At 71.6% G+C, this 115,343-nt stretch carries 95 protein-coding genes and 1 tRNA gene (1 of these 96 running past the window's edge); 35 read left to right on the top strand and 61 right to left on the bottom strand.

Annotated features, from left to right (window positions below):
* A protein-coding gene (gene pglW / locus AB0C35_RS19580; RefSeq protein WP_358457633.1) for a BREX system serine/threonine kinase PglW crosses the window boundary here: on the bottom strand, nt 1-4,066 show its 5' portion. 233 nt of this gene lie to the left of the window's left edge; only the first 4,066 of its 4,299 coding nucleotides appear in the window; the start codon lies at nt 4,064-4,066; its stop codon lies off the left edge, out of view.
* A 24-nt stretch (nt 4,067-4,090) separates the two neighbouring features.
* Between pglW and AB0C35_RS19575 the strand changes: the two genes are divergently transcribed.
* Genes AB0C35_RS19575 through AB0C35_RS19565 form a run of 3 tightly spaced genes read left to right on the top strand, consistent with a single transcriptional unit; the run spans nt 4,091 to nt 10,331 of the window.
* Complete coding sequence (locus AB0C35_RS19575) at nt 4,091-6,055, top strand: DUF262 domain-containing protein (protein WP_358457630.1); 1,965 nt, start codon at nt 4,091-4,093, stop codon at nt 6,053-6,055.
* The gene (locus AB0C35_RS19570; RefSeq protein ID WP_358457627.1) at nt 6,052-7,029 is read left to right on the top strand and encodes a CBS domain-containing protein; all 978 of its coding nucleotides are present in this window, start codon (nt 6,052-6,054) and stop codon (nt 7,027-7,029) included. The genes AB0C35_RS19575 and AB0C35_RS19570 overlap by 4 nt, the downstream gene beginning before the upstream one ends.
* Nucleotides 7,026-10,331: a hypothetical protein gene (locus AB0C35_RS19565; protein WP_358457624.1), complete on the top strand. Its 3,306-nt coding sequence runs from the start codon at nt 7,026-7,028 to the stop codon at nt 10,329-10,331. Before AB0C35_RS19570 ends, AB0C35_RS19565 begins: the two co-directional genes overlap by 4 nt.
* A gap of 25 nt (nt 10,332-10,356) precedes the next feature.
* Here AB0C35_RS19565 and gndA read toward each other — a convergent pair whose 3' ends face one another.
* The gene (gene gndA, locus AB0C35_RS19560) at nt 10,357-11,781 is read right to left on the bottom strand and encodes an NADP-dependent phosphogluconate dehydrogenase (protein WP_358457621.1); all 1,425 of its coding nucleotides are present in this window, start codon (nt 11,779-11,781) and stop codon (nt 10,357-10,359) included.
* Between the two features lie 152 nt (nt 11,782-11,933).
* On the opposite strand from gndA, the gene AB0C35_RS19555 reads away from it, so the two are divergent.
* Nucleotides 11,934-12,683 (top strand): beta-phosphoglucomutase family hydrolase, encoded by a 750-nt coding sequence (locus AB0C35_RS19555; protein ID WP_358457618.1) that lies wholly within the window; start codon nt 11,934-11,936, stop codon nt 12,681-12,683.
* On the top strand, nt 12,680-15,064 hold the full coding sequence (locus AB0C35_RS19550; protein ID WP_358457615.1) for a glycosyl hydrolase family 65 protein: 2,385 nt from the start codon (nt 12,680-12,682) through the stop codon (nt 15,062-15,064). Before AB0C35_RS19555 ends, AB0C35_RS19550 begins: the two co-directional genes overlap by 4 nt.
* A gap of 25 nt (nt 15,065-15,089) precedes the next feature.
* Here the strand turns inward: AB0C35_RS19550 and soxR are convergent, their stop codons facing one another.
* The 8 genes from soxR to AB0C35_RS19510 form a co-directional block, all read right to left on the bottom strand.
* Entirely contained in the window at nt 15,090-15,623 is a 534-nt protein-coding gene (gene soxR / locus AB0C35_RS19545; protein ID WP_358457612.1) for a redox-sensitive transcriptional activator SoxR, read from the bottom strand.
* Between the two features lie 46 nt (nt 15,624-15,669).
* Complete coding sequence (locus AB0C35_RS19540; RefSeq protein WP_358457610.1) at nt 15,670-16,245, bottom strand: HdeD family acid-resistance protein; 576 nt, start codon at nt 16,243-16,245, stop codon at nt 15,670-15,672.
* 125 nt (nt 16,246-16,370) lie between these two features.
* Nucleotides 16,371-18,188: a phosphoenolpyruvate carboxykinase (GTP) gene (locus AB0C35_RS19535; RefSeq protein WP_358457607.1), complete on the bottom strand. Its 1,818-nt coding sequence runs from the start codon at nt 18,186-18,188 to the stop codon at nt 16,371-16,373.
* Nucleotides 18,189-18,366: 178 nt separating this feature from the next.
* Nucleotides 18,367-19,437 carry an ABC transporter ATP-binding protein gene (locus AB0C35_RS19530; protein WP_358457604.1) on the bottom strand — a complete coding sequence of 357 codons (1,071 nt, stop codon included), beginning with the start codon at nt 19,435-19,437 and terminating at the stop codon, nt 18,367-18,369.
* 47 nt (nt 19,438-19,484) lie between these two features.
* Complete coding sequence (locus AB0C35_RS19525; protein ID WP_358457602.1) at nt 19,485-20,318, bottom strand: ABC transporter permease; 834 nt, start codon at nt 20,316-20,318, stop codon at nt 19,485-19,487.
* Nucleotides 20,315-21,082: a molybdate ABC transporter substrate-binding protein gene (gene modA, locus AB0C35_RS19520; RefSeq protein WP_358457599.1), complete on the bottom strand. Its 768-nt coding sequence runs from the start codon at nt 21,080-21,082 to the stop codon at nt 20,315-20,317. Before modA ends, AB0C35_RS19525 begins: the two co-directional genes overlap by 4 nt.
* Before the next feature lie 17 nt (nt 21,083-21,099).
* Nucleotides 21,100-21,507 carry a helix-turn-helix domain-containing protein gene (locus AB0C35_RS19515; protein ID WP_358457596.1) on the bottom strand — a complete coding sequence of 136 codons (408 nt, stop codon included), beginning with the start codon at nt 21,505-21,507 and terminating at the stop codon, nt 21,100-21,102.
* Nucleotides 21,508-21,609: 102 nt separating this feature from the next.
* Nucleotides 21,610-22,755, bottom strand: a complete 1,146-nt coding sequence (locus AB0C35_RS19510) for a nucleoside 2-deoxyribosyltransferase domain-containing protein (RefSeq protein ID WP_358457593.1) — start codon at nt 22,753-22,755, stop codon at nt 21,610-21,612.
* A 90-nt stretch (nt 22,756-22,845) separates the two neighbouring features.
* Between AB0C35_RS19510 and AB0C35_RS19505 the strand changes: the two genes are divergently transcribed.
* A complete protein-coding gene (locus AB0C35_RS19505; protein WP_358457590.1) occupies nt 22,846-23,469 on the top strand; it encodes a hypothetical protein in 624 nt (207 codons plus the stop codon).
* A gap of 85 nt (nt 23,470-23,554) precedes the next feature.
* On the opposite strand, the gene AB0C35_RS19500 is transcribed toward AB0C35_RS19505, so the two are convergent.
* From AB0C35_RS19500 to AB0C35_RS19430, 15 genes are all read right to left on the bottom strand, one after another.
* Nucleotides 23,555-23,758: a hypothetical protein gene (locus tag AB0C35_RS19500; protein WP_358457587.1), complete on the bottom strand. Its 204-nt coding sequence runs from the start codon at nt 23,756-23,758 to the stop codon at nt 23,555-23,557.
* Between the two features lie 181 nt (nt 23,759-23,939).
* Complete coding sequence (der, locus tag AB0C35_RS19495) at nt 23,940-25,325, bottom strand: ribosome biogenesis GTPase Der (protein ID WP_358457584.1); 1,386 nt, start codon at nt 25,323-25,325, stop codon at nt 23,940-23,942.
* Nucleotides 25,326-25,360: 35 nt separating this feature from the next.
* Nucleotides 25,361-26,023, bottom strand: coding sequence for a (d)CMP kinase (gene cmk, locus AB0C35_RS19490; RefSeq protein WP_358457581.1), 663 nt, complete (start codon nt 26,021-26,023; stop codon nt 25,361-25,363).
* Nucleotides 26,024-26,208: 185 nt separating this feature from the next.
* Nucleotides 26,209-27,300, bottom strand: a complete 1,092-nt coding sequence (locus AB0C35_RS19485) for a prephenate dehydrogenase (RefSeq protein WP_358457579.1) — start codon at nt 27,298-27,300, stop codon at nt 26,209-26,211.
* A gap of 61 nt (nt 27,301-27,361) precedes the next feature.
* Nucleotides 27,362-27,724 carry a chorismate mutase gene (gene aroH / locus AB0C35_RS19480; protein WP_358457577.1) on the bottom strand — a complete coding sequence of 121 codons (363 nt, stop codon included), beginning with the start codon at nt 27,722-27,724 and terminating at the stop codon, nt 27,362-27,364.
* A gap of 28 nt (nt 27,725-27,752) precedes the next feature.
* Nucleotides 27,753-28,484, bottom strand: coding sequence for a pseudouridine synthase (locus tag AB0C35_RS19475; protein ID WP_358457575.1), 732 nt, complete (start codon nt 28,482-28,484; stop codon nt 27,753-27,755).
* Nucleotides 28,481-29,056, bottom strand: coding sequence for an SMC-Scp complex subunit ScpB (gene scpB / locus AB0C35_RS19470; RefSeq protein ID WP_358457573.1), 576 nt, complete (start codon nt 29,054-29,056; stop codon nt 28,481-28,483). Before scpB ends, AB0C35_RS19475 begins: the two co-directional genes overlap by 4 nt.
* Nucleotides 29,049-29,942 (bottom strand): segregation/condensation protein A, encoded by an 894-nt coding sequence (locus AB0C35_RS19465; RefSeq protein WP_358457826.1) that lies wholly within the window; start codon nt 29,940-29,942, stop codon nt 29,049-29,051. The genes scpB and AB0C35_RS19465 overlap by 8 nt, the downstream gene beginning before the upstream one ends.
* 120 nt (nt 29,943-30,062) lie before the next feature.
* A complete protein-coding gene (locus AB0C35_RS19460; RefSeq protein ID WP_358457570.1) occupies nt 30,063-30,698 on the bottom strand; it encodes a hypothetical protein in 636 nt (211 codons plus the stop codon).
* A 16-nt stretch (nt 30,699-30,714) separates the two neighbouring features.
* Nucleotides 30,715-30,990 carry a hypothetical protein gene (locus AB0C35_RS19455; protein ID WP_358457823.1) on the bottom strand — a complete coding sequence of 92 codons (276 nt, stop codon included), beginning with the start codon at nt 30,988-30,990 and terminating at the stop codon, nt 30,715-30,717.
* Between the two features lie 20 nt (nt 30,991-31,010).
* Entirely contained in the window at nt 31,011-31,877 is an 867-nt protein-coding gene (locus AB0C35_RS19450; protein ID WP_358457821.1) for a ParA family protein, read from the bottom strand.
* Nucleotides 31,878-32,089: 212 nt separating this feature from the next.
* The gene (locus AB0C35_RS19445) at nt 32,090-33,004 is read right to left on the bottom strand and encodes a site-specific tyrosine recombinase XerD (protein WP_358457568.1); all 915 of its coding nucleotides are present in this window, start codon (nt 33,002-33,004) and stop codon (nt 32,090-32,092) included.
* A 158-nt stretch (nt 33,005-33,162) separates the two neighbouring features.
* Nucleotides 33,163-33,810 carry an NUDIX hydrolase gene (locus tag AB0C35_RS19440; protein WP_358457565.1) on the bottom strand — a complete coding sequence of 216 codons (648 nt, stop codon included), beginning with the start codon at nt 33,808-33,810 and terminating at the stop codon, nt 33,163-33,165.
* The gene (locus tag AB0C35_RS19435) at nt 33,807-35,507 is read right to left on the bottom strand and encodes a CTP synthase (protein WP_358457562.1); all 1,701 of its coding nucleotides are present in this window, start codon (nt 35,505-35,507) and stop codon (nt 33,807-33,809) included. The genes AB0C35_RS19440 and AB0C35_RS19435 overlap by 4 nt, the downstream gene beginning before the upstream one ends.
* A 531-nt stretch (nt 35,508-36,038) precedes the next feature.
* On the bottom strand, nt 36,039-37,850 hold the full coding sequence (locus tag AB0C35_RS19430) for a hypothetical protein (protein WP_358457559.1): 1,812 nt from the start codon (nt 37,848-37,850) through the stop codon (nt 36,039-36,041).
* A gap of 400 nt (nt 37,851-38,250) precedes the next feature.
* On the opposite strand from AB0C35_RS19430, the gene pip reads away from it, so the two are divergent.
* The 12 genes from pip (at nt 38,251) to AB0C35_RS19370 (ending at nt 49,281) form a co-directional block, all read left to right on the top strand.
* Nucleotides 38,251-39,228: a prolyl aminopeptidase gene (gene pip, locus AB0C35_RS19425; protein WP_358457556.1), complete on the top strand. Its 978-nt coding sequence runs from the start codon at nt 38,251-38,253 to the stop codon at nt 39,226-39,228.
* Nucleotides 39,229-39,826: 598 nt separating this feature from the next.
* Nucleotides 39,827-40,375 carry a diaminobutyrate acetyltransferase gene (gene ectA / locus AB0C35_RS19420; protein WP_358457553.1) on the top strand — a complete coding sequence of 183 codons (549 nt, stop codon included), beginning with the start codon at nt 39,827-39,829 and terminating at the stop codon, nt 40,373-40,375.
* A gap of 52 nt (nt 40,376-40,427) precedes the next feature.
* A complete protein-coding gene (gene ectB / locus AB0C35_RS19415) occupies nt 40,428-41,690 on the top strand; it encodes a diaminobutyrate--2-oxoglutarate transaminase (RefSeq protein ID WP_358457550.1) in 1,263 nt (420 codons plus the stop codon).
* Between the two features lie 84 nt (nt 41,691-41,774).
* Nucleotides 41,775-42,170, top strand: a complete 396-nt coding sequence (locus AB0C35_RS19410) for an ectoine synthase (RefSeq protein ID WP_358457547.1) — start codon at nt 41,775-41,777, stop codon at nt 42,168-42,170.
* Nucleotides 42,167-43,075 (top strand): ectoine hydroxylase, encoded by a 909-nt coding sequence (gene thpD, locus AB0C35_RS19405; RefSeq protein WP_358457545.1) that lies wholly within the window; start codon nt 42,167-42,169, stop codon nt 43,073-43,075. Before AB0C35_RS19410 ends, thpD begins: the two co-directional genes overlap by 4 nt.
* A gap of 106 nt (nt 43,076-43,181) precedes the next feature.
* The gene (ehuB, locus tag AB0C35_RS19400) at nt 43,182-44,075 is read left to right on the top strand and encodes an ectoine/hydroxyectoine ABC transporter substrate-binding protein EhuB (protein ID WP_358457542.1); all 894 of its coding nucleotides are present in this window, start codon (nt 43,182-43,184) and stop codon (nt 44,073-44,075) included.
* A gap of 6 nt (nt 44,076-44,081) precedes the next feature.
* Nucleotides 44,082-44,798 carry an ectoine/hydroxyectoine ABC transporter permease subunit EhuC gene (gene ehuC / locus AB0C35_RS19395; protein WP_358457540.1) on the top strand — a complete coding sequence of 239 codons (717 nt, stop codon included), beginning with the start codon at nt 44,082-44,084 and terminating at the stop codon, nt 44,796-44,798.
* Complete coding sequence (gene ehuD / locus AB0C35_RS19390; protein ID WP_358457538.1) at nt 44,798-45,451, top strand: ectoine/hydroxyectoine ABC transporter permease subunit EhuD; 654 nt, start codon at nt 44,798-44,800, stop codon at nt 45,449-45,451. The genes ehuC and ehuD overlap by 1 nt, the downstream gene beginning before the upstream one ends.
* Nucleotides 45,438-46,394, top strand: a complete 957-nt coding sequence (ehuA, locus tag AB0C35_RS19385) for an ectoine/hydroxyectoine ABC transporter ATP-binding protein EhuA (protein ID WP_358457536.1) — start codon at nt 45,438-45,440, stop codon at nt 46,392-46,394. The genes ehuD and ehuA overlap by 14 nt, the downstream gene beginning before the upstream one ends.
* Before the next feature lie 168 nt (nt 46,395-46,562).
* Nucleotides 46,563-47,729, top strand: a complete 1,167-nt coding sequence (locus AB0C35_RS19380) for a thiolase family protein (protein WP_358457534.1) — start codon at nt 46,563-46,565, stop codon at nt 47,727-47,729.
* Nucleotides 47,726-48,109 carry an OB-fold domain-containing protein gene (locus AB0C35_RS19375; RefSeq protein ID WP_358457532.1) on the top strand — a complete coding sequence of 128 codons (384 nt, stop codon included), beginning with the start codon at nt 47,726-47,728 and terminating at the stop codon, nt 48,107-48,109. Before AB0C35_RS19380 ends, AB0C35_RS19375 begins: the two co-directional genes overlap by 4 nt.
* A gap of 35 nt (nt 48,110-48,144) precedes the next feature.
* Nucleotides 48,145-49,281 (top strand): nitronate monooxygenase, encoded by a 1,137-nt coding sequence (locus AB0C35_RS19370; RefSeq protein ID WP_358457529.1) that lies wholly within the window; start codon nt 48,145-48,147, stop codon nt 49,279-49,281.
* A 71-nt stretch (nt 49,282-49,352) separates the two neighbouring features.
* On the opposite strand, the gene AB0C35_RS19365 is transcribed toward AB0C35_RS19370, so the two are convergent.
* A complete protein-coding gene (locus AB0C35_RS19365; protein WP_358457526.1) occupies nt 49,353-49,925 on the bottom strand; it encodes a TetR/AcrR family transcriptional regulator in 573 nt (190 codons plus the stop codon).
* Between the two features lie 83 nt (nt 49,926-50,008).
* Between AB0C35_RS19365 and AB0C35_RS19360 the strand changes: the two genes are divergently transcribed.
* The 4 genes from AB0C35_RS19360 (at nt 50,009) to AB0C35_RS19345 (ending at nt 54,123) form a co-directional block, all read left to right on the top strand.
* Complete coding sequence (locus AB0C35_RS19360; RefSeq protein ID WP_358457523.1) at nt 50,009-50,914, top strand: SDR family oxidoreductase; 906 nt, start codon at nt 50,009-50,011, stop codon at nt 50,912-50,914.
* 90 nt (nt 50,915-51,004) lie between these two features.
* The gene (locus AB0C35_RS19355; protein ID WP_358457520.1) at nt 51,005-52,639 is read left to right on the top strand and encodes a response regulator transcription factor; all 1,635 of its coding nucleotides are present in this window, start codon (nt 51,005-51,007) and stop codon (nt 52,637-52,639) included.
* A 121-nt stretch (nt 52,640-52,760) separates the two neighbouring features.
* Nucleotides 52,761-53,591, top strand: coding sequence for a methyltransferase domain-containing protein (locus tag AB0C35_RS19350; protein ID WP_358457517.1), 831 nt, complete (start codon nt 52,761-52,763; stop codon nt 53,589-53,591).
* Nucleotides 53,592-53,604: 13 nt separating this feature from the next.
* On the top strand, nt 53,605-54,123 hold the full coding sequence (locus tag AB0C35_RS19345; RefSeq protein WP_358457514.1) for a hypothetical protein: 519 nt from the start codon (nt 53,605-53,607) through the stop codon (nt 54,121-54,123).
* Here AB0C35_RS19345 and AB0C35_RS19340 read toward each other — a convergent pair.
* Entirely contained in the window at nt 54,092-55,102 is a 1,011-nt protein-coding gene (locus tag AB0C35_RS19340; protein WP_358457511.1) for a hypothetical protein, read from the bottom strand. The two genes, AB0C35_RS19345 and AB0C35_RS19340, sit on opposite strands and share 32 nt — an antisense overlap.
* A 127-nt stretch (nt 55,103-55,229) precedes the next feature.
* Between AB0C35_RS19340 and AB0C35_RS19335 the strand changes: the two genes are divergently transcribed.
* Together AB0C35_RS19335 and AB0C35_RS19330 are read left to right on the top strand one after the other, a co-directional pair.
* Nucleotides 55,230-55,817, top strand: coding sequence for a TetR/AcrR family transcriptional regulator (locus AB0C35_RS19335; RefSeq protein ID WP_358457509.1), 588 nt, complete (start codon nt 55,230-55,232; stop codon nt 55,815-55,817).
* A gap of 9 nt (nt 55,818-55,826) precedes the next feature.
* Nucleotides 55,827-56,732 carry an SDR family oxidoreductase gene (locus tag AB0C35_RS19330; RefSeq protein WP_358457506.1) on the top strand — a complete coding sequence of 302 codons (906 nt, stop codon included), beginning with the start codon at nt 55,827-55,829 and terminating at the stop codon, nt 56,730-56,732.
* Nucleotides 56,733-56,761: 29 nt separating this feature from the next.
* Here AB0C35_RS19330 and AB0C35_RS19325 read toward each other — a convergent pair whose 3' ends face one another.
* On the bottom strand, nt 56,762-57,745 hold the full coding sequence (locus AB0C35_RS19325) for a CapA family protein (RefSeq protein ID WP_358457503.1): 984 nt from the start codon (nt 57,743-57,745) through the stop codon (nt 56,762-56,764).
* A 55-nt stretch (nt 57,746-57,800) separates the two neighbouring features.
* A complete protein-coding gene (locus AB0C35_RS19320; RefSeq protein ID WP_358457501.1) occupies nt 57,801-58,379 on the bottom strand; it encodes a dihydrofolate reductase family protein in 579 nt (192 codons plus the stop codon).
* Between the two features lie 71 nt (nt 58,380-58,450).
* On the opposite strand from AB0C35_RS19320, the gene AB0C35_RS19315 reads away from it, so the two are divergent.
* Entirely contained in the window at nt 58,451-59,023 is a 573-nt protein-coding gene (locus AB0C35_RS19315) for a TetR family transcriptional regulator (RefSeq protein ID WP_358457498.1), read from the top strand.
* Here the strand turns inward: AB0C35_RS19315 and AB0C35_RS19310 are convergent.
* The 3 genes from AB0C35_RS19310 to AB0C35_RS19300 all read right to left on the bottom strand — a co-directional run bounded on the left by AB0C35_RS19310 (nt 59,020) and on the right by AB0C35_RS19300 (nt 61,546).
* Nucleotides 59,020-60,054 (bottom strand): SGNH/GDSL hydrolase family protein, encoded by a 1,035-nt coding sequence (locus AB0C35_RS19310; protein ID WP_358457496.1) that lies wholly within the window; start codon nt 60,052-60,054, stop codon nt 59,020-59,022. The two genes, AB0C35_RS19315 and AB0C35_RS19310, sit on opposite strands and share 4 nt — an antisense overlap.
* 80 nt (nt 60,055-60,134) lie before the next feature.
* Nucleotides 60,135-60,638: a GNAT family N-acetyltransferase gene (locus AB0C35_RS19305; protein WP_358457493.1), complete on the bottom strand. Its 504-nt coding sequence runs from the start codon at nt 60,636-60,638 to the stop codon at nt 60,135-60,137.
* 389 nt (nt 60,639-61,027) lie between these two features.
* Nucleotides 61,028-61,546: a hypothetical protein gene (locus AB0C35_RS19300; RefSeq protein ID WP_358457490.1), complete on the bottom strand. Its 519-nt coding sequence runs from the start codon at nt 61,544-61,546 to the stop codon at nt 61,028-61,030.
* A 203-nt stretch (nt 61,547-61,749) separates the two neighbouring features.
* Here AB0C35_RS19300 and AB0C35_RS19295 point away from each other — a divergent pair, with 203 nt between their 5' ends.
* Entirely contained in the window at nt 61,750-62,583 is an 834-nt protein-coding gene (locus AB0C35_RS19295) for a GNAT family N-acetyltransferase (RefSeq protein ID WP_358457488.1), read from the top strand.
* Between the two features lie 15 nt (nt 62,584-62,598).
* Here AB0C35_RS19295 and uvrB read toward each other — a convergent pair whose 3' ends face one another.
* Together uvrB and AB0C35_RS19285 are read right to left on the bottom strand one after the other, a co-directional pair.
* Complete coding sequence (uvrB, locus tag AB0C35_RS19290; protein WP_358457485.1) at nt 62,599-64,716, bottom strand: excinuclease ABC subunit UvrB; 2,118 nt, start codon at nt 64,714-64,716, stop codon at nt 62,599-62,601.
* Nucleotides 64,717-64,808: 92 nt separating this feature from the next.
* Nucleotides 64,809-65,960: a histidine kinase gene (locus tag AB0C35_RS19285; protein ID WP_358457482.1), complete on the bottom strand. Its 1,152-nt coding sequence runs from the start codon at nt 65,958-65,960 to the stop codon at nt 64,809-64,811.
* 224 nt (nt 65,961-66,184) lie between these two features.
* Here AB0C35_RS19285 and AB0C35_RS19280 point away from each other — a divergent pair, with 224 nt between their 5' ends.
* Genes AB0C35_RS19280 through AB0C35_RS19270 form a run of 3 tightly spaced genes read left to right on the top strand, consistent with a single transcriptional unit; the run spans nt 66,185 to nt 68,886 of the window.
* Complete coding sequence (locus tag AB0C35_RS19280) at nt 66,185-67,198, top strand: hypothetical protein (protein ID WP_358457479.1); 1,014 nt, start codon at nt 66,185-66,187, stop codon at nt 67,196-67,198.
* A gap of 22 nt (nt 67,199-67,220) precedes the next feature.
* Nucleotides 67,221-67,970, top strand: coding sequence for a hypothetical protein (locus tag AB0C35_RS19275; protein ID WP_358457476.1), 750 nt, complete (start codon nt 67,221-67,223; stop codon nt 67,968-67,970).
* Between the two features lie 31 nt (nt 67,971-68,001).
* The gene (locus AB0C35_RS19270; RefSeq protein ID WP_358457474.1) at nt 68,002-68,886 is read left to right on the top strand and encodes an inositol monophosphatase; all 885 of its coding nucleotides are present in this window, start codon (nt 68,002-68,004) and stop codon (nt 68,884-68,886) included.
* 41 nt (nt 68,887-68,927) lie between these two features.
* Here the strand turns inward: AB0C35_RS19270 and AB0C35_RS19265 are convergent, their stop codons facing one another.
* Complete coding sequence (locus AB0C35_RS19265) at nt 68,928-70,160, bottom strand: SLC13 family permease (RefSeq protein ID WP_358457471.1); 1,233 nt, start codon at nt 70,158-70,160, stop codon at nt 68,928-68,930.
* A 58-nt stretch (nt 70,161-70,218) separates the two neighbouring features.
* On the opposite strand from AB0C35_RS19265, the gene AB0C35_RS19260 reads away from it, so the two are divergent.
* The gene (locus AB0C35_RS19260; protein ID WP_358457468.1) at nt 70,219-76,107 is read left to right on the top strand and encodes a TIR domain-containing protein; all 5,889 of its coding nucleotides are present in this window, start codon (nt 70,219-70,221) and stop codon (nt 76,105-76,107) included.
* A gap of 6 nt (nt 76,108-76,113) precedes the next feature.
* On the opposite strand, the gene AB0C35_RS19255 is transcribed toward AB0C35_RS19260, so the two are convergent.
* The 7 genes from AB0C35_RS19255 to polA all read right to left on the bottom strand — a co-directional run bounded on the left by AB0C35_RS19255 (nt 76,114) and on the right by polA (nt 86,464).
* Nucleotides 76,114-76,524 (bottom strand): SSI family serine proteinase inhibitor, encoded by a 411-nt coding sequence (locus AB0C35_RS19255; RefSeq protein WP_358457465.1) that lies wholly within the window; start codon nt 76,522-76,524, stop codon nt 76,114-76,116.
* Between the two features lie 340 nt (nt 76,525-76,864).
* Complete coding sequence (gene coaE / locus AB0C35_RS19250; protein ID WP_358457462.1) at nt 76,865-77,467, bottom strand: dephospho-CoA kinase; 603 nt, start codon at nt 77,465-77,467, stop codon at nt 76,865-76,867.
* A gap of 17 nt (nt 77,468-77,484) precedes the next feature.
* Nucleotides 77,485-77,976: a GNAT family N-acetyltransferase gene (locus AB0C35_RS19245; RefSeq protein ID WP_358457459.1), complete on the bottom strand. Its 492-nt coding sequence runs from the start codon at nt 77,974-77,976 to the stop codon at nt 77,485-77,487.
* A gap of 38 nt (nt 77,977-78,014) precedes the next feature.
* Nucleotides 78,015-79,979: an endonuclease/exonuclease/phosphatase family protein gene (locus tag AB0C35_RS19240; RefSeq protein ID WP_358457456.1), complete on the bottom strand. Its 1,965-nt coding sequence runs from the start codon at nt 79,977-79,979 to the stop codon at nt 78,015-78,017.
* Nucleotides 79,980-80,289: 310 nt separating this feature from the next.
* Nucleotides 80,290-81,789, bottom strand: coding sequence for a 30S ribosomal protein S1 (gene rpsA, locus AB0C35_RS19235; protein ID WP_358457453.1), 1,500 nt, complete (start codon nt 81,787-81,789; stop codon nt 80,290-80,292).
* 251 nt (nt 81,790-82,040) lie between these two features.
* Nucleotides 82,041-83,150, bottom strand: coding sequence for a polysaccharide deacetylase family protein (locus AB0C35_RS19230; RefSeq protein WP_358457450.1), 1,110 nt, complete (start codon nt 83,148-83,150; stop codon nt 82,041-82,043).
* A 623-nt stretch (nt 83,151-83,773) separates the two neighbouring features.
* Nucleotides 83,774-86,464, bottom strand: a complete 2,691-nt coding sequence (polA, locus tag AB0C35_RS19225; protein ID WP_358457447.1) for a DNA polymerase I — start codon at nt 86,462-86,464, stop codon at nt 83,774-83,776.
* 126 nt (nt 86,465-86,590) lie between these two features.
* Between polA and AB0C35_RS19220 the strand changes: the two genes are divergently transcribed.
* Both AB0C35_RS19220 and AB0C35_RS19215 read left to right on the top strand, forming a co-directional pair.
* Nucleotides 86,591-86,944, top strand: a complete 354-nt coding sequence (locus AB0C35_RS19220) for a PaaI family thioesterase (protein ID WP_358457818.1) — start codon at nt 86,591-86,593, stop codon at nt 86,942-86,944.
* A gap of 319 nt (nt 86,945-87,263) precedes the next feature.
* Entirely contained in the window at nt 87,264-88,529 is a 1,266-nt protein-coding gene (locus AB0C35_RS19215; protein WP_358457444.1) for an ABC transporter substrate-binding protein, read from the top strand.
* Between the two features lie 315 nt (nt 88,530-88,844).
* Here AB0C35_RS19215 and AB0C35_RS19210 read toward each other — a convergent pair whose 3' ends face one another.
* The 5 genes from AB0C35_RS19210 to AB0C35_RS19190 form a co-directional block, all read right to left on the bottom strand.
* A complete protein-coding gene (locus AB0C35_RS19210) occupies nt 88,845-89,609 on the bottom strand; it encodes an ABC transporter ATP-binding protein (protein ID WP_358457441.1) in 765 nt (254 codons plus the stop codon).
* 3 nt (nt 89,610-89,612) lie between these two features.
* Complete coding sequence (locus AB0C35_RS19205) at nt 89,613-90,404, bottom strand: ABC transporter ATP-binding protein (RefSeq protein WP_358457815.1); 792 nt, start codon at nt 90,402-90,404, stop codon at nt 89,613-89,615.
* A 148-nt stretch (nt 90,405-90,552) separates the two neighbouring features.
* Nucleotides 90,553-91,545, bottom strand: a complete 993-nt coding sequence (locus AB0C35_RS19200; protein ID WP_358457438.1) for a branched-chain amino acid ABC transporter permease — start codon at nt 91,543-91,545, stop codon at nt 90,553-90,555.
* A 12-nt stretch (nt 91,546-91,557) separates the two neighbouring features.
* Nucleotides 91,558-92,865 carry a branched-chain amino acid ABC transporter permease gene (locus AB0C35_RS19195; protein WP_358457435.1) on the bottom strand — a complete coding sequence of 436 codons (1,308 nt, stop codon included), beginning with the start codon at nt 92,863-92,865 and terminating at the stop codon, nt 91,558-91,560.
* 123 nt (nt 92,866-92,988) lie between these two features.
* Complete coding sequence (locus AB0C35_RS19190) at nt 92,989-93,591, bottom strand: response regulator (RefSeq protein WP_358457432.1); 603 nt, start codon at nt 93,589-93,591, stop codon at nt 92,989-92,991.
* 78 nt (nt 93,592-93,669) lie between these two features.
* Here AB0C35_RS19190 and AB0C35_RS19185 point away from each other — a divergent pair.
* Nucleotides 93,670-93,743 (top strand) — tRNA-Leu (locus AB0C35_RS19185).
* Nucleotides 93,744-93,910: 167 nt separating this feature from the next.
* Nucleotides 93,911-94,675: a helix-turn-helix domain-containing protein gene (locus tag AB0C35_RS19180; protein WP_358457429.1), complete on the top strand. Its 765-nt coding sequence runs from the start codon at nt 93,911-93,913 to the stop codon at nt 94,673-94,675.
* A 53-nt stretch (nt 94,676-94,728) separates the two neighbouring features.
* On the opposite strand, the gene AB0C35_RS19175 is transcribed toward AB0C35_RS19180, so the two are convergent.
* The 3 genes from AB0C35_RS19175 to AB0C35_RS19165 form a co-directional block, all read right to left on the bottom strand.
* Complete coding sequence (locus tag AB0C35_RS19175; protein WP_358457426.1) at nt 94,729-96,117, bottom strand: sodium:alanine symporter family protein; 1,389 nt, start codon at nt 96,115-96,117, stop codon at nt 94,729-94,731.
* Between the two features lie 254 nt (nt 96,118-96,371).
* The gene (pyk, locus tag AB0C35_RS19170; RefSeq protein WP_358457424.1) at nt 96,372-97,802 is read right to left on the bottom strand and encodes a pyruvate kinase; all 1,431 of its coding nucleotides are present in this window, start codon (nt 97,800-97,802) and stop codon (nt 96,372-96,374) included.
* A 107-nt stretch (nt 97,803-97,909) separates the two neighbouring features.
* Nucleotides 97,910-98,467 (bottom strand): type 1 glutamine amidotransferase domain-containing protein, encoded by a 558-nt coding sequence (locus tag AB0C35_RS19165; protein ID WP_358457421.1) that lies wholly within the window; start codon nt 98,465-98,467, stop codon nt 97,910-97,912.
* A gap of 67 nt (nt 98,468-98,534) precedes the next feature.
* Here AB0C35_RS19165 and AB0C35_RS19160 point away from each other — a divergent pair, with 67 nt between their 5' ends.
* Nucleotides 98,535-99,218, top strand: a complete 684-nt coding sequence (locus AB0C35_RS19160; protein WP_358457418.1) for a helix-turn-helix domain-containing protein — start codon at nt 98,535-98,537, stop codon at nt 99,216-99,218.
* Nucleotide 99,219: 1 nt separating this feature from the next.
* On the opposite strand, the gene AB0C35_RS19155 is transcribed toward AB0C35_RS19160, so the two are convergent.
* From AB0C35_RS19155 to AB0C35_RS19105, 11 genes are all read right to left on the bottom strand, one after another.
* Nucleotides 99,220-100,098, bottom strand: a complete 879-nt coding sequence (locus AB0C35_RS19155; protein WP_358457416.1) for a hypothetical protein — start codon at nt 100,096-100,098, stop codon at nt 99,220-99,222.
* Between the two features lie 400 nt (nt 100,099-100,498).
* Nucleotides 100,499-102,394 (bottom strand): M48 family metallopeptidase, encoded by a 1,896-nt coding sequence (locus tag AB0C35_RS19150; protein ID WP_358457413.1) that lies wholly within the window; start codon nt 102,392-102,394, stop codon nt 100,499-100,501.
* Between the two features lie 102 nt (nt 102,395-102,496).
* On the bottom strand, nt 102,497-102,949 hold the full coding sequence (locus AB0C35_RS19145) for a VOC family protein (RefSeq protein WP_358457410.1): 453 nt from the start codon (nt 102,947-102,949) through the stop codon (nt 102,497-102,499).
* A gap of 73 nt (nt 102,950-103,022) precedes the next feature.
* Nucleotides 103,023-103,442 (bottom strand): helix-turn-helix transcriptional regulator, encoded by a 420-nt coding sequence (locus tag AB0C35_RS19140; RefSeq protein WP_358457408.1) that lies wholly within the window; start codon nt 103,440-103,442, stop codon nt 103,023-103,025.
* A gap of 143 nt (nt 103,443-103,585) precedes the next feature.
* The gene (locus tag AB0C35_RS19135; protein WP_358457405.1) at nt 103,586-105,049 is read right to left on the bottom strand and encodes a glutamate synthase subunit beta; all 1,464 of its coding nucleotides are present in this window, start codon (nt 105,047-105,049) and stop codon (nt 103,586-103,588) included.
* 18 nt (nt 105,050-105,067) lie between these two features.
* Entirely contained in the window at nt 105,068-109,669 is a 4,602-nt protein-coding gene (gltB, locus tag AB0C35_RS19130; protein ID WP_358457402.1) for a glutamate synthase large subunit, read from the bottom strand.
* Between the two features lie 317 nt (nt 109,670-109,986).
* Nucleotides 109,987-111,354 carry a hypothetical protein gene (locus AB0C35_RS19125; protein WP_358457399.1) on the bottom strand — a complete coding sequence of 456 codons (1,368 nt, stop codon included), beginning with the start codon at nt 111,352-111,354 and terminating at the stop codon, nt 109,987-109,989.
* Nucleotides 111,355-111,406: 52 nt separating this feature from the next.
* The gene (locus tag AB0C35_RS19120; protein WP_358457396.1) at nt 111,407-112,198 is read right to left on the bottom strand and encodes a hypothetical protein; all 792 of its coding nucleotides are present in this window, start codon (nt 112,196-112,198) and stop codon (nt 111,407-111,409) included.
* A gap of 102 nt (nt 112,199-112,300) precedes the next feature.
* Nucleotides 112,301-113,020: a VIT1/CCC1 transporter family protein gene (locus AB0C35_RS19115; RefSeq protein ID WP_358457393.1), complete on the bottom strand. Its 720-nt coding sequence runs from the start codon at nt 113,018-113,020 to the stop codon at nt 112,301-112,303.
* 31 nt (nt 113,021-113,051) lie between these two features.
* Nucleotides 113,052-114,347 carry a prolipoprotein diacylglyceryl transferase gene (lgt, locus tag AB0C35_RS19110; RefSeq protein WP_358457390.1) on the bottom strand — a complete coding sequence of 432 codons (1,296 nt, stop codon included), beginning with the start codon at nt 114,345-114,347 and terminating at the stop codon, nt 113,052-113,054.
* Nucleotides 114,348-114,390: 43 nt separating this feature from the next.
* Complete coding sequence (locus AB0C35_RS19105; RefSeq protein ID WP_358457387.1) at nt 114,391-115,233, bottom strand: thioredoxin domain-containing protein; 843 nt, start codon at nt 115,231-115,233, stop codon at nt 114,391-114,393.
* Between the last annotated feature and the right edge of the window lie 110 nt (nt 115,234-115,343).

Below are 115,343 nucleotides of genomic sequence, written 5' to 3'. Positions count from 1 at the left end.
TCGCGTCATGCAACAGCGCCACGTGGCCGGTGGCTCGGACGGATTTCTCCACCTCGGCGAACGCCTGGTCGATGAGCTGGTGGAAGACGGGTGATGCACTCGCCGGGTCGGCGTCCAGCATCGTCGTCCAGGTGGGCTTGCCTCGGGCCGCGACGATCTCGCGGAGGGCGCGCGTGAACTCGGTGGTCACGTTGATGGGGGTGACGTCCGCGAAGGTGGCGAGGACGCCGAGCATGGATTCCGCGTGACGAATCCGCGTCTTGAGGGCGAGGAAGCCGCCGTTGTCGACACTTGCCAGAAGCCGCTGGGTGATCTGGTCGGTGGAGATGCGGCTGGTGGCGGTGGCCGTTCCGGGGCTGTGGCCGCCGCTGTAGGAGCGGGCGGCGACATCGAACCGCTTGTCGACGAGGTGCTTGCCGTCCTTGCTCCATTCGGCCTCGTATCCGGCCTTGCGGAGTGCCTTATAAAGGGGCGTCGGCTCGTCCGGCAGTTTCGTCATGCGGGGGAAGCGGGCCAGGACGCGGCGGCGGAGGTCGTCCGGTGTGATGCCCGAGCCGCCGAGGTATCCGGCGATCTGCGCCAGTTCGAGCGCGCGCACCGGGTCGAGGTCGATCGGGTACAGCTCCAGGCGGGCGGTGACGGCCGCGTTCGCCGATGCGGCGGCGGACAGGGCGACGAGGGCCGTGTCCGGCAACAACGCCATCCCGGACGGGACGATCACCTCGCGCAGCGCCCCCCGGACGGTGACCGCGCTGGGCAGCGGGTTCAGCGCCGCCAGGTCGTCGGCGCGTTTCCCGAGGTCCTCGGCGTAATCGAACAGGTCGGCGGCTTCGGGGGCGTCGGAGTCCTCGGGGGCGCGCAGGGCAATCAGCACCGTCTTGCCGCCAGGGCCGGTGCGGCGCTTGGCGAGGCGGGGCTCGTCCAGGCGTTCTTCGGTCTCGATGGCGACGCGGAGGGCGGCGCCGGCGACGGCGCGGCGGGCGTCGGGGGCGGTGAGGCCGCTCCCCCGCCGGGTCAGCAGTTCGGTGGCGAGCTGGTCCGCTTCGAGGATGCGTCCCTTTTCGTTGAGGATCGTGATGACGTCATCGCGGAGTGGCTTGATGGCGCTGTCGGCCGTCCAGCGGCGGCGGGCGTCGGTGAGGGCCTGCGACACGTCGGTGGGCTTGATGCCCTTGTGGTCGGCGATCTTGCGCTGGGACGCCCAGGGTTGCAGCGGCGACCTGGTGCCGTCCGGGCCGGGGAGGGCGAGGGTCAGGGCGACGATGTCGGCGTCCTGCCCCTCGGTCTTCGGGACGAGGCGCCCGGCGATCTCGTCCAGGCTGAGACGCTTGAGCCTCTCCTTGACGTCGGCGCCGGCGACGGAGACGTCCTCGGCGGCCTGCCGCTGCTCCTTCGCGACGGCGGCGACCGATTCCTCAGAGTTGTACTTCTTTCGCCAGAAGCTCGCCAGGCGGAGCAGTTCGTTGCGGGGGCCTGAGCCGATCCCGGTCTTCGCCAGCCGGTGGACGCGGGCGGCCGGGACCACCATCAGCTCCCCGGCCGTGGACACGCCCAGCCCGTCGATGGCGGCGGACAGCGCGCGGGGCGAAAGACCGGCCTCCACGAGCTGGGTCGTCTGGACGGCCGCCTTGACCAGGGACTCGCGGGCCTGCCTGACGTCGTCGGTGTCCTCGTCGGTGCTGCTGGGCGTGGTCGGCGGCGCGGTCTGGTCGAGGTCGAGGAACATGCCGCGCCAGGCGTCCCGCATCTGCTTCAGCGACGCGAACCGCTCGTCGGCGTCGCGGTGCAGGGCCCGCTGGAAGAACGCGGCTAGGGCGTCGCGGAGGCCCGCGTCGAAACGGTCCTCGGAGAGCTGCGGGGTGGATTCGGCCTTGTCGATAAATTCAGCCTCGGCCATGCCGTCGCCCCAGGACGGGCGTTCGGCGGCCGCCATCTCGTGCAGGGTGACGGCGATGGAGTAGCGCTCGGCGTGGTCGTCGTAGCGGGGACGGCGGTCGGTTCCGACGAACGGGTCCTTATAGTCGGGCGTCCCGGCCTTGACGGCGGTGTCGGGGGTGCCGGCCATGGAGAAGTCCAGCATGACCAGACGGCTGGTGTTGTTGGCCAGGCGGCGGACGGCGAGGTTCTCCGGCTTGATGTCGCGGTGCCGGACGCCTTCCTCCTCCAGGTAGTCGACCGCGTCGAACAGTTCGCCGCCGAACTTCTCCAGTTCGTCCGGGGAGAGGCGCCCCTGGCGTTTGATGTGCTCGGCGAGGGTGACCTGCCCGGCCTGTTCGAGGACGACGACCGTGCGGTCCGCGACGTCGAACGGGCCCTCGATCAGCCCGACGATGCGGGTGCTGCGCAGGCGCCCGAGCAACGCGGCCTCGTCGTGCAGACGGTCGGCGGCGGCCTCGGTGAGCGCCACCTTCAGCACACCGGTCTGCTTGCCGTCGGACGTTTCGCGTTCGGCGAGGAAAACGCGGGACGTGGAGCCCTGTCCGAGGTTGCGCTGCACCGTCCACCCGTTGACGACGGTGCCGCGCACGGCGTCGAGCGGGTCCGGGTCGGGTTCGGCGTCGGGGGCGGTGAGTTCCTCCTCGACCAGGTCGAGGTACTCCAGGAACTCCTTCACCGACTCGAACCGGTCGAAGACGTCGCGCTTGGTGGCGCACGCGATGACCTCGTCCATCTGCGGCGTGATGGACTCGTCGATCGCGGACGGGGTGAGGGCGTGCTGCTCGGTCAGCCGCCGGGCGAGGGCGCCGCGGCTGTCGGCGGGCGCCGTCCCCGTCATGATCAGGTAGCCGAGGGCGCCGAGGCCGAAGACGTCCAGGGGGACGCTCTCGGCGTCGGCGCGTCCGAACTCCGGTGCCAGGTACGCCTCGGCGGACCGCTCGATGTGCCCGGCGGCCGTGGCGACGCCCCCGGCGAGGGTGGACGTGCGGCCGGGGGCCGCATCCCCCGAGCCGCCGCCGGGGCGGGCCGCCGCCTGCCAGTCGACGATCTTCAGGGTGGGGTCGTAGCCGGCGCCGTGGAACGCGACGTAGACGCTGCGGGCGGCGAGGGCCCGGTGGTAGAGGTGGCGGCGATGCGCATGAGACAGCGCCTCGGCCAGCTGCCGGATCATGGCGAGGCGGGTCTCGACGTCCAGTCCGTCGCCGTACTGGGCCATGTAGTGGTCGAGCCGCAGCCACTCGGGGCGGTGCGGGAACACGATCGCGGGGCCCGCGTCATGGTCGTCGCTGAACTGCTCCGCCTTGACGATGCCCGGATGGTCGATGCCCTGGAGCACCAGGTACTCGCGGCGGGCGGCGCGGCGGGTCGACTCCTGCGCCTCGCGGGACGCGCCCAGCTCCGACAGGTACAGCCGCACGCGCCGGTGGTCGCCCTCCATCGCGGTGTTCTCGGCGAGGTAGTCCTCCCAGGTGGGGCCCGCGTCCATGGCCTTCGCCTCTAGACGCCACGTCCCGACCGTGCGGTGCTTGCGGTAGCCCTGGATGCCGATGGCGTCCATCAGCTCGGGCAGCTTCCGGGAGAACGTGACCTCACCGCGGGACGGCCCGGCCGGACGCCCGGCGCCGAGCAGGGCGTCCCAGATGGGCGGGAGCCCGTTGTCGCCGGCGCGGGCGTAGACGGCGGGGCTCTGGAACTCGTCCAGCTCCGACTTCAGCGTGGGGTCGGACAGGAAGACCACCGGCTGGATGAACGGGACGCGCACGCCGCGCGTGTTCGTCTTCCGCAGCGCCCATTGGAGCTGTTCCTTCAGCTCAACGGCCTTGCGGTTGGTCAGGTGCAGCGGGTTCTCGATCGTGCTGACCCGGCCGTGGTGGTGGAACATCCAGGTGCTGCCGGAGTTCACCAGCCTGCCCTGATGGCTCTTGATCTCCACCAGGTAGAGCCCGGACGGGGTGACGATGAGGAGGTCGACCTCGCGGACGTGACCTGACTTGGCGGTGAAGGTGAACGTCGTCCAGGCGCGGTAGGGCTCCGTGGACGGCATCCGCTGCTTGATGAAGTCAAGAGCGTCCTGCTCCCAGGGGAACTCGGAACGCGCCCCCCACCAGCGGTTACCACCCGTCGCCATCAGCCCTGCCACCCCCGTCCAGTCGTGCGAGGACAGGATAGGAGCAGGTGGCGACACTCTGCACCCCGGTCAGGATCACAAACCGGGAATCTTGCCACATGCGGCCTGTCACGGTCAGTTCACAGGTCAGGACGGTGTCGACGGAGTTACCCTCGGCGCATAACTCGACACCGTACTGAGGAGTGTCGGCGCGTGCCGTTCAACACCCCACAACCCCTGCTGAGCGAGCTTCTCGACCAGGTTGACAATGGCCGGATGCAGCTGCCCGATTTCCAGCGTTCCTGGAAATGGGACGACGAGCGAATCGTGTCGCTTCTGGCGACCATCACCAGGCATTATCCGATCGGCGTCTTCATGGCGCTGGACACGGGCGGGCCGGCCACCCGGTTCAAGCCGCGTCCGCTTTCCGGCGCACCCGTCACCCGCCGCGAGCCGGAAAAGCTGCTCATGGACGGCCAGCAGCGGCTCACGTCGCTCTATCAGGCCCTCCGGTCCGACGCCCCCGTCGAGACCATGGACGCGCGCAAGAAGAAGCTGAAGCGCTGGTATTACATCGACATCGCGAAGGCCGTCGATGACGACATCGACCGCGAAGAGGCGATCGTGTCCGTCCCGGAAGACCGCATCCTGCGCGAGGACTTCGGACGCGGCGTGAGGCACGATCTCAGCACGGAGGAGAACGAGGCGGCGGCCGGATTGTTCCCGCTGCGGCTGATCCTGGACTCGTCCCGCACCCAGAAATGGATGCGCGGATATGTCGGCCTCGCCGGCAGCCATTGGGACGCCTGGGACAAGTTCACCTCGAAGGTTCTGAACAACGTCACCCAGTACATGATCCCTGTCATCAGCCTCACCAATGACACCCCCAAGGAGGCCGTCTGCACGGTCTTCGAGAAGGTCAACACAGGGGGCGTTCCGCTGACCGTCTTCGAGCTGATGACCGCCTCGTACGCCGTGGACGACTTCCAGCTCCACGAGGACTGGGACCGGATCTGGTCCGAGCTGGAGAGCGACACCATGCTGGTTGCGGCCCCGCACGCCGGGCTGAGCAGCACCGACCTCCTCCAGACGGTCACCCTGGTCTCCACCTACCACAGGCGCAGCGGGCGCCCGGCGTGCAAACGCAAGGACATCCTCGAGCTGCCGCTGAAGGACTATCTGGAGTGGTCGCCACGGGTCGTGGACGCCTTCCACTGGACAGCGCGGTTCCTGCGGCGGCATTGCGTCTTCGGCGTCGGAGACATTCCGTACATGACCCAGCTCGTCGCGTTGGCGGCGATCCGGACCATCCTCGGTGACGAGACCGACTCGGACAAGGCGTACGCGAAGATCTCCCGCTGGTTCTGGTGCGGCGTGTTCGGCGAGCAGTACGGCGGGTCGCCCGAGACGCGGCTGCCGCGCGACCTGGAGCAGGTCGTCGCCTGGGTGCGCGGAGGAGATGAGCCCGCCTCGGTCGGCGAGGCGCTGTTCCAGGAAGCACGCCTGGACACCATGCGCAGCCGCAACAGCGCCGCCTACAAAGGTCTGTACGCGCTCCTCATGCGGCACCGCGCCAAGGACTGGACACATAACCGCGAGCCGATCAACGAAGATCTCTTCTTCGACCACCAGGTCGATATCTACCTGATCTTCCCGAAGAGCTGGTGCGAGCGACACAAGATCCCGAGGGCGCGGTACGAGAGCATCGTCAACAAGACGCTGCTGGCTCACCGGACCGGGCAGCTCATCGGGCAGCGGGCGCCCACCGTCTACCTGCGCGCGCTGGAGACCGATACCGGGCTTCCGTCGAACTGGCTGGACGACATCATCGCCACGCACATGATCGACGCGTCCGCCCTGCGGGACGAGGACTTCGACTGGTTCTACAAGGCACGGACCGTGCAGTTGCGGAAACTGATCGAGGCCGCGATGGGCAAGGCCGCCATCCCCGCCGCCCAGGCGCCGGAGTCCGCCGACGACTACGAGTCCGGCCCGGAGCTCGTGGCATGACTCTTCCGCCCGAGCTGAAGAACGCGGCGGCCGAGCCCGTCGAACTGACGGTGGCGGAGCTTCTCGGGTTGTTCGGCGAACGTAACCGTGACCCCGAGATCGTCGGCCGGATCGAGGCGGAACTCGCCTCCGCCGGACTGCAATGCGTGCCGGCACTGCTGCACGGCAATCTGGGCTCGACGGTGACCGTCCGCGCGGCCGGTGAGGAACACGAGACACCCGGAACCGGCGCTGAGGAGCAAGAGCCCGCGCCGGCGGCGTTGCGCATCCGGGACCTGCCGACCGCGAGGCTGGATGAGGGCGGGCTCGTCTGCCTCTCTCCCGCCGACGACCTGCCGCACGCCCGCATGATCATGATGGAGCGGAACTTCTCCCAGCTACCGGTCATGTCCGGGCCCTACGTGCTCAAGGGCGTGGTCAGCTGGCAGTCGATCGCGTTCGCCCACGCGGCGGGCAAATGCGACACACTCGCCGACGCGACCTCGAAGCCCGCACCAGAGGTGAGCATCGAGGCCGAGCTGCTGGTCACCATCCCCGACATCAACCGGCACAACTGCGTGTTCGTCCGCGACACCGACCAGAAGATCAGCGGTCTGGTGACCGCCGCCGACCTGAGCCTGGAGTTCGGCAGGCTCACCAGCCCCTTCCTGCTGCTCGGGGAGATCGAGCGGCGGCTGCGCCGGTGCGTGGACCGCATGTGCCCGACGGTCGGGGAGCTACGGGACGCCTCCGGGTACGGCAACGCCGGCTCCCCCGACGACCTCACCATCGGGCAGATCATCAAGATCTTCAAGAAACCGGAACGGTGGGCGCGGCTCAACTGGGAGCTACCTCATGACGGATTCGTCGGCAAGCTCAACGAGATCCGCCTGACCCGCAACGAGGTGGCGCATTTCCGGCCCAATCCGCTCACCGTCGCCCAGCGGCAGCAGGTGGAGATCTTCGCCGGGATGATGAAGAGTCTCATGCCGTGAAGCGCGTGTCGGCCCGGGAGTTGCTCGACCTGCGGGAACGGTCGTGGGGCGGCCGGCTTGGCGGGGTCTCGCTCGTCGCCGAGGTGGAGACCAAACACGGGCACGCCGAGCAGGTTGCGAAGGTGCTCGGGCGCGTGTACCGAGGGCGGGTCGACGCCGGGCGCGATCCAGGGCTGGTCTTCGAGAAGTGGCCGGCGTGCACGGCGGTGGCGATCGCGTGGATCGCGGCGGAGCGCTACGAGAAGGGGACGTTCTGGCGCTACCTGTGGGAGGCGGTCGGTCACGACGGGCACGTCGATGACCAGTCCTACTGGGGCCAAGGGTTTCTGGACGCGCTCCGTCAGCTGGAGCTGCCCGCCTTTCCTGAGCTGCCGATGCGTTACGTCGGGCCGATCCTCATGCATTCGGGGATTCCGACATACTGCCTGGACGACTACTTCCGGCTGCTCAGCCACCAGCGGCACGTCACGCCGGGACTGGACGCCGAGTCGTTCCTGAGCTGGGCGACGACTCCGGGACGGGAGCTGCGGCTCCACGAGCTGGACGTACCCGCACGCCGGTTCCTGCAGTACGGCGGCGACTTCGCCCTCGACGTGGTGGACCGGTCCCTCGATCTGCTCGACCGGCTTCAGCGCAGCCCGGACGACGTTGGGCCGGTCGGGTTGCCGGCCCGGTTCGTCAACCGGGCGGTGCGGCTCGTCGAGGACGGGCTTCTGTCGGTCGGTCCGGTGTCGGCCGGACGACGGCGGGAATCGGTGGAGCGTCCCCGGCTGGTGCTCGACCCGTTCGGCAATGGGGTGGAGATCCGGCTCCCGGCGATCGGTGACGTCCCGGACGGTGTGGCCTCGTGGCACATCACGGCCGACGCGGAACGCGCCGTGGTGCGCAGCCGCGCGGAATGGGTCGGGGCCGTCGAGGGTACGCCGGCGACGTCCTATCCCCTGCCGGGACCGGTCCGGACGGTGCTGGTGTCGCTGGCCGGGTCCGAGCTGCAGGCGGAGCTTCAGGTCGTCGATCCACGGGATCCGCTGCTGGTGTTCGCGGAGGACGGGCGGCAGATCCCGGCGAGCGTGCCGCTGCCGCCCGAGCCGGTGTGGGTGCTGCACCCCGAGGACCGTGACCTCACTGTCGACGGCCCGGTCGACGAGCGGGCAGAGGCGGCGATGCCGCTCGGGTGGCCAGGGTGGCGGTTGCGGCTGCTGGCGCTGGACGAGGTCCGTTCGATCGGGCTGGACCGGGCGAGGACGGTGCGGGGGTTCGTCCGGCCCCGCGTCGTCACGGGTCAGCCGGTGCGCGGGGTGACGACGCCTTACGGTTCGCCCGTCCATGCCGATCCGCCCGCGGTTTGGCTGCCCGGGATCGGCGCGGAGACCACGTGGAACGTCGAGGTGCGGTCGAGCGGTGAGGGCGGCGTCATCGCGTCCAGGAGCGTCACGTCCGGTGGTCCCGTGAGCGTCGATGATCTGTGGGACGGGCTCCCCCGGCCGCTGGCGGGAGCCTACGACGTGGTGGTCCGAGGGCCGCTGGGGCGCGGCACACGCCGGTCGGTGGTGGTGGCGGAAGATCTCCGCGTCTCGTTCAAACCGGCGGTGCGGCTGTTCGCCGCCGGCGGGCTATCGGCTGCCGAGGCCGACGTCAGGGCTGCGCCCGGAGCCCGTGTCGTACCGCACGCGCTTCACTTCGGTGCGCGGGAGCGGGCGCGTGTGGTGAGTTACCAGGCGCCGTCCAGCAGCGAGCCGCTCGTCGTCACGCCTCCACATCTGGAGGTGCTGCATCAGCATCCGGACGCCGGGGCGGTGTGGAGCGCGGGGCCGCTGCGGCTGGCGAGCGAGTCGTTCGGCGAGCCCGGTGATCTGCTGGTGCGGCTGCCGGAGGCGTCCTCGCTGCCCGCTCTGGATGTTCTCACCAGCTCGGGATCCACGCAGACGCTGGAGCCGAGCGGCGCGCAGCGCGGCGGCATGGCCAGATACTCGCTCGTCAAGATCCGTGACACGGTCGAACAGTTCAAGCGCGCCGATGTGCTGCTGGGCGAGACGCCTCTGTTGTTCGTGCGGCCCCGGCGGCTGGCCACCGGGGTGTCCGACGAGGGCGGGCATCTGCTGCTGCGGGACGCGGTGGAGATCGAGGGGCTGACGGCGGGCGTGTACCCGGTGACCGCGCCGTGGCGGCGGCCCGTCCTGCTGCCGGTGACGGGGAACCGGATCGAGCTGCCGGAGGAGCTGCGCGACGCGGGACCGGTGCGAGTGCTGCTGCAGGTGGAGGACCCGTGGGCGTTCACCGACTGGCCGCGGTGGCCGTCCGGGCAAGTGTTCACGTGCGACCGGCCGGGCGTGTACGAGGCGGGCGACGAGGAGGAGACCGCGCTCGGGACGTTCCTCATGGGCGACGCCGCCCCGCCTACCCGGGTCGAGCGAATGGAGCGTCTCTGGACGATCGTGGATCTCGACGACGATCTTCAGGGCTCCGGCGCCGCCCCCTATATCGCCGGCCCCTGCGAGCGGCGCCTTCTGGCCGCGCCCCGCGCCGCGCTCGGCGCGCTGCCGGCCGCGATGCTGCCCGCGGAACGTGTCGTCCCGCTGCTCGTCAGGACGGGTCTGGCCACGGTCGCGCTCGAGGTGGACGGTCCCGGGCTGGACCGGCGCGTTGTCCGGGAGCTGTGGTCGGCCGCGCCGGCGGCGGCCGTGCTGCCCGCCGCTTTCGGGGACGTCCACTGGCTGGACGCCGCACGGGACGTCTGCGGGGAGACGCTGGACACCATCCTCAGCGAAGGCCGTGATCCGCATGCCGGGGTCGGCCGGTTCGGGCCCGAGGCGGCGCGGCTGGCGCACATGAGCCCGCAGCAGCTCGAGAGCGCCTGGAGCGCGGCAGGCGTCGTCCCGCAGGCGCTGCTGGACCCCGACACCCGGCTGGCGGCGGCCCGGCGGCTGTTCGACTCGCGAAGGTCCACGATGGCCATGTCGCTTGCGCGGCAGGCGGCCGATCTGCTGGCGCACGTCCGTCAGGTCGTCGAGACGTCGAGGTTCCCCGGGCTCGGCGAGCAGATCGGCCGCCGCACCCCCGACCGGACGGCGGCAAGCTGGCAGCTGCTGCCAGCGGCGTCCGCCGCGCTGGCTCTCGCGGCCCGGCTGGCGGCGCGCGGCGACGAGGGGGCGATCAGCGCCGAGCGGTCCTTGCGCAAGTGGTGGCTGCCGCTGGCCACGCTGGCACCAGAGCTCACGGGCATCGACCTGGTCGTCGCCGAGCTGCTCCTGTCCGCCCGCACGCTGGAGTGGCCTCCTACCCCGCCGGACGAGGACGTCTAGCCTGCCGGGCCGTCAGGCCGGGCGGTCAGGAGGTGACTTCGGTGCGGTCGGCGCCCCAGAGGGTGTGGAAGGAGCCTTCGCGGTCCACCCGGCGGTAGGTGTGGGCGCCGAAGTAGTCGCGCTGGCCCTGGGTGAGCGCGGCCGGGAGGCGGTCGGCGCGCAGGGAGTCGTAGTAGGCCAGCGCGGTGGAGAAGCCGGGTGCGGGGATGCCGAGGCGCGCGGAGGTGGCGACGACGTCGCGCCAGGCGGACTGGGCGTCGCCGACGGCCTCGGCGAAGTGGTCGTCGGTGAGCAGGGTGGGGGTCTCGGGGTCGGCCTCGTAGGCGGCGCGGATGCGGTCCAGGAAGCGGGCGCGGATGATGCAGCCGCCGCGCCAGATGGCGGCCATCGCACCGAGGTCGATGTTCCAGCCGTACTCGGCGCTGCCCGCCTGGATCTCGTGGAAGCCCTGCGCGTACGCGACGATCTTCGAGGCGTACAGGGCCTTCTCGACGGCGTCGGCGAAGCCGGGGCCGGCGTCGCCGGTGCGGGACGGGCCGGGCAGGTCACGGGCGGCGTCGCGGAGGGCGGCGTGGCCGGAGACGGAGCGGGCGAAGACGGCCTCGGCGATGCCGCCGACGGGGACGCCGAGGTCGAGGGCGGTCTGCACGGTCCAGCGGCCGGTGCCCTTCTGCTCGGCCTGGTCGAGGACGACGTCGACGAACGGTTTCCCGGTGGACGTGTCGGTGTGCGCGAGGACCTCGGCGGTGATCTCGATGAGGTAGGACTCCAGGCGACCGCCGTTCCAGGTGCGGAAGACCTCGGCGATCTCGGCGGGGGCGAGGCCGGCGGCGTGCCGGAGCAGGTCGTAGGACTCGGCGATCAGTTGCATGTCGGCGTACTCGATGCCGTTGTGCACCATCTTCACGAAGTGTCCGGCGCCGTCGGGGCCGACGTGGGTGCAGCAGGGCGTCCCGTCCACCTTGGCGGAGATGTCCTCCAGCAGCGGGCCGAGCGCCGCGTAGGACTCGGCGGAGCCGCCCGGCATGATGCTGGGGCCGTGCAGGGCCCCCTCCTCGCCGCCGGAGATGCCGGTGCCGACGAAGTGGAGGCCGCGTTCGCGGAGCGCGGCCTCGCGGCGGCGGGTGTCGGTGAAGTTCGCGTTGCCGCCGTCGACGATCATGTCGCCGGGCTCCAGGAGCGGGGCGAACTCGTCGATGACGGCGTCGGTCGGGCCGCCCGCCTTCACCATGATCACCAGGCGGCGGGGGCGTTCGAGGGAGGCGACGAACTGCTCGGCGGTCTCGGCCGGCAGGAACGTCCCCTCGTCGCCGAACTCCTCGACCAGGGCCTTGGTGCGGGTGTGGGTGCGGTTGTGCACGGCGACGGGATGCCCGTGCCGGGCGAGGTTGCGGGCCAGGTTCCGGCCCATCACCGCAAGGCCCGTGACGCCTATGCGCGCCTTTTGCATTGGCTCTCTCCTCCTCGTGTGCGACCCTGACCAAGGGGTTGTACGCGGATCATGATCCCCTCGTTCGAGCGCGCGTCCCGCAGGGCGGTGCCCGGCCGGGGAACGGGCGCGTTCAGGATCTCTTCAATGGTGTCATTCTCCAGGGGGTATGGATGCTGGGACTGCCGGACGAGTCGGCGGCGTGTCTCTTCGATCTCGACGGGGTGCTGACCCGGACGGCGGCCGTCCACGCCGCCGCCTGGAAGGAGATGTTCGACGGCTACCTGCGGGAGCGGGCGGAGCGGACCGGTGAGCCGTTCACCGAGTTCGACCCCGTGAAGGACTACGGCCGGTACGTCGACGGCAAGAAGCGCGAGGACGGGACGCGCTCGTTCCTGGAGTCGCGCGGCATCGAACTGCCGGAGGGCGTCCCGGACGACCCGCCGGAGACCGAGACCGTCCGGGGCCTCGGGAACCGCAAGAACGCGCTGGTGCTCGCCCTCATCGAGGAGAAGGGCGTCGAGACGTTCGACGGCTCGATCGACTACGTCCGCGCCGCGCGGGCGGCGGGGCTGAAGACGGCGGTGGTGTCGTCCAGCGCGAACACGGTGCAGGTCCTGCGGACGGTCGGCATCACCGATCTGTTCGACGCGCGCGTCGACGGGGTGACGGCGGCGGAGCGGAACCTTCCCGGCAAGCCCGCCCCCGACATGTTCCTCGCGGGGGCGCGTGAGGTCGGCGTCCCCGCCGCGAGGGCGGTGGTGTTCGAGGACGCGCTCGCCGGCGTCCAGGCGGGGCGGGCCGGCGGATTCGCGTACGTGGTGGGCGTCAACCGGGTGGACGGCGCGCACGCCGAGGCGCTGGCGGGGCACGGCGCCGACATCGTCGTCTCGGACCTGTCGGAACTGCTGGAGGCCAAGTGACCGAGCGGGAGGGCCAGACCGCGGTCGACCGGCCCGTGTTCATGGTGGAGCCGTGGTGCCTGCGGGAGCCGGAGCTGCGGCTGGACCGGCTGGCGCAGACCGAGTCGGTGTTCACGTTGTCCAACGGGCATGTCGGCATGCGCGGCAACCTGGACGAGGGCGAGCCGCACGGGCTGCCGGGCACGTACCTGAACTCCTTCTACGAGCAGCGTCCGCTGCCGCACGCCGAGACCGCCTACGGCTACCCGGAGATGGGCCAGACGGTCATCAACGTCACCAACGGCAAGGTGATCCGGCTGCTGGTGGACGACGAGCCGTTCGACGTGCGCTACGGCCGCGTCCACCATCACGAGCGGGTGCTGGACATGCGGGCGGGCACGCTGACCCGGCATGTGGAGTGGACGTCCCCGGCCGACAAGACGGTCAAGATCACCTCGGTCCGGATGGTGTCGCTGACGCAGCGGGCCATCGCGGCGATCTGCTACGAGGTCGAGCCGGTGGACGAGTCGGTCCGGGTGGTCGCGCAGTCGGAGCTGGTGGCCAACGAGGCGCTGCCCGGCGGCGGCAAGGACCCGCGCGCGTCGGCGATCCTGGAGAGCCCCCTGGTCGGCGAGGAGCACGTCGCCAACGGCACGAAGGTCCTCCTGCTGCACCGGACGCGGCAGAGCGGGCTGCGGATGGCGGCGGGCATGTCGCACGACATCCAGGGCCCGGAGTCGATGACGATCGACACCGAGAGCTCGAAGGACGTGGGCCGGCTGACGGTCGCGACGAGGCTGGAGCCCGGGCAGCGGCTGCGCATCATCAAGTTCATCGCGTACGGGTGGTCGAGCCAGCGGTCCCGGCCGGCGTTGCACGACCAGGTGGTCGGGGCGCTGGCGGGCGCGCGGCGGACCGGCTGGGACGGCCTGCTGTCCGAGCAGCGCGACTACCTGGACGAGTTCTGGGAGGGCGCGGACGTCGAGGTCGACGGCGACGCCGAGATCCAGCAGGCCGTGCGGTTCGGGATGTTCCACGTCTTGCAGGCGGGCGCGCGGGCGGAACGTCGCATGATCCCGGCCAAGGGCCTGACGGGGCCCGGCTACGACGGCCACACGTTCTGGGATACCGAGACGTTCGTCATGCCCGTGCTGACGTACACCTCACCGGGCGCCGCGGCGGACGCGCTCGCCTGGCGGCACATGACGCTGCCGCTGGCGTGCGAGCGTGCCGCCCAGCTCGGCCTGAACGGCGCCGCGTTCCCCTGGCGGACGATCCGCGGCCACGAATGCTCGGGGTACTGGCCCGCCGGGACGGCCGCGTTCCACATCAACGCCGACATCTCCGACGCGGTCGTCCGGTACGTGGACGCCACCGAGGACGTGCAGTTCGAGCGGGAGATCGGCCTGGACATCCTGGTGCAGACCGCGCGGCTGTGGCGCAGCCTCGGCCACCACGACGTCGGCGGCGTGTTCCGCATCGACGGGATCACCGGCCCCGACGAGTACAGCGCGGTCGTGGACAACAACGTCTACACCAACCTCATGGCGCGCCGTAACTTGGAGGAGGCCGCGGAGATGGCGATGCGCCACCCGGACGTGGCCGACCGGCTCGGGGTGGACGCCGAGGAGGCCGCGTCGTGGCGGGACGCGGCGGCGGCCATGCTGATCCCCTACGACGAGCGGCTGGGCGTCCACCCGCAGAGTGAGAGCTTCACCAACCACGCCCGCTGGGACTTCGCGGCCACCAAGCCCGACCACTATCCCCTGCTGCTGAACTATCCGTACTTCGACCTGTACCGCAAGCAGGTCGTCAAGCAGGCGGACCTGGTGCTCGCGATGCACCTGTGCGGGGACGCGTTCACCGAGGAGGAGAAGGCCCGCAACTTCGCCTACTACGAGGGGCTGACCGTCCGGGACTCCTCACTGTCGGCGCAGACGCAGGCGGTGGTGGCGGCCGAGGTCGGCCAGCTGGAGCTGGCGCACGACTATCTCGGCGAGACCGCGCTGATGGACCTGCACGACCTGAACCGCAACACCCGCGACGGGCTGCACATCGCCTCGATGGCGGGGGCGTGGAGCGGGCTCGTCGCCGGGTTCGGCGGGATGCGGGCGGGCGGCGGGCGGCTGCGGTTCGCGCCGCGGCTGCCGGGCGGCATCAGCCGGCTGGCGTTCCGGATGCGGTACCGGGGCAGCCGGATCAAGGTCACCGTGACCTCGGAGGCGGCCTGCTACGAGCTGATGGACGGCCCCGGCCTCAAGCTGTGGCATCACGGGGAGCCGTTCTCTCTCGGCGCCGAGGCGGTCGAGCTGCCGATCGAGCAGATACCGGCGCGTCCGGCTCCGACGCAGCCCGCGGGACGGGAGCCGGCCCCGCGCCGCATCGACCCGCACGGCCGCTAGCCCGCCGGGCGCCGGCCCGCCGCCGCTAGTCCGCGGGGGCGCAGGGTGCGGCGCAGTCCTCGTCCGGCCCGGTCCGCGGGCCGGACGGGGTGCGGCCGGCGCCGCGGCCGACGAGGAGCCTGCGCGGTCCCGGCCCTTCGTCGCCGAGCCGGTCGTAGGGGTTGGCGAGGCCGCACTTGCTGATCGACAGGCAGCCGCAGCCGATGCACTCGGTGAGGTCGTCGCGGAGCCGTTCGAGCTGGCGGATGCGGTCGTCGAGGTCGCTGCGCCACGTCTCCGACAGCCGCGCCCAGTCCGCGACCGTGGGGGTGCGTTCCTCGGGGAGCGTGGCGAGGGCGTCGCGGATGTCGCTGAGCGGGATGCCGACCCGCTGCGAGACCTTGATGAACGAGACCCGGCGTAGCGTGTCGCGGCTGAAGCGCCGCTGGTTGCCCGCCGTCCGGCGGCTGCTGATCAGCCCCTTGGACTCGTAGAAGTGCAGCGCCGAGACGGCCACGCCGCTCCGCTCGGAGAGCTGCCCGACGGTCAGTTCGTGTACCCGGTGCTCAAGCCGCGTCATGCCGGAATCCTATGCGACCTCAACTCGGGTTGAGGTTCCGGTCCGGCTAGTGCTGGGGGGCCGCGCCCGCCGGGCGCTCCCGTCCGGCCGCCTGGCCGAGGCGGCGCAGCCGGAACGCGGCGCCGATCATCGCGGCGCCGAACAGGATCGAGAAGAAGCCGATCAGCCAGACGACCGCGAGCGCGCCGGAGACCGGCCACACGAACAGCAGGATCCCGAACAGCAGCGAGATCGCGCCGGTGAGGACGTACGCCCATTCGCCCCGCAGTTCCTTACGCAGCGCGATCGCGGCGACGATCTCCATCAGCCCGGTGGCGACCGCCCACGCGGCGATCAGCATCAGCAGGACGAACGCGGTGATGCCGGGCCACGCCATCGCCGCGACGCCGAGCGCGATGCCCGCGACGCCGGACAGGGCGAGCAGGCCGCGCGGTGCGCCGGTCGTCCCGCGGAACGCCTCCACCAGCGCGATCAGGCCGTCCACCAGCGCGTAGGCGCCGAACAGCACGACCAGCGCCCAGACGGTGATGCCGGGCCACACCCAGGCCGCGACGCCGAAAAGGATCGCGAACGCGCCGCGGACGGCGAGCACCCACCAGTGGCGGGTCATCAGATCGAACATCCGGACCTCCGGGACGAAACCTCCCACCATTGCTAGCCCAGGTTCCCTGCGGGAAAGGTCAAGGCCGGTCGCGGACTCCGCAAAGTCCGCGACCGGCCCCGGGCTCAGGCCCCGTCGGCCCGGTGTCAGTGCTCCAGGCGGCGGACCAGATCGTGGTACTCATCCCACAGCGCCTTCGGCATGTGGTCGCCGAACTTGCCGAAGTGCTCGGGGACGAGGGCGGCCTCCTGCTTCCACACCTCGGTGTCGACCGACAGCAGGGTGTCGAGGTCGGCGTCCGCGATGTTCAGGCCCTCGATGTCGAGCGCCCGCCGTGTCGGCAGGTGCCCGATCGGGGACTTGACCGCGTCGGCCTGCCCGTTCAGGCGCTCGACGATCCACTTCAGCACGCGGCTGTTCTCGCCGAAGCCGGGCCAGATGAACTTGCCGTCGGCGTTCTTGCGGAACCAGTTGACGTAGTAGATCCGGGGGAGCTTCTCGGCGTCGGTGGCCTTGCCGATCTCCAGCCAGTGGCCGAAGTAGTCGCCCATGTTGTAGCCGCAGAACGGCAGCATCGCGAACGGGTCGCGGCGCAGCTCGCCGACGGCGCCCTCGGCCGCGGCGGTCTTCTCGGACGCGACGTTGGCGCCGAGGAACACGCCCTGCTGCCAGTCGAACGACTCGGTGACCAGCGGGACGGCGGACGCGCGGCGGCCGCCGAACAGGATCGCCGAGATCGGGACGCCCTTCGGGTCCTCCCACTCGTCGGCGATGATCGGGCACTGCCCGGCCGGGGTGGTGAAGCGGGCGTTCGGGTGGGCGGCCGGGGTCTGCGAGTCCGGCGTCCAGTCGTTGCCCTTCCAGTCGGTCAGATGCGCGGGCGGCTCGTCGGTGAGGCCCTCCCACCACACGTCGCCGTCGTCGGTGAGCGCGACGTTGGTGAAGATGCTGTTGCCCCACAGCGTCTTCACGGCGTTGGCGTTGGTGCTCTCGCCGGTGCCGGGCGCGACGCCGAAGAACCCGGCCTCCGGGTTGATCGCGTAGAGGCGGCCGTCGTCGCCGAACCGCATCCAGGCGATGTCGTCGCCGATCGTCTCGACCTTCCAGCCCGGGATGGTCGGCTCCAGCATGGCGAGGTTGGTCTTGCCGCACGCCGACGGGAACGCCGCGGTGACGTAGCGGGTCTCACCGGACGGCGGCGTCAGCTTCAGGATGAGCATGTGCTCGGCCATCCAGCCCTCGTCGCGCGCCATCGTGGACGCGATCCGCAGCGCGTAGCACTTCTTGCCCAGCAGCGCGTTGCCGCCGTACCCCGACCCGTAGGACCAGATCTCCCGGGTCTCGGGGAAGTGGGTGATGTACTTGGTGGAGTTGCACGGCCACTTGGCGTCCTTCTGGCCGGGCCCGAGCGGGGCGCCGACGGAGTGGACGGCCTTGACGAACGACCCGCGCTCCTCGATGAGCCGCAGCGCGCCCTCGCCCATCCGCGTCATGATCCGCATGGACACGGCGACATAGGCGGAGTCGGTGATCTCCACGCCGAGCTGGGAGATGTTGCCGCCGAGCGGCCCCATGCAGAACGGCACCACGTACATGGTGCGGCCCTTCATGCAGCCGTCGAACAGACCGTCCAGGGTCTGCTTCATCTCGGCGGGCGCGACCCAGTTGTTGGTGGGGCCGGCGTCCTCCTCCTTCTCGGAGCAGATGAACGTCCGGTCCTCGACGCGCGCCACGTCCGTCGGGTCGGAGGCCGCGTGGAAGCTGTTCGGCCGTTTGGCCGGGTCGAGCCGCGTGAGGGTGCCCTGCTCGACGAGGAGGCCGGTCAGGCGCTCCCACTCGTCGTCCGAGCCATCGCACCATTCGACGCGGTCCGGCTTGGTCAGCTCGGCGATCCCGCGCACCCACTCGATCAGTTCGGTGTGGCCGGTAGGGGCCTGGTCGAGGCCGGAGACCTGGTTGGACACGGGCAACTCCTTCAGCTGTTCGCAGGATGTTTGCATGATGAACAAGACCCGCCGTTTTTGCCATTTGGTCTGGACCAATCTCGCCCGCTATTGGCCCTTCCCTGCCCCTTTTGTGGCTGATATCACTTACGTACGGGCGTCGAGGGCGGCGCGCCACCATGCCCGGGTCCGGATACGGTCAAGCTGGGTAAACGTGTGTCTCGGTGGCCTTCACGGCCGCCCATATCATGCTGCCCTCGGCCAAATGCAGCTCCGCGACGGCCGCGGGAGTCACCTCCGCGACGGCGTCGAAAGGCGGCCCGGACAGCCGGACGCGGACGCGGTCCCCCTGCCGTTCGATCGCGGCGACGCGGGTGCGCCAGAGGTTGCGGGGGCTGCCGTCGGGACGGGTCCTGTACAGCGCCACCGAGGATGGCGCGAAGGCCAGGAAGACCTCACCTTCGAGCGAGTCCACAGTGTCGAGCGTCCCGCCGCCCTCGCCGGCCGGCCCGTCGCCGATCAGCACCGAACCGGCCGCCGCACGGCCCCGGTACAGGTTCAGCCCGACCAGGCGCGCCACGTAGTCGGTGCGGGGCCGGCGGGCGACGTCGGCGGGCGTCCCCTCCTGGACGAGACGTCCGCCCTCGATCACGACGATGCGGTCGGCCAGCACCATCGCGTCCAGCGGGTCGTGCGTGACGAGCACCGCCGCGCCCGCGTAGCCGGCGAGATGGCGGCGGAGCGCGGACCGGACCTCCAGCCGCGTGTGGGCGTCGAGGGCGGCGAGCGGCTCGTCCAGCAGGAGCAGGCCCGGCTCGACGGCCAGCGCGCGGGCGAGCGCGACACGCTGCGCCTGCCCGCCCGACAGCGCCTGGGGCCGGACGGCCGCGAACTCCGCGAGCCCGACCCGGTCCAGCCACTCCGCGGCGCGGCGGCGGGCGGCGCGGCGGCCCGCGCCCTGGCAGCGGGGCCCGAACGCGACGTTCTCCAGCGCGGTGAGGTGCGGGAACAGCAGGTAGTCCTGGAACACCATGCCGATGCCGCGGCGGTCGGGCGGCAGCGGGCGCAGGTCGGCCCCGTCCAGCCGGACATGGCCGCCGGCCGTCGGGACGAGCCCGGCCAGGACGCGCAGCGCGGTGCTCTTGCCCGCCCCGTTCGGGCCGAGCAGCGCCACGACCTCGCCGGGCTCCGCGGTGAGCGCGAGGTCCAGCTCGAACGCGGCGCGCCGCACGACGAGCCGCGCGTCCAGCCCCCGGGTCGCCTCGCTCATCATGCTCCCTGTAGGGGGACGACCCCCCACACCCCCGGTCGCTTCGCTCATTTGGAGGCGTCCATCCAGCGGCCACGGAGCGCGGCGAGGACGACGACCGAAACGGCCAGCAGGACGAGGCTCAGCACGATCGCGGCCTGCGGGTCGGTCTCCAGCGCCAGGTAGACGGCCAGCGGCATCGTCTGCGTCCGGCCCGGGAAGTTGCCCGCGAACGTGATCGTCGCGCCGAACTCGCCGAGCGCCCGCGCCCAGCACAGCACGGCCCCCGCCGCGACGCCGGGCGCGACGAGCGGCAGCGTCACCCGCCGGAAGACCGTCCAGCGGCCGGCGCCGAGGGTGGCGGCGGCCTCCTCGTAGCGCAGGTCGGCGCCGCGCAGCGCGCCCTCCACGCTGATCACCAGGAACGGCATCGCCACGAACGTCTCGGCCAGCACGACCCCGGCGGTGGTGAACGGGAACGTGATCCCGAACGCCGAGTCCAGCCAGCCGCCGACCAGCCCACGCCGCCCGAGCACCAGCAGCAGCGCGACGCCTCCGACCACCGGCGGCAGCACCAGCGGCACGGTCACCAGGGCCCGCACGAGCCGGACGCCCGGGAACCGGACCCGCGCCAGCGTCCAGGCCAGCGGGACGCCGAACAGCACGCACAGGCCGGTGGCGAGGGTGGCGGTGACCAGCGACAGCCGCAGCGCGTCCAGCACCTGCGGCTGCATGAGGCGGGTGCCGAGCGTGGACCACGGGGCACGGACGAGCAGCCCGACCAGGGGCAGCACCAGGAAGGCGAGCCCCACCAGCGCGGGCAGCAACAGAATTCCCGGCGGCCGCCCCGCCGGCGGGTCGCCCTCCCGCGCCCCCCGGAGCGCCTTCGGCTTCACAGTCAAGGCGCCTCGAACCCGGCCCGGCTCAGCGCCGCCCTGCCCCGCTCCCCCAGCACCAGCCGGATGAACTCCTTGGCGAGCGCGCTGTGCGGAGCCTCGGCGACCTCGACGATCTGGTATTCGTTCACGGCCCGCGCGGCTTCGGGGAACTCGATCCCCCTGACCTTCCCCTCCGCCGCCTCGACGTCGGTGCGGTAGACGAGCCCGGCGTCGGCCTCACCCAGGATGACCTTGGTGAGGACGGCCTTGACGTCCCGCTCCCGCGACACGGGCTCCACCTCGACCCCGGCGGCCCCGAGCGCCTTCTGCGCGGCGGCCCCGCAGGGCACCTGCACGGCGCACAGGACGACCTTGAGCCCGGGCCCGGACAGGTCGCCGACCGTCGCCACCCCGCCGGGATCGTCCCGTGGGACGGCGATGACCAGGCGGTTGCGGGTGAACACCTGCGGCGGGCCGGCCGCGTCGCCCGCGCCGGTCACGGTCGCCATCGTGGCCGGGCTCGCGGACGCGAACACGTCCGCCGGGGCGCCCTGCGTGATCTGCTGCGCGAGCGTCGAGCTGCCGCCGAAGTTGAACCTGACCCGCACGCCGGGACGCGAGCCCTCGAACGTCTCGCCGAGCGCGGTGAACGCCTCGGTCAGCGAGGCCGCCGCGAACACCGTCAGCGTCTCGCCGCCGCCCGTCCCGGACGAGCCGCCGTCCTCGATGCCGCCGCACCCCGCCATGACCGCGAGCAGCAGGGACGCCGCCGCCAATCGCTTGAACACCGACCCTCCCCCCGAGGTCAGCCCGGCTCGGACACTTCGACGACGACGTTGGTGGACTTCACGACGGCCTCGGCCACCACGCCCACCCGCAGCCCGAGATCGTCGGCCGCCTCGCGGCTCATCAGCGACACGACCCGGAACGGCCCGGCCTGGATCTCCACCTGCGCCATCACCCCGTCACGGACGACGTCGGTCACGATCCCCCGCATCCGGTTGCGCGCGGACGAGAACCGCTCCCCGTGGTCGGACGGCCCTCCCCCGCGCGCCTGATCGCGCACGAAGGCGGCGAGCTCGGCGCCGGGCACCAGCCGGTGCCCGTGCTCGTCCCTGGACGCCGGGAGCCGCCCGCCGTCCACCCAGCGGCGGACGGTGTCCGCGCTGACCCCCAGCAGCGCGGCCGCCTCACTGATCCTGAACGTCGTCACGAGCGCCAGCGTATCCCCTCGCAGTTACGAGGTGAAGATGGTGGTCGACGCCGAGAATGCGAGCTGTTCAGCCACTCAGCTCTCGCAGATGCAGGCGGCGCCTCAGGTCCCCACCTCCAGCAGGACCTCGGTGATCATTCCGAGGGAGGCCCAGTCCACGAGCCGCTCCCGCCTGATCCGCCCGAACGCGGTCACCTCGACATGGGTCCGCTCCCCGTCCGCCGCCACCCCGTGCGGCCCGGACCCGCGGAGGCGCGCCAGTTCCGCACTGCTGACCTCCGCCGAGAACAGGTGCGCCCGGTGTGCGGACAGGGTGGCGTTCACCTGCCGCGTCCCGTGCTCGCGCAGCCGTGTCCGGTCGAGCGGCAGCCCGGTCTCCTCGGCGACCTCCGCCAGGGCGTTCTCGAACGCTCCGCCCGTCCCCGAACCGCCCGGCAGCTCATGGACGAACCCGTTCGCGCACGGGCTCCGGAACTCCCTGACGAGCACGACGTCGGTGGCGTCGAGCGTCTCCCCTCGCCGGTAGAGGACGACGGCCGAGACGTCGGGCCGCCCGATGACGATCTCGTTGTCCTTGACCCGGTCCTCGGCCGTCACGTGCATCCGGACGTGCAGGCCCCAGCACACGCCGAACCGGAACACCACGCGGGCGCCGAGCAGCACGTTCCCCGCGTCCCGCTGCCCGGCGTACCAGTCCTGGAACGGCTTCTCGCGCCACAGCAGCAGGGGGACCTCCCGCTCCCCGCCGGTCCGGGGCGCTCCCGCGCCGATCCGCCCGAGCGCCGCCGCGACCGTCCCGGCGAGATCGTCCGCGGTGGGCACGCCGGACGCGGCTGCGTAGTGCAGCAGATAGCGGTTCTTCGGCGCCCCGGGCGGCGCGCCGAACACCACGCGGCCGCTGTCGTGCCACATCCCCCACTCCACGTTCGTGGTGAACGCGGGCATGGTGGCCGGCTCGCGCGGGACCCAGAAGATCACCTCGTCGGCCAGGTGCAGGCAGCGCTCCTCCCAGTCGATCTGGGCGTCGTAGTCGGTGTAGCGGTCGTGCCGGTGCTCGGGGACGAACACGACGAGCCGCCCGTCCCCGCGCCACCGGCGGCGCAGTTCGCCCACCGCGGCGGGACGCCATGAGGCGACGTCCGCGGAGCGCGGTGTGGGACCGGCCAGGAAGACCGCGGCCTCCCAGTGATCCGGCGGGTCCTCCCGCGCGTACACGATGGTGATCTCCGCGGTGATCTCCGCGCCCATGGGTCGCCCTTTCCCGTTCGTGTGGAGTTGTTTGGTCCGGGTATTGGGTGATTTAAACCGGAATCACACGCCCGGTCAGGAGGAATGATCATGACTGGGACCATGCGCGCACCACGTACCCGGGGCCTGTTCAGCGGGACGCTGCTGGTGCTGCTGGGCCTGTGGGGCGGTCTGCTGCCCTTCGCCGGCCCGTACTTCGGCTTCGGGTTCGCGCCCGACGAGACCTGGGTCTACGACACCGACCGGCTCCAGCTCAGCATCGCGCCCGCGGCGGCCGTCGTGCTCGGCGGGCTGATCGTGCTCGCCGTCGCCAACCGCGCGTTCGCGATGTTCGGCGCCTGGCTCGCCGCGCTCGGCGGCGCCTGGTTCGCCGTCGGGCACTCCGTCGCCGCGCTGTGGGACGTCTCCGGCGTCGGCGCCCCCCTCGGCACGGGCGAGGAGCAGCGGATCGCCGAGCAGCTCGCCGGATTCACCGCGCTCGGCGTCGTCGTCGCGTTCCTCGCCGGCCTCGCCCTCGGCCGCTTCGCCGTGGTCGGCGCCCGCGAGGCGGCATGGGAGACGGCAGGGCCGCCCGAGTCCGGGCATACCGGTGCGAACACCACCCAGCCGCTCGTGTACGGGCGCTACGCGCGCGAGAACCCGCCCGGGCAGGCGCCGCCGCCACCGGGGCCGGGCGACCAGCAGGTCGCGGGTGAGCCCCGCTACGACCGCTAGCGCCCGCTCCGCTTCGCCGGCGCGCGGCGCGTCGCCCTCGGGCAGCCCTTTCACAGCGACGCGCCGCGGGCGACGGGAGACGCCGTCAGCGGTCGGGTGTGCGCATGTTGCGGACGGACTTGGTGGTCTCATAGCTGTGCCGCTCGTCGTCCAGCCGCACGTCGTCGCGGTCGGTGAACATGGCGACGAAGGCCACCAGGAGGCCGACACCGCCGATCCACGGCTCCCGCCATGCGAAGCTGAGCGCCACGCAGACGGCAGCACAGGAGATGAGCAGCAAGAGCTTCACGTCGCACCCCTCGACCCGCGCCCTGATGTCCGGGAGACCCCGGTCACTCCGGACTCGACCATGCACTCCACACGCGATCAGCGAGTAATGGAAGACTTACTCGCCGCCCGCAGAAAGCATCCTGACATGCCGCGGCCCGCCCGGGAAAGATCCCCGGCGGGCCGCATGCCGAATATTTCCGCTACTTGCGGCCCTTGCCGCGCTTCTCCCGGATCTTCATGGCGATGTCGAGGGGCGTCCCGTCGAAGCCGAACTCCTCGCGCAGCCGCCGCTCGATGAACCGCCGGTACCCCTCCTCCAGGAACCCGGACGTGAACAGCACGAACCGCGGCGGCCGCACCCCCGCCTGCGTCGCGAACAGCACGCGCGGCTGCTTGCCGCCCCGCACCGGGTGCGGATGCGAGTTCACCAGATCGGCGAAGAACTGGTTCAGCTTGGACGTGGGGACGCGGGTGCCCCAGCCGTCCAGGGCCGTCTCGATCCCCGGCACGAGCCTGTCCATGTGCCGGCCCGTCTTGGCGGAGATGTTCGCCCGCGGCGCCCACCGCGCGTGGTGGAGCTGCCGGTCGATCTCCCGCTCCAGGTAGTGGCGGCGCTCCTCGTCCAGCAGGTCCCACTTGTTGTAGGCGATGACCAGCGCCCGGCCCGAGTCGACCACCATCGAGATGATCCGCAGGTCCTGCTCGGCGAGCGGCTGGTCGGCGTCGACAAGGACCACCGCGACCTCGGCGCGCTCCAGCGCCGACTGGGTGCGCAGCGTCGCGTAGAAGTCGGCGCCCTGGTTCTCGCGGTGCCGCCGCCTGATCCCCGCCGTGTCGATGAACCGCCACGTCTTCCCGCCGAGCTCGATCAGCTCGTCGACCGGGTCGCGGGTCGTCCCGGCCACCGCGTCCACGACGGCCCGCTGCTCCCCCGCCAACTGGTTCAGCAGGCTCGACTTGCCGACGTTCGGACGGCCCAGCAGCGCGACCCTGCGCGGCCCGCCCGGCTCGCCGAACGTCTCCGGCGGAGCCTCCGCCGGCAGCGCCTCCAGCACTGCGTCGAGCAGGTCGCCGCTGCCGCGCCCGTGCAGGGCGCTGACCGGGTGCGGCTCGCCGATGCCCAGCGACCACAGCACCGCCGCGTCCGCCTCGGTGCCCATGTTGTCGACCTTGTTGGCGACCAGCACCACCGGCTTGCCGGACCGGCGCAGGATCTCCACCACGGCCTCGTCCACGTCGGTCGCGCCCACCGTCGCGTCGACCACGAACATCACGACGTCGGCCAGCTCGACCGCCAGCCGCGCCTGCTCGGCGATCGACGCGGCCAGCCCGGACGAGTCCGGCAGCCACCCGCCGGTGTCGACGACGGTGAACCTGCGGCCGCTCCACGTCGCGTCGTAGGCGACGCGGTCGCGGGTCACGCCCGGCACGTCCTCCACGACCGCCTCGCGGCGGCCGAGGATACGGTTGACCAGCGTGGACTTGCCGACGTTCGGCCGCCCCACCACCGCCACGACCGGCGCCGGGCCCGCGTCCTCGGGGACGTCCTCGACGACGTCCACGGTCTCGATCTCGTAATCGCTCACTATGACATCCCCGCGGGGGCCGTCAGGCCGCCCGCTCACTCATGCTCTTTGGCGAGGCGGACGATCGCCTCGATGACCTCGGCGAGGCTCAGCTCCGTCGAGTCGATCTCGTGCGCGTCGCCCGCCCTGGTCAGCGGCGACGCCTTGCGGGTGGAGTCGAGCCGGTCCCGGCGGGCCTGCTCGGCCTGCGTGACCGTCACCGACGCGCCCGGGTCGGCAGCGAGGTCCTTCGCGCGGCGCCGGGCCCGCGTCTCCTCGCTGGCCGTCAGGTACACCTTGACCGGGGCGTCCGGGGCGACGACCGTGCCGATGTCGCGTCCCTCCACCACGATGCCCCCGGCCCCGATGATCTCGCGCTGCAGCTCCACGAGACGGGCGCGGACCGCCGGGACGGAGCTGACCGCGCTGACCGCGTTCGTCACCTCGCGGGTGCGGATCGGCCCGGACACGTCCCGCCCGTCCACCGTGATCGCCGGCGCGTCCGGGTCGGTGCCGGACGCGATGGCCGGCTCCGGCGCGCGGGCCGCGACGGCGCCGCCGTCCTCGACCGGCACGCCGTTGTTCAGCATCCACCACGTCATGGCGCGGTACATCGCGCCGGTGTCCAGGTAGCGGAGCCCGAGTGCGCGGGCGACGCCCTTGGACGCGCTGGACTTGCCGGACCCGGAGGGGCCGTCCATGGCGATGACGAGCGGCACGATCGCTCCCTCTCTGTTCCGTTGAGACGCCCTCGGGCGCGGGCCGCGGGCGGATGGGGCGGCGCTCACCGCCGCGCCGGCGCGCAGGCGTCCCCGGACGGGCCCCGGCGAACCAGGCTACCGGCCCCGGCCCACTCCCCGCGCCGCCGCCCGCACGGCCGCACGGCCGCGCCGCGGGCCGCCGGCTAGCCGGGCACCGACCAGCCGCGGGCGCGCAGCTCGCCGGCCAGCCGTTCGGCCGCCTCCGGCACCACCGCCAGCTCCAGCACGCCCAGCGGGCGGCCCGGCGAATGCTCGATCGTCACGTCCTCGATGTTGACCCCCGCGATCCCCGCCGCCTGGAAGATCATCGCGAGTTCGCCCGGACGGTCCGGGATGACCACCTGGACGGTCGCGTACGCGGGCTGGTCGCCGCCGTGCTTGCCGGGGATGCGGGACCGGCCCGCGTTCCCGCGCAGCAGCAGGTCCGCCACATGGGCGGCGGCCTCCTCGCTGCCGTCGCGCAGCAGCGACGCGGCCACGGCGAGATCGGTCGCGACGGCCTCCAGCACGTCCGCGACCGGCGCGGAGTTCGCCGACAGGATCCCGATCCACAGCCGCGGGTCGCTGGCCGCGATCCGGGTGACGTCCCGGACGCCCTGCCCCGACAACCCGAGCGCCACGTCGTCCGCGCCCGTGAGGCGCGCGGCGACCGCCGCCGACACCACGTGCGGGCCGTGCGAGACCAGGGCGACGGCCCGGTCGTGCTCGGCGGCGTCCACCGCCACCGGCATCGCGCCGCACGCCTTCGCGAGACCCGTGACGACCTCCACCGTCTCCGGCGTCGCCTCCGCGGGCGCGCACAGCGCCCACGGGCGGCCGAGGAACAGGTCCGCCCGGGCGGCGCCCGGCCCCGACCGCTCACTGCCCGCCAGAGGATGACCCCCCACGAACGTCGTCAGATCGCAGCCGAGCTCGGCGGCCTGCGCCAGCGGCAGCGCCTTCACGCTCGCCACATCGGTGTAGGCGGTCGCGAGGCCGCGTTTCTGCGCGTCCAGCAGCGTCACCGCCACCGCCGCCGGCGGCACCGCGAGCACCGCCAGATCGGCGGGCTCCGCGTGCGCCCCGTCCGCCAGCGCCTCGCCGGCGCCCAGCTCGACCGCCAGCGCCAGCGCCGCCGCGTCCCGGTCGGTCAGCAGCACCTCCGCGCCGCGCTCCCGCATCGCCAGGGCGATCGACGTCCCGATCAGCCCCGTCCCGACCACGATGATGCGCCGCGCCACCACGTCCTCACTCACGCCGGTCACCCTACTGCGCCCTCCCTGCCGAGCCCCTGCGCATGCCTCGCTCCGCCCGGCCCTACTGGGCGATGTCGAGGCGGAGGGCCGTGGCGCCGCGCAGGTAGACGTGCTGGACGTCCGAGCGGGGACGTCCGGTATCGATGTGCGCCATCAGCCGGATCACCCGCGGCAGCGAGCCGGGGACGGCGATCTCCGACGCGCACAGCAGCGGCACCTCGTGGAAGCCGAGCTTGCGGGCGGCCAGCGCCGGGAACTCCGCCGTCAGGTCCGGCGTGGTCGTGAAGATCACACTGATGACGTCGTCGGTGCTCAGCTCGTTGCGGGACATCACCTCGGCGACCAGTTCCGTCGTCGCCTCCAGGATCTGGTCCCGGTCGTCGGCCTCGACCTGCGTCGCCCCGCGGACCGCGCGTACCGTCACAGCCGTTTCCCTCCTCGTGTCCGCCGGCCTACAGCCCGACGGCCTTGTACAGCTCGCCGACCTCCCGCACCGACAGCGCCCGCATCGTGCCCGGCGCCAGCGACCCCAGCCTGATCGGCCCGAACTCTATTCGGGCGAGCTGCTGGACGGGGAATCCGACCTCCTTCAGCAGCCGCCGGACGATGTGCTTGCGCCCCTCGTGCAGGGTGATCTCGACCAGCACGCGCCTGCCGACCTGGTCGAAGACCTTGAACTTGTCGGCCTTGGCGGGGCCGTCGTCCAGCGTCACACCGGCCCTCAGCCGCTTGCCGAGGTCCCGCGGGATCGGCCCGTGGATCTCGGCGAGGTAGGTCTTGTAGACCCCGTAGCTCGGGTGGGTGAGGCGGTGCGACAGCTCGCCGTCGTTGGTGAGCAGGATGAGGCCCTCGGTGTCGGTGTCCAGCCGGCCGACGTGGAACAGCCGCTCCGGCACCTCGACGTAGTCGGCGAGGGACTTGCGGCCCCGCTCGTCGGACATCGTGCTCACCACGCCGCGCGGCTTGTTGATCGCGTAGTAGCGCATCTCGGAGCGGGTCTCGACCCGCATGCCGTCCACATGGATGACGGCGTGCTCGGGGTCGACGCGTTCACCGAACCGGAACACCTTCTCCCCGTCGACGGTGACGCGGCCCTCGCCGATCAGTGCCTCGCAGTGGCGGCGGCTGCCGATCCCGGCCTCGGCCAGGACCTTCTGCAGCCGCACGCCCTCTTTCTCGCTCACGTGTCCTCAACTATGTCGTCTGGAAGGTCGTCGGGCAGGAAGGGGGCGAGCTCGGGCAGCTCGTCGAGGTCGCGGAGCCCGAGCCGCTCCAGGAAGTACCCGGTGGTGCGGTACAGGTGCGCCTGCGACTCGGGATCCTGCCCGGCGTCCTCGATCAGGCCGCGCAGCGTCAGGGTGCGCATCACCCCGTCGCTGTTGACGCCGCGGATCGCCGAGACGCGGGCACGGCTCACCGGCTGCCGGTAGGCGACGACGGCGAGCGTCTCCAGCGCGGCCTGCGTGAGCCGCGCCTGCTGCCCGTCGGTGACGAACCGCTCCACGACCGGGGCGCAGACGTCCCGGGTGTAGAAGCGCCAGCCGCCGGCCACCTCCCTGAGGTCGAACCCGCGGCCCTGCCCGGTGTATTCCGCGGCCAGCTCCCGCAGCGTCTCCGCGACCTCGCCGCGGGGGTGTTCCAGCAGCTGCGCGAGCGTCATCTCGGTGACGGGCTCGTCCACCACCAGCAGGATCGCCTCGATCGAGGCGCGCAGCCCCGGAAGCTCCGGCGCGTCCGCGCCGGGTTCCTCAGTCATCGTCTCCCTCGTCCCTCTGGTCCTTCTCGCCGTTCCGGCCGGCGTCGTCCTTCTTGGCGACGCCCTCGTAGTCGTCGCCGACCTCGACGTCGCCCTCGTCGGCGCCGACCCACGTCACGTGCAGGTCCCCGAGGGGCTCCAGCTGCTCGAACGTGACGTTCTGGTCCCGGTAGAGCTCCAGCAGCGCCAGGAACCGCGCGACGACCTCGTAGGTGCCCTCGGCGTCGGCGGCGAGGACGCGGAACGTCGTCCGGCGGAGCCGGCGGAGCCGTTCCACGACGATCGCCGCCTGCTCGGTGACGCTGGCCTTCGGCTGGTAGATGTGCTCGACGGAGACCGACGGCGGCTCCTTGGGCGTGAAGGCCCTGGCGGCGACGCGGGCGAACTCCTGGGGCCCGAGGCCGAGCAGCACCTCCGGCAGCAGGTTCGCGAACCGCGGCTCCATCGGCACGATTCGCGGGAACCGGCGGCTCGCATCGGCGATCCGCCCCGCGAACACCCGCGCGACCTCCTTGTAGGCGCGGTACTGCAGAAGCCGCGCGAACAGCAGGTCGCGGGCCTCCAGCAGGGCCAGGTCGTCCTCGTCGTCGACCTCGCCGGACGGCAGCAGCCGCGCGGCCTTGAGGTCCAGCAGGGTCGCGGCGACGAGCAGGAAGTGGCTGGCCTGGTCGAGGTCCCAGTCCTTGCCGTGGGAGTGGATGTGCGCGATGAAGTCGTCGGTGACCTTGTGCAGCGACACCTCGGTGATGTCGAGCTTGTGCTTGGAGATCAGCCCGAGCAGCAGGTCGAACGGCCCCTCGAAGTTGTCCAGGTGGACGCGGAAACCCTGCTCCTCCCCGGTCTCCTGCCCGGCCCCCCGCTGCGGCTCCGGCGACGTCTCGTCCACGTCGCTCACGGTAGCGGAGGTCGCCTCCCGCGCTGTGCTCACCGGCCATATCGTCCCACGCGCGGCGCGCGCTCGCACCACGGGCGGTCACGAGCGGTGACGGCACGGGCGCCGGCGCCCCTACCGCCCGGTCATCCGCGCGACGAGGTCCTCCGCCTCCGCCTCGGTGTACTGCCCGGAGATCATCACCATGCCGCCTGTGATGGGGCCGCCGGACACCGAGGGCGCCGAGACGACCTTCCCGCCGACGATCATCGCGATCCGCCGGCCCGGGGCGCCCGCCGGCTGCTCGGCGGCCTTGCCGGTCAGCCGCCCGAACGCGGCCCCGTCGGAGGGGGTGAGCTCCAGCTGGACCGACCAGCTGGTCTGCCCGGTCTCCGGCCCGGGGGGCACCGCCTCGATGCGCTCGACCCGGTCGACGATCATGCGTTCCGGGCCGAGCCGCAGGCAGGCGCCCTCGGTGTCCGGCACGGTCCCGGCCCCGCAGGGCGGCTGGGAGGTCTCCGCGACCTGCTGGAACGTCATCGGCTCGCGCAGGTCCGCTGGGCCTTCCCCGACGCGGGTGACATCGCGGATGACCAGGAACACCGCGGTGCCCGCCAGCAGCACCCCGAGCGTCAGGAGGGCGACGACGATCACCACCCGTTTCCCGGCCGCGCGATCCGTCGGTGGACCGGCGGGCGGCGGCGGGAACGCCCCGAAGGGCGGCTCGTACGGCGGGCCGGGAGGGGGCGGGGGACCGGGGGGCTGGGTCACGGGGGTGTCCGGTTCGTCAGGGGCCGCCGCCGGAGAGGCGGCGTACCAGGGTGCTGTGCTCACCGTGCGCGTCGAAATCGGCGATCATCGCGGCGACGGCCTCGCGGACGAGGCGGCCGCGGTCGACGGGCAGGCCGTGCTCGCCGCGCAACGTCAGGCGGAGCTGCTCCAGCGCGAACAGCTCATCGGAGGAGATATAGACCGTGATCTTGGAGTCGTGGCGCTGCCGCCCGGTGGGAAGCCGGGGCGGCTGCGGCCCGGGCGGCCGCACGGCCGGGGACGAACGGAAGATCTCCTCGACACCGGGCAGCCTTACCCGACGTGCGCCCACCTTCCGAGCACCTCCCGCGCCAGACCCCGGTATGCGTTCGCTCCCATCGAGTTCGGGTCGAAGAAGGTGATCGGCTCCCCGGCGACGGTCGCGTCGGGAAACCGTACCGTGCGGTTGATGACCGTGTGGAACACCTGGTCGCCGAAGGCCTCGACGATGCGTCCGAGGACCTCGCGGGTGTGCAGGGTGCGCGAGTCGTACATGGTGCCGAGGACCCCGTCGATGACGAGGTCCGGGTTGATCCGGCCCTGCACCTTCTCGATGGTCTCCATCAGCAGCGCGACGCCGCGCATCGCGAAGTACTCGCACTCCAGCGGTATCAGCACGCCCTCGCTGGCGGCCAGCGCGTTGACGGTGAGCAGGCCGAGCGACGGCTGGCAGTCGATGAGGATGTAGTCGTAGTGCGGGACGGCCGACTTCAGCGCCCCCTGCAGGATGTACTCGCGGCCGACCTCGTGGACGAGCTGGACCTCCGCGCCGGACAGGTCGATGTTGCTCGGCAGCAGGTCCATCCCGTCGACACCGGTCTCGATGACGATGTCCTCCCACTCGGTGTCGCGTTCGAGCAGCAGGTTGTGGATCGTCACGTCGAGCTGGCGCGGGTCGCCCTTGCCCAGGCCGACCGACAGGGCGCCCTGCGGATCGAAGTCGACGAGCAGGATGCGGCGGCCGTACTCGGCGAGCGCCGCGCCCAGGTTGATGGTCGTGGTGGTCTTGCCGACGCCGCCCTTCTGGTTGCAGACGGCCACGATCCGCGCCGGCCCGTGCTCGGCCAGAGGTTCCGGTTCCGGGAACACCGGCACGGGTCGCTGAGTGGGCCCGAGGGCCCTGCTCGGATCGGTCTCTATGGCGGCGGAGGAGAGGACTCCATCCGCACCGTTAGTGCTGGTCACCAGATCCCTCCCCGGCGGCCCGGAAATGCCATCCAGAACGGGGACTCTAGGCCCGCCGAACCCGCGTCTCAAGCCGACGCGCGCCGAACGTCGCGATTTGTCGACACTCAGGTCCGCCCGTTTTGTCCCCGCGGGTGCCTGTTTCGCGGCCCGCCGGGACGGCTCCGTCAGCTCCGCGCACGCGGATGCGAGGTGGCGTAGACCTCGCGCAGCAGCTGGACGGTCACCAGCGTGTAGACCTGGGTCGTGGTCACTGAGGCGTGCCCGAGAAGCTCCTGGACGACGCGGACGTCGGCCCCGCCGTCCAGCAAATGAGTCGCGAACGAGTGCCGCAGCGTGTGCGGGGACACCTCCGACAGGTGCGCCCGGTCCGCGGCGGCGCGCAGCACCATCCACGCGCCCTGCCGCGACAGCCGCCCGCCGCGCGCGTTCAGGAACAGCGCCGGGCCGCCCCGCCCCGCCCCGGCGAGCTCGGGACGCGCCCGCACCAGGTAGGCGTCCACGGCCTCACGCGCGTAGTCGCCGATGGGCACCACCCGGGCCTTGCCGCCCTTGCCGGCCACACGGGCGAACCCGTCCCGCAGGTCGAAATCGTCGACGTCCAGGCCGACGGCCTCGGAGATGCGCGCCCCCGACCCGTACAGCAACTCCAGCAGCGCCCGGTCGCGCAGGCCCCGCGCCGTGCCGGGGTCGCCGCCGGACGGGCCGGCGGCCGCGGCGAGGAGCCGCTCGACCTCCTCCAGCGAGATCGCCTTGGGCAGCCTCCGCGGCGGCGTCGGCGGCTTGACGTCGTGCGCGGGGTCGCCGGCGGCCATGCCCTCGCGCAGCGCGAAACGGTGCAGCCCCCGGACGGCGGCGAGCGCCCGGGCCGCCGACCCCGCCGACAGCGGCGGATGGTCCTCGTCGCCCTCCCGCAGGCTCACCAGGTACGCGCGGACGTCGTCCTCGGTGATCTCGCCGACGGCCGCACGGCCCCGCCCGTCCTGGACCCGCACATAGCGGCGCAGGTCACGGCGGTAGGAGCTGAGGGTGTTGGCGGCCAGGCCCCGCTCGACGGCGAGGTGCCCCAGATAGGTGCGCACGGCCGAACCGAGCGCGGAACCGCCGGCGTCGTCCACGGCGGGCCGCGCGGTGCTCCGGGGAGTGGGGCTCGGGGACAGTGCGGCACCTCATTCCGGCGGTGGCTGCGGGGACCCGCCCATCATGCCCCCTCGCGCCGCGGACGGTGGCCTCATCCGGGTCAGGTCTCCGGCGCGTCGACCGGACGCAGCCCCGCGAACCCGGACGCGCGGGCCGCATGCACGGCCAGCACCCCCATACAGGCGATCATGTTGTGCAGGTCGCCTGCCAGCGCCTTGCGGACCGCGTCCTCCAGCGGCACCCACACGACCGGCATGTCCGCCTCCTCGTGGACCCGCTCGAAGTCGATCAGGTCGGCGGGCACCTCGGTGACGCCGCGGGCCAGGAAGATGCGGACGCGCTCGTCGGTCATCCCGGGCGACGGGTACACGTCCAGCAGCGTGTCCCAGCGCTCCGCGCGGTACCCGGACTCCTCCAGCAACTCCCGCTCGGCGAGCTTGTGCAGGGGCTCGCCGCCGACGTCCCGCAGCCCGGCGGGCGCCTCCCACAGCAGCCGTCCCACGGGATGGCGGTACTGGCGCAGCAGCAGCACCCGGTCGCGGTCGTCGAGGGCGATGACGCCGACGGAGCCGATGTGCTCGATCACGTCGCGGCCGACGACCTCGGTGCCGTCGCCGCGCGGCATCTCGACCCGGTCGCTGCGGACGCCGAACACGTGTCCGCGGTAGACCGTGGACTCCGCCACGACCCGCCACCGCTCGGGACTGTCGCGGACGTCGTCCGGACCGAGGTCCCCCGCGGGGCTCATGAGACGGTCACGTTCCCCGCCTCGTCCTCGCCCCTGCCCTCGCGATCGTCCGCGTAGTCGAGGGACGCGGCGATCAGGCCGGTGAACAGCGGGTGCGGACGCGTCGGCCGGGACCGGAACTCCGGATGCGCCTGCGTGCCGACGAAGAACGGGTGCCGGTCGCGCGGCAGCTCCACGTATTCGACGAGGCGGCCGTCGGGCGACAGGCCGGAGAACCACAGTCCCGCCTCCGCCAGCCGGTCCCGGTAGGCGTTGCTGACCTCGTAGCGGTGCCGGTGCCGCTCGGACACCTTGGCCTCCCCGTACAGTCCCCGGACCACCGACCCCTCGGCGAGGTCGGCCGGGTAGAGGCCGAGCCGCATCGTCCCGCCCATGTCGCGCTCGCCGGCGACGACGTCGAGCTGGTCGCTCATCGTGGCGATGACGGGGTCGGCGGTGGTGGCGTCGAACTCGGCGCTGCCGGCGTCGGCGAGCCCGCCGAGCGTCCGCGCCGCCTCGATCACCATGCACTGCAGGCCGAGGCAGATGCCGAGCAGCGGGACGCGGTTCACGCGGGCGTGCCGGACCGCGCCGATCTTGCCCTCGATGCCGCGGACCCCGAACCCGCCGGGCACGAGCACGCCGTCGACGCCGTCCAGCTCCCGCTTGGCGCCCTCCGGGGTCTCGCAGTCGTCGCTCTTGACCCAGCGGATGTGGACCTTCGCGTCGTTGCCGAAGCCGCCGTGCCGCAGCGCCTCGGTGACCGACAGGTAGGCGTCGGGCAGGTCGATGTACTTGCCGACCAGCGCGATCGTCACCTCGCGGGCCGGCTTGTGGACGCGCCGCAGCAGCTCGTCCCAGGCGCCCCAGTCGACGTCGCGGAACGGCAGATCCAGGCGGCGCACCACGTAGGCGTCCAGGCCCTCGGAGTGCAGCACCTTCGGGATGTCGTAGATGCTGGCGGCGTCGACGGCCGACACGACGGCCTCGCGGTCCACGTCGCACATGAGGCTGATCTTGTGCTTGAGCCCGTCGGTGATCGGCCGGTCGGAGCGGCACACGATCGCGTCGGGCTGGATGCCGATGGAGCGCAGCGCCGCGACCGAATGCTGCGTCGGCTTGGTCTTCAGCTCCCCGGACGGCCCGATGTAGGGCAGCAGCGACACGTGCAGGAAGAAGCAGTTCTCCCGGCCGATCTCATGCCGGATCTGCCGCACCGACTCCAGGAACGGCAGCGACTCGATGTCGCCGACCGTCCCGCCCACCTCGGTGATGACGATGTCGACCTCGTTGTCGGCCGCCATCCCGATGATCCGGTCCTTGATCTCGTTCGTGATGTGCGGGATGACCTGGACGGTGTCGCCGAGGTACTCCCCGCGCCGCTCCTTCGCGATCACGTTGGAGTAGACCTGGCCGGTGGTGACGTTCGCCGACCCGTGCAGCTCGGTGTCCAGGAACCGCTCGTAGTGCCCGATGTCCAGGTCGGTCTCGGCGCCGTCGTCGGTGACGAACACCTCGCCGTGCTGGAACGGGTTCATCGTCCCGGGGTCGACGTTGAGGTAGGGGTCGAGCTTCTGCATGGTGACCCGGAGCCCGCGGAGGGTGAGAAGCCTCCCGAGGCTGGACGCCGTCAGTCCCTTGCCGAGGCTGGAGGCGACACCGCCGGTGACGAAAAGATGTTTGGTAGGCCGTGCTCTACCGGTAACTGCCGAAGGCAAGAAGAGCTCCCGTGGTCGCTGCGAGGCGGACGTGCTCACTGTCCACGGGCTCTCAGAATAACAGTCGACGCACCATGTTCGCCCAGCGGACCACCCCAGCCCCACCCACCGTCACAAACGCCCCAACACCCCCACCAGGCACAGGGCCGCCCGCACCCGCCTGAACCCCGCCGCACTCACCAGCCGGATCAGCACGCACCAACACCGGCCACCGCCCCGCACCCACACCGCGCACCGGGCACCCGGCACCCGGCACCGGGCCGCACCCATACCGCGCACCGGGCACCCCACACCGGACACCGGACACCGGGCCGCACCTACATCGGGCACCGGGCCGCACCTACACCAGCCACTGCCTCAGCCCGCAACGACCCGAACCGTCGCGATCGCGACCGAAGGCAGGTTTCGAGCGAAGCAAGAAACCTGATCGCGCAGCGAGCCGCCAGGCGAGTTCGGAGCGATGCAGCGATCGCACCGCAGTTCCCGCCGAAGGGAGGGCCCTCCAGGGCCCGACCGCCAAGGGAACTGCAATTAAAGCCTGGGAGTGGCCGCGGTGGGCATGATGGTGCGCAGCTGGCGGGTCAGCTCGTCGATCAGGGAGCGGGCCTGGTCGGCTGCGGTGCGGGCGGCGTCGCGTTCCTGGGACAGTTCGGCGATCTGCGCGCGCTGTTCGGTGACGGCCTGCGCGAGCTGGTCGACCCACTGGTCGCGCTCGGCGAGCTTCTCGGCGACGGCGTCGCGCTCGGCGGCCATCTGCCGCATGCCCGCCACGGCCTTGTCGCGCTCGCGCCCGGCCTGGTCGGCCCGGCCGCGTGCCAGGGTCAGCTCGGACTCGGCGCGCGCCTGGGCCTGGACGGCGGCCTCGCGGCCCCGCTCGGCCGACTCCCTGGCCTTGGCGCTGCCGTCGCGTTCACGCTCGGCCTTCTTGGCGGCCTCCAGCGACTGTGAGGCCGTGTCGAGGGCCTGCTGGCGCTCGGCCTCGGCGGCCTCGGCCCGTGCCGCGGTCTCCTGGGCGCGCCGCTCGGCCTCTTGCGCCCGGCGCTCGGAGTCCTGGGCGCGGCGCTCGTTCTCCTGGGCGCGGCGTTCGGCGACCTCGGCGCGGCGGCGGGACTCGTCGGCCTCGTTGCCGGCCGCGACGATGGCGTGCTGCAGGTTCTGCGCGGTCATCTCGGCGTCGGTGACCTTGGCGCGCAGCGCCGACAGTTCGGCGTGCGCGGCCTCCAGGCCCCGCGACAGTTCCGAGGCCTGCTCGGCGACGCGGTCGCGTTCGGCCTCGGCGGAGCGGCGGCCGGCGACGGCGTCCTCGACGGCGCGCAGCGCGTCGTCGCGGGCTTCGCTCATGGCGTCGCGCTGCTGGATCGCCTGCCGGACGGTGGCCTCGGCCTCCGCGACCCGGCGTTCGGCCGCCTCGACCTGGGCCTGCACCTGCTCCATCTGCGCGCGGGTCTGCTCGGCCTGCGCGCGCGCCTGGTCGGCCTGGATACGCGCCTGCTCGGCCTGGTTGCGCGCCTGGTCGGCCTGGGCGCGTCCCTGCTGGGCCTGGTTCCAGGCGGCGGCGGCGTCCCGCTGCGCGTTCTCCTTCTCGGTCTGCAACGCGGCGATCTGGGCGACGGCCTCGTTCTGGACCTCGGCGACGCGGCGGTCGGCGTCGGCGAACTGCCGCTCGGCCTCGACCGCGCGGCGGTCGGCCTGCTCGGCCTGGCCGCGGGCGCGCTGCACCTCGCCCCACGCGGCGGCCGCGTCCCGCTGCGCGTTCTCCTTCTCCGCCTGGACGGCCGCGACCTGCGAGGAGACCTCGTTCTGGGCGTCGCCGAGACGTCGTTCGGCCTCCACGGCGCGGCGCTCGGCCTGCTCGGCCTGGCCGCGGGCCCGCTGCACCTCGCCCCACGCGGCGGCCGCGTCGCGCTGCGCGGCCTCGCGCTCGGCCGCGATGGCCGCGACCTGCGAGGCGATCTCGCTCTGCACCTCGTTGACCTTGCGTTCCCCGGCGGCGAGGGCGTCGCCGATGAGGTCGGCCATCTGGCGGAGCCGCTCCACCATGTCCCAGGGCTGGGCCTCGGGCTGCTCCAGCTCGGGACGCACCAGCTCACCGGTGCGGCCGTGCCGGCCCTGCTGACCCGTCTGGGGCGGCTGGGGCGGCTGGCCGGCCTGGTGGGGCTGACCGGCTTGGGGCGGCTGCTGCGCGGCCGGGCCGGGCAGCGCGGGCTTCGACATCTGGATCGGCTGCTGGGCGGCCGGGACCGGCGCCTCGGGCGCGCGGTTCGGGTCGCGCCCCATGGCGGTCCAGGGGGACCCCGCGTCCGGGACTCCGCGGGAACCGCCCGATCCGTTCAGCTCACTCACTGCTCTCCTCGCCTCACGGCTCGGTGCCACGTGAACGCCATGGCTCTGCTCGTCATGGCTCTGCTCGTCGTGATCGCGGCGCTGCCCGCCTGGCGGCTCGTCATTTCGCTCACGTGTCTCCTCGCCTGGCGGCGCCCGGCCGCGTTCGCGGGGGTCGGTGTGCACATTCCGCTCGCTCCGCCACCGGCCCTGAGCCTCGTCGCTTCGCTCACTGAAGGCACTCTAGTCCCGACCAGCGGAACCTTTGCCCAGTTTGGGGTTTACTTTCTTGATCCTCACGAGGTATCCGCGCACGCAGGACGCCTGGTCGCGCCCGGTTCACGGCCTGCACAGGCCAGTGTGCCGGGTGCCGCGGGTCACATCCGGTGGAACGGCCGAACGGGTGGGACAATCGCACCCCATGGAGCTTCGCACCCTTTATCCGCCCGTCGAGCCCTACGAGTCCGGACTGCTCGACGTCGGCGACGGCAACCGCGTCTACTGGGAGGTCTGCGGCAATCCGGAGGGCAAGCCGGCGGTGATGCTGCACGGCGGGCCGGGCGCCGGGTGCAGCCCGGCGCACCGAAGGCAGTTCGACCCGGAGGCGTACCGGATCGTCCTGTTCGACCAGCGCAACTGCGGGCGGAGCCTGCCGCACGCGATGGATCCGGAGGTGTCGCTGGAGGCGAACACCACCTGGAATCTGGTCGCCGACATGGAGCGGCTGCGCGAGCACCTGGGCATCGAACGCTGGCTGGTGTTCGGCGGGAGCTGGGGCAGCGCGCTGTCGCTGGCGTACGCGCAGACCCATCCGGAGCGGGTGACCGAGCTGGTGCTGCGCGGCATCTTCACGCTGCGGCCGTTCGAGCTGTACTGGTTCTACCAGGAGGGCGCGTCGCTGCTGTTCCCCGATCTGTGGGAGAAGTACGTCGAGCCGATCCCCGAGGACGAGCGGGAGGACCTCATCTCCGCGTTCCGCGAGCGGCTCGCCTCCCCGGACCGCGACGTGCGCGTCGCGGCGGCGAAGGCGTGGGCGACCTGGGAGGGTTCGACGATCACCCTGCTGCCGGACGCAGAACTGGCCGGCGGGTTCGGCGAGCCGGACTACGCGGTGGCGTTCGCCCGCATCGAGAACCACTACTTCGTCAACGAGGGGTTCTTCGAGGACGAGCAGCTGATCCGTGACGTGGACCGGATCCGCCACATCCCGGCCGTGATCGTTCAGGGCCGCTACGACGTGTGCACGCCGGTCGCGACGGCGTGGGATCTGCACCGCGCGTGGCCCGAGGCGGAATTCCACATCGTGGACGACGCCGGCCACGCCTACAGCGAGCCGGGCATCCTGCACCATCTGATCGAGGCGACGGACCGCTTCGCCGGGAAACGACACCCGGCGTAACACACCGTTCGCAGATGGCCAGATAAATCGGACATGTCGCAATGCCAGGGTCGGCGGGTCCGGAATCCCGGCCGGGGACGGTGTTCGTATCGTGCCCCGGCCGGCGAATACGCGTCCGAAACCCCCGATTTCTTACCTCTGAGCTATCAGAGCCTTACCGTCCGGTAACTGAACCTGCCCCTTGAAGGTCAGTAGGTGCGACCTCCCAGCACCCGCCTCAACGCCTTGCCCCACACCCGCCCCAGGGTGCCCGCGACCGCACGACCTCGCCCGATGCGGGGTGACGTTCGCCGCACCCAAGGCGTTCACATTGAATTTGAGTGACTTACCTCACACAACCGATACACAAAACCCCTCGCGAGGCCACGACAAAACATTAAGGTGGCGTTCAGGAAGCGTCCTGGCGCAGCCGCCCGCTCGGGCGGCAGTACCTCCTGCGTAGCACGGGGAAATGCGGACGACCGCCCGCGCGGGCCCGCTCGGAATTGCACTGAATTCGACAAAGCCTATTACCCTACCCAGTGCGGCAAGGCGCTAAACATCTCGCAGATAACATTCCTCTGCGATCACGGTGCGAGATTCGCTAAGTTGCCTGGACATGGCAGCGCAACCCCTGGAATCACCGACCCGACGCCCGGACGTGAACGAGACGAACGCGGACGTGCAACTCCAGGAGCCGAGCCTCGCCGACGGCCCGGAGCTTTGGCGGATGGCCCGGGACTCACGCGTCCTGGACGTCAACTCGCCGTACAGCTACACGCTCTGGTGCCGCGATTTCCCGGACACTTCAGTGGTGGCGCGCGACGCCGGCGCCCCCTGCGGTTTCATCACCGGCTACGTCCGCCCGTCCCGGCCCGACACGTTCTTCGTGTGGCAGGTCGCCGTCGACCACGACCACCGCGGCCAGGGCCTGGCCCGCCGCATGCTCGACAACCTCGCCGACCGGCTCGTCCCCCGCGGCCACCGGTTCATGGAGGCCACGGTCACGCCGGACAACACCGCCTCCACCGCTATGTTCGAGTCGTTCGCCCGGGACCGCGGGTGCGAGCTCGCCCGCAGCCCGCTGTTCGGCGCGGAGCACTTCCCCGAGGGGGGACACGAGCCCGAGGTGCTCTTCCGGATCGGCCCGATCACCGACGCGAACTGATCCACTCCACTCCCCCGTCCGCTCCCCCACACCAACCTGCCTGGAGGCAGACATGGACGTTTTCGCCCGCCTGGAATCGGAAGTCCGCGGCTACTGCCGAGGCTGGCCCACGGTGTTCACCACCGCGCGCGGCAGCCACATGACCGATGAGAACGGGAAAAGCTACCTGGATTTCTTCGCCGGCGCCGGAACCCTCAACTACGGGCACAACAACCCGCAGCTGAAACGCCGGCTGATGGACTATCTCGCGAGCGACGCGATCGTGCACAGCCTGGACATGTACAGCTCGGCCAAACGGGAGTTCCTGGAACGGTTCAACGAGTACGTGCTCCAGCCGCGGGCGCTCGACTACAAAATCCAGTTCCCCGGCCCTGCGGGCAACAACTCGGTCGAGGCCGCCCTGAAACTCGCCCGCAAGTACACCGGCCGCGAGACGGTCGTCAGCTTCACCAACGCGTTTCACGGCATGACGCTCGGCGCGCTCGCCGTCACGGGGAATTCGATGAAGCGCACCGGGGCCGGCGTGCCGCTCGGGCACGGCGTCGCGATGCCCTACGACAACTACCTGGACGGCAGGACGCCCGACTTCCTGCTGTTCGAGACGATGCTGGAGGACAGCGGCAGCGGCCTCGACAAGCCCGCCGCCGTCATCGTGGAGACCGTCCAGGGCGAGGGCGGCATCAACGTCGCCACCGCCGAGTGGCTGCGCGGCCTGCAGGACCTGTGCCGCCGGCAGGACATCCTGCTCATCGTCGACGACGTGCAGATGGGCTGCGGCCGCACCGGGTCCTTCTTCAGCTTCGAGGAGGCCGGGATCACCCCGGACATCGTCTGCCTGTCCAAGTCGCTCAGCGGCTACGGGCTGCCGTTCGCGATCACGCTCATGAAGCGGGAGCTGGACGTGTGGGAGCCGGGCGAGCACAACGGCACCTTCCGCGGCTTCAACCCCGCGTTCGTCACCGCCGTCGCCGCGCTGGAGGACTACTGGACCGGCGACGACATGGAGAAGCAGACCCTCGCCAAGGGCCAGCAGGTCCAGACGGCGCTGGAGTCGATCGCGCTCGCGCACGCCGGCGCCGTCGACTCCGTCCGCGGCCGCGGCCTGGCATGGGGCCTGGTGATGCACGACGCCGAGATGGCGCCGAAGGTGTGCGCCGAGGCGTTCGAGCGCGGGCTGCTGATGGAGACCTCCGGCCCGGAGGGCGAGGTGGTCAAGCTGCTGCCGCCCCTCACCACGACCGAGGCCGAACTGGGCCAGGGCCTGGAGATCATCGCGGACTCGCTGGAGGCCGTCCGCCAGAAGGTCGCCGTCTGAGCCGGACGACCTGAGCGAACCCCCGCCCGAACCGCCGGGCCCCGCGCGGGCCCGGCGCCGGGCACAGCCGGAAAGAGGAGATTCATGATCGTTCGTTCCCTTGACGAGATCATCGGCACCGAGCGCGACGTGCAGGCACCGACGTGGTGCAGCCGCCGGTTCGTGCTCGCCAAGGAGGGCGTCGGCTTCTCGATGCACGAGACGATCCTGTACGCGGGAACCGAGACCAGGATGTGGTACGCGAACCACGTCGAGGCCGTCTACTGCATCGAGGGCCAGGGAGAGCTGACCAACGACGAGACGGGCGAGAAGCACAAGATCGAGCCGGGCGTGATGTACCTGCTGGACGAGCACGAGCACCACACCCTGCGGGCTCACACGGACGTGCGGACCGTCTGCGTGTTCAACCCGCCGGTCACCGGCCGGGAGGTCCATGACGAGAACGGTGTGTACCCGCTGCTGACAGAGGAGGACGCATGAGCATCATCGAGTCCCATCCGACCATCGGCGACGCCTACCCCACCCGGAAGGGCGTCGAGGCGGCGCTGCTGTACCGGCAGGACCCTGTCGTGCACGGCGCCGCGGAGGACGGGCCGATCGACGGTGCGACGCTCGACTCGTTCGAGGCCGACGGATTCCTGTCCGTCGACCAGCTCATCTCCCCGGAGGAGGTCGAGGACTACCGCGCCGAGCTGCGCCGGCTGTCCTCGGACCCGCGGATCCTGGCCGACGAGCGCACGGTCACCGAGCGCGGTTCGGACGAGGTCCGCTCCATCTTCGAGATCCACAAGATCAGTGAGGTCTTCGACCGGCTCGTGCGCGACCCCCGCGTCGTCGGCCGGGCCCGGCAGCTCCTTGGCTCCGAGGTCTACGTCCACCAGAGCCGGGTGAACTACAAGCCGGGGTTCAGCGGCAAGGACTTCTACTGGCACTCGGACTTCGAGACCTGGCACGCCGAGGACGGCATGCCGCGGATGCGCGCGGTGAGCATATCCATCGCGCTCACCGAGAATTTCGTGCACAATGGCGGGCTAATGATTATGCCTGGCTCGCACAAGACCTTCGTGGCCTGTGTCGGGGAGACCCCGGACGACCACTACAAGGAGTCCCTGCGCGGACAGGAGATCGGGACGCCCGATCCCAACAGCTTGTCGATCCTTGCCGAAAAACACGGGATTGAGCTGTTCACAGGGCCGGCGGGCTCTGCGACCATGTTCGACTGCAACTGCATGCACGGCTCGAACGGCAACATCACCCCGTTCCCGCGCTCCAACGTGTTCATCGTCTTCAACAGCGTCGAGAACACCTGCGTCGAGCCCTTCTCGGCGCCCGCCCCGCGTCCGGAGTTCATCGGTGCCCGCGACTTCACCCCCGTGGGCGGCTGAATGAACACAACAATTCGATAACCCCGACCCATCCTGCTCCCGCGCCCGCGGGGGGCCGTAGCGGCTCCCCGCGGGCGCGGGAGCACACCCATCCAGGAGTTCGATGATGACTTCCTCGAGACGTGACTTCCTGCGCACCGCCGTGCTGCTGTCCGCCGCGGTACCGCTGGCCGCGGCGGGCTGCTCCACGACGGATCCGGAAGAGGAGCTCGCCGGCGGCGGGACGCTGGCGAAGGCCAAGAGTGCAGGCTCGATCACCGTCGGCTTCGCCAACGAGGCGCCCTACGGCTACACCGACAAGTCCGGCAAGCTGACCGGTGAGGCGCCCGAGCTGGCGCGCGTCATCTTCAAGAAGCTCGGGATCGACGAGGTCAAGGGCGTCCAGGTCGACTTCGCCGGCCTGATCGCCGGGCTCAACGCCAGGCGGTTCGACACGATCGCCGCCGGCATGTTCATCACGCCGGAGCGCTGCGCCTCCGCGGCGTTCGCCAACCCCGAGTACGTCGCCAAGAGCGCCTTCATGGTCAAGGAGGGCAACCCCGAGGGCCTGAAGACCGCCGAGGACCCGGGCAAGAAGGGCGTGAGGGTCGGCGTGCTCACCGGCGCCGTCGAGGCCGGCTACGCCGAGAGCACCGGGGTCAAGAAGGACGACATCAAGACCTTCGCCGACCAGGCCAGCGCCTTCGAGGGCCTCAAGGCCGGCCGCATCGACTGCATCTGGCTGACCCGCATCTCCCTGGCCGACCTGCTGTCCAAGCACGAGGGCGAGGGCTACGAGGTGACCGAGGCGTTCACGCCGGTCATCGACGGCAAGGAGCAGCTCGGCGCCGGCGCGTTCGCGTTCCGCAAGGCCGACGCGGACCTGCTGAAGGCGTGGAACGACGAGCTCGCGAAGCTGAAGCAGGCGAACCAGCTTCTGCCGGTCCTGCAGCCGTTCGGGTTCACCGAGGCGGAGATGCCCGGGCCGGACGACACCGCGGCGAAGTTCTGCAAGGGCTGATCCCGGGTGACGGACGTCCTCGAGAGCTACCCCCAGTGGCTCGATGGCGCGTGGCTCACCTTCCGGCTCACCGTGTTCGGCGGCGCGCTCGCGCTGGTGCTCGCTTTGATCTTCGGTCTCGCGGGCGCCTCGCGGCACGCCGGGGTACGCGTCCTGAACAGGGTGTACGTGGAGTTCTTCCGCGGTAACGCGACCCTGGTGCTGCTGTTCTGGTTCTTCTACGCGCTGCCCCTGATCGGGCTGCGGTTCACCACGATCGTGGCGGCCGTGCTGGCACTCGGCCTGAACGTCGGCGCCTACGGCGCCGAGGTGGTCCGCGGCTCGATCAAGGCGGTGCCGAAGGCCCAGTACGAGGCGACGGTGGCGCTGAACTTCACGCCGTTCCAGCGGATGCGGCGGGTCCTGCTGCCGCAGGCCTTCGCGCTGATGCTGCCGCCCTTCGGCAACCTGATCATCGAGCTGATGAAGGGGACGGCCATCGTGTCCCTGGTCGGCCTGGTCGACCTGACCCGCGTCTCGAAGAACATCCAGGGCAGCAGCGGGGAGACCATCGCGGCCTTCTCGGTGGCCTTGATCCTCTACTTCGTGATCGCGCAGGTGCTGCAGCTGTTCGTCCGCTACGCCGAGCGGCGCGTGGACCGGATGCTGGGCCGCAAGCTTCCCACTGAGCCGTCGCTCAGCACGATCGCGGCCGGTGCTCCCGGAGCGGGGGTGGCGAGCTGATGACCTGGAACTGGGAATACACGGGCGAGATCCTTCCCGAGTTGCTGGACGGGCTGCGCTACACCGTCATCGCGACGCTGGTCGGCTACGTGCTCGCCCTGCTCCTGGGCCTGGTGTGGACGCTGCTGCGCCGCACGCCGTACACGGCCGTCAACCAGACGGTCCGGTGGGTCACGGAGTTCATCAGGTCGACGCCGCTGATCCCGCAGCTGTACTTCGTCTTCTTCGTCCTGCCCGCCTGGGGCATCACGATCGGACCGCTGACGGCGGGCATCATCACGCTCGGCGTCCACTACTCGACCTACACGGCGGAGGTGTACCGGGCAGGCATCGCCGACGTCCCGAAGGGGCAGTGGGAGGCGTGCACGGCCATCAACCTGCCGAAGTCGCGGGTGTGGCTGGACGTGATCCTGCCGCAGGCGATCCGCCGGGTGATCCCGACGCTGGGCAACTACCTGATCGCGATGTTCAAGGACTCGCCGATGCTGTTCGCGATCAACGTCGCGGAACTGCTCTTCGCCGCCAACAAGGTGGGGTCGGTGAACGGGCAGTTCCTGGAGCCGATGACGATGGTCGGCCTGTTGTTCGTCGTGGTCAGCGTCATATCCTCGATACTGGTCCGCCGCTTGGAGAGGCGTTATGCCACCAACTGACACCACACCGGAAGCCCCGACGCCCCAGGACCCGGAGGGCGATCCGACCCCGAAGGGCGTCGCGGCCGATGAGAGCGCCTCCACGGAGAAGGACGTCCCGACGGAGAAGGGCGTCTCCACGCAGAAGGGCGACGTGCAGAAGGGCGGGCCCGCCGCGGAGCTTCCGCGCGGCGGCGCGCCGGGCATCCGCTTCGAGAAGGTGGTCAAGCGGTTCGGCCACAACGTCGTGCTCCGCGAGCTCGACTTCAACGTGGAGCCCGGCGAGCGGGTGACGCTCATCGGGCCGAGCGGGTCGGGCAAGACCACCATCCTGCGGCTCCTGATGACGCTGGAGACCCTCAACGAGGGCGTCATCTGGATCGGCGACGACACGCTGTGGCACATGGAGCGCGGCGGCAAGCGCGTCCCGGCCAACCAGAAGCACCTGCACGAGATGCGCAAGCAGGTCGGCATGGTGTTCCAGCAGTTCAACCTGTTCCCCAACATGAACGTGCTGCGCAACCTCACCGAGGGGCCGGTGCGCGTGCTGGGGGTGTCCAAGGACGAGGCGTTCGAACGCGCCAGGGACCTGCTGGAGCTGGTCGGCCTCGCCGACAAGATCAACGCTCATCCGTCCCAGTTGTCGGGCGGCCAGCAGCAGCGGGTGGCGATCGCGCGGGCGCTCGCCATGCAGCCCCGTGTGCTGCTGCTGGACGAGGTCACCTCGGCCCTGGACCCCGAGCTCGTCGTCGGCGTCCAGGACCTGCTGCGCGACATCGCCCGGCAGAGCGATCTGACCATGCTGTGCGTCACCCACGAGATGGCCTTCGCCAAGGACATTTCCGACCGGGTCCTGATGTTCGACCAGGGCCAGATCGTCGAGGAGGGTCCCCCGGACCAGATCTTCGGCGAGCCGGCCGAGCAGCGCACCCGGGACTTCCTGCAGGCGGTCCTGGCTTCGTGACCGAACGGCCCTGAACCGGCCTCCCGCAGGCGGCCCGTCGCCCGCGTCCCCGTCGCCCCGGGGGCGCGGGCGGCTTTTCGCCGGTCTCGCGATCAACCCGCCATCGAGAGCACCGAACGCCATTCGGTACCGTGGCCGGGTGAATCGTGGAGGGGCGAGGGTGCAGTGATGGGCACATCGATCGTGGGGCTCGGGATGACCGAGCTCGGCAAGGTCTACGGGCGCAGCCCGCGGCGGCTCGCCGCCGACGCCGTCCGGCTCGCCGTGGCCGACGCGGGGCTGACGCTCGGCGACCTGGACGGGCTGCTGGTCAGCCACGGCCTGGGCGGCTCTCCGGGCATCGAGCTGGCGGGCACGCTCGGGCTCCGCGACCTGCGGCTGCTCTCGCTCATGAACGCGTTCGGCGCGACCGCCGGCGCGATGCTGGCGCACGCGGCGATGTCGGTGCTGAGCGGCTCGGCGACGACCGTCGCCTGCGTGTTCGCCGACGCGCCGCTGAAGCCGCAGAAGCCGGCCGGTTCGGCGTACGACCGCGACGCCCGCGAATGGTACGGGTTCAGCGGGATGACGGCGGCGCTCGGGCTTCGCAGCGTCAACTCGTTCTACGCCCTCGCCGCCCAGCGGCACATGACCCGCTACGGCACCACCAGCGAGCAGCTCGGCGCGATCGCCGTCTCGACCCGCGAGTGGGCCTCCCGCAACCCGCTCGCCCAGATGCGCGAGCCGATCACGCTCGCCGACCACCAGGAGTCGCGGTGGGTGTCGGAGCCGCTGCACCTGCTGGACTGCTGCCTGGTCTCCAACGGCGCGATCGCCGTCATCGTCACGAGCGCCGACCGGGCCCGCGACCTCGCCCGTCCGCCCGTCCACCTGTGGGGCTGGGGGCAGGGACACCCCGGGCACCGCAAGGAGCGCGGCAGCGAGTTCGGCCTGACGACCGGCGCGGTCTCCTCCGGGGCGACGGCGATGAAGATGGCGGGGATCACGCCGTCCGACGTCGACGTGTGCGAGCTGTACGACTGCTACACCTACACGGTCCTGGTGTCGCTGGAGGACTACGGGTTCTGCGCGAAGGGCGAGGGCGGCGCGTTCGCCGCGTCGGGCGCGCTCGGCCCCGGCGGGTCGCTGCCGACCAACACCGGCGGCGGCCAGCTCTCGGCGTACTACATGTGGGGCATGACGCCGCTGTCGGAGGCCGTGATCCAGGCGAGAGGGGACGGCGGCGGGCGGCAGGCCCCGTCCAACGACGTGATCCTCGTCAGCGGGAACGGCGGCATCCTCGACCACCACTCCACGCTCATCGTCAGCCCGCACGAGAAGGGGGACCGGGCATGAACATCGGAGTCCTGCGGCGGGACGGCCGCACCGACCCGTTCTTCGACGGCGCCGCCGCCGGGCGGCTCGTCATCAGGCGCTGCGAGGCGTGCGACCGCTGGTTCGCGCCGGATGAGGCCGGCTGCCACGGCTGCGGGAACGAGGACCTCGGCTGGGCCGAGGCGAGCGGCGAGGCGACCCTGGTGACCTGGACCGTCACCCATTCCCGGGACGCCGGGCAGCCCCCTGCCCACCTGGCGCTGGTCGAGCTGGCCGAGGGCCCCTGGCTGCACACCCGCCTGGACGGCGTCGACCCGGCGTCCCTGCGCGAGGGCCTCCCCGTCCGGGCGGCGTTCGTGCACCCGGACGAGGGCGAGTCCTACGTCCTGTTCCACCCCTAGACCGAACGCCATTCGGTCCGTTAGCGTCTGGGGTCATGAACACCGAGGTCTCCGCACGGTTCGGCATCGAGTTCCCGCTGTTCGCCTTCAGCCACTGCCGCGACGTCGTCGCCGCCGTGACCAACGCGGGCGGCTTCGGCGTCCTCGGGGCGGTCGCCTACACCCCCGACCGCCTCGAAGAGGAACTGCGCTGGATCGACGACCACGTGAACGGCCGCCCCTACGGCGTGGACGTCCTGGTCCCCGGCAAGATCGACAAGTCCGCGGAGAGCGGCGGCGGCCTCGACGCCATGCTCGCCGCGATCCCCGACGAGCACTGGAACTTCCTCACCGGCCTGTTCGCCAAGTACGACGTCCCGCTGCCGGACTTCGAGCAGGCCAAGCGGTCCAACGCGCGCGGCGGCACCCAGGTCACCAAGGAGGGCGCGACCGAGCTGATCGACGTGTCGCTCGCCCACCCCATCGGCCTCATCGCCAGCGCCCTCGGCACCCCTCCCCCGCTCATGGTGGAGAAGGCGAAGGCCGCCGGGATCCCCGTCGCCGCGCTCGTCGGGACGTCCGAGCACGCCCGCCGCCAGGTCGCCGCCGGCGTCGACCTGATCGTCGCGCAGGGCGGCGAGGCCGGCGGCCACACCGGCGAGATCTCCACGATGGTCCTCGTCCCCGAGGTCGTCGACACCGTCGCCCCGGTGCCCGTCCTCGCCGCCGGCGGCATCGCCACGGGACGCCAGATGGCCGCCGCCCTGGCCCTCGGCGCGTCCGGCGTCTGGTGCGGCTCGGTCTGGCTCACCACCGAGGAGGCGGAGACCTCCGGCCCGGTGAAGGAGAAGATGCTCGCGGCCACGTCCCGCGACACGGTCCGCTCCCGCTCCCGCACCGGCAAGCCCGCCCGCCAGCTCCGCTCCGCCTGGACGGAGGAGTGGGAGGGCCCCGCGAGCCCCGGCCCCCTCGGCATGCCCCTCCAGATGATCGTCGCCGAGGGCGCCATGCGGCAGATCACCAAGATCGCCGAGTCCGGCAACCCGGGCGCACGGCAGCTCGCCAACTACTTCGTCGGCCAGTGCGTCGGCCTCATGAACACCGTCAAGCCCGCCCGCCAGGTCGTCTACGACATGGTCGGGGACTTCGCCGACGCCGTGGAGCGCCTCAACACCATCACGGGCGAATACTGAACGCCGCGGGGCTCGGCGCGCGCCGCCGTCCGCGCCGACCGCGGCCCTCACCCGCGACTCCGCGGCAGCGGTCAGAGGCTGTCGGCGGTCACCGCCTTCAGTTCGGCGAGCGACCGGCGGACGAGCGGGGCGAACTCCCGGGCGTCGGGGTCGTCGATCCAGCGTTGGAAGGCGGTCTTGAAGAGCGCGACGCCGGTCTCGGCGGCCAGGGTCGCGGGCCAGTCGGGGACGCCGTGGTCGCGGAGGGCGCCGGCGAGCGCCGATGACAGCCTGGCGAGCTTGATCAGCTCACGTTCCTGGAGTTCGACGTTGTCGGCGATGACGCCCTGGCGTTGCCGTACGAATGCGCGGCGCTCCTCGAACACGGGGCCGGCGGCTTCGAGTGCCGCGGCGATCGCGTCGAGCGGGGCGGCCTGAGAGCGGGGCGCGTCGCGGACCTCCCGCGCGAGCAGCTCCTGAAGTTCGCCCGCTCCCCCGAACAGCACCTCGCGTTTGTCGGCGAAATGCCGGAAGAACGTGCGTTCCGTCAGGCCCGCGCGTGCGGCGATGCCGGCCGCGGTGGCCTGGTTGAACCCGACTTCGCCGAACAGTTCGAGAGCCGCCCGCTCAAGTCGTCCACGCGCATCCGGCTGCCATCGGCCCACCTCCCGAGTGTAGCGCGATGACAGTCACTGTCATCGTGCGCTACTGTGATGACAGTGACTGACATCGAAGGGGAGGGAAACCCATGCGCGTTTTCGTCACAGGTGGCACCGGGAACATCGGCTCCGGCGTCGTCCGCGAGTTGCTCGACCATGGGCACGAGGTGGTCGGCCTTGCCCGCTCGGACGCTTCCGCGGCCGCGCTCGAGGCGGCCGGCGTCGCCGTTCACCGCGGTGAACTCGCCGATCTGGACGGTCTCCGCGCGGCGGCCGCGGCGGCGGACGGCGTCGTCCACATGGCCTTCGTGCACGACTTCACCGACTTCACCGCGTCGGCCGAAACCGACCTGCGTGCGGTGCGGGCGATGGGCGCCGCACTCGAAGGCTCCGGGCGTCCGCTGATCATCGCGTCCGGCACGAGCTTCGCGCCGGGCCGCACCGTGACGGAGGCCGATGAGGGCGACCCTCGGACGGCGGGTCCCCGGGGGGTGACCGAGCAGGAGCTGATCGCCATGGCCGGGCGGAACGTCCGGTCGGCGGCCGTCCGTTTTCCGCCGACGGTGCACGGCGCCGGTGACGTGCACGGCTTCATCCCCCGCCTCATCGGCGTCGCGCGTGACCGCGGCGTCGCCGCGTTCGCCGGCGACGGGACGAACCGGTGGCCCGCCGTCCACCGGCTGGACGCCGCGCACCTGGTCCGGCTCGCCCTCGAAGGGGCGCCCGCCGGGTCGCGGCTGCACGGGGTCGACGACGAGGGGGTGCCGCTCCGTCACGTCGCCGAGGTGATCGGCCGGCACCTGGGCCTCCCCGTCAAGGGCATCGCCGCCGAGGACGCGGCCGGGCACTTCGGCTGGCTCGGCGCCCTGGTCTCAGCCGATGTTCCCGCCACGAGCACGGCCACCCGCGCCCTGCTCGGGTGGAGGCCCCGGCACGCCGGTCTGCTGGCCGACCTCGACGAAGGGCACTACTTCCAGGCGGCCGCCACACGCTGACGCCGCCGGCTCCGCCGGGGCCCGCGCGATATCGTTGCGCTGACGTGTACGCCCCGTACCAGCGCGGACAGGCAACGGCGGGAGTGTCCGATGAGGATCGACGACCCGGTGGAGGAGGGTCGCGAAGCCTATGGGCGGCAGGCGTGGGCGACGGCGCACGCCGCGCTTTCCACCGCCGACGAGCGAGGCTCACTGGACGCCGAAGACCTCACCATGATGGGGACGGCGGCATACCTGTCCGGCCGGATGGACGCCGCGGCCGACGCGTGGCAGCGGGCGCACGTCGCGTTCCTCGGATGCGGCCGTCCCGCCCGCGCGGTCCGGTGCGCTTTCTGGCTCGCTCTCGTCCTCATGCAGCACGGGGATCACGCGCGCGGAGGCGGGTGGCTCGCTCGGGCTCAGGGCGTCCTGGACGAGGCGGGGCTGGACTGCGCCGAACGGGGGTACCTGCGGATTCCGCCCGCGCTGGGGGCCCTGGAGGGCGGTGACCCCGCGGCCGCGTATGCCGAGTTCGACCGGATCGTGGAGATCGCGGACCGGTTCGGCGACACCGACCTGCGTGCGCTCGGGGGTCTGGGCCGCGGTCAGGCGCTGATCGCCGGAGGGCAGGCGAGGCGGGGGGCCCGGGTCCTGGACGAGGTGATGGTCGCGGTGACCGCCGGAGAGGTGTCGGCGATCGCCGCGGGCATCGTCTACTGCGGCGTCATCGTCGCCTGCCGGGGTGTCTTCGACCTGCGGCGGGCACGAGAGTGGACCGCGGCCTTGAGCCGCTGGTGCGACGCCCAGGAGGACCTCACGGCGTTCCGCGGGCAGTGCCTGGTGCATCGCTCGGAGATCATGCAGATGTGCGGCGAGTGGACCGGCGCGATGGACGAGGCGCGGCGGGCCTGCGAGCGGCTGTCGGACCCGCCCGGCGACCCGGTCCTGGGGATGGCGCTCTACCAGCAGGCCGAACTGCTCCGGTTGCGGGGCGAGTTCGCCCGGGCCGAGGAGACCTATCGCCGCGCCAGCCGCTCGGGCCATCCGGTGCAACCGGGACTGGCGTTGCTGCGGCTGGCCCAGGGGCGGGTCGGCGACGCGGTCGCGGCGATGCGCCGGGTGGTCGAGGAGACCGAGGGTGTGGTGGAGCGGGCCCGGATGCTGGCCGCGTACACCGAGATCGCGCTGGCCGCCGGTGAGGTCGAGACGGCCCGGACGGCGACCGGGGAACTGGGGAACATCGCCGCGGTCTTCGACTCGTCCTACCTGCGCGCGCTGGTCGAGTACGCGCGCGGCACGGTGCTGCTGGCCGACGGCGACGCGGCCCGCGCATGCTCCGCGCTGCGCCGGGCCTGGACGTCCTGGCGGGAGCTGGACGCACCGTACGAGGCGGCCCGGGCGCGGCTGGGGATGGCCAGGGCGTGCCGCCGGCTGAACGATCACGACACCGCCGACCTGGAGCTGGACGCCGCCCGGCGGGTCTTCGAGGACCTGGGCGCCGCACCCGCCCTGGCGGAGGCGTGGGAACTGGCGGGCGCGCCGCGGAGCGCGGCCGGGGGACTGACGCCGCGGGAGCTGGAGGTGCTGCGGCTGGTGGCCACCGGGGCGACCAACCGGCAGATCGCCGAGACGCTGCTGATCAGCGACAAGACGGTGGCACGGCACGTCGCCAACATCTTCACCAAGCTCGGCCTGTCGTCACGTGCGGCCGCCACGGCCTTCGCCTACGAGCACGACCTGCTGTAGCCGACTACACGAAATCACCCATGTCGGCCCCTGCACGGCTTGGTCGATCCGCCCGAAGCGACGCCGGTCCGCCCGCGCCTACGTTCGCCTCAGGCGATGCCGATGAGCAGGGAGGCAGGGCATGACCACCGAGACACCGGGCCAGGAGCAGATCCGGGGCGCGTGGGACACGATCGCGCCCGGATACGACGAGTTCCTCACCCCGGGGAACATGCGGCACGGGGAGGCGGTGCTCCGCCCGCTGGGCATCCGCCCCGGCGCACGGTTCCTGGACGTGGCCGCCGGCAGCGGCGCGCTGAGCATCCCGGCCGCGCGTCTGGGGGCGGACGTGGTGGCGACCGACATCGCGCCGACGATGATCGAGCGGCTCACCGCCCGCGCCGCGAAGGAGGGCCTGGCGAACATCGAGGGCAGGGTCATGGACGGCCGGTCTTTGGAGTTCGCGGACGGCGCCTTCGACGTGTCCGCGTCCCAGCACGGGGTGTCGCTGTTTCCGGACCTGAGCGGCGGGCTCGCCGAGATGGTGCGCGTCACCAGACCCGGTGGCAAGATGCTCGTCGTCGCGTTCGGCGCGCTCCACAAGGCCGAGTTCCTCGGATTCTTCATGGGCGCCGTCCAGGCGGTCGCGCCCGCGGCCATGCCGCCGATGGAACCGCCGCCGCCCTTCCGCCTGGCCGACCCGGACCTCTTCCGGGAGCGCCTCGCCGCGGCGGGGCTGACGGGCGTGACGGTGGACACGATCACCTGGGACATGCCCGCCGAGTCCGCGACGCACCTGTGGAACATGGTCACGGCCAGCAATCCGATCGGGGCGCGGCTCGCCGCGGGCCTGACCGCGCGGCAACGCGGCGACGTGCACCGGGTGCTGGACGGGCTCCTGCGCGAACGCTCCGGCGGTGAGCCCGGCGCGGTGCTCCACGCGGAGATCAACGTCGGGACCGGCACGAAATGAGAAGGACCATGTGATGAACGGTCATGCGGAGTTCAGGAACGCGCAGCAACGCACGCTGAGCCGCTACGGGGTCGCGGCGGAATCCCGCCACATCGACGTGCCCGCCATCGGCGGCAGCGCCCACGTCCTGGTCGCGGGAGAAGGGCCGCCGCTGGTCATGGTCATCGGCGGGACGATCCCGGCGGCGTTCTGCGAACGCCTCCCCGCCTACGGCGGCAGCCTGCTCGCCCTGATGAACGTGGTGATGCGCGCCGGACGGCCGAGACGCGCGCCGCGCGGCGGCGCTCATGCCGGACGCCGAACTGCGCGTCGTCCCGGGTGGTCACGCGCCCTGGCTCAACCGCGCCGCCGAGATCGGCGAGCTCGCGCGGCGCTTCCTCGGTGGTCGCCACGACCGCGAACGACCGTGATCGTCCGCCAGGTCGTCCACGACCGCATCCACACCGTCGTCCGATTCCCGTCCGGCCCGGTCCCGCACGCCGGGACCCTGCCGGCGTGCCTCATTCGCCGGAGCGGTCGGGGAAGCGCATGACGGGATTGGTGCGGCCGGCGAGCAGCAGCACGGCCGCGATGCCGACGGCGGCGTAGACGGCCAGGACGATCAGGGGGCGGGTCAGGTCGTGGCCGTCGAAGTAGACGGCGTTGCGGACGGCCTCGGTCCCCGCCCAGTTGGGCAGCCAGGGGCCGACCGCGCGCCAGAACGGCGCCAGGAACTCCAGGGGCCACGGGCCGCCCGCCGAGGGGTTGCCCAGCACCACGAACGCGAGGATCGCCAGGGCCGTCCCGAAAATGCCGATCAGGCTCTCGGCCGCCGCGGTCGCCGCCGCCACCGCGAACACGCACAGGGCGCCGATCCCGGTGAGCAGCCATGGGCTGCCGGACAGGTAGCCGTAGCCGTGCTCCACGATCAGCGTTCCGGCGGCGCCGATGGCGGCGGCGTACACCGCGAAGGCCGCCAGGCGCACCACGGCGTCGCGGAACGTCGCGGCCGCCATGCCCCGGTACAGACCGACGATCGCGGCGACCAGGTAGGCGCTGACGATCCATCCGATCACGAGATAGAACGGGACGAGACCTTCCGGGTCGCCGGGGTCGGCGGGCGCCACGTCCGTCACCGACAGCGTCCTGCCCTCGGCGGCGGCCGTCCGGGCGAAGGTGTCGCGGAGCAGGCCGCTCGCGGTGGGCCCGAACGCGGAGGTGATCAGCAGCCTGCCCTCTTGGGGCAGGTACGCGCCGTAGACGTCCCGGTCGCGGATCGCGCGGCGCGCGGCGTCCGGCGTCGGGTAGGCGTGCACGTCGAAGGTGTCGCCCTGCCGGCGCAGTGTCGCCTCGATCGGCGCGGTGGCCTCGGCCGGCCCGACGACGCCGAGCGGTACGCGGTGCGGGTGCGGCGCGTGCAGGCCGCCCACGTAGGAGGCGACGAAGGCGGCGCTCAGGAAGAAGACGGCCACCATGAACATCGCGATGACCGGGTACGAGACGCCCCGCGAGGGCTCAGCCTGATACGCCACCACAACCGGTTACCCGGCTGTCGCCATCCGTAACTAAGGGTCGTGTGGTCGCGAGTCCCGATTTGCAGTGAGCGCGGTGAGGCGATTTAATAAATGCACATTCATTTATCAATGAGGGGATCATGCGATGGCGGGGCGGCCGCGGGGTGTGGACGACGCGGTGATCCTGCGGGCGGCGGTCGAGGTGATCGGGCGGATCGGCCCGGCGAGGCTCACGCTCGCGGCGGTGGCGGACGAGGTCGGGCTCGTGCCCGGCACGCTCGTCCAGCGGTTCGGGTCGAAGCGGGGTCTGCTGCTGGCGCTCGCGAAGCAGTCGGCACGGGACGCGGACGCGTTGCACGAGCGGGCGCGGGAAGGTCACGCGTCGGCGCTTGCGGCGCTCAGGGCGTTCGCGGGGGCGACGGTGTCCGAGATGACCACACCGGAGAGGTACGCCAACCATCTGGCCTTCCTCTGCATGGACCTCACCGACCCGGAGCTTCACGAGCAGGCCCTGGCCGTCCACCGGGCGAACGGGCGGGTGATCGAGACGCTGCTCGGCGCGGCGGTGTCCGAGGGCGGGCTCGTGTCCGGGACGGATGTCGGGGCGCTGGCCGAATCCATCCAGGCCGTCATCGCGGGAACTGGGCTGACCTGGGCCCTCGATCGGCGGGGAACGCTGCCCGAACGGCTCCGGCGCGAGGTCGACGCCGCCCTGGCGCCGCACGTCCCCTAGGGAGGGATCATGGAAGATCGTCCGCTGACGGACCATGTCGCGCTGGTCGCGGGTGGCACGCGAGGAGGTGGGCGGGGCATCGCCGTCCAGCTCGGGGCCGCCGGGGCGACCGTGTACGTCACGGGGCGCAGCAGTGGTTCGGGACGCTCCGACCTCGACCGGCCGGAGACCATCGAGGAGACCGCCGAGCAGGTCACGGCGGCCGGTGGGGCCGGCATCCCGGTCCGTGCCGATCACAGCCGTCCGGACGAGGTCAGCGCACTGGTCGAGCGGATCGCGGCGGAACAGGGCGGGCGGCTCGACGTGCTCGTCAACTCCGTGTGGGGCGGCGACCCGCTGACCGACTGGTCGCATCCGCTGTGGGAGCAGGACCTCGACGCCGGGCTGCGGCTGCTGCGGCGGGCGGTGGAGACGCACGTGATCACCAGCCGGTACGCGCTGCCGCTGCTGGTCGCCCGCGGGCGGGGGCTCGTGGTGGAGGTGACCGACGGCAACACCGCCCGCTACCGCGGTTCGTTCTTCTATGATCTCGCGAAGTCGGCGGTGATCCGCCTGGCCGTCGCACAGGCCGCCGAGCTGAAGCCGCACGGGGTCGCGGCCGTGGCCATCACCCCCGGCTTCCTGCGTTCGGAGGCCGTCCTGGAGCACTTCGGCGTCACCGAGGCGAACTGGCGGGACGCCATCGCCCAGGACCCGCATTTCGCCCATTCCGAGACGCCGGCCTATCTGGGACGGGCCGTGGCCGCGCTCGCGGCCGACCCCGGCGTCATGGCGAAGACCGGGCGGGCGCTGGCGACCTGGGGCCTGTACGAGGAGTACGGCTTCACCGACGTGGACGGCGCGCAACCCGACTTCGCCGCCCACTGGGCCGACGCCCTCGTGGACGAGTACGGGCCCCTGGGCGATCCGCTCTAGCCCGGCCGGCCGTCACCGCCGGGGGCCCGCTACGACCCGCCCGCCCGGGGCGGTCCGTCGATGACGAGACGGCCCCGGTGGGCGGTCACGCGCGTCCCGAAGGCGGCGCAGGCCCTGGTGAAACGCTCGGCGATCCACCGGTGGTCGGCGTCCTCGGCGAGGCCGGTGTGACAGAAACCGAGCCGCAGCGGCACGGCCTCGATGCGGGACGGCCCCGTACGGTCGAACGTGACCAGGAACAGGAGGCCGAGGTCGTTGCGCAGCATCTCGTCAACGACGTAGTCGTCGATGAAGTCGCCCATGTCGAAGACGACCGGCCAGGCCACGCCGTGGAAGACGTGCGCCGAGCTTCCGGCGACGAGCGCCGCGCCGGCGTCCACCAGTTCCTTCGCCGCCCGCCGGACATAGCGCAACGGCTCCTGGATCATGTTCGGCCCCCAGTGCGGCAGGACGAGCACCACGTCGCCGCCCTGCCGGAGCCGCCGGATCTGATCCGCCAGATACTCCGGGACGCCCTTCTCCAACTCGACATGGGCGACGCCCGGACGGCCGGGAGCGGCGGCGAAGTCGGACGGGTGATCGGTGATCCCCACGACCGCGACGCGGACGCCGCCTGCCTCCAGCGCAACGCTCTCTCGCGCCTCCTCAAGACCCGCACCCGCGCCGACGACCCGGATCCCCGCCCCTCCCAGGTGCTGGAACGTGTCCTCCAGCGCGTCCGGGCCGTAGTCGAGCGCGTGGTTGTTGGCGAGCGTCACGCAGTCCACGCCGAGATCGGCGAGCGCACCGGCCGCGTCCGGGGGTGCGCGGAAATGGAAGGGCTTGCCCGGCGCGTCCCACGGCCGGCCGCGGGCGGAAACGCAACACTCCAGATTCAGCAGGGCGAGGTCGGCCTCCGCGAAGGCTTCGCGCACGCCGGCGGAGAACAGGCCGTGCGGTCCGGAGGCGGCGATCTCCTCCGCCACTCCCCGGCCCAGCATGGTGTCACCGGCGAGCGCCACGGTGACGGTCATCGGCTCCTCCCATCAACGGCGTCGTCCACAGCCCTACCCGCCGGGGCGGAGCCGGTCACGGGGTGCGGGTGAACCAGGTGACCTGCGCGCCGTTGCTGAACGCCCGCCGCTCGGTCGGGGTGAACGGTGTGGGACGGAACGCACCGGTGAAGGCGGCGGTCCCCGCGCCGGCCACGACGGGGTAGTTCTTGACGATCAGTTCGTCGATCTCGGGCAGGAGGGCGGCGGCGAGCCTGCCGCCTCCGCAGAGCCAGATGTCCTTGTCGCCTTCCTCCGCCTTGAGCTCGCGGACGATGCCGAGCGGCTCCCTGACCAGTTCCACGCCGGGGTCGGCGATCTCGTCCAGCGTGGTGGACGCGACGTACTGCCGCATGTGCGCATACGGGCTGGTCACATCGATGTCGAGCGCGGGCTGATACGTCCCGAGCCCCATCATCAGTGTGTCGAACCGCTGGTTCGGAGCGTCCTCCGCCAGGCCGACGTGCGGGCGGACGTGGGTGGGGAGGGTCTCCGGGTACCGCTCGCAGATCCACGCCATCATGTCGTCGGCGAGCGGGTAGAAGTCGACTTTGCCGCCTGGACCGGCGATGTAGCCGTCGATGCTGACGCCGACGTAGTAGACGAGCTTTCGCATATGAGAACTCCGTTCATAGTACTCTAGTTGAAGTGGTTTGAACGTAGTACTACAGATGGAGTGGTGTCAACATGCGGCGGAACGTCGAGCGGAGGGCGGCGCTGGTCGACGCCGCGATCGAGGTGCTGGCCAGAGAAGGGGCGCGCGGGCTGACGTTCCGGGCGGTGGACGCCGAGGCGGGCGTGCCGGCGGGCACCGCGTCCAACTACTTCGCCAAGCGGGACGACCTGTTCACGCAGGCGGGCGGGCGGATCTACGAGCGCCTGCAACCGGACGCGGCCACCCTGGCGCGGACGTTCGAGGGGCCGCGCGACCTGGCCAAGGTCACCGAGGTGCTGCGCGGCACCGTCGGCCGGGTCGCCGAGTTCCGCACCGGCTACCTGGCCCTCCTGGAACTGCGCCTGGAGGCGACGCGGCGGCCCGAACTGCGGTCGGTCCTGACCGAGCGGGTGCGCGCGGACGTGGAGGCCAACGTCGCCCACCACCTGGACTCCGGCCTCCCGGGCGACGCCACCACGGTCCGCCTGCTCTACCTGGCGCTCAACTGGCTGATCGTGGAGCACCTCACCCTGCCGGGCGTGTTCTCCGACGACGAGGTACAGGAACTCGTGGCGGTCGCGGTGGAACGCGCCGCCCCGCGTTAGGACAGCGGCCGCCCCGGGCCCTTCTTGATCTGCTCGATGAACAGGCCGGCCAGCGCGTGATGCCCGGCGGCGGTCGGGTGATAGCTGCGCGGTTCGGCCTCGAGCGCCGAAAGGTTCAGCGCCAGGCCGTTCATGTACGGGTCCCCGCTGCCCACCTCGTGGCCGGCGAACGCGCTGTAGGCGTCGACGAACTCGACGCTGCCCCGGCCGTCCCGGGCGGCGATCTTCGCGTCGGCCTCCACGGCGGACTGCCGGATCAGCCGGCCCAGGTCGTGGGCACGCGCATTCAGCCACCGCTGGTCGGACACGGTGATGTTGTCCCCGTCCACACCGCTGACCTCGGAGAACGCCTTCGGGTACCCCATCACGATCACCCGTGCGCGCGGCGCCTTCGCGGTGATCTCGTCGAGCAGACCGGGCAGGCTCCTGCGCAACTCGGCCATCCGCGCGGCGATGTCCTCGCCCTGCCGGGTGCAGCTCTTGCTCCACGGCAGCTTGACGACGCATCCCGCGAGCACCTTGGAGAAGCCGACGTCGTTGCCGCCGATGCTCAGCGTGACCAGGCTGGTGTCAGGGCCGATGCGGCCGATCTGCGGCGGTTCCCCGCCCCGCCCGTCCAGCACATCGGCCGTCGTCGCGCCGGAGCACGCCCAGAACGCGCTGCCCTTCGCGAACCGGAAGGCCTTCGAGACCTCGTGGTAGTACGCCTTCGACGTCCGGTGGCACCGGTCGAGAGGGTTGTGGTCGGCCACGCTCGCCTCCGCGCCGACGCCCGAGGAGTACGAATCCCCTAACGCCACATAAGAGCCCCAGGTGGCCGCTTCGACCGGCGTGAGCGCGCTCTCGGTCGCCACCGGATCGGCGCGCACTTCGGGCCGGGGCTCATGGCACCCGCTGCCGAAGACCTTGCATCGGGCCGCCGGCAGCGCCACCAGCGGGACGACGCCGAGTGCCAGCAGCACCACCAGGACGGTGACGGCGAGGCCCCGCTGGCCGAACCGGTTCCGGACCCACGCCACCGGGCTGTTCATCGTCCTCCTTCACGTCCATGGGGCAGACGTCCGCGAAGCGTCCCGGGTTCCCGCCTTTACATTGTAGATCAGCAACCGGCTTACGTCCCGGCGGCCGGCGCCCACATGACCAGGCGCGGCCCCAGCTTGTGCAGCCCCGCCTCGATCTCGGCGTTCCAGTACGACCTGATCCCCGGCCCCCACCGCTCCTCGGGCAGCTCCGCGAAGCCGTGCCTGGCGTACCAGGGGCCGTTCCACGCGACGTCCCGGAACGTCAGCAGGCTGACCCCGGGCGACCCCGCCTCGGCGGCCCGCGCCATCACCGCGTCCAGCAGCCGGGCGCCGATCCCCGTGCCCGTCAGGTCGCCGCGCACCGAGATCTGCTCCAGGTGCGCGGCGCCGTCGACCTCCTCGACCGCCGCGAACCCCACCGGCGGATCACCGGCCACGACGATCTCCGCGTCCTTGCCGGTCATCTGCTCGATCACGGTCGGACCGGGAGGGAACACGATCCCGATCTCCGCGAACATCGCTTCGCCCGAGATCTCGATCGACGGCAGCGCCGCCAGGTCCTCCGGCCGCGCAAGGCGAACTTCCGTACCCACCCGATGCTCCGTCCCGCAGTCGTGCGCGCTCTCCGGCCTCGCGCCGGCGAACGTCCCGCCCGGGCGCGCCGACAGCCGATTTTACGGGACCGCGTCCGACGGAGGGCACCGCCGGGCGGCGCGGCCGTCTGCCGCATGACTGAACTTTCACCGTGGCGGCCGACCGCGCCGACGTGCTCGCCGCCCTTCCCCCTGAACTCCTGAACCGCGGCGTGACGCCGCCGCGCACGTCATCGTCCTGGACGAGGGCGCGATCGTCGCCCGCGGCACCCACGAGAGCCTCATGGGGACCAGCGAGTACTACCGTTTCCTCGCCACGTCCCTCGACCTCGACGGGGAGCCCGATCGCGCCTGAGGAGAACCGCGCCCGCCTCCCCGTCCGCCCGGCCTCAGCCCACGTTGCCGAGGACGTCCCGCGCCTTCAGCCTGAACTCCTGAACCGCGGCGTAAAGCCGCCGCTCACGCTCTGCGGCGGCCGCCTCGTCCGCGGTCTTGCGGGCGGAATCGCCCACACGGGCCTTCTCCACCATTCGCCGCGTGACCTCGGACAGCTCTTCGGACGCGCGATGGATGCGCTCGGCCACCTCGACCATCGGCGGCGGCCCCTCGATGATGACGATCTCCATGGCGCGGTGGACCTCACGCGCCAGGTCGACGAACCGCCGGACCTTTGCGTCCACGTCCGCCACATCGGGCCGCTCCGGACGCAGCGCGTCGAGCACGGCGTCCATGGCGATGTCGCGGTCGTGGAGGGCGCCCAGGTAGCCGGTGTAGGCGTCTCGGCGATGCTGCCGGCGCCATTGGGTGAACTGCGTCCGAACCTGGAATCTGCCGTTCACGACGGCGGCGCCGAGCGTGGTGAAGGATCCGAGTGCGGCGCCGAGTAGGGCCGCGAGGCCTGCGTCCATCGGCAGAGTATCTCTCACCCTCGCGGGGGAGCTGGATCACGTCTGCGAGGGCGGTCTGCTCCCGAGTGCGGCCCTTCACTTGACTTCGGGAAGGCGGCCGCTTCCCGGAAGCGACGATGACGAAGGGCCCAGCGGCAGGGCCGTGCCTTTCGGTCCGGGGAAAAGGGGATGCGGGCGGGGGCCGGTCGTGGTCATCCTCGGGTATGGGATGGAAGCTGACCGACGATCTTGAAGAGTTCCTCGCGGCGGCGGGCGGGTTCCTGCGGGACGACCCCGTCCGGAACACCGTGGCGCTCACCGTGACCGAGGACATGCGGGTGCAGGGTCCCGGCCTCTACGCAGACGCGCTGTTCGGGTGGACGGCGGGCGGGAGCGTTGAAGGGACCTTCGTGTGGACCCGGGCGTATCCGCCGCTGCTCAGCGCGATGCTGGAGCCGGCGGCGGCGGAGCTAGCGGACGTCCTGGCCGGGCAGGGCACGGCGGTGCCGGGGGCCAACGGTTCGCAGGCCGTCGCGGAGGCGTTCGCGGAGGCGTGGACGCGGCGGACCGGGGCGGTGAGCCGCGTCGCGATGCGGCAGCGGCTCTACCGGCTGGGCGAACTGCAGGCCCCCGATCCGCCCCCGGAGGGCGCCGCGCGGATCGCCCGCGAGGGCGACCGGGAGCTGATGCTGGAGTGGTCCGCGGCGTTCTCCCGGGACGTCGGCGAGCACGACGCGGTGAACACGGCGAGGGTCGACGCCCGGATCGGGCAGGGCGCCATCGCGCTGTGGGAGGCCGGCGGGCGGCCGGTGGCGATGGCGTGGCGGTCCCCCGTCGTCGCCGGGATGTCACGGGTCTCCGCCGTGTACACCCCGGCCGGGCGCCGCCGCCGCGGATACGGGGCGGCGGTCACCGCGGAGGCCAGCCGCGCGGCGCTGGACGCGGGCGCCGCCGACGTCGTGCTGTTCACCGATCTCGCCAACCCGACGAGCAACGGCGTGTACCGGCGGCTCGGCTACCGGCCGGTCGAGGACCGCGTCATGCTCTCGTTCGCCTGACGCCCGGCCGCGCCCCTACTTGACGCCCGCCTCCTTCATGTCGCGGAGTTCGCGTTTGAGTTCCTTGATCTCGTCGCGGAGGCGGGCGGCGAGCTCGAACTGGAGGTCGGCGGCGGCCTGGTGCATCTGCGCGGTCATCTGCTCGATGAGGGCCTCCATCTCCTCGCGGGGGCGTTCGCCGACGAGGTCGGCGGCGTGCCGGCCCACCTCCCTGGTGCGGGACGCGAGGCCGGGGACGGGGGCCTTGCCGCGGCTCTGCTGGCGGCCGGCGCCGCCGAGGAGGGTCTCGGTGTCGGCGTCCTCGCGGACGAGGGAGTCGAGGATGTCGGCGATGCGCTTGCGGAGGGCCTGCGGCTCGATGCCGTGCTCGTCGTTGTAGGCCTGCTGCTTGGCGCGGCGGCGGTTGGTCTCGTCGATCGCGCGTTCCATCGACGGGGTGACGGTGTCGGCGTACATGTGGACCTGGCCGGAGACGTTGCGGGCCGCGCGGCCGATCGTCTGGATGAGGGACGTCTCCGAGCGCAGGAAGCCCTCCTTGTCGGCGTCCAGGATCGCGACGAGGGACACCTCGGGCAGGTCGAGGCCCTCGCGGAGCAGGTTGATGCCGACCAGGACGTCGAACTCGCCGGCGCGCAGCTCGCGGAGCAGCTCGATGCGGCGCAGCGTGTCGACCTCGCTGTGCAGATAGCGGACCTGGATGCCGAGTTCCAGGAGGTAGTCGGTGAGGTCCTCCGACATCTTCTTGGTGAGGGTGGTGACCAGGACGCGTTCGTCGCGTTCGGTGCGCTCGCGGATCTCGTGGATGAGGTCGTCGATCTGGCCCTTGGTCGGCTTCACGACGATCTCGGGGTCGATGAGGCCGGTCGGGCGGATCACCTGCTCGACGACGTCGCCCTTGACGCGGTTCATCTCGTAGGTGCCGGGCGTGGCCGACAGGTAGACGGTCTGGCCGATGCGGTCGAGGAACTCCTCCCACTTGAGGGGACGGTTGTCCATGGCGGACGGCAGCCGGAAGCCGTGCTCGACCAGCATCCGCTTGCGGGACGCGTCGCCCTCGTACATCGCGCCGATCTGCGGGACGGTCTGGTGGGACTCGTCGATGACGAGGAGGAAGTCCTCGGGGAAGTAGTCGAGCAGGGTGTTCGGCGCGGTGCCGGGGCCGCGGCCGTCGATGTGGCGGGAGTAGTTCTCGATGCCGGAGCAGGTGCCGACCTGCCGCATCATCTCGATGTCGTAGGCGGTGCGCATGCGCAGGCGCTGCGCCTCCAGCATCTTGCCCTGCCGCTCCATGACGGCGAGGACGTCCTCCAGCTCGGCCTCGATGTCGCGGATGGCCCGCTCCATCCGCTCGGGCCCGGCGACGTAGTGGGAGGCCGGGAAGACGTACAGCTCGTCGTCCTCGGTGATCAGCTCGCCGGTGAGGGGGTGCAGGGTGGCGAGCTTCTCGATCTCGTCGCCGAACATCTCGATGCGGACGGCGAGTTCCTCGTACTGCGGGATGATCTCGATGGTGTCGCCGCGGACCCGGAAGGTGCCGCGGGTGAACGCGAGGTCGTTGCGGGTGTACTGCATGCCGACGAGCTGCCGGAGCAGGTCGTCGCGCTCGATCTCCTGGCCGACGCGGAGGCGGACCATGCGGTCGACGTACTCCTGCGGGGTGCCGAGGCCGTAGATGCAGGAGACGGACGCGACGACGACGGTGTCGCGGCGGGTGAGCAGCGAGTTGGTCGCCGAGTGCCGCAGCCGGTCGACCTCGTCGTTGATCGAGGAGTCCTTCTCGATGTAGGTGTCGGTCTGCGGGATGTACGCCTCGGGCTGGTAGTAGTCGTAGTAGGAGACGAAGTACTCGACGGCGTTGTTCGGCATCATCTCGCGCAGCTCGTTGGCGAACTGGGCGGCGAGGGTCTTGTTCGGCTGCATGACCAGGACGGGCCGCTGCACCTTCTCCACCAGCCACGCGATCGTGGCGGTCTTGCCGGTGCCGGTGGCGCCGAGCAGCACCGAGTCCTTGTCGCCGCCGTCGATGCGGGCGGTGAGCTCGGCGATCGCCGTCGGCTGGTCGCCCGACGGCGTCATCTCCGTGACGACCTCGAACGGCGCCACGCGGCGCCGCAGATCGGTGATCGGCCGCATCGTCGCCTCTTCCCGTTGGCCGGATCCGGTCCGGTGTCCTCCCCTGCCCCACCACTGTATTCAGCGGGTAGGACAATCGGTATCTCCGCAGGTCAGGACGCTGGAAGGGGGATCTTGGCGCGGACGGCGTAGCCGCCCCGGCGGGGACCGGCCTCGAAGGTGCCGCCGAGGGCGGTGACGCGCTCGCGGAGCCCGACCAGGCCGTTCCCGCCACTCGGGAGCCGGTGGTCGGGACGGGCCGTGGGCGGGTCGTTGGTGATCTCCACCTCGACCGCCCCGGGCAGGAGGCCCAGGTCGACGCGGGTGTCGGCGGCGCCGGCGTGCTTGTGGACGTTGGTCAGCGCCTCCTGGACGAGGCGGTAGACCGTCCGTCCGACGGCGGCGGGCATGGGCTGCTCGTCACCGCGCACCGACAGGTCGACGCGGAGGCCTGCGGCGCCGGACTGCCCGACGAGTTCGCGGACGTGGGCGAGGGTCACGGCTTCATGGGGCAGGGCCTCCTCGCCCTGCCTGAGGACCCCGATGACGTGGCGGAGCTCCTCCAGCGCCTGGCGTCCCATGTCCCCGATGACGGTGGCGGTCTCGGCGGCCCGCACGGGGTCGCGGACGGCGATCGCCTTGAGCGCCCCCGCGTGCACGACCATGACGCTGATCCTGTTGGCGACCACGTCGTGCATTTCCCGGGCGATGCGGGTCCGTTCCTCTCCTCGCGCGCGCTCTGCGAGAAGGTGCTGTTCCCGTTCCAGGCGCGCCGCGCGTTCCTGGAGCGATACGAGGAGTTGCTTGCGCGCACCCATGTACAGGCCGAGCAGGACAGGGACGGCGATGAAGGCGACCCCGAAGATCGCCTGCACGATGAACGCCTCGTTGCCCGCCGTCGGAGAGGGGAGGGCGAGCGAGAAGACGTAGCCGAAGACGGCGATGGTCAGCACCGTCCGGCGGGACGCGGTGTAGGCCGCGAGCGAGTACAGGATGACGAGCGCGGAGAACACGCCCGCGCCGGTGATCGTCCCGAAGACCACCATGAACAGCGCGAGGCCCGCGGGGTGGATGCGGCGCACGACCGTGGCCAGGCCGAGGACGACGCTGCACACCGACACGACCGGCGGCGGCAGCCAGAAATCCTGCTCGGCGAACCACAGGAACGTTCCGTCCCCTGCGGCCAGCGCGACGGCGAGGGAGACGTCGAGCGCGCGTGACCTGCGTGTCGGCCACGCCGCCGACCACCAGCCCCGCGCGCGCATGCGTCGAGCCTATAGCGAGCCGCGCGCCGCCAAGGTCGTCCAGGTGGGGAAGGTGAGGGCCGCCCCTCCCCCGGAGAAACGCGAATCGCCCTTCCCACGGGCCTTTCCCGCCCTCCGGGTGCTGTGGTTACGATGACGGCGCCGACCGTGCTGTCCGTGGGGGACGGCCCTGCGCGCCCCCGCAGCGCCCTCGGCGCCGACCTAGGACGGGGTAACCGCAGAAGATGACCCGCTTCGCCAACTGGCTCGGGAAGAACGCCGACGCCGTGATCGCGCTCGTCCTCGCCGTCACCGTCGCGGTGATCGGCGTCGGCGTGAAGCTGCCGAACGAGGCGGAGATCACCAACAGCGCGATCCTGGCGGTCATCGGCCTCCTGGCGACGTCGGTGCTGCGGGACCGCAGCCGCCGCATCCCGGTCGAGGCCGAGGTCCGCGACACCCTGCGCGCGTCCTCGACCACCCTGGACGACCTGAGCGGCAGGCTGACCCACATCGAGGGGTTCGAGAACGTCCTGTCCGACACCAAGCGCGCCCTGGACGAGACCACGGTCGTCCGCGTCATCAGCGGCACGCAGGTGGCGCAGGTCCTCGAAGAGGCGCGCCGCGACACCGACCGGTGGTTCTTCAAAGGCGGGACGGGCACCTACATCCGTGCGCGGACGCTGCCCGAGTGCGTGGCGACGGCCCGCAGGGAGCGCCGGACGCTGCTGTTCCGCCTGGAGATCCTCGACCCCACCGACGTGGAGGTCTGCGAAGCGTACGCGCGTCACCGCCGTTCGGTGTCGGACGGGCCCGACGCGACGGGCGAGCCGTGGACGCTGGACCGCACCCGCAAGGAGGCCTACGCCACGATCCTCGCGGCGTGCTGGCACAAGCAGCGGTTCGCGATGCTCGACATCGACATCGGCCTGGCGCGGACGATGACGACGCTGCGGTACGACCTGGCGGCGTCCCGGGTCGTGGTGACCCGCGACGATCCGCGCGGCGAGGCGCTGGTCGTGGACAGCAACAAGTTCTACTACAGCTGGGTGAGCGCGGAGCTGCAGACGAGCCTCGACCAGGCGCGCCGCGTGCCCGTCGAGCAGGCGCGGCTCGCGCCGCTGGACGACGAGCCGACCGTCGAGGAGGCCCGCAAGCTCTTCGAGGTGATCGGGATCGACCTTCCGCAGGGCTACACCGACCGCGACGTCATCGAGGTCATCCGGAAGGCGCTGCGGGCCAAGGATCCCTACGAATGACGCGAGTGATGGGGCCGCCGGAGTGAGGTACGAGGAGATCCGCGAGGAGATCCGGGCCGGTACAGCGGCGCGGACGCTGCCGGCGTGGGCCGGGCGCGTCCTGGACGACGTGGCGGCGGGTCGTTCGCCCGTCCCGGCAGTGCGCCATCCGCTGGGGTTCGTGTGCCTTCCCGTGGAGCGCAGCGGCGACTTCGGCGTGTGCCTGCACATCTGGACGCCGGAGGTGCGCCCCGCCCCGTCCACCACGTCGCCGGTGCACTGCCACAGCTGGGATCTGGTGAGCTTCGTCCTGTACGGGACGGTCCGGAACGTGCGCATGGACATAGACGAAGCCCCCGGCGATACGCCGGGCGGGGCGCCCGCAGAGGAGGCGCGGCAGATCTTCGAGGTCGTCAGCGAGGGCGGCGTGGACGAGCTGAGGGCGACCGGGCGCACCGTCCGCTGCTCTCCCGGCCGTTCCAGCGCGCACCGGACCGGCGAGTCGTACACGCTGCCGGCCGGCGTGTTCCACACCACGCTCATCGAGGACGGCCTGGACGCCGCGACGGTCGCGCTGGGGCGGCAGACGCCCGGCGGCGGCGACCTGTCCCTCGGCCCTCTGGGCGTCCCCTCGCACCGTGTGCACCGTTCACGTTCCGACCACGCCGACACCGTGCGCGCCCTGCGCCGTTCGGCCCGCAGGATCGCGGCGGCGCATCCGCGGGCCGCGGCCGGTCCCGGCGAGCGCCCGTCCACTGATCCGCAGCGGCGCCGCCGCTCGGCGCGCCGGTAGGCCGGACGCCGGACCCGACTGGAGAGGCCCGATGAGATCCACGACCCCGTCACCGGCCCTTCCGGTCGATCTCTCGGAGGCCCGCCGCGTGGCGGTGGACACGGCCGCGGCGGCGGGTGCGCTGCTGTCCGCCGGGGTGAGCGGGCCTCTGGGCGTCCGTCCGAAGGGCACGGGCGGCGACGTGGTGACCGACCTGGACACGGCCGCCGAGGAACTGATCCTCGGGCGGCTGAGGGCGGCGTATCCGGGGCACCGCATCATCGCCGAGGAGTCCGGGGTGCTCGAAGGCGCGCCCGGTGCGGAGATGGTCTGGCTCGTCGATCCGCTGGACGGCACCAACAACGTGGCGATCGGCATGCCAGTGTACGCGGTGGGTCTTGCGTTGTGCGCGCGCGCAGAGCCCGTTCTGGGCGTCGTCCACGACCCGGTGGCGGGACGGACGTGGTCGGCGGTGCGCGGTAAGGGCGCCCTGGGGCCGGACGGGGAGCCGCTGACGCTCGCCGATCGGCCGCGGCCGGGGCGGGAGAGGAATCCGGTCCTGGCGTGGACGCAAGGGCATCAGGTCAGGTCGGACGATCCCGTCGCGTTCGGGCTGCGTTCGGCCCTGGAGGGGCAGTGCGCGCGGATGCTGCAGCTGTGGGCGCCACTGGTGGCGTGGGCGATGCTGGCGCGCGGCGACATCGACGGGATCGTCGGCTACCTGCCCGAGATCGTGGACCTGCCCGCCGGGGCGCTGCTGGCAGCGGAGGCCGGAGCCGAGCTGCGCCGCCTGGACGGGCGCCCGTACGCGCTGGGCATCGACCGTCCGGCGTCCGAGCTCGGTTTCGTGGCCGCGCGCCCGGAACTGCTCGACCGCCTCGTGGAGACCACGGCGAGGATCACGAACCGGGACGGCCGCGTCCGTCCCCCACGATGAGCTTCGGCCGGTGAGCTTCGGCAGGGAGCCCCGGCGGCGGTTCAGCCGGTCAGCAGGAGCGCCGGGACGGTGGCCGCACAGCCCACCACGGCCAGAACGGTCCCCGTCAGCACGAACTTGCGCATGGGGACCCGGACGTCCCACCGGCGGCACCACTCGAACCACAGCAGCGTCGCGAGCGACCCCCACGGCGTGATGACGGGCCCCACGTTCGTCCCGATGAGCAGCGACAGGAGCTGGTCCTTGTTCGACGCGGGCACGGCCGACTCCCCCGCCACGTACGCGGGGAGGTTGTTGAGGACGTTCGACAGTCCCGCACCCGCGAACGCGGCCCGGAACGCGCCCGCGACGCCGTCGTCCCCGCCGATCACGGCGCGCATGACGTCGTCCAGCCCGAACCGCTCCAGCGTGGGAACGACCAGGAACAGGCCGGTGACGAACACCATGAGCCGCCACGGGATGAGCGCGGGACGCAGCGCCGCCCTGTCGCGGACGGCGAACGCGGCCACGGCCACGGCGGCGGCGGCGGTCGCGGCGAGGCCGAGCTGGATCCCGGTGTGCACGCCGGCGAGGATCGCGCCGATGAACATCAGGCACGCGAGCCCGGTCGCGGAGAACAGCGTCCGGTCCCGGACGGGCGCGGGCGCGGGCGGGTCGTAGGAGTCGGCGCCTCGCATCCGCCGCCGCCAGTAGAACGCCCACAGCAGCGCCATCGTGACCGCCAGGGCCGCGAGCTGCGGAGCCCACATGCGGGCGGCGAACGCGCGGGTCCCCAGCGCGACGCGGTCGGCGGCGAGCAGGTTCGTCAGGTTCGACACCGGCAGGAGAAGGCTGGCCGTGTTGGCCAGCCAGACCGTCGTCATGGCCAGCGGGAGGGTCGCGATCCGCGCGCGCGCCGCCAGCGCCAGCATGACGGGAGTCAGCAGCACCGCGGTCGTGTCGAGGTTGAGGAAAACGGTGGTGAGCGACGCGAACGCGACGCACAGCAGGAACAGCGCCGCATAGTTGCCGCGTCCCGCCCGCGCCATCCGCTGCGCGATCGCGTCGAAGACCCCGGCCTCCTTGGTGAGCTCCGCCAGGACGATGACGCTGAACAGGAACAGCAGCAGGGGCGCGATCCGCTCGACGCTGGAGCGCGCCGTGGCGGCGGGCAGCAGGCCGGTGGCGACGAACACCAGGCCGGAGACGAGCACCCCGATGCGGATCCAGTCCAGAACGCCCAGCCGGCCGGCCGCGCGGCGCAGGATCTCGATCCGGGGTGACACGCGCGACATGATCCCATAGGTGGCGCGGGGCACTGCTTTCGTCGCCCCGCCGCGCGATACTGGCGGCATGACACCCCCCGGCGGCCACACGAGGCAGGAGCGTCCGACCGACTTCTTCATCAGCTACTCCCCCGCGGACGAGCGGTGGGCGTCCTGGATCGCCTGGCAGCTGGAGGCGGCGGGGCACCGGACGATGATGCAGGCGTGGGACTTCGTCCCCGGCACCAACTTCATCGACTTCATGGACCGGGGCCTGTCGGAGGCCAGGGCCGTCGTCGCGGTGCTGTCGCGCAACTACCTGCGCTCCCGGTACGGGCGGATGGAGTGGATGGCGGCGCTGCGGGCCGACCCGGACGACCCGGCCCGCAAGCTGGTCACGGTCCGCATCGAGGACTGCCCGATCGACGGGCTGCTGTCCACGATCACCTACGTCGACCTCGTGGGGGTCGACGACCCGGACGAGGCGCGCGGGATGCTGATGCGGCGCATCGGCGAGGCCCTCGCCGGCCACGCGCGCCCCCAGGACGGCCCCGGCTTCCCCGGGACGGGCCGGGGCGGCCCCGGCGGCCCCGGAGACCGCGAACCCCTCATCGGCCGTCTGGAGGACGCCGGCGGCGAACGACCGGAACCGGCCGGGGAGCGGCCCGCGCGGCGCGCGCCCGTGGCGGCGCCGGCGTTCCCCGCGGCCGGCGGCGGCGAGGAGCCGCGCGAGCGGCTGAGCGTCCTGCACGTCGCCGGCCCCCGGTTCGGGCGGACGCTCGCCGAGCCCGGCGAGCCCACCACCGCCACCGAGCTGCAGGACCGCATCTGGAGCGACGTGACGCGGCTGGCCGACTCCGGTGTGCCGCGCCCCGACCTGCTCCTCGTCACCGGCAACATCACCCACTCGGGCAGCCGCAAGGAGTTCGCCGAGGCCCTGTCGTTCCTGACGAGCCTGCGGGCCCTGCTCGGGCTGGAGGCGCAGCGCGTCGTGCTCGTCCCCGGCACCCACGACGTCACCCGCGCGGCCTGCCAGGCGTACTTCTCCAGCTGCGAGGCCGACGACATCGAGCCGCAGCCGCCGTACTGGCCGAAATGGCGGCACTACGCGGGGCTGTTCAAGGAGTTCTACCAGGGCATCGACGCGCTCATCTTCGACAGCGCCCAGCCGTGGACGCTGTTCCCCGTCCCCGACCTGCGGGTCGCGGTCGCCGGCCTCAACTCGACGCTGCCGCAGACCCACCGCGAGGAGGACCGGTACGGGCGGGTCGGCCGGGCGCAGGCCGCCTGGTTCAACGAGCGGCTGCGGCACTTCGAGGACGACGGCTGGCTCCGCCTCGCCGCGGTCGAGCACACGCCGGTCCCCGGGGAGCCCGGCGCGCTGCGCGACCCCGAGACCGTCGAGATGCTCCTCGGCGGCCACGTCAACCTGTTCTTCCAGGGGACGGAGTCGGAGTTCGGCGCGATCCCCCTGATGGGCGGCGGCGTCCCGTCCGTCCCGGCGCTCGGGCCCGGCCGCCACCAGATCGTGGTCGTGGAGCGGGACGGCCTGCGGCGGTGGATCCCCGAGGACGCCGAACGGCGCGGCCCGGAACGCCTCGATCGGCCCTGGACGAAGGTCACCGGAACGTTCCCGCCGCCGCGCGCCGAGACGCCGCCGGCCCCGCCCGTCCCGGAACTCGGGCCGGGCGCGGGCGGAGCCGCCGACCCGGTCCCCGACCCCGCGGCGCGTCTCCTCGACCGCCTGACGGAGGCGTGCGAGACGCGGTTCGAACGCGCGACGATCCGGCGCATCGTCCCGCCGCCGCGTGAGGACGGCCGGGCGGACCCGCCGCACCTGCTCCTCACCCACCTGGAGGACGGGTTCGTCCGGCAGTACCGCATCGGCGCGCACGTGGGCCAGGTGACCGAGGCGGACGTGGACGCGTTCGTCCGGCATGTGCACGCCGACGGCACCGACCACGGGTCCGAGCTGGTGTACCTGGGGCCCGCGCCCGCCCGGTCGCTGCGCGACGACGCGCTGCGGCGCGGCATCCGCGTGCGGAGCCTCACCGAGTTCCAGGGCCTCGTCGACCTCTCCGAATACGTGACCGCGCAGACGGGACGGCTCTCCGCCGGCGGCCTGTACCCGCCGTCCCTGTACGTCCCGCAGCGCTACCGGGAACTCGACCGGCTCGGCGCCGGCGCGCCGTCCGGGCGGCGGGACGGCGAGCCCGGCCGCCCGCCCGGCGCCGAGACGGGCCGCGACGTCCACGACGACGTGGTCGGCGAGATGCTGCGGCTGCTGGCCGCCGACCACGGCCGGTTCCTGCTGCTGCTCGGCGACTTCGGCCGCGGCAAGACGTTCGCGCTGCGCGAGCTGGCCCGCCGCGTCCCCGAGGAGCTGCCGCACGTCATCCCGATCCTCATCGAGCTGCGGGCCCTCGACAAGGCGCACTCGGTGGACGGCCTCGTCGCCGCGCATCTGGCCAACCACGGCGAGGAGCTGATCGACCTCAAGGCGTTCCACTACATGCTCCGCCAGGGACGCATCGTCCTGCTGTTCGACGGGTTCGACGAGCTGGTGACGCGAATGACCTACGACCAGGCCGCCGACCACCTCGACGCGCTGCTGCAGGCCGCCCAGGACAAGGCCAAGATCGTCGTGGCGAGCCGCACGCAGCACTTCAAGTCGCAGGCGCAGGTGCTGACCGCGCTCGGCGAGAGGGTCGGCGTCCTGCCGCACAGGCGCGTCCTCGGGCTGGAGGACTTCACACCCCCGCAGGTCCGCTCGTACCTCGTCAACCGGTACGGCGACGAGGATGTGGCCGAGGCGCGCCTGGACCTGCTCGCGGGCATCGAGGAGCTGCTGGCGCTGACGTCCAACCCGCGGATGCTGTCGTTCATCGCCGACCTGCCCGAGGAGCGGCTCCGCGCCGTCGCGCAGGCCCGCCGGGCCGTCAGCCCCGCCGACCTGTACCACGAGATCCTGTCGTCGTGGCTGGCCCACGAGGCCGACCGGGTCGGCGGGGCGGGCGGCCCGTCCGGGCTGAAGGCCGACGACATGTGGCGGGCCGTCGGGACGCTCGCGCTGCGGCTGTGGGAGGGCAACGAGCAGTTCCTCCGCCTCGCCGAACTCGCCGACGTCGCCGACACCCTCACCGGCCTGGCGGGCGGCCGCATGTCCCCGCACCAGGTGACGCACGCCGTCGGCGCCGGGAGCCTCCTCGTCCGCACCCCGGAGGGCCTGTTCGGGTTCATCCACACGTCGGTGATGGAGTGGCTCGTCGCCCGCCACATCGCGGACGAGTTCGCCGGGGGCGCGGCACCGGCCGCGCTGGGCGCACGCGCGCTGACCCAGCTCATCGTCGACTTCCTGTGCGACCTCGCCGACACCCGCGCCTGCCAGGAGTGGGCGGCCGGGGTCCTCGCCGACCCCGGCGCCGACGACGTCGCCCGCGCCAACGCGATCCGCATCACGACGCGGCTGCGCACCCCGGCGCGCACCGACCTGCGCGGCGCGCGCCTCCAGGGCGAGGACCTGTCCTACCGCGACCTGCAGGAGGTCGACCTGACCGGCGCCGACCTCACCGACGCGCAACTCGTCGGCGCGAACCTGTCCCGCGCCGTCCTGCGCGACGCCTCACTGGCCGGGGCCCGCCTCGACGAGGCCAGGCTGACCGGAGCCGACCTGCGCGGCGCCGACCTGTCGCGGGCCCGGCTGGCCCGCGCCGACCTGCGCGACGTCGCCGTCGACGGCAGCCGCTGGACGCGCGCCGCCCTCGTCGACGCCGCGCTCCCCGAACGCATCGCGAACGCGCCGGAGCTGCGGGAGGCGGCCATCGCGCCCGGCCGCCCCATCGACATCCAGGTCGCCCCCGCCGGAATCGGCGTCCCGTACGGGTTCCACTTCCAGACCAGCCGCCTCCCCCAGCCGCTCGCCTACAGCCCCGGCGGCTCCGTCCTGGCCGTGGGCGCCGAGGACGGCGGCGTCCTCGTCTGCGACGCCGTCACCGGCACCCCCCTGCGCACCCTCCAGGGCCACACCGACCGCGCCTACGCGGTGGCGTTCGACTCCGCCGGGAACCTGCTGGCCAGCGGGTCCGCGGACGGCACCGTCCGGCTGTGGGACCTCGCCACCGGGCACACCGCCCACACCCTCACCGTCCACCCGGAGGGCGTGTGGCCGGTCGTCGTCGGCGGGCGCTCCCCGTCGCGCGGCGACCTCGTCGCGGCGGGCGCCGCCGACGGGACCATCCGCGTCTGGGACGCCGCGACGGGCGCCCTGCTGCACGAACTGACCGGGCACACCGCGCCCGTCTACACGGCCGTGTTCGATCCGGTGGGCCCGCTCATGGTCACCGGCGACGCGGGCGGCACCCTGCGCGTCTGGGACCTCACCGACGGGGCCCTGCTGCGGGAGCTGACCGGCCACCGCGGCGCCGTGTTCCGGGCCGTGTTCCATCCGGACGGCTCCATCCTGGCCGCCGGGGACGAGGCGGGCGTCGTCCGGCTCTGGGACATCCGCACCGGCGAGATCCGGCAGGAGCTCCTCGGCCACACCGGCCGCGTCTACGCCATCGCGTTCCACCCGGACGGGAACCTCCTCGTCACCGGCGACACCGACGCGTCCGTCCGGCTCTGGGAGGACGGCCGCCACCGCGCGACCCTGTCCGGCCACGAGGGCGGCATCTACCAGGCGGCGTTCAGCCCCGACGGCGGCCGCCTCGCCACCGCCGACAGCGCCGGATCCGTCCGCCTGTGGGACCCCAGGACGGGCCGCCAGCGCCTCGAACTGGCCGGGCACCGCGGCGCCGTGTGGCCGTTCGCGTTCCGCCCCGACGGCGCCCAGCTCGCCACCAGCAGCAACGACGGCACGGCCCGGCTGTGGGACGCCGAGACCGGGCAGTGCCGCGTCGTGCTGCGCGGCCACGGCCGCCGCGTCACCGGCGTCACCTTCAGCCCGGACGGCGGCATGCTCGCCGGCAGCGGCAACGACGGCCTCGTCCGGCTCTGGGACCCCCGCACCGGCCGGATGATCCGCGAGCTGCGCGGCGTCGCCGACAACCTCACCTCCGCGACCTTCAACACCCGCGACTCCCAGCTCGCCACCGCCACCAACGACGGCGGCGTCCACCTGTGGCAGGCCGGGACGGGCACGTTCGAACGCGAGCTGAACGTGGAGACCGACCACGTCTGGGCGCACGCGTTCGCGCCCGCCGGCGACGTCCTCGCCACCGCCAACGACGACGACACCGTCCGCCTCTGGTACTGGACGACCGGCCGCGAGATCGTCAACCTCGCCGACCACCGGGGCCGCGTCCGCAGCATCGACTTCCAGCCCGCCTCCGCCGGCGCCGGCGCCCTCGTCGCCACCGGCTGCGACGACGGCCTCGTCCGCCTGTGGCATCCCCGCACCGGCGCGCTCACCGCCGAACTCGAAGGCCACGACGACCGCGTCTACCGCGTGACGTTCTCGCCGTCCGGGGAGACCCTCGCCAGCGCGAGCAACGACGGCACGGTCCGCCTCTGGGACCCGTCCACCGGCGAAGCGCTGCACACCCTCACCGGCCACACGGGCCGCCTGTGGACGACCGCGTTCCACCCGTCCGGCACGCTTCTCGCCAGCGCCGGCGACGACATGGTCGTGCACCTCTGGGACCCCGCCACGGGACGTCTCCTGCACACCCTGACCGGCCACACCCGGCGCGTCTGGTCGGTCGCGTTCAGCCCGGACGGCTCACTGCTCGCCACCGCCGGCGACGACGGCGCCATCATCCTCTGGGACGTCGGCGGCGACGCGGCCCCCGCGCGCCGCGCGACCCTCCTCGGCCTGTCCGAGGGCTGGGCCGCGCTGGCCCCCGACGGCCGCTACAAGTGGGAGGGCAACGCCACCGCCGAATTCTGGTACGCCGTCGGCATGTGCCGCTTCGAACCCGGCGAACTGGACCCCTACCTCCCCGACGTCCACCGCCTCCCCCTCGACTCCCCGTTCTGACTGCGTTCAGAAGTCCAGGACGTGGCCGTGCGCGATCCGGGCGCAGCCGTCGTTGGTGATGGTCTCGGAGTACGGCCAGATCGGCATGCCGCGCCAGTAGCCGCTCGCGGTCGCGTCGACGGGGTCCCAGACCTGGAGGCAGAACCAGCCCGGCCGAGGCGGGACCTGCGAGACGTTCCCGTTCGCGTCGGCGAGTTCGGCGCACGCGATCTCCGGTGTGGGGTGGGTGCCGCCGGCCGGCTCGCAGGTGAGCGTGGCGGTACGGCCCGGGCCGCCGTCCTGCGGGACGACGCTGAGCTGGATCATCGTCTGCGCGCCGGACGTCCCCTCGGCGGCCGCGGTCGCCGGGGCGGCCGCGGCGACGCCGGCCGCGACCAGGCCGCATCCCAGAACGAGACGAAGCGTGACTCGAGCCATGACTTCCTCCTTGGGCATGGAGTAATTGAAGCCATTACATCATCAATTTCAAAGCGCTCCGCGTCCGAAATCGGCCACCCTGATCGAATGGCATATGCCCTGGTGAGAGCCTTGATCGAGTTCCGTATTGCGCTTTTGGGCCGCGCCGCAATAACAGATGGCAGCCACATTGGGCAACCGGCTTTCCATTCTTACATTGGATGCCGTCCGGGCACCGGCCGCACCGCCGCCGGCCGCTTCCCGCAGAGCGGCGAGGCGCACCAGGACATGCTCCCGCGGGCGCTGAGCGGCCTCCAGGCGGCCTGCCGGACGGCGGCCGCCCAGGAAGGGCGCCCGGTCTCTACGACTGGGCGGCGCGGCGGGTCAGGGACTCCCAGAGGGCGTCGACCTGGGTCTTCAGGTCGTCGAGGGTGCCGGAGTTGTCGATGACGTGGGTGGCGACGGCGCGGCGGTCCGCGCGGGACGCCTGGTTCGCCATGCGGGCGCGGGCGTCCTCCTCGGTCATGCCGCGCCGGGCGACGAGCCGGTCGAGCTGGACGTCCTCCGGGGCGTCCACGACGACGACCTCGTCGTACATGGGGGCCAGACCGTTCTCCGCCAGGAGCGGGACGTCGTACACCACGACCGCGCCGCCGGGGGCGGCGTCCATGAGCTCCTGCATCCGGTCCCCCACGAGCGGGTGGACGATCGCGTTCAGCGCGGCGAGGCGGTCGGCGTCGGCGAACACGATCCGGCCGACCTTCTCGCGGTCGAGGGCACCGGACGGCAGCAGCACGTCGTCGCCGAACTCCGCCACGACGGCGGCGAGGCCCGGCGTGCCCGGCTCCACCACCTCCCGGGCGATCTTGTCGGCGTCGATGACCAGGGCGCCGCGTTCGGCGAGCCGCGCCGACACCTCGCTCTTGCCCGACCCGATCCCGCCGGTGAGTCCCACTTTCAGCACGGGGCTCACCCTAGTGGTCACCCGGCCCCGGCCGGCACGAGGGGTTTGCGCATGTGGACGAGGATGAGGTGGGCGGCGACGCGTTCCCGGTGCGTCTCGGAGTAGCCGAGGCGCCGGTACAGGCGCAGGTTCGTCTCGCTGAGGTGCCCGGTGAACAGCACGCACGCGTCGGCGCGTCCGGCCACCTCGTCCTCCAGCGCCGCGAGGAGCCGCCGCCCGATGCCGCGGCCCTGCAGGTCGGGGACGACGACGAGCCGCCCCACCAGGCACGTGTGGTCGCTGAACTGGGCGCGGACCGCACCGACGAGACGGCCGCCCAGCACCGCCTTCAGCACCACCGCGTCGCCCGACAGCACCTTCTGGAGCTGCTCGGCCGACTCGACCAGCGGGGGGATGAACGGGTCGCCGTACAGCTGTGCCTCCGCGACGTAGGCGGCGCGCTGGACGGTCAGGATCTCCCCGGCGTCCCGCGGGCCCGCCCGCTCCACCGCGACCGTCGCTTCGCTCATGGGCACGACCCTAGCGGCGCGGGGCCGCCGGGGTCTGCTCAGCGCCCGATCCGGACGGTCACCGCGACCGGGTAGTGGTCGGAGGCGTCCGAGACCGGCACGTTGTACTCGGTGACGAGGATGCCGTCCGACCCGAAGATCCAGTCGACGCGGGCGCCGTCCGACCTGGTCGGGGACGAGTCGTTGCCGATGGCGGTGCTGCGCAGGTCCGTGCCGTCGGTCATCGCCGCCAGCTCCGGGCTGCCGGGCCCGGCGTTGAAGTCGCCGCCGATCAGGGTGCGGGGCGCGCCGCCCCACGCCCGCAGCAGCGCCGCGATCGAGCGGGCGCGTTCGTCGGCCTGGCCCTCGCCGCCCTCCAGGTGCGTCGACCACACGTCCATCGTGGCGTCGCCGACACCGAGCCGCGCCCACACGTAGCCGCGGATCTGCGACCAGTCGCCCCGCGGCCACCGGCCCGTCCCCGAACTGCGCACCGGCAGCGACGTCAGGATCGCGTTGCCGAACTGGCCGTCGGCGGCCGGACCCCAGATCAGCTTCATGCCGAGGCGCCGCGACAGCCACACGCCGACGTCGGCGGTGCCCGACAGCAGCGACCCGCGGCTGGCCTCCTGCAGCAGGACGACCTGCGCGCGCTGCCCCTCGATGACGCGGGCGATGCCCTCCGGGTCGAGACGCCCCTCCTGGTTGACCGCGTCGTGGATGTTGTAGCTGAGCACCCGCACATGCCCCGGCACGGGCCCCGCCTGGGCCCTGCCGTCCGGCGCGGCCACCGAGAACACCAGGGTGCCGGCCAGCAGGCCGAGCGCGGCGGCGCCGGCGGTGAGGGCGCGCAGCGGCGCGCGGGCGGGAAGCGGGCCGCCGCGGGCCGAGGCGATGGCGGCGAGCGCGCCCAGCGCGATCCCGGCGAGGCCGGGCAGCAGATTGTTCGGGAACGGCAGCGGAGAGATGGCGCTGACCTGGTACGGGACGAGAATCACGGCGATCAGGAGGCCGCCGAGCGCGGCGCCGATGTCCACCCGCCAGACGGGCCCGCCGGTCCCGGCGCGCCGCAGCGGCGCCCGGCACGCCACCGCCAGCAGCCACGCCGACAGCACCTGCCCGAGGATCACGATGGGCACGACCTCGATGCCGGAGATCGCGTACGTCCCGGCGACGGCGCCGGCGCCGACCCCGAGGACGGTGCCGCCGAGGACGCACACACCGCCCGGCACGGCGCGGACGGCGAGGCCGGACGCGAGGAACGCCAGCGCGAGGCCCTGCCCGACGACGATCGTGACGTGCGCGGCCGTCAGCGACTGCCAGCCGGACGACGCCACGAACGCAGGGCTGGACAGCACGAGGATCTGCAGCGCCAGGAACGGCCCGAACGCGGCCGCGCCGAGCGCGTCCCGCCAGGACACCCCGGGCGCGGCGACCGGCCCGGACGCCAGCTCCCGGTAGAGCGCGGCGGCGCCGACGCCGACGAAGGCCAGGCACGCCAGCCACGGGCCGACGCCGTCGCGCCACACCGGGTCCCAGGTCGCGAAGCACATCCGCACCGCGGCGTCGATGGACAGGCCCGCGACGGTGGCGGTGGCAAACCCGACGCCGGACAGGCCGCGGGCGCCCTCGTACAGCGCCGCGACGGCGATCATGCCGATGGCGGTGCCGGCGAACGCCAGCCAGGTGCGGGGGTCGATGACCTGCGCGAGCAGCCGGACGGCGAACAGGCCGCCGACCGCGGCGAGCAGCAGGCCCCGCGGGCCCACGGCGCGGCGGATCAGCGGGGCGGTGAACCCGGCGAGGTACACCACCAGCACTCCGGCGGCGGCGACCGCGGTGCCGGTCTGGTCGGCGAAATGGTCGAGCTGGGGCAGCGAGAACCGCAGCGTCTGAGCGAGGACCGCGACCGTGACCGCGATCAGCGCGATCCTGGCGGGGCCCTGCGGGACGATGCTGACCCCGGACGCGGCGGGGCCGCCGCTCCTGGTGCCGACGTCGGTGCCGGCGTCTGTGCTGGCCAATTGAACGAGTGCTCCCGGGGGACGAGCGGACCTGCGGGACGGGTGAACGCTTCGGGGTGACGGGTCACGCGGGCACCGCCGGGGCCACGCGGCCGTCCGACATCAATGGTGACGCAACCGAAGCACGGCCGGAGGCCGATCCCTAAAGATCGTTCTCCGGCCGTGTTCAGGACAGGACATCGGCGACCGCCGCGCCGGGGCGGTCGCGTCTTTCGGGCGTGCGCCTGGACGGCGCCGTCACCGGGTCCCCACCTCCGGCGTTCCGGGCGGGAATCGCACCCGCGCGTCCCGCCGGAGGAGAGGGAAGGGCCTACTGGCCGCCGGAGAGCTTCTCCCGAAGGGCCGCGAGCGCCTCGTCGGTGGCCAGTGCGCCACCGGTCGTCTCGCTCTCGCCGCCGCCGGAGTAGGAGGTCTCGCCTCCGCCTCCGCCGCCGCCGCCACCGGCGGCCGCGGGCTCGGCACCGGCCTCCGCCTCGGCCTTGCGGGCCTCCTCGATCTGCTTGCGGTGGGCGTCGAAGCGGGACCGGGCCTCGGCGTACTGCCGCTCCCAGGTCTCGCGCTGCTCGTCGAAGCCCTCCAGCCACTCGCCGGTCTCGGCGTCGAAGCCCTCGGGGTACTTGTAGTTGCCCTGCTCGTCGTACTCGGCCGGCATGCCGTACAGCGTCGGGTCGAAGTCCTCTTCCTCGATGCCGGCGGCGCCCTCGTTGGCCTGCTTGAGCGACAGGCTGATCCGGCGCCGGTCGAGGTCGATGTCGATGATCTTCACGAAGATCTCGTCGCCGACCTGGACGACCTGCTCGGGGATCTCCACGTGCCGCTCGGCCAGCTCGGAGATGTGCACCAGGCCCTCGATGCCCTCCTCGACGCGGACGAACGCGCCGAACGGCACCAGCTTGGTGACGCGTCCCGGCACGACCTGCCCGATCTGGTGGGTGCGGGCGAACTGCTGCCACGGGTCTTCCTGCGTCGCCTTGAGCGACAGCGAGACCCGCTCGCGCTCCATGTCGACGTCCAGGACCTCGACCGTGACCTCCTGGCCGACCTCGACCACCTCGGACGGGTGGTCGATGTGCTTCCAGGACAGCTCGGAGACGTGCACCAGTCCGTCGACGCCGCCGAGGTCGACGAACGCGCCGAAGTTGACGATCGAGGACACGACGCCCTTGCGGACCTGGCCCTTCTGCAGCGTGTTGAGGAAGGTCTGGCGGACCTCGCTCTGCGTCTGCTCCAGCCAGGCACGGCGGGACAGGACCACGTTGTTGCGGTTCTTGTCCAGCTCGATGATCTTGGCCTCGAGCTCGCGGCCGACATAGGGCTGCAGGTCGCGGACCCGGCGCATCTCGACGAGGGACGCGGGAAGGAAGCCCCGCAGGCCGATGTCGAGGATGAGGCCGCCCTTGACGACCTCGATGACCGTACCGGTGACGATGCCGTCCTCGTCCTTGATCTTCTCGATCGTGCCCCAGGCGCGCTCGTACTGGGCGCGCTTCTTGGACAGGATCAGCCGGCCCTCCTTGTCCTCCTTCTGGAGGACGAGGGCCTCGACGTGGTCTCCGGTGGAGACGACCTCGTTCGGGTCGACGTCGTGCTTGATGGACAGCTCACGCGAGGGAATGACGCCCTCGGTCTTGTAGCCGATGTCGAGGAGGACCTCGTCACGATCGACCTTGACGACAGTGCCTTCGACAATGTCGCCGTCGTTGAAGTACTTGATGGTCTCATCGATCGCGGCGAGGAAGGCTTCCTCGGACCCGATGTCGTTGACCGCTACCTGCGGGGTGGTCGAGGTGGCCTCGGTGCTGCTCGTCATGTGTCGGCTGGCTCCGGTACGGACAGTGAAGTCGTATTGGTTTCTGCGCGGAGGGCCGTTTTCCGCCCTGCCGAGGACCGGAAAGGGAACGCGGACCGTGCCGCGTCAGTGAACCGAACCGTTGTCGCCGACCTGACCGAGCGCGAGCCTGCTCTGTCCGAAGCGCACGCAGGCCCACAGCGCAGCGATCAGGATATGGGACCAATCTCCCGAGGTCAATCCAGCCCCGCGCGGGTCGTGCGACACGGTCGTCAGTACGTCCGCGCACGGCCCCTGTACTCCTTGGCCAGCCGGTACTCGGCCGCCTTGGGAAACGTCACGGTGTTCGGGTCTCCGTCAGATGTGTACCGCTCGTGCGGGTTCTTGTCCAGGTGTTCGAGCCACGCGGTGGAGCAGTACCGCTTGCAGTCGTTCTCCTTGATCTTGCCTTCGGAGCGGATCCGGTTGATCTCCCACCGCTCGAACTCCTCGTCGAACGGCGACGTCGCGGGCCGCCAGCCGGCGACGAAGTTGCCCTGGAAGTCGTACCGGCCGTCCGCCTTCTCGGCCCACGTCAGCTTCTCGGGCAGGGCCCCGTACGGGTACGCCAGCGTGGTCGTGTGCCGCCCGGTCAGCTGGACGACCCGGTCCTCGATCTTCCCGATCTCGTCCCGCACCTCCTTCTGGGACATGCCGGAGAGGTTGGGGTGGTTCATCGTGTGGTTGCCGATCTCGTACCCGTGCTGCTGGAGCCATTTCAGCGCGGCCGCCGCCTGGGCGTCCTCCATCCCGAACAGCTCCCTGGTCATGAAGAACGTCGCGACCGGCCGGAAGCCGGGATTCTCCGCCGCGACGCGCTGAATGATCGCCACGGCGGTGCCGGCCTTCGGCCGCCCCTGCGCGTCCAGCGCGAAATGATCGGGCGTGCCGTCGTCGAACGTCAGCACGACGGGGTGCTTCCCGGCCGGGACGTTGAACCGGCCGCTGACGAACTCCGCCGCCGTGACCGGGCAGTAGCCGTCCTTGGCGAGCCGTGTCAGCTCGTCGTAGAGCTCCTTGGCCGACCGGTCCAGCGGCCGCTCCGGCTTCGCCACGATCCTGTGGTACATCAGCACCGGCACCTGGCCGAGCTCGTTCGCCTTGACCGCCACCGCACCGGGCGCCGCCGCCAGGATCGGCGCGCTCGCCGAAACCGACGGCGATCCGCTCCCCGGCGTGGCCCCCGCCTTGGCCGGGCGCGCGGTCGGCGTCGTCTTGGACGCGGCCCCGGCCCGCTCGGACGGGTCCTCCTCGTCACGCCCCCGCCGCTCCCCCGGGAGCGTCAGCCCCAGGACCACGGCGCAGACGATCACGACTCCAGCGATCTTGTGAAGCAGAGGCACGCTACCCCCCGCCGGTCGACCCCAACAGGAACCGGGGACAGCGTACGGGTCCCCGGACATCTACGGACACCCACTCCCGTACCCGCATGATCCCCACGCCCCACCCCCGCCCCGCCCCACATCCCGCCAAGTCGTATTTACTCAGCGCCCGTTGGCCACCCGCCGGGCATCCCACCCGCCCACGACCACCGCAGCCACGCACCGACCCAGGGATTCGCGACCGAAGGCGGGTTCCAAACGAAGCAAGATCCTGACCGCCGCAAGCCGCCAAACACCCCGAAGCCACACAACACCCACACCACAGCCTCACCACCGCCGGGCCCGCCCAAAGAAGGCCCCAAGCCCCAAGCCCCAACGCCAGGGCACACACACCAAATGAACTAAAGGCCCCGGGTTGCCGCCAGCCAGGCACCCCCACCCGTCCCCGCCCACCCCAGCCACCACCGCACCACGCAACAACCCCAACCGTCGCGATCGCGTCCGAAGGCAGGTTTCGAGCTTGCGAGAAACCTGATCGCGCAGCGAGCCGCAAGGCGAGTTCGGAGCGATGCAGCGATCGCACCGCAGTTCCCGCCGAAGGGAGGGCCCTCCAGGGCCCGACCGCCAAGGGAACTGCAAAAAAACTAGTGCGCGGCTTCCTGCCAGGTGTTGCCGGTGCCCATGGAGACGCTGAGGGGGGCGCGGAGGTCGTAGGCTCCGGCCATCTCGGTGCTGACGAGGGATTTGAGGTCGTCGAGTTCGCCGGGGGCGACTTCGAAGACGAGTTCGTCGTGGACCTGCAGGAGCATCCGGGACGTCAGGCCGGCGGCGCGGAGGGCGCGGTCGACGTTGAGGCTGGCGACCTTGATGATGTCGGCGGCCGATCCCTGGATGGGGGCGTTGAGCGCCATCCGCTCGGCCATTTCGCGGCGCTGCCGGTTGTCGGAGTTGAGGTCGGGCAGGTAGCGGCGGCGGCCGAGGATGGTCTCGGTGTAGCCGTCCTGGCGGGCCTTGCCGACGATGTCGTGCAGGTAGTCGCGGACGCCGCCGAACTGCTCGAAGTACTCCTCCATGAGGCCGCGGGCCTCGTCGGGGGAGATCCGGAGCTGCTGCGACAGGCCGTACGCGGACAGGCCGTAGGCGAGGCCGTAGTTCATCGCCTTGATGCGGGCGCGCAGTTCGGAGTCGATCTGCTCGGGCGGGAGCCCGAACACGCGGGACGCGGTGATGGTGTGGAAGTCGGCGCCGGTCCCGAACGCCTCCAGCAGGGCCTCGTCCTCCGACAGGTGCGCCATGATCCGCAGCTCGATCTGCGAGTAGTCGGCGGTCAGGAGCGATTCGTAGGGCTCGCCGACGACGAACGCCTCGCGGATCTGGCGGCCCTCGGCGGTGCGGATGGGGATGTTCTGCAGGTTCGGGTCGGTGGACGACAGGCGGCCCGTCGCGGCGATCATCTGGTTGAACGTGGTGTGGATGCGGCCGGCGTCGTCGGCCATCGGGATGAGGGAGTCGACGATGCTCTTGAGCTTGGCGACCTCCCGCCAGCGCAGGATGTAGTCGAGGACGGGGTGCGGGTCCTTCTCCGCGAGGTTGGTCAGCGCCTCGGAGTCGGTGGTGTAGCCGGTCTTGGTGCGCTTGGTCTTCGGCAGGTTCAGCTCGTCGAACAGGACCTGCTGCACCTGCTTGGGCGATCCGAGGTTGAACTCGCGGCCGACGGCGGAGTGGGCCTGTTGCTCCTGCTCCTTGACCTGGCCGCCGAGGGACGCGGACATCCCCGCGAGGTGGTCGGTGTCGACCGCGATCCCGGCGCGCTCCATGTCGGCGAGGACGCCGACGAGCGGCAGTTCGACCTCGTGCAGCAGCCGCGTCGCACCGCGCTTGTCGAGATCCTTGTCGAGGACGTCGGCCAGTTCGGTGACGGCGCGCGCGCGGACGGCGAGGGCCTCCGCGGCCTCCTCCTCACCGGAGCCGTCCAGGGTGAGCTGCCCCGTGTCCTCGGTCTCGCTGCGCAGCTCGCGGTGCAGGTAGCGCAGGGCGAGGTCGGCCAGGTCGAACGTCCGCTGCCCCGGCAGCGCCAGGTAGGCGGCGAGCGCGGTGTCGCTGGAGACGCCCTCCAGCTTCATGCCGCGCGCCGCGAACGCCAGCATCGGCCCCTTGGCCTCGTGGATCGCCTTGGGACGCGCGGCGTCGGCGAGGTAGGCGGCGAGGGCGCGCTCGTCGTCCTCGATCAGCTCGGCCGGGTCCAGGTGGACGGCCGGCCCCTTCTTGGACGCCAGGGCCAGCGCGGTGATCTCACCGGTTCCGCGGCCCCAGGACCCGGTGACGGCGATGCCGAGCCGGTCACCGGCGTTGGCCTCCAGCCAGGCGCCGAGCGCGCCGGGCTCCAGCACATCCACGTCGACGTCGAAGCCCTCGTCGGCCTCGGGCTCGGCCGTCGACAGCGTCGCGTACAGCCGCTCGCGCAGCACCCGGAACTGCAGCGAGTCGAACAGGGTGTGGATCTCCTCGCGGTCCCATTGGCCCATCGTCAGCTGCGGCGGCGTCAGCTCCAGCCCGACCTCGGTGTCGAGCTTGTTGATCTGGTGGTTGCGCAGCACCCCGGCGAGGTGCTCGCGCACGCTGTCGCCGGCCTTGCCCTTGATCTCGTCCACCCGGGCGACGAGCGTGTCGAGGTCGCCGTACTTGGTCAGCCACTTGGCGGCGGTCTTCGGGCCGACACCGGGCACGCCGGGCAGGTTGTCGCTGCTCTCCCCCACCAGCGCGGCCAGTTCCCGGTACCGCTCGGGCGGGACCCCGTACTTGGCCTCGACGGCGGCCGGGTCCATCCGCGACAGCTCCGACACGCCGCGGACCGGATAGAGGATCGTGACGTCGTCGTTGACGAGCTGGAACGCGTCCCGGTCGCCGGTGACGATCAGCGTCTCCAGGCCGGCCCGCGTCGCCTGGACCGACAGCGTGGCGATGATGTCGTCCGCCTCGAACCCCGCGACCGACAGCCGCGGGATGCGCAGCGCGTCCAGCACCTCGAAGATCAGGCTGACCTGGCTGCGGAACTCGTCCGGCGTCTTCTGCCGGCCCGCCTTGTACTCCACGTACTGCTCGTGCCGGAACGTCGGCTCCGAACGGTCGAACGCCACCGCGATGTGGGTGGGCTGCTCGTCCCGCAGCACGTTGATGAGCATCGAGGTGAAGCCGTACACGGCGTTGGTCGGCTGCCCGTCGGTCGTGGAGAAGTTCTCCACGGGCAGCGCGAAGAACGCCCGGTAGGCCAGAGAATGCCCGTCGAGCAGGAGAAGCCGGTCACGCTTGTCAGGGGTCGCTGCTGTCGTCGCCACACCAGGACTCTAGTCTGCGCGTAAGACAGTTTTGTGGAGGCGTAAGTGACTGACAACCCCGGGACGCAGCCCGCCGCCGAACCCGCCGGCCTCGGACCGGACGTGTACGGCGACCTGGGCAAGGCCATGGGCATCGAGTGCCTGGAGGCCTCGCCGGAACGCGTCGTGGGCCGCATGCCGGTCAAGGGCAACACCCAGCCGTACGGGCTCCTGCACGGCGGCGCGTCCTGCGTGCTGGCCGAGTCGATCGGGTCGGCCGGCGCCGCGCTGCACGCCGGCCCCGGCCGCATCGCCGTCGGCATCGAGATCAACGCCACCCACCACCGGTCCGCGACCGACGGGTACGTCACCGGCGTGGCGACCCGCACGCACGGCGGCCGCACCCTCGCCACCTACGACATCGTGATCACCGACGACGGGGGACGGCGGGTCTGCACCGCGCGGCTCACCTGCATGCTGCGGGACGCTCCCGGCGCCTGATCCGCGTCCTCGCCCGATCCGCGCTTTCTTTGCGATGCGCGGCCCCCGGTCTGTAGCGTGGATCGGAACGGCCCGGGGTCACCGAGTAGACAACGTACGCGCCCGGGGAAGGTTCGTACGGCCCCAAAGGTGATCCCGGGCCCCTTTCTGACCTGGGCCCCGCCGCCGGCGCGCGACATTTCACGAAACGGTCACATCAGATCACGACTCGGCCGCAACACAGGCACCCGTCTCCCCCCGAACTGCCAGGTCAAGTAGCCTCCGTGGCACTGTACAAAACGGACACAAAGTGACAGTCCACGGACAGCTGGAGATGCCCATGCAAGGCGGCAGAAGGTTCCGCACCTTGGCGCTCACCGCCGTGACCGCGCTCGCCCTGGCGGCGTGCGGCGGCGGCGACGGCGGCGACGACAAGGACACCAACGCCGGCGCAAGCAGCAAGGACGGGGTGCTCAAGCTCGGCTACATCTTCCCGGAAAGCGGCGAGCTGGCCCACCTCGGCCCGCCCCAGATCTCGGCGACCAAGTTCGCCATCTCCGAGATCAACAAGGCCGGCGGCGTCCTCGGCAAGCCGATGCCCGAGGTGGTCGGGTCGGACGAGGGAGGCAAGGCCGAGATCGCCAACGCGTCCGTCGACCGGCTCCTGGGCCAGAACGTCGACGGGATCGTCGGCGCGGCGGCCTCCGGCATGTCCCTCGCCATCCTCGACAAGGTCAAGAGCGCCCGCAAGGTGCAGTGTTCGGGCTCCAACACGGCGCCGACGTTCACCGCCTACAAGGACGACGGCTACTACTTCCGCACCGCGCCCAGCGACGTGCTCCAGGGGCCGATCCTCGCCGACACCATCACCGGTGACGGCCACTCCACCGTCGCCATCACCTACCGCGGTGACGACTACGGCAAGGGCCTGGCCGAGGCGACGAAGGCGGCGCTGGAGAAGGTCGGCGCCACCGTGCCGGTGATGGAGGCCTACGAGCCGAACACCACCAACTTCAACGCCACGGTCACCAAGATCCGGGACGCCAAGCCGGACGCGGTCGTGATGGTCTCCTTCCAGGAGGGCGCCCAGCTGGGCACCAAGCTCATCGAGGCCGGCTTCAAGGCGAACCAGTTCTACAGCGCCGACGGCATGAAGGACGAGGAGATGGCCCAGCGCTTCTCCAAGAGCGACCCGTCCGTCATCCAAGGCTTCAAGGGCACCGGCCCCGCATCGGTGGACAACAAGGCGTTCACCGAAGGCCTGAAGGCGTTCGACCCCAAGCTCGAGGTCTTCCAGTACGCGCCCCAGGTCTACGACTGCGTCATGGTGATGGCCCTGGCGGCCGAGGCCGCCAAGACCGACGACCCGACGGTCTTCAAGACCAAGATGAACGAGGTCACCAAGGGCGGCGAGAAGTGCACCACCTTCACCCAGTGCCGTGACCTGATCAAGCAGGGCAAGGACATCGACTACGACGGCGCCAGCGGCCCGCTCGACTTCACCGAGCCCGGTGAGCCCGGCGCCACGGAGATCGAGATCTACGAGTACAACGACAAGGGCAAGTTCGAGATCATCGACACCGTCCAGAGCAAGCCGGTGGCCTGATCCCACAGCAGCACGACCGAGTAGGAGGGGCGGGTTTCCCGCCCCTCCTTTCGTGTCACCGGCCAAAGCCGCCCCCGCTTCCGGCGGTCCCTCAAGCCGCTGACCGCCCCCACCGGTGATGGCCCAATGCCAGTGATGGCCATGCAGGTGACGGCAGTGCCGGATCGCCCATCCCGGGCGCAGGCACACAAGGAGGGCCCGGCCGGTCGGCCGGGCCCTCCTTGTGCTTCCGCTTCGTCGTGCTTCTGCTTCGTCCTCCCCGTCCCGGGTCCTCCTCGGCGCTCCGCGCTCCGGAGCCGACCGGGCCGGCCCGGGTCAGTCGACCTGGGCGAGAGTACCGAGATACAACTCGATGACCTTCGGGTCGTGCAACAACTCGGCGCCGGTGCCCGTGTAGGCGTTGCGCCCCTGGTCGAGCACATATCCCCGGTCGGAGATCTGCAGGCAGCGGCGCGCGTTCTGCTCCACCATCACGATCGACACACCCGAGGCGTTGATCCGCTTGACCTGCTCGAAAACCTGATCCTGGAACCTGGGCGACAGCCCGGCCGTCGGCTCGTCGAGCAACAGCACCGACGGGTCCATCATCAATGCGCGGCCCATCGCCACCATCTGGCGCTCACCGCCCGACAGCGCGCCCGCCTTCTGCTTGCGCCGCTCCGCGAGCAGCGGGAACATCTCGCAGACGAACTTGAAGCGCTCGTTCCACTTCTTCGGCCGCAGGTACAGCCCCATCTCCAGGTTCTCCTCGACGCTGAGCGTGGGGAACACGTTCTGCGTCTGCGGCACGTACCCGATCCCCCGCGACACCAGCTCATGCGCGGTGAGGTTCGTGCAGGACGTGCCCTTCAGCCGGATCGCTCCGGAACGCACCGGGATCAACCCGAACATCGTCTTGATCAGCGTCGACTTGCCCGCGCCGTTCGGTCCGATCACCGCCACGACCTCGCCCTCCGCGAGGGTCAGGTCGCAGCCGTTGAGGATGTTGACCTCGGGGATGTACCCCGACACCACCTTCTCCGCCACCAGCAGCGGCTCCGGAGCCTTCGTCTCCGCCGACCGCGCGTCCGTCTCGGTCATCCTCTACTCCTCCGCCCCCGGCTCGTCGTACCTGGTACCAAGATAGGCGTCGATGACCTTCCGGTTGGAACGGATCTGGTCCGGCGTGCCCTCGGCGATCACCTGTCCCTGCGCCATGCAGACGACCCAGTCGCTGATCCCCATCACCACGTCCATGTCGTGCTCCACGAACAGCACGGTCATGCCCTCGTCGCGCAGCGCCCGGACGTGGCCGAGCAGCGACTGGGTCAGCGCCGGGTTCACACCGGCCATGGGCTCGTCCAGCATCACCATCGACGGGCCCACCATCAGCGCGCGCGCCATCTCCAGCAGCTTGCGCTGACCGCCCGACAGCTCACCGGCGAACGAATCGCGCATCTTCGACAGCTTGAACCGATCGAGGAGCTCCATCGCCCGCTCCTCCAGCCCGCCTTCCTGCGGACGCCAGAGAGCCGGCACCAGCGCGTTGAAGAAGTTCTCCCCGCGCTGGCCGACCGCCGCCAGCTTCATGTTGTCCAGCACGGTCAGCCGCGTCAGCGCCTTGGTCAGCTGGAACGTCCGCACCATCCCCCGCCTGGCCATCTTGTGGGCGGGGAGCCCCGACACAGGGCGGCCGTCGAACGACCACGTCCCCGCGTTGGCGCGGTCGAACCCGGTCAGCACGTTGAACAGCGTCGTCTTGCCCGCGCCGTTCGGGCCGATCAGCGAGGTGATCGTCCCGCGCTGGACCTCCAGGTGGCCGACGTCGACCGCCTTCAGCCCGCCGAACGCCCGGGCCACCCCGTCGGCGACGAGGATCGGGTCCGGCTTGGCCATCCCCGGCTCGCCGGTGAGCCCCGCCAGCGGGGACTCGTCCGGCAGGACCGCCTCCTCCACCGCCTCCTCGGCCAGTTGCCGGGCCTTGACGATCTCGGTGTCACCCAGTTCGACGCCGTCTCCGCCGGCGCCCAGCTCGTCCTTCGGCTCATCGGTCACGGAGCAACATCTCCCTCCTGCTGCCGAGCACGCCCTGCGGCCGGTAGATCATGATCAACATGAGCAGCAGGCCCACCACCGCGAAGCGCAGCGGGCCGATGTCGGAAGACGACAGAACGCTGCCCGGGATGTACCCGGCGCTGAGCGCCTGACGCAGCGTGGTGTCCATCAGCACCAGCACGAACCAGAACATCGACGCGCCGACGATCGGCCCGAGCACCCGCCCGGCCCCGCCCATCAGCAGCACCGTCCACAGGAAGAACGTGATCTCCGGGTTGAAGGTGTCCGGCTGGACCGACTGGAAGCCGATCGCGAACATCACACCCGCCAGCCCGCCGATCACACCGCCGAGCACCAGGCTCTGGATCTTGAAGCCGAAGACGTTCTTGCCGAGGGCACGCACGGCGTCCTCGTCCTCCCGGATTCCCTTGAGGACCCGGCCCCACGGGCTGTGCACCAGCAGGTACACCATGAGCGCCACCACCGCGACCAGCGCCCAGCCCAGCGTCATCACCCACAGGTCACGGTCGGAGTAGGAGAATCGCCCCACCCCGTACGAGCCCGCCGGGAACGGATTGAGTTCGAAGAACGGGTTCGCGAACTGCTGCAACCCGTACACGCTGCCGGTCACGTCGTTGGCGAACTCCGCCCGGTAGACCAACCGCATGATCTCCGCTGCGGCGATCGTCACGATCGCCAGATAGTCCCCCCGCAATCGAAGCGTCGGAACGCCCAGCAACAGTGCCAGCACCGCCGCGCACCCCATGCCGACCAGCACGCCGACCCACATCGACCACCCGAACGTCGTCACGCTGATGGCCAGGCCGTACGCCCCCACCAGCATGAAGCCCACCTGCCCGAAGTTGAGCAGGCCCGTGTAGCCGAAATGCACATTGAGGCCGATGGCCGCGAGCGCGTACACCGCCGCCTCCGGCGCGAACGCCCCGCGAAGCGAAGCCGCGAGAATCTCGATGAAGTCCATGTCCCGCGCCCCCTATCCGACCCGCTCCGCGCGGCCCAGGATCCCCTGAGGCCGGAACATGAGCACGAGGATGAGCACCACCAGCGCCCACGCGTTCTGCAGCTCCACCGGGAGCCAGAGCGTGGACACCTGCGCCACGATTCCCACGACCAGGCTTCCCGCGATAGCGCCGTACGCGGTGCCCAGCCCGCCGAGGATCACGGCGGCGAACATCAACAGCAGCAATCGGAACCCCATGTTGAAGGAGACGTTCTCACTGACGCCGTAGAAGACCCCGCCGAGCGCGGCCAGCCCGCCTGCCAGCATCCACACGTACAAGATCACCCGGGAGACGTCGATCCCCGAGGACTCCGCGAGATCGCGGTTGTCGGACACCGCCCGCATCGCCTTCCCGATGCGCGTGCGCTGCAGCCCCAGCCCCACCAGGAAAAGCACTCCGAACGAGATCCCGATGATCGTCAGATCCCGCGGCGTGATCGACAGCGGCCCCCACGTCAGCCGTTCCTGGATCTGGTAGTCGGTGTAGGGCTGAGCCGTCGCGCCGAACCAGACCTGAATCCCGTGCCGGATCAGCAGCGCCAGGCCGATCGAGACGATGAACATCTGGATCAGCGCGACCCCGCGCCTCCGCAGCGGCCGCCAGATGCCCCGCTCGACCGCGCCTCCGATGCCGACCCCGGCCAGAACCGCCACCAGGGTCGCCGGCACCAGTTGCCAGGACGGCCCCCGCACGTTCACGAACCAGGCGATCACCGCGCCGAGCGTCACCAGCTCCCCGTGGGCGAAGTTCACCAGCCGGGTGGTGCCGAAGATCAAGGACAGGCCGACCGAGGTGATGGCGATGATGGCGCCGAACCGCAGCCCCTCCAGCAGCAGCTGAAGGAACCGCTCGCCCGTGCCCGGGCCCGTGTCCGCCGGCTGGGCGTCCGGACCGCCGTCCGCTCCCCCGCCGGCCTGGCCTTCGGCGGCCAGCGGGAACAGCACACTGCGCTCCTGGCCCTCGGTCACGGAGATGCCGGTGAGCGTCTGGCCGCCTTGGCGACGCATGACCACCCCTTGCGGAAGGGATTCGACATCGAGGCTGACGTCGTAGCGCCCAGGCCCGGGGACCCCGACACGCCACTTCCCGTCCGCCCCGGTCGTGGCCTCACCGACCTCCTTCTCGCCCTGCTTGACCATGATCACGACATCCGCGACCGGTTTGCGGTCGGGACCTCGCACCGTGCCTGCCATTGCCTCGCCCTCAGCCGCGAACGCCGCTGGGGTGACCAGCAGGATCGCGGCGAGCGCGAGCAGGGCGGCCGCCAGTGTTCGGCGCACACAGGCTCCTTTACTCGCACATCAGGAAATGTGGGGCGAGCGTAGCGAAGGGCCGATCGGCGGTACCCGGACGGAGCGGAGTCGTGAACGAATCGTTCGCAGAACGTGACAGAACGGACTGCATTAGCCCACGTCAGGACGTTCCCGCTGGCGAGAGAGCTCCTCCACGACCGTATCGGCCACGGCACGCATGGTCAGCCGACGGTCCATCGAGGCCTTCTGGATCCACCGGAACGCCTCCGGCTCGGTCCACCCGTTGGCCTCCTGAAGCAGCCCCTTGGCGCGATCCACCACCTTGCGGGTCTCCAGCCGCTCCTGCAGCCCCGCGACCTCCGCCTCCAGCGCCCTCAGTTCGGTGTACCGGCTCACCGCCATCTCGATCGCGGGCGCGAGGTCGGTCTTGGAGAACGGCTTGACGAGGTAGGCCATCGCCCCCGCGTCCGTCGCCCGCTGGACGAGTTCGCGCTGGGAGAACGCGGTGAGGATCACCACCGGCGCGATCCGGTCCGCCGAGATGCGCTCGGCCGCCGAGATCCCGTCCAGCACCGGCATCTTGACATCGAGGATCACCAGATCGGGCTTCAGCTCACCCGCCAGCCGCACGGCGGTCTCGCCGTCCCCGGCCTCCCCGACGACCTCGTAGCCGTCCTCCTGAAGCATCTCCTTCAGGTCCAGCCTGATCAGGGCCTCGTCTTCCGCGATCACAACTCGCCGCGTGCTCTCCACGCCCCGAGCCTACCGAAACCCGCTACCCTGGACCCAGGCCACCCCCACCCCAGCACAAAACGGACAATTGGGTTGGATGCCCCGATACCCCAACAGGCAGAGGGAATGTGCTCAAACCACATCAAGTGTGGGTTCGAATCCCACTCGGGGCACTTCTATCAAAATGCCGCCCAGTCGGGCGCCTTTTGATCTCCGAGGCGACGCCCTCGCTCCCCCTCACGTTCTGTCGAGGGTGATACGCAACTCGCTGCATGTGACTGCCAAGCGATAGCGGACATCAGCGCTGCGTTCTGTCGGACCGGGCCGACATCATCACCGTATGGATACGAGGAGAAGCCGAGAGTTGGCACGCCGGCTCGCGGCAACCGGAAAGACAGATCACGAGGGCCCTCGCGTGCCGGGTCAACGTGCAAACGATACGAGCCGGCAGAACCAGGATCGACGCCCTCCGGGCCTATCCGAGCCCCTCTCGATGGGGGACTGCCCGATTTGCCGCCGGACGGCGCTTGACCGCGCCGCCTACGCCTATCTCCTTGGCCTCTACCTGGGAGACGGTCACATCGCGCGGCAGCCCAACGGCGTATATCGGCTGGAGATCGCCTGTGCCGACGCTTGGCCCGGCTTAATCGACGCCGCCGCCGAGGCGGTGGGCACCGTTCTGCCCATATCTCGCGTCGGACGCCGACAACGTCCCGGGTGCACACTCGTCGGTTCGTACTCCAAGCACTGGCCTTGTCTCTTTCCGCAGCACGGGCCGGGGCGGAAGCATGAACGGCAGATCGCGCTAGTGGCGTGGCAGCAGGAGATCGTGGAGGTGTTCACCGAGGAGTTCATACGGGGACTGATCCACTCGGACGGGTGCCGCTCCATCAACCGGATACGCCGGCAGTTCAAGAGCGGAGAGCGGTGGTACGAGTATCCCCGGTACAACTTCACGAACGTGTCGCTGGATATCCAGGGGCTCTTCACGGATGCGCTGGATCGGCTGGGGATCGCTTGGGCGCAGATGAACAAGAAGAACATCTCGGTCGCGCGGCGGGAGGCGGTGGCACGGCTGGACGAGTTCGTGGGGCCGAAGTACTGAGCGGCCGGAGGGACGCCGGGCCTGCGGGCTGATCAGGCCCGGCGTCGTCTCGGCTACTTCGTTACGGGTTCGGTGGTCTTGTCTTCCTTGGGGTGTTCCCTGAAGTAGGCGCGCGTCTCGCGGTAGACGAGCGGGGACAGGATGAGCAGGCCGATCAGGTTGGGCAGCGCCATCAGGCCGTTCATCACGTCGGAGAAGGTCCACACCGTGCTGAGCGTGGTGGTGGCTCCGACGAAGATGATGATGATGAAGGCCACGCGGTAGGGGAATACGGCCTTGCGGCCGAACAGGTATTCCACGCAGCGGTCTCCGTAGTAGGACCAGCCCAGCAGCGTTGAGAACGCGAAGAAGATGACGCTGATGGTGACGATGACGCTGGCCCAGTCGCCGGGGAGGCCCTCGTCGAATGCGCGGGCGGTCCAGCTGGCGGCCTCCTCGTTGCCGGTGTCGTCCCAGACGCCGGTGATGACGATGGTCAGGGCGGTGAAGCTGACGACGACGAGGGTGTCGATGAAGGTCTGAGTCATCGACACCAGGGCCTGGCGGACGGGGTGGGTGGTCTTGGCCGCGGCGGCGGCGATGCCGCCGGTGCCGAGGCCGGACTCGTTGGAGAAGATGCCGCGCGCGACGCCGTACTGGATGGCGGCGGCGACGCCTGCGCCTGCGAACCCGCCGCCGGCGGCGGTGCCGGTGAAGGCGTCGGAGAAGATCAGGCCGAGTGCGCTGGGGATCTCGTCGAGGTTGAAGGCCAGGACGGCGGCGCCGCCGAGGACGTAGAGCACGATCATCACGGGGACGAAGGCGCTGGTGACGCGGCCGATGCTCTTGATGCCGCCCAGGATCACCGCGCCGGCGACGACGGTGATGATGATGCCGGTGTAGACGGGGGCGAGGCCCCATTCTTCTTCGACGTTGGCGGCGACGGTGTTGGCCTGGGTCATGTTGCCGATGCCGAATGCGGCGATGGCGGCGGCGATGGCGAAGAATCCGCCGAGGATGACGCCGGCGGGGCCCTTGATGCCGTTCTTGAGGTAGTGCATGGGTCCGCCGCCCTGCTCGCCGGCGGCGTCGGTGCGGCGGAAGCGCACTCCGAGGAACGCCTCGCTGTACTTGGTGGCCATGCCGACCATGCCGGTGAACCACATCCAGAAGACGGCGCCGGGGCCGCCGAGGGCGATGGCGGTGGCGACGCCGGCGATGTTGCCGACGCCGACGGTGGCGGCGAGGGCGGTCGAGAGGGCCTGGTAGTGGGAGATGTCGCCTTCGGCGTCGGCGTCGGAGCGCCGGATGAACGCGAGCCAGAAGGCGAGGCGGAAGTGCCGGACCTGGAGTCCGCGCAGGAGGATGGTCAGGTAGAGGCCGGTGAGCAGGAGCAGCGGGATCAGGAGCCAGGGGCCCCAGATGAAGCTGCTGGCGTCGCCGAGGAATTCGTTGAGGTCCATCACACCACCGATCAGGGAGCGGATCGATCTTGCCCGGAACGTAGGCGAGGGAACGATGGTTGAAAAGGGTCCTTGTGGACCCGTTACGAGATCGTCCTACTCGTTTCTCGGCGCTTGACCGCCGTTTGCATGTTTCCTGAGCGAGGTCGAAATGAGATCCGTCGGTGACCTGACCTGGCCGGGAAGGGCCGGGCACCGCGCGGGGGTGCGGTTCGCGCGGTGCCCGGCGGGGTGGTTGGCCGGTGGTGCGGTGGTCAGTGCTGGACGGTGATGGCGTCGCCGATGCTGTGGACGCGCAGGGCGTTGGTGGAGCCCGGGGTGCCGGGGGGCGAGCCGGCGACGACGACGACCTTGTCGCCCTTCTGGACGCGGCCGAGTTCGAGGAGGGCTTGTTCGACCTGCCCGAACATGGCGTCGGTGTGGTCGACCTGGGGGACGATGAAGGTTTCGACGCCCCAGACGTGGGCGAGGCGGCCCCGGACGGCGGGGACGGAGGTGAAGGCGAGCAGGGGGATGGGCGAGCGGTAGCGGGAGAGCCGGCGGGCGGTTTCGCCGGACATGGTGAAGGCGGCGAGGGCCTCGGCGCCGACGATGGCGCCGACTTCGGCGGCGGCTCGGGCGATGGCGCCGCCGACGGTCTCGGGTATGCGTTCGAGGGTGTGGGTGGCCTGCAGGGCGGCTTGTTCGGCGGTCTGCACGATGCGGCTCATCGTGAGGACGGATTCGATGGGGTACTGGCCGACGCTGGTCTCGCCGGAGAGCATGACGGCGTCGGCGCCTTCGAAGACGGCGTTGGCGACGTCGGAGGTCTCGGCGCGGGTGGGGCGGGGCGCGGAGATCATGGATTCGAGCATCTGGGTGGCGACGATGACCGGGCGGGCCTTTTCGCGGCAGAGTTCGATGGCGCGCTTCTGGACGATGGGGACCTGTTCGAGGGGGAGTTCGACGCCGAGGTCGCCGCGGGCGACCATGATGCCGTCGAAGGCGGCGACGATCTCGGGGAGGCGTTCGACGGCCTGGGGCTTTTCGATTTTGCCGATGAGGGGGACGCGAACGCCCTCCTCTTCCATGATCTGGTAGCAGATGTCGGCGTCGGCGGGGGTGCGGACGAAGGAGAGGGCGACGAGGTCGACGCCGAGGCGGAGGGCCCAGCGGAGGTCGCGTTCGTCCTTGTCGGTGAGTGCGGGGACGCTGACGGGGACGCCGGGGAGGTTGAGTCCCTTGTTGTCGGAGACCATGCCGCCGACGGTGACGGTGGTGCGGACGCGGGTTCCGTCGACTCCGGTGACCTTGAGGGCGACGCGGCCGTCGTCGATGAGGACGCTGTCGCCGGGGCTGACGTCGCCGGGGAGGCCCTGGTAGGTGGTGGAGACTTCGCGGCGGGTGCCGGGGACGTCGTCGGTGGTGATGGTGAACTCGTCGCCGAGGGTGAGGCGTACGGGGCCGTCGGGGAAGCGCCCGATGCGGATCTTGGGGCCTTGGAGGTCCGCGAGGATGCCGACGCCGCGTCCGGTGGCGTCGGCGGCCGCCCTGATCCGGTGGTAGACCTCCTCGTGGACGGCATGGTCGCCGTGGCTCATGTTGAGGCGGGCGACGTCGACGCCGGCTTCGACGAGGGCGTTGATCTGCTCGGTGCTGGAGCAGGCGGGGCCGATGGTGCTGACGATCTTCGCTCGACGGGTCACGTGCACAACCGTACTTAGTTACCAGCCGGTACGGATATTCATGCAGGATATGGTCGCCGCGGGTTCACCGATTGGTCTAGCTCAGAGGTCTAGACCACGACCGTCCTTCACCGCTTGAACGCCTCGACGGCGGCCTGGCAGAACGCCTTGAGGTCGCCGGGACCGCGGCTGCTCACGAGCACGTTCGGCCCGTTCTCACAGACCCTGACCTCCTCGTCCACCCAAATGGCGCCCGCGTTGCGCAGGTCGGTCCGGATGCTCGGGAACGACGTCATGGTGCGGCCGCGGACGACGTCGGCCTCGACGAGGGTCCACGCGGCGTGGCAGATCGACGCGACCGGCTTGCCCGCGTCGAAGAAGGACCTGGCGAAGGCGACGGCGTTGGGCCGGGTGCGGAGGAGGTCGGGGTTGGCGACTCCGCCGGGCAGCAGGAGGCCGTCGAACTCGGTGTGGTCGGAGACGTCGACGGTGGTGTCGACGGGGAAGGTGTCGCCCTTGTCGAGATGGTTGAACGCCTGGAGGCGGCCGGACTCGGTGGAGACGAGGCGCGGGGTGCCGCCGGCCTGCTCGACGGCCTTCCAGGGCTCGGTCAGCTCGATCTGCTCGGTGCCCTCGGTGGCGCAGAGGAAGGCGATGGTCTTGTCCTGCAGGTCGTTGTCCGGCATGGCCGTCCTCCCGGTTCGGTGGGTCTCCTGTCGCCCTGCCCGCGAGCGCGGGTGGTATGCAGGAGGTGTGAGTCCCACCGGTTATCGCGAGTACCCCGCGCCGGGGCTGGCGTGCTCCTGGACGGCGGCGCTGCCGCGCGGCGCCGAGCCGTTCACGCAGCGCGTCGTGCCCGACGGGTGCGTGGATCTGATCTGGTCGGCGTCGGGGATCCTGGTGGCCGGGCCGGACACCGGGCCCGCCCCGGCGGTCATGGGGCCGGGCGACGCGGTGGTGGCGGTGCGGTTCGGGCCGGGGACGGCGCCGCCCGTGCTGGGCGTCCCGGCCGACGCGGTCCGGGACGGGCGGCTGGATCTGCGGGAGCTGTGGGGCGGGGAGGCCGACCGGCTGGCGGAGGCGGTCGCGGCCGCCGATGACCCGCGCGGGACGCTGGTCGCGGCGGTGCGGGAGCGGATGCGGCCGGCGGATCCGGTCGTCGGGCCGGTGGTGGCGGGCCTGGCCGGCGGTTCGGTGCGGGAGGTGGCCGACGGGCTGGGCCTCAGTGAGCGGCAGCTCCGCCGGCGTTCGCTTGCGGCGTTCGGGTACGGGCCGAAGACGCTGCAGCGGGTGCTGCGGTTCCAGCGGGCGCTGCGGCTGGCGCGGGCGGGCGAGCCGCTGGCGGGGGCGGCGTTCGCGGCGGGCTACGCCGACCAGTCGCATTTCGCGCACGAGGTGCGCGACCTGGCGGGCGAGCCCGTCCGGAACCTGCTGTGACCTAGGGCTTGAGCCTGCCGTAGGCGCGCAGCGTCCTGAGCCGTTCGACGGTGATGACGCCGCGCCATTCGGGACGGGTGATCGGCGTCCAGCTGGGGAAGCCGATGTCCCAGCCGCCGTCGTCGTCCTGCGCGTCGATGAGGGCGTCGAGGTGGGCGTCGATGACGTCGCCGGTGAACAGGCGGCGTCCGTGGCCGTGCGGGGTGGGGGCGAAGTCGAGCGGGGAGTGGCCGTCCCCTCCGGCGTGCGGGTCGAGGGCCACCGGGGCGGCGAGGGCGTCGCGGACGCGGGCGAAGGCCGCCTCCGCGCGGTCGCGGTCGGGGACGTGGTCGAGGAAGGTCAGGATGGACAGCGCGTCGTAGGGGCCGGGTTCGGCGGCCTCGCCCTCCAGGTGGCGCCAGCAGAAGTCCGTGGCGGGGCCGAGCCAGGGATGGTCCGACCCGGCGCGGTGAAGCATGCCCGCGAGGGTTCCGGTGGGGTTGATGCCTCCCGGCGGGTCGTCGGGCGTCTGCCACCAGGGGCCGTGGGGGGTGTCGCGGACCGTCGGCAGGACGAACGGCACTCCCCCGTCGGCGGTGGTGATGGAGGCCAGGTAGTCGCCGGTGCGCGTGACGGCGGGGTCGTCGTCGGCGCCGGCTTCGTGGAGGATCTCCAGGGCGTGCTGGGCGGGGACGGGCTGGCTGCCTTCGCCGCGCAGGTCGGGTTCGAGGGCGTGGCCGTATCCGCCGTCCGGGTTCTCGTAGGCGCGCAGGGCCGCCAGGACGGGTGCCGCGGGCCCGCCGCGGAAGTGCATGGCGAACCGGTGGCGGTCGATGAGGCGGGCGCTGAGGCGCATGAACTCGGCGGCGCGGGCGAGGCCGGTGTCGTGCAGAACTCTCATGGGGCCACCGTAGGGCGGCCGCCGCCGGCCGGTCTTGTAGGAATCGGACGCGGCGGCGCGGGGCGCGGTGGGCCCGGCCACCCCAGCGGTGGGTGGCCGGGCCCCTGATGTCCCGCGTGCGGGGTGCGGGAGCCCACGGGTCACGGCGGCGTGACGGGTCGGCGGCTGTGCGCCGACCGCGCGGTGAACCTTGGCGGGACCGTAGCCGACCCGTCCCAAGACCACAAGTGGGACGGGCGGGCCCGGACATGTGACGATCGGCTGGTCGCGCGGGTGTCCCGGGGACGTTTCCGGACCGGGGCCGGTTGTGGTCTGCGGGTGCGGCATGAGTGATCCGCTCGCCGTGGCGGCGTCCGCCGGGGCCGGCCGCGAATCGGCGCGGCCTTGGGCGGACCGACCGTCAGATCTTCTCGGCCGACAGGACCAGCCGGCCGCCGAGCAGGGCCTCCAGGGCGCGCCGCGTCTCGAAGAGATCGGTGCAGGGCGGCTCGCCCAGGACGCGGACGTGTCCCTCCTGGGCGGTGCCCTGCTCGTCCGTCCAGCGGACGAGGAAGCGCACCGCCCACTGGTCCTTCTTCGTCCAAAGGGCCGCCTGGACGATGCACCCGGGTTCCAGGAGCCAGCTTCCTTCCCGGCCGAGGAGGTCGGCGGGCGCGGCGTCCAGCAGCCGCCGGATCCGTTCCCCGACCGGGTGGTCGCCGGCGCGCATCGCCTGCGTCGCGGAGATCCGGACGAACAGGATGCCGATGTCGAGGACCAGCGCGTCGTAGAACGAGCCGTCCTGTTCCACGCCGTACAGGACGCCGAGCAGGTCGGCTCCGGTGCGTTCGGGCGGGGCCGGGCGGTGCCCTGGATCGGCGCCCCATGCGCGCAGCCACTCGCGGAGCCCGGGCACGTGGGCGGGCCCGAACTCCGGCGGGACGACGGCGTCGAGGTCGATCGCGGCGCCGTCGGGGCCGGTGAGCGCGATCGGGTCGCCCGACCAGGAGCAGCGCGCCGTGACGCGGCCGGTCCGCTGGAGGGCGGAGAAGATCAGCGCCCGGAGCGCGGCGGGCAGGGGCATGGTCCGGGCCGGTTCGGGCAGGTCGCGGCGGCCGCCCGGCAGCGCGTCGGCGATCGCCGGTGCGGCGCCCCGTTCGAGGGCGTCCAGGACGGTGGACAGGGTCGCCGGGGCAGTACCGGTGACCTGTTCGGCGGCCGTGATCAGCCGCAGCCCGGTCTCGGCGGACTCGAACGCCGCGGTGCGGGCGGCCAGTTCGTCCCAGCCGAGGGCGGTGGCGTCGGTGCCGAACAGGGCGACCCGGAGGCGTTCGCGGATGCCGGCCGGGTCCGCGAGCAGGGCGGCCGCCGGCCGGGTGTCGGGGGTGAGGCCGGGCGGTTCGGGGCATCGGGCGATGGCGGCGAGCCGCTCGGCGAGCGTGGGATGCGAGTCGTAGGGGTCGCGTTCCTCCGGCTCGGCGAGGACGCGTCCGAGTTCCTCGCGCCGGGAGGGTTCGGCGAGCAGCGCCCGGAATCCTCCGAACAGGTCGGCGGGCACGAGGCCGTAGCGGGTCCCGGGTCCGGCGACGTGGTCGAGGAAGAACGACCACGCGGCGGCCGTCGCGCGCACCGACCGCAGCGCGGACCCGGCCGCGTGCCGTCCGGAGACCTCCACCATGAACCGGTCGGCCTCGATCTCCTGCGATCGCCGCACGGCCTGGGAGACCCGGAAGTACAGCTTGGCGTAGCCCTCGAAAAGCGCCTGAGGCACGCTCCCCTTGCCCGACAGGATGCTGAGGGTGCGCTGAAGGGCGGCGCCGCCGCGGTAGGTGATGCCGCCGAGCCGGGTGTGGCGGCCGCTGTAGTGGCCGAGTTCGTGTCCGAGGACGGCGTACAGCTCGGCGATCGTCAGCGTCTCCAGCAGCGGCACCCCGATGATCATGTGGCGGGGGCCGGCGACGAGGCCGAACCAGCGGCTCTGCTCGCTGACGGCGGCGTTCACCTCCGGGACGAGCCGGACCTCGTCCGGTGAGCGGGTGCCGATCCGCGCGGCGAGCCCGTCGATCGCGGCCCACAGGCCGGGTTCGGCGGCGCGCGTCACGGGCAGTCCGCCGGGCGGCGCGGGCCGCTGCCGGGCGGTGACGACCAGGGCGCCGAGGACGCCCAGGGAGGGCACGAGCATGAACGAGGCGATCTTGATCGTGCCGAAGGACGGATGGACGACCACGAGGTAGCAGGCCAGCGCGGCGATCGCGATGACGGCGAGGGCGAGGGCGTAGTAGCCGGCCAGCAGCGCGATGGCGACGGCGGCTCGCATGGTTGTCTTCACGGGGTCTCACCGGGTGCGCGGTCCCGCACAGGGACGATCTTCGGGGGGCGCCGAAATGGTAGCGGCCCCGGCCCGGTGAGACTTCCGCTTTCACGACGCGCAGTGGTTCCAGGGGGCCGATTCGTCGAGCTGCTCGAACGGCTGGGTGAGGCTGTACCAGCAGCCGGAGTCGTCGCGGAAGACGGCCTCGACGCCGTAGGGGCGCTTCTCCGGCTTCTGGACGAACTCGACGCCCTTGGCGGACATGGCCTCGTAGTCGGCCTGGCAGTCGTCGGTGTTGAACGCGCCGGCGCCGAGGACGCCCTTGGCGATGAGCGCCTTCATCTGCTCGGCGGAGTCGGGGTCCATGCTGGGCGGGCCGGGCACCATGAGGGCGAGGCTGAGGTCGGGCTGGTCCTTGGCGCCGAGGGTGATCCAGCGCATGCCGCCCTCGCCGAGGGTCATGTCGTCGCGGACCTCCAGGCCGAGCTTCTCGGTGAAGAACGCCTTGGCGGAGTCCTGGTCGAGCACCCAGATGGTCGCGAGCCCCAGTTTGGTGATCATGTCGTTTCTCCTCTGATCAGGTGTTTCCTTCACCCTAGGAACCGGCGGGCCAGGCGGCCTTCTCGATAATTGCTCAGCGCTTGCGGAAGCCGCCCGCCCAGAGCAGCACGAAGCAGCCGGGGATAACGGAGGAGTCGGTGGCGCGGGCGCGCCTGCGGAACTCGGTGGGCGTCATCCCCACCTGCTGCTTGAAGCGGGTGCAGAACGTGCCGAGGCTGGTGAAGCCGACCAGCATGCAGATCTCGGTGACGGTCAGGTTCGCGGTGCGGAGCAGGTCCTGGGCGCGTTCGACGCGGCGGCGGGCGAGGTAGGCGCCCGGCGTCTCGCCGTAGACCTCGCGGAACAGCCGGACGAAGTGGTAGCGCGAGTAGCCGGCGCGGGCGGCGACGGCGGCCACGTCGAGCGGCTCGGCCCACTCGCGGTCCATCGTGTCCCGGGCCAGCCTCATGCGCCGCAGGACGGCCGTGTCCAGGGTCGACGGCACGGATCCCATGCTCCGATGCTGGCACATCGAAGGCCCCGAAGGCAGTGCGCCTTCGGGGCCTTCGTCTCACGGCGACCCCGGTCGCGCACGCGAGCGCTTGACCTGACCGGTGAGGCGACGCCGAGCAGTGGGCCGTTACCGCATGAACACGGTCAGGCCATCGGACGTGCCGTGGGCGGGATCGGGTACGGCAGGCCGGTGCGGCCGGTGAGGTACGCGTCGACGCCGTGCGCGGCGGCGCGGCCCTCGGCGATGGCCCAGACGATCAGGGACTGGCCGCGGCCCATGTCCCCGGCGGCGTACACGCCGTCCACCGTCGTCCTGTAGTCGGCGTCGCGGACGACGTTGCCGCGCTGGTCGAGGTCGACGCCCAGCTGGTCGAGGAGGCCCTCGCGCTGCGGCCCGAGGAAGCCCATCGCGAGCGTGACCAGTTCGGCGGGGATCTCCCGCTCGGTGCCCTCGACCGGCTGGAACCCGGTCTGCGGCCCGCCGACCTCCACGATCTTCAGCGCGCGGACGTGGCCGTCCGCGTCGCCGGCGAACTCGGTGGTGGACACGGCGTAGACGCGGTCGCCGCCGAGGTCCGCGAGTTCCTCGTGGGCGCTCTCCACCTTGAACAGCATCGGGTACGTCGGCCACGGCTGGGTGTCCGGGCGGGACTCCGGCGGACGCGGCATGATCTCCAGCTGGGTGACCGAGGCGGCCCCCTGCCGGATCGCGGTGCCGATGCAGTCGGCGCCGGTGTCGCCGCCGCCGATGACCACGACGTGCTTGCCCTTGGCGGAGATCGGCGACTCCTCGTAGTCGCCCTCCTGCGCCTTGTTCGACGGGGGCAGGTACTCCATCGCCTGGTAGACGCCCTTGAGGTCCCGTCCCGGGACGGGCAGGTCGCGCCAGACGGTGGCGCCTCCCGCAAGGACGACGGCGTCGTAACGGGAGCGCAGGTCGTCGGCGGTGATGTCGACGCCGACGTTCACCGAGGTCTTGAATTCGGTGCCCTCGGCGCGCATCTGGGCGAGGCGGCGGTCGACGTGCCGCTTCTCCATCTTGAACTCGGGGATGCCGTAGCGCAGCAGCCCGCCGATCCGGTCCGCGCGCTCGTACACGGTGACGTCGTGGCCGGCGCGGGTGAGCTGCTGGGCCGCGGCGAGGCCCGCGGGCCCCGAGCCGACCACCGCGACCTTCTTGCCGGTCTTCACGGCGGGCGGCTGCGGGCGCACCCAGCCCTCCGCGAACGCCCGGTCGATGATCTCGACCTCGACCCGCTTGATGGTGACCGGGTCCTGGTTGATGCCGAGGACGCAGGCGCTCTCGCACGGCGCGGGGCACAGCCTCCCGGTGAACTCGGGGAAGTTGTTGGTGGCGTGCAGCCGCTCGATGGCCTCCCGCCAGTCCTGGCGGTGGACGAGGTCGTTCCATTCGGGGATGAGGTTGCCGAGCGGGCAGCCCTGGTGGCAGAACGGGATGCCGCAGTCCATGCAGCGGCTCGCCTGCTTCTCCAGCCGGTCCTTGCCGAAGTCCTCGTAGACCTCCGACCAGCTCTTGATCCGCACGTCGACGGGGCGGCGCTTCGGGAGCTCCCGCCCGACGGTCAGAAAACCCTTCGGGTCAGCCATGAAGGACGTCCCCCTCTCTCAGCTCTGCGCCGCGGCCATGACGGCCTCGTCGACGTCGCGGCCCTCGGCCTCGGCCTTGGCCATCGCGTCCAGGACGCGGCGGTAGTCACGCGGCATGATCTTGGTGAAGCGGGCCGCCGCGGCGTCCCAGTCGTCCAGCAGCCGGGCCGCGACCCGCGATCCCGTCTCGGCCAGGTGCCGCTCGACCAGAGTCCGGACGAAGTCCAGGTCGTCGGGGTCGAGGGGATCGAGATCGACCATCTCGGCGTTGACCCGCTCGGGCACCAGGTCCAGGACGTAGGCGATGCCGCCGGACATGCCGGCCGCGAGGTTGCGTCCCGTCCGGCCGAGGATCAGGGCGCGGCCGCCGGTCATGTACTCGCAGGCGTGGTCGCCGACGCCCTCGACGACGGCGGTGGCGCCGGAGTTGCGGACGCAGAACCGCTCGCCGGCGATGCCGCGGGCGAACAGCTCACCGGACGTCGCGCCGTACAGGATGACGTTGCCGCCGATGATCTGCTCCTCGGCCGCGAACCCCGCGTCGTCCGGCGGGCGCAGCGTCAGCCGCCCGCCGGACAGGCCCTTGCCGACGTAGTCGTTGGCGTCGCCGACCAGCCGCAGCGTGATCCCGCGCGGCACGAAGGCGCCGAACGAGTTGCCCGCCGAGCCGGTGAACGTGACGTCGATCGTGTCGTCGGCCAGGCCCCCGCCGCCCCATTTCCTGGTCAGCTCGTGGCCGAGCATGGTGCCGACCGTCCGGTTGACGTTGCGGATCGGCAGGTCGAGCGTGACCTTGTCGCCGAACGCGAGCGCGCCCTCGGCGAGCTGGATCAGCGTGTTGTCCAGGGCCTTCTCCAGCCCGTGGTCCTGCTCGGTGACGCGGTGCAGGGCCGCGCCCTCGGCCCGCTCGGGCGTGTGCAGCACCGGGGTGAGGTCGAGCCCGGACGCCTTCCAGTGCTCGACGGCCTCGCGGGTGTCGATCATCTCGACGCGCCCGATCGCCTCGTCCAGCGAGCGGAACCCGAGGGCCGCCAGGTGCTCGCGGACCTCCTGGGCGACGAACTCGAAGAAGTTCACGACGAACTCGGGCTTGCCGGAGAACCGCTGCCGCAGCACGGGGTTCTGGGTGGCGACGCCGACCGGGCAGGTGTCCAGGTGGCAGACCCGCATCATGATGCAGCCCGACACCACCAGCGGCGCGGTCGCGAAACCGTACTCCTCGGCGCCGAGCAGCGCCGCGACGACCACGTCCCGCCCGGTCTTCATCTGCCCGTCGGTCTGCACGACGATGCGGTCGCGCAGGCCGTTCAGCAGCAGCGTCTGCTGCGTCTCGGCGAGGCCGAGCTCCCATGGGGTGCCGGCGTGCTTGAGCGAGGTCAGCGGGGACGCGCCGGTGCCGCCGTCGTGGCCGGAGATCAGCACCACGTCGGCGTGCGCCTTGGACACCCCGGCCGCGACCGTGCCGACCCCGACCTCGGCGACGAGCTTGACGTGCACGCGCGCCGCCGGGTTGGCGTTCTTCAGGTCGTGGATGAGCTGCGCCAGGTCCTCGATCGAGTAGATGTCGTGGTGCGGCGGCGGCGAGATCAGCCCGACGCCGGGCGTGGAGTGCCGGGTCTTGGCGATCCACGGGTAGACCTTGTGGCCGGGCAGCTGACCGCCCTCGCCCGGCTTGGCGCCCTGCGCCATCTTGATCTGGATGTCGTCGGCGTTGGTGAGGTACTCGGAGGTGACGCCGAACCGGCCGGACGCGACCTGCTTGATGGCGCTGCGGCGCAGGTCGCCGTTCTCGTCCGGGGTGAACCGCTCCGGGTCCTCGCCGCCCTCGCCGGTGTTGGACTTGCCGCCCAGCCGGTTCATCGCGATCGCGAGGGTCTCGTGGGCCTCGGCGGAGATGGAGCCGTACGACATCGCGCCGGTGGAGAACCGCTTGACGATCTCCGAGACGGGCTCGACCTCGTCGATCGGAACCGGCTCGCGCTCGCCGTCCTTCAGCCTGAACAGCCCCCGCAGGGTCATCAGCTGCTCGGCCTGCGAGTCGACCTTCGCCGTGTACTCCTTGAAGATCTCGTACCGGCGGGTGCGGGTGGCGTGCTGCAGCTTGAACACCGTGTCCGGGTTGAACAGGTGCGGCTCGCCCTCGCGGCGCCACTGGTACTCGCCGCCGACCTCCAGGGTCCGGTGCGCCTGGTCGTTGCCGCCCGGCGGGTAGGCGCGGGCGTGCCGCTCGGCGACCTCGCGGGCCAGCACGTCGAAGCCGACGCCGCCGAGCCGGGACGTGGTGCCGGTGAAGCAGCGGGACACGACCTCGTCGCCGAGCCCGATCGCCTCGAAGATCTGCGCCCCGGTGTAGGACGCGACCGTGGACACGCCCATCTTCGACATGACCTTCAGGACGCCCTTGCCGTACGCCTTCACGAGGTTCCGGGCGGCCCTGTCCGGCTCGACGCCCTCGATGGCGCCGCCGCGGACGAGGTCCTCGACGGTCTCGATCGCCAGGTACGGGTTGATCGCGGACGCGCCGTACCCGATGAGCAGCGCCATGTGGTGGCATTCGCGGGCTTCGCCGGTCTCGATGACGAGGCCGACCCGCGTGCGGGTCTTCTCCCGGATCAGGTGGTGGTGGACGGCGCCGGTCAGCAGCAGCGACGGGATCGCGGCGCGGGCGGAGTCGGCGCCGCGGTCCGACAGGACGATGACGCGGGCGCCGCCGTCGATGGCGCGGCTCACCTCGGAGTTGATCTCCTCCAGGCGGGCCTCCAGGGCCTCTCCCCCGCCGGCGACGTCGTACAGCCCCTGCACGACGTGGGCCTGCAGATGCGGCAGCGACCCCTCGTCGTCAATGTGGATGATCTTGGAGAGTTCGCCGTTGTCCAGGATCGGGGTGGGCAGCACGAGACGGCGGCACGAGTCCGGGCCGGGCTCCAGGAGGTTGCCCTCCGGCCCGAGCGTGGACTGCAGCGAGGTCACCAGCTCCTCGCGGATCGCGTCCAGCGGCGGGTTCGTGACCTGCGCGAACTGCTGCTTGAAGTAGTCGAACAGCAGCCGCGGCCGCTCCGACAGCACCGCGATCGGGGTGTCGGTGCCCATCGACCCGATCGGCTCGGCGCCCGTCTTCGCCATCGGCGACAGGATGATCCGCTGCTCTTCGAGGGTGTAGCCGAACGTCTGCTGCCGCTTGACGAGGGTCTCGTGCGTCGGGATCTCCCGCTCGCGCCGCGGCAGCTCCTCGAACCGGACCAGGCCCTCGTGCAGCCAAGCCCCGTACGGATGCTCGGCGGCCAGCTCCGCCTTGACCTCGTCGTCCTCGACGATCCGCCCGGCGGCGGTGTCGACCAGGAAGATCTTGCCGGGCTGCAGCCGGCCCTTCCGGACGACCTTCGCGGCGGGGATGTCCAGGACGCCGGCCTCGCTGGCCAGCACGACCAGGCCGTCGTCGGTCACCCAGTACCGGCCGGGCCGCAGCCCGTTGCGGTCCAGGACGGCGCCGACGACGGTGCCGTCGGTGAAGCTGACGCTGGCGGGGCCGTCCCACGCCTCCATCAGCGTGGAGTGGAACTCGTAGAACGCGCGGCGGTCGGCGTCCATCTCGGCGTGGTTCTCCCACGCCTCGGGGATCATCATCAGCACCGCGTGCGGCAGCGACCGGCCGCCGAGGTGCAGCAGCTCCAGGCACTCGTCGAACGAGGCGGTGTCGCTGGCCTCGATGTCGATCACCGGGTAGATCCGCGACAGGTCCCCGGGGATCAGGTCGGACTTCAGCAGCGCCTCGCGGGCCCGCATCCAGTTCCGGTTGCCCTTCACCGTGTTGATCTCGCCGTTGTGGGCGATGAACCGGTACGGGTGGGCCAGCTCCCAGGCGGGGAACGTGTTGGTCGAGAACCGCGAGTGCACCAGGGCGATGGCGCTGGTGAAGCGGCGGTCCGACAGGTCGGGGAAGAACGGCTCCAGCTGCGGGGTCGTCAGCATCCCCTTGTACACGATCGTCCGGCTGGACAGGCTCGGGAAGTAGACCCGTACGTCCTGCTCGGCGCGCTCGCGCATGCAGAACACGACGCGGTCCAGCTCAAGGCCGGTCTTGCCGGCGTGCGGGCCGCCGGCGGCGGGGGCGACGAACAGCTGCGCGAAGTGCGGCATGACGCGGCGCGAGGCCGGGCCGGTGAAGTCGGGGTCGTGCGGCAGCTCCCGCCAGCCGAGGACCGACAGGCCCTCCTCGGCGCAGAGGTTCTCGACGTGGGCGACCACGGTGGCGCGCTCGCCGCCGTCCGCGGGCAGGAACGCGATGCCGGCGGCGTAGGCGCCGGCGTCGGGGAGCGCGAAGTCGCAGGTGTCGCGGAAGAACGCGTCCGGAATCTGGACGAGGATGCCGACGCCGTCGCCGTCGTCGGGTTCCGCGCCCACGGCGCCGCGGTGATCGAGGTTCTTCAGGACCGTCAGGGCGTTCTGCACGATGTCATGGCTTTTGCGGCCGTGCAGGTCCGCCACCATTCCGACACCGCAGGCGTCGTGTTCGTTCGCCGGGTCGTACAGCCCCTGCGCGCGGGGGCGGTCGCCGGTGCCGGGCCCCGGGGGTCCGGCGGCAGATGTGCGGGCATCAGGTGTGAGGGCAGCAGAAGCCATCAACCCTCCCGTCGTCGTCGTGTCACTGCTGATGTCAGTGCAGTCCGGGACGACGTTGGCCCTGCTGCGGGTGAGATGACATTACATCACTGCCGGGATCATGCCCGGCTGCACCAGATCGCGAAACGTCCGGTGCGGACGACCCGTGGGGCGCCATCTCACAGTGGTTTAGACCAGATTACCGGCTACTCCCGCGATGAAAAGCGCCCCGTCCACGGTGACGATCATCACCGGGACCGCGAGGTTTGCCGTGAGGTTCCGGTGACTTGCCCGAACTTTTGGAACTGGACGCAGTTCGAGCGCGGTCAGCCGCGCGGTCAGTCGGACGTGCGGGCGGCGCGGCCGAGCACCGCCGGGTTCTTGCCGCCCTCGATCAGCAGCGACAGGAGCGTCTCGTCCTCCGGGCCGCCCTTGCCGTCCAGCCGCTGCGCCCACGTCACCACGGCGAAATGGCCCATGGCCAGGCCGCGCGCCATGCCGAAGCCGCGGCCGAAGTCGTCCAGCGGGGCGGGGGCCTCCAGCGGCCGGACGAAACCGGCGCCGATCGTCTTCTCCAGCGTGGCGACGAACCGGTCGGCGTCCGCGGACCCGGCCAGGTTGAACACCGCGACGGCCAGCGCGTAGCCGGTCTCGGTGTCGGAGTAGATCCCCCGGGCCGCCTGCGTGCAGCCGCCCTCGCCCAGCGCCTCGCCCACGGTCGAGCCCCACACGGCGGCGGCGCAGTCACCGTCCAGGCGCTTGGCGCGCAGCTTGACCCGCGCCTCGCCGTCGGGGACCGCCAGCTTCGCCGCCGACGTCGGGAACACCTCGTCCGCCGTCAGCGGCTTCTGGTCCGCGCTGCGGGACGCGATGCCCGAGTACGCCGACGACGAGGACGAACTGGAGTAGGAGGCCGGCGAGAGGCCCGTCTCCGCGGGCGTCCCGATCGTCACGTTGGCCGCGTCGCCCGCGTCCGGAGCGCTCTCCCCGCCGCCCAGGACGACCACCGTGCCCACGCCGAGGAGCACGAGCAGGCCCAAGACCGCGGCGGCGCCGAAGTACAGCTTCGCGCCGAGCCCGCCCTCACGCGGCGCCGGACCGGACTGCCGCACCTGCCCGGCGGGACGCCCCTTGCCCGGCCTCCCCCGCCGTTTCGGCTTCCCGCCGCGCCGTTTCGACTTCCCGCCGGGACCACGCGGGTGACCCGGAACCGGCGGCGCGCCGGCGGCCGACGCATCGTGATACGCCGAAGCGTCGGAGTAGCCATACGCGTCGTCGTACCCGGAAGCCTCGTGGGAGCTGGACAGGTCGCGGTACCCGGACGCTTCCTGGTGGCCGGCCGAATCGCGGTACCCGGACGGGTCGCGGTACCCGGACGAGTCGCGGTATCCGGACGGGTCGCGGTACCCGGACGAGTCGCGGTAGCCGGACGGGTCGCGGTACCCGGGCGCCTCGTGGGAGGTGGACGGGTCGTGGTGCCCGGGCGGGCCGGGGTAGGCGCTCTCGTCGTCCTCGATCGGCGTTCGGGGCGGCGGAACCGGCCGCCCCGGGCGGGGTGTGCCCTTCCGCCGCGCCTGTGACGGGTCCGGCCGGCGGGGGCCTCCCGCGCGGCCCGGCGCCGTCCTGCGCGGGGCGGGCTGCCGGCGGCCCTGGCGGCTCACCGGTGCGCGCCTGGGGCCGCTGCGGCGGGGTTCATCGGAGTCCACGAGCGCGCAGACTACTGCCCGCCGGCCCGTGACACGCCCGCACGCGGCCGGATCACTCGCCGGGCCTTCCGTCCGAGGCCAGGTCAAGCCGCCCGTACAGGAAGTCGGCGGCACCCTCGATGACCAGGCTCACATCGATCATCTCGTTGAGCGAGGGGGGCTGCTCCCCACCGGCCCGCTCCACCCACGTGATCACGGCGTAGTGGCCGTAGGTCTTGGCGTAGGCGGCGCTGAACCCGGACCCGAACGCGGGGACGCCCGGGGCGTTCAGCGGCGTCACCCAGCCGGCGCCGGTCTCGCGCTGCAGGTCGCGCAGGATCTGCTTGACGCCCTCCGCGGTCTCCATGTTGATCACGATGAACTGGCCGACGTGCTTCTTGTCGCCGCTCACGTACGCGGAACGGACGATCTGGCTGCAGCCGAACTTGGCGAGGTCGGCGTGCAGGCGGGCACCCCACGTCGCGGACTTGCAGTCGGAGGTCAGCGCGGACTCGGCCAGCGTGAAGGAGTAGGCGCCGGACTTCAGGTTCTTGGCGGAGGCCGCCTCGCCCTCGGTGATCGCGCGGCGGTCGGCCGACCTGTTCGCGATCTCGCTGAAGCCCTCGCCGTTGTAGTCGGGCGCGTAGGCGCCCGGCAGCGCCGTCTTCTCCGCGGGCGCCTCGTCCCCGCCGGTGAACAGGAGCACGGCGACCACCGCGACGATCACCGCCGCCAGCGCGGCGACCGCGCCGAACAGCAGCTTCGGAGGGGGCGTCCTGCGACCGGACTTCTCCTCCGGCCAGAAGTCCCGCTCGCCGCCCTCGCGCGCGGCGTCGGGGGAACCTGTGTCACGAGCCTCGATCACGCCCCGGAGCTTAGCGGTCCGGGCGGCTGTCGCGGGGCCGAAAGGGCGTTTTATCCGTTCCTTGCGGCCACCGCCCACGCCGCGACCGAAACGGCGGCGACGCTAGACGCCGTTGCTTCCGATCAGCGCGCCGACCCCGTAGGTGATCGCCGCGGCGGCCGCGCCGAACAGCAGCTGCCGTGCCCCGCCGAACCACCAGGGCCGGGTCGTGATGCGCGCCACCAGCGCGCCGGCGCCGAACAGCCCGAGCGCCGCGATGATCGCCGCAGGCCACAGCGAGGAGGCGCCCAGCAGGTACGGGACCACCGGCAAAATCGCGCCCACCCCGAACGACAGGAACGACGAGCCCGCCGCCAGCGTCGGCGACGGCAGGTCGCCGGGCGTCACGCCCAGCTCCTCGCGGGTGTGCACCTCCAGCGCCTCGTCGGGGTCCCTGGACAGCTGCCGCGCCACCTCCGCGGCCGTCTCCGCGTCCACGCCGCGCGACCGGAAGACCTCGGCCAGCTCCCGCTCCTCCGCCACCGGATGCCGGGCCAGCTCCAGCCGCTCCACCTCGATCTCCGCCTCCGCCAGCTCCGACTGGGAGGCGACCGAGATGTACTCCCCCGCGGCCATCGAGAACGCGCCCGCGGCCAGGCCCGCCAGACCCGCCAGCAGGACGACCTTCTGGCTCGCCTGGCCGCCCGCCACACCCGCGATCAACGCGAAGTTGGAGACCAGCCCGTCCATCGCGCCGAACACCGCCGGGCGCAGCCAGCCGCCGGTGACGTCACGGTGCCGATGATGGTGTTCCGGTGGCACACCGGGCTTGCCGCTCGTCATCTCGCCTGCACCGAAGCCCCTTCGCCGACCGCTACTTCCCGTCCTTGACGGGCTCCCCCTCCTCTACCCGCTCGGACTCGCCGGCACCGTCTCCACCCGCGTCCTCAGCCCCGGCCTCGGGGTCCTTCTCCAGGGACGCGGGCTTCGCCTCGGCATCCTCAGACGCGGCCTCCTCGACGTCCTCGGACTTCTCGGCGTCCTCGGAGTTCTCGACGCCCCCAGCCTTCTCGGCCTTCTCGGCTTCCTCGGCCTTCTCGGTCGGCTCGGCGTCCTCGGTCGGCTCGGCGTCCTCGGTCGGCTCGGCGTCCTCGGTCGGGTCGGCTTCCTCGGCCTTCTCCGTTTCCGGTTTCCCGGCTTCGGAGTCCTCGGCTTCGGTTTCGGCCTTCTCGGTTTCGGTCTCGGGTTCGGGCTGCGGCCCGTCCTTCGGCTCGTCCTTCGCCTCGGCGGACCCCGGCTCGTCGGACGGGCCCTCAGCGGTGGGAGGGCCGCCGACGTTCTCCGGGCCGGTGCGGTGGCGCATCTGGTACAGGTAGGCGACCGCGCCGAGGAAGAGCAGGATCGACGTCCAGTCGTTCAGCCGCAGGCCGAGGATGTGGTGGGCCTCGTCGATGCGCAGCGCCTCGATCCAGGCCCGTCCCAGCGTGTAGGCGGCTACGTAGAGCGCGAACGCGCGGCCGTGCGTGAGTTTGAAGCGGCGGTCGGCCCAGATGACCAGGACCGCGACGCCGATGCACCACAGCGACTCGTACAGGAACGTCGGGTGGTAGGTGGCGATGTCGGCGTACTTAGGGTCGAGGCCGGGCCCGCCCTCCAGCATCGGCCGGTGGTCCTCGTCGATCTCGATGGCCCAGAACGCGTCGAGGGGACGGCCGTACAGCTCCTGGTTCCAGTAGTTCCCCCAGCGGCCGATGGCCTGCGCCAGGGCGATTCCGGGGGCGACCGCGTCGGCGAGCGCCAGGATGGAGATCCCGCGCCTCCGGCATGCGATGAGCGCGCCGACCGCGCCGAACGCGATGGCGCCCCAGATGCCGAGGCCGCCCTTCCAGATCTCCAGTGTCCGGACCGGGTCGCCGTCCTCGCCGAAATAGCGCTGGTAGTCGGTGATGACGTGGTAGATCCGCCCGCCGACGAGACCGAACGGCACCGCCCACACGGCCACATCGATGATCACGCCGGGGGCGCCGCCCTTGGCGGCCCATCGCCGCTCGCCCAGCCATACCGCGACGACGATGCCCAGAATGATCATGATGGCGTAGGCGCGGATGGGAACGGGCCCGAGGTGCCAGATGCCCTGCGAGGGGCTCGGAATGTAGGCGAGCGGCTGCATGGACGCAGACGTTACCCCCTCCGGGGCGCCGCGTGCGCCGACTCTACGCCCGTGCCGGGCCGCGGACGCCCGCGGTGCCGTCAGCCCTGCCGTCCGACCGTGTGCTGCCGGGGGACGGGGTCGTGCCGCCACCCGCCTGCGCAACGGCCTTCTTCAGCTCGTCCGGCGAGCCGAGGGCGTCGCCGTCGACCTTCTGGCCGTTCAGCGTGAGGTACGGGGTGGAGTCGACCCCGGCCCTCCCGGCCGCGGCGCTCGCCTTCTCGACCAGGTCGATCTTCTGGTTCCCGTTGACGCAGGCGGCGAACGCGGGATCGGTGACGCCCAGCTCGCCCGCCCACTTGATCAGGTTCTGCTGGGTGAAGCCGGTGTCGCCCTCGGCGGGCTGCTCGGCGAAGAGCTTGTCGTGGTAGGGGATCCATTTGTTCACCGGAACGCAGGCGGCGGCGTTCGCGGCCCTCCGCGAGTTCGACATCAGCGGTTCCTGCTGGAAGAGCTGGAACGGCCGGTACACGACCCTGGCCTCGCCGTCGGCGGCGAGTTGCTTGAGCGTGCCGCCGAGACGCCCCTCCAGCGACTTGCACGCCGGGCACTGGAAGTCCTCGTACAGCTCCAGGACCGGGCCGGTGACGCCCGGCCGCGCCATCGCGACCGCCCCGTGCTGCACCCGGCTCGTCGGCGCCAGCGGGCCCGTGTAGGTGTCGCCGAGGGGCCCGTCCCCGCCGAGCCGCGACACCGCCACGACGGTCCCCGCGATCACGACCGCCGCCGCGGCGACGGAGCCGAGGACGACCACGAGCAGCCGCCGCCGGCGCTCCCGCGCCGCGGTCCGCGCCCGTTCGCCCGCGAGCCGCCGGCGCGCCGACGGTCCCCTGTCCTGCTCGCTCATCGATCCCCCGATCGACCACTCTTCGTGTTCGTACGAACTGCGAGCGTAGCGGTCGGCGGACGACGCGTCCGTCCTCCAACTCGACGACGCGCTTGCGGAAGGCGTCGACG

Source organism: Spirillospora sp. NPDC048819 (assembly GCF_040650055.1).
Classification (GTDB): Bacteria; Actinomycetota; Actinomycetes; order Streptosporangiales; family Streptosporangiaceae; genus Spirillospora.
Note: the sequence above shows the minus strand (reverse complement) of the source record. Positions and strands in the feature narration are given on the sequence as shown.

What these genes read in the sequence shown, in the direction of transcription:
- pip (WP_358457556.1), top strand. Translation starts at nt 38,251, where the DNA reads ATGGAGCTTCGCACCCTTTATCCGCCCGTCGAGCCCTACGAGTCCGGA.
- AB0C35_RS19140 (WP_358457408.1), bottom strand. Translation starts at nt 103,442, where the DNA reads ATGGGATCCGTGCCGTCGACCCTGGACACGGCCGTCCTGCGGCGCATG.
- ehuB (WP_358457542.1), top strand. Translation starts at nt 43,182, where the DNA reads ATGACTTCCTCGAGACGTGACTTCCTGCGCACCGCCGTGCTGCTGTCC.
- AB0C35_RS19350 (WP_358457517.1), top strand. Translation starts at nt 52,761, where the DNA reads ATGACCACCGAGACACCGGGCCAGGAGCAGATCCGGGGCGCGTGGGAC.
- uvrB (WP_358457485.1), bottom strand. Translation starts at nt 64,716, where the DNA reads ATGCGGCCGATCACCGATCTGCGGCGCCGCGTGGCGCCGTTCGAGGTC.
- soxR (WP_358457612.1), bottom strand. Translation starts at nt 15,623, where the DNA reads ATGACGCGGCTTGAGCACCGGGTACACGAACTGACCGTCGGGCAGCTC.
- AB0C35_RS19150 (WP_358457413.1), bottom strand. Translation starts at nt 102,394, where the DNA reads ATGCGAGCCGCCGTCGCCATCGCGCTGCTGGCCGGCTACTACGCCCTC.
- AB0C35_RS19345 (WP_358457514.1), top strand. Translation starts at nt 53,605, where the DNA reads ATGAACGGTCATGCGGAGTTCAGGAACGCGCAGCAACGCACGCTGAGC.
- AB0C35_RS19410 (WP_358457547.1), top strand. Translation starts at nt 41,775, where the DNA reads ATGATCGTTCGTTCCCTTGACGAGATCATCGGCACCGAGCGCGACGTG.
- AB0C35_RS19210 (WP_358457441.1), bottom strand. Translation starts at nt 89,609, where the DNA reads ATGACCGAGACGGACGCGCGGTCGGCGGAGACGAAGGCTCCGGAGCCG.
- AB0C35_RS19105 (WP_358457387.1), bottom strand. Translation starts at nt 115,233, where the DNA reads ATGAGCGAGCAGGACAGGGGACCGTCGGCGCGCCGGCGGCTCGCGGGC.
- AB0C35_RS19315 (WP_358457498.1), top strand. Translation starts at nt 58,451, where the DNA reads ATGCGGCGGAACGTCGAGCGGAGGGCGGCGCTGGTCGACGCCGCGATC.
- AB0C35_RS19215 (WP_358457444.1), top strand. Translation starts at nt 87,264, where the DNA reads ATGCAAGGCGGCAGAAGGTTCCGCACCTTGGCGCTCACCGCCGTGACC.
- AB0C35_RS19440 (WP_358457565.1), bottom strand. Translation starts at nt 33,810, where the DNA reads ATGAGCCCCGCGGGGGACCTCGGTCCGGACGACGTCCGCGACAGTCCC.
- ectA (WP_358457553.1), top strand. Translation starts at nt 39,827, where the DNA reads ATGGCAGCGCAACCCCTGGAATCACCGACCCGACGCCCGGACGTGAAC.
- ehuA (WP_358457536.1), top strand. Translation starts at nt 45,438, where the DNA reads ATGCCACCAACTGACACCACACCGGAAGCCCCGACGCCCCAGGACCCG.
- AB0C35_RS19135 (WP_358457405.1), bottom strand. Translation starts at nt 105,049, where the DNA reads ATGGCTGACCCGAAGGGTTTTCTGACCGTCGGGCGGGAGCTCCCGAAG.
- AB0C35_RS19370 (WP_358457529.1), top strand. Translation starts at nt 48,145, where the DNA reads ATGAACACCGAGGTCTCCGCACGGTTCGGCATCGAGTTCCCGCTGTTC.
- AB0C35_RS19205 (WP_358457815.1), bottom strand. Translation starts at nt 90,404, where the DNA reads ATGGCCAAGCCGGACCCGATCCTCGTCGCCGACGGGGTGGCCCGGGCG.
- AB0C35_RS19155 (WP_358457416.1), bottom strand. Translation starts at nt 100,098, where the DNA reads ATGAGAGTTCTGCACGACACCGGCCTCGCCCGCGCCGCCGAGTTCATG.
- AB0C35_RS19555 (WP_358457618.1), top strand. Translation starts at nt 11,934, where the DNA reads ATGCTGGGACTGCCGGACGAGTCGGCGGCGTGTCTCTTCGATCTCGAC.
- rpsA (WP_358457453.1), bottom strand. Translation starts at nt 81,789, where the DNA reads ATGACGAGCAGCACCGAGGCCACCTCGACCACCCCGCAGGTAGCGGTC.
- AB0C35_RS19220 (WP_358457818.1), top strand. Translation starts at nt 86,591, where the DNA reads ATGGGCATCGAGTGCCTGGAGGCCTCGCCGGAACGCGTCGTGGGCCGC.
- ectB (WP_358457550.1), top strand. Translation starts at nt 40,428, where the DNA reads ATGGACGTTTTCGCCCGCCTGGAATCGGAAGTCCGCGGCTACTGCCGA.
- AB0C35_RS19295 (WP_358457488.1), top strand. Translation starts at nt 61,750, where the DNA reads ATGGGATGGAAGCTGACCGACGATCTTGAAGAGTTCCTCGCGGCGGCG.
- scpB (WP_358457573.1), bottom strand. Translation starts at nt 29,056, where the DNA reads ATGACTGAGGAACCCGGCGCGGACGCGCCGGAGCTTCCGGGGCTGCGC.
- AB0C35_RS19115 (WP_358457393.1), bottom strand. Translation starts at nt 113,020, where the DNA reads ATGACGAGCGGCAAGCCCGGTGTGCCACCGGAACACCATCATCGGCAC.
- AB0C35_RS19360 (WP_358457523.1), top strand. Translation starts at nt 50,009, where the DNA reads ATGCGCGTTTTCGTCACAGGTGGCACCGGGAACATCGGCTCCGGCGTC.
- AB0C35_RS19175 (WP_358457426.1), bottom strand. Translation starts at nt 96,117, where the DNA reads ATGGACCTCAACGAATTCCTCGGCGACGCCAGCAGCTTCATCTGGGGC.
- AB0C35_RS19265 (WP_358457471.1), bottom strand. Translation starts at nt 70,160, where the DNA reads ATGTCGCGCGTGTCACCCCGGATCGAGATCCTGCGCCGCGCGGCCGGC.
- AB0C35_RS19355 (WP_358457520.1), top strand. Translation starts at nt 51,005, where the DNA reads ATGAGGATCGACGACCCGGTGGAGGAGGGTCGCGAAGCCTATGGGCGG.
- AB0C35_RS19180 (WP_358457429.1), top strand. Translation starts at nt 93,911, where the DNA reads ATGGATACGAGGAGAAGCCGAGAGTTGGCACGCCGGCTCGCGGCAACC.
- AB0C35_RS19335 (WP_358457509.1), top strand. Translation starts at nt 55,230, where the DNA reads ATGGCGGGGCGGCCGCGGGGTGTGGACGACGCGGTGATCCTGCGGGCG.
- thpD (WP_358457545.1), top strand. Translation starts at nt 42,167, where the DNA reads ATGAGCATCATCGAGTCCCATCCGACCATCGGCGACGCCTACCCCACC.
- AB0C35_RS19310 (WP_358457496.1), bottom strand. Translation starts at nt 60,054, where the DNA reads ATGAACAGCCCGGTGGCGTGGGTCCGGAACCGGTTCGGCCAGCGGGGC.
- AB0C35_RS19200 (WP_358457438.1), bottom strand. Translation starts at nt 91,545, where the DNA reads ATGGACTTCATCGAGATTCTCGCGGCTTCGCTTCGCGGGGCGTTCGCG.
- gltB (WP_358457402.1), bottom strand. Translation starts at nt 109,669, where the DNA reads ATGGCTTCTGCTGCCCTCACACCTGATGCCCGCACATCTGCCGCCGGA.
- AB0C35_RS19330 (WP_358457506.1), top strand. Translation starts at nt 55,827, where the DNA reads ATGGAAGATCGTCCGCTGACGGACCATGTCGCGCTGGTCGCGGGTGGC.
- AB0C35_RS19320 (WP_358457501.1), bottom strand. Translation starts at nt 58,379, where the DNA reads ATGCGAAAGCTCGTCTACTACGTCGGCGTCAGCATCGACGGCTACATC.
- AB0C35_RS19260 (WP_358457468.1), top strand. Translation starts at nt 70,219, where the DNA reads ATGACACCCCCCGGCGGCCACACGAGGCAGGAGCGTCCGACCGACTTC.
- gndA (WP_358457621.1), bottom strand. Translation starts at nt 11,781, where the DNA reads ATGCAAAAGGCGCGCATAGGCGTCACGGGCCTTGCGGTGATGGGCCGG.
- AB0C35_RS19325 (WP_358457503.1), bottom strand. Translation starts at nt 57,745, where the DNA reads ATGACCGTCACCGTGGCGCTCGCCGGTGACACCATGCTGGGCCGGGGA.
- AB0C35_RS19270 (WP_358457474.1), top strand. Translation starts at nt 68,002, where the DNA reads ATGAGATCCACGACCCCGTCACCGGCCCTTCCGGTCGATCTCTCGGAG.
- AB0C35_RS19380 (WP_358457534.1), top strand. Translation starts at nt 46,563, where the DNA reads ATGGGCACATCGATCGTGGGGCTCGGGATGACCGAGCTCGGCAAGGTC.
- ehuD (WP_358457538.1), top strand. Translation starts at nt 44,798, where the DNA reads ATGACCTGGAACTGGGAATACACGGGCGAGATCCTTCCCGAGTTGCTG.
- AB0C35_RS19540 (WP_358457610.1), bottom strand. Translation starts at nt 16,245, where the DNA reads ATGTTCGATCTGATGACCCGCCACTGGTGGGTGCTCGCCGTCCGCGGC.
- AB0C35_RS19300 (WP_358457490.1), bottom strand. Translation starts at nt 61,546, where the DNA reads ATGGACGCAGGCCTCGCGGCCCTACTCGGCGCCGCACTCGGATCCTTC.
- AB0C35_RS19375 (WP_358457532.1), top strand. Translation starts at nt 47,726, where the DNA reads ATGAACATCGGAGTCCTGCGGCGGGACGGCCGCACCGACCCGTTCTTC.
- AB0C35_RS19165 (WP_358457421.1), bottom strand. Translation starts at nt 98,467, where the DNA reads ATGCCGGACAACGACCTGCAGGACAAGACCATCGCCTTCCTCTGCGCC.
- AB0C35_RS19145 (WP_358457410.1), bottom strand. Translation starts at nt 102,949, where the DNA reads ATGATCACCAAACTGGGGCTCGCGACCATCTGGGTGCTCGACCAGGAC.
- AB0C35_RS19530 (WP_358457604.1), bottom strand. Translation starts at nt 19,437, where the DNA reads ATGAGCGAGGCGACCCGGGGGCTGGACGCGCGGCTCGTCGTGCGGCGC.
- AB0C35_RS19510 (WP_358457593.1), bottom strand. Translation starts at nt 22,755, where the DNA reads ATGGGCGCGGAGATCACCGCGGAGATCACCATCGTGTACGCGCGGGAG.
- AB0C35_RS19245 (WP_358457459.1), bottom strand. Translation starts at nt 77,976, where the DNA reads ATGAGCGAAGCGACGGTCGCGGTGGAGCGGGCGGGCCCGCGGGACGCC.
- AB0C35_RS19255 (WP_358457465.1), bottom strand. Translation starts at nt 76,524, where the DNA reads ATGGCTCGAGTCACGCTTCGTCTCGTTCTGGGATGCGGCCTGGTCGCG.
- AB0C35_RS19505 (WP_358457590.1), top strand. Translation starts at nt 22,846, where the DNA reads ATGACTGGGACCATGCGCGCACCACGTACCCGGGGCCTGTTCAGCGGG.
- AB0C35_RS19285 (WP_358457482.1), bottom strand. Translation starts at nt 65,960, where the DNA reads ATGCGCGCGCGGGGCTGGTGGTCGGCGGCGTGGCCGACACGCAGGTCA.
- AB0C35_RS19280 (WP_358457479.1), top strand. Translation starts at nt 66,185, where the DNA reads ATGACCCGCTTCGCCAACTGGCTCGGGAAGAACGCCGACGCCGTGATC.
- AB0C35_RS19570 (WP_358457627.1), top strand. Translation starts at nt 6,052, where the DNA reads ATGACTCTTCCGCCCGAGCTGAAGAACGCGGCGGCCGAGCCCGTCGAA.
- lgt (WP_358457390.1), bottom strand. Translation starts at nt 114,347, where the DNA reads ATGCAGCCGCTCGCCTACATTCCGAGCCCCTCGCAGGGCATCTGGCAC.